This is a genomic window from uncultured Psychrosphaera sp. (genome assembly GCF_947500655.1).
Taxonomy (GTDB): domain Bacteria; phylum Pseudomonadota; class Gammaproteobacteria; order Enterobacterales; family Alteromonadaceae; genus Psychrosphaera.
This window is the reverse complement of record NZ_CANMSK010000004.1, coordinates 173,014-255,274: the sequence shown is the minus strand read 5'-3', so window position 1 is coordinate 255,274 and position 82,261 is coordinate 173,014. Positions and strand designations below refer to the sequence as shown.

General features: G+C 36.9%; 79 protein-coding genes, 1 rRNA gene, 1 pseudogene and 2 riboswitches (1 of these 83 cut by a window edge). Of the genes and pseudogenes, 54 read left to right on the top strand and 27 right to left on the bottom strand.

What is annotated here, in order from left to right; all coding sequences use genetic code 11:
• Window positions 1–160: 160 nt before the first annotated feature.
• The 8 genes from rrf (at window position 161) to Q0940_RS05905 (ending at window position 5,099) form a co-directional block, all read left to right on the top strand.
• Window positions 161–275, top strand: a 5S ribosomal RNA gene (gene rrf / locus Q0940_RS05940).
• A gap of 190 nt (window positions 276–465) precedes the next feature.
• Window positions 466–1,458 (top strand): tRNA dihydrouridine(20/20a) synthase DusA, encoded by a 993-nt coding sequence (gene dusA, locus Q0940_RS05935; protein WP_299265457.1) that lies wholly within the window; start codon window positions 466–468, stop codon window positions 1,456–1,458.
• Window positions 1,459–1,647: 189 nt separating this feature from the next.
• Window positions 1,648–1,893, top strand: a complete 246-nt coding sequence (locus tag Q0940_RS05930) for a hypothetical protein (protein WP_299265454.1) — start codon at window positions 1,648–1,650, stop codon at window positions 1,891–1,893.
• Window positions 1,894–2,284: 391 nt separating this feature from the next.
• Window positions 2,285–2,491 (top strand): PspC domain-containing protein, encoded by a 207-nt coding sequence (locus Q0940_RS05925; RefSeq protein ID WP_299265450.1) that lies wholly within the window; start codon window positions 2,285–2,287, stop codon window positions 2,489–2,491.
• A 15-nt stretch (window positions 2,492–2,506) separates the two neighbouring features.
• Window positions 2,507–2,836, top strand: a complete 330-nt coding sequence (locus Q0940_RS05920; protein ID WP_299265446.1) for a hypothetical protein — start codon at window positions 2,507–2,509, stop codon at window positions 2,834–2,836.
• Between the two features lie 61 nt (window positions 2,837–2,897).
• Window positions 2,898–3,338, top strand: coding sequence for a copper chaperone PCu(A)C (locus tag Q0940_RS05915; RefSeq protein ID WP_299265443.1), 441 nt, complete (start codon window positions 2,898–2,900; stop codon window positions 3,336–3,338).
• 17 nt (window positions 3,339–3,355) lie between these two features.
• Window positions 3,356–4,333 (top strand): DUF2333 family protein, encoded by a 978-nt coding sequence (locus tag Q0940_RS05910; RefSeq protein ID WP_299265441.1) that lies wholly within the window; start codon window positions 3,356–3,358, stop codon window positions 4,331–4,333.
• A gap of 10 nt (window positions 4,334–4,343) precedes the next feature.
• Window positions 4,344–5,099 carry a TIGR04219 family outer membrane beta-barrel protein gene (locus tag Q0940_RS05905; RefSeq protein WP_299265439.1) on the top strand — a complete coding sequence of 252 codons (756 nt, stop codon included), beginning with the start codon at window positions 4,344–4,346 and terminating at the stop codon, window positions 5,097–5,099.
• Here Q0940_RS05905 and Q0940_RS05900 read toward each other — a convergent pair.
• Window positions 5,096–5,989, bottom strand: coding sequence for a TIGR03899 family protein (locus Q0940_RS05900; protein WP_299265438.1), 894 nt, complete (start codon window positions 5,987–5,989; stop codon window positions 5,096–5,098). The genes Q0940_RS05905 and Q0940_RS05900 overlap by 4 nt on opposite strands.
• A gap of 351 nt (window positions 5,990–6,340) precedes the next feature.
• A riboswitch (cobalamin riboswitch) is annotated at window positions 6,341–6,415 on the top strand.
• Window positions 6,416–6,486: 71 nt separating this feature from the next.
• On the opposite strand from Q0940_RS05900, the gene Q0940_RS05895 reads away from it, so the two are divergent.
• Complete coding sequence (locus Q0940_RS05895) at window positions 6,487–8,358, top strand: TonB-dependent receptor (protein ID WP_299265435.1); 1,872 nt, start codon at window positions 6,487–6,489, stop codon at window positions 8,356–8,358.
• Between the two features lie 258 nt (window positions 8,359–8,616).
• Here Q0940_RS05895 and cobD read toward each other — a convergent pair whose 3' ends face one another.
• The 3 genes from cobD to Q0940_RS05880 are packed head-to-tail and all read right to left on the bottom strand — an operon-like array spanning window position 8,617 to window position 11,353.
• The gene (gene cobD, locus Q0940_RS05890; protein ID WP_299265433.1) at window positions 8,617–9,681 is read right to left on the bottom strand and encodes a threonine-phosphate decarboxylase CobD; all 1,065 of its coding nucleotides are present in this window, start codon (window positions 9,679–9,681) and stop codon (window positions 8,617–8,619) included.
• Window positions 9,672–10,679, bottom strand: a complete 1,008-nt coding sequence (locus tag Q0940_RS05885; protein WP_299265430.1) for a CobD/CbiB family cobalamin biosynthesis protein — start codon at window positions 10,677–10,679, stop codon at window positions 9,672–9,674. The genes cobD and Q0940_RS05885 overlap by 10 nt, the downstream gene beginning before the upstream one ends.
• A 35-nt stretch (window positions 10,680–10,714) precedes the next feature.
• Window positions 10,715–11,353 (bottom strand): histidine phosphatase family protein, encoded by a 639-nt coding sequence (locus Q0940_RS05880; RefSeq protein ID WP_299265425.1) that lies wholly within the window; start codon window positions 11,351–11,353, stop codon window positions 10,715–10,717.
• A gap of 214 nt (window positions 11,354–11,567) precedes the next feature.
• Window positions 11,568–11,795: riboswitch (cobalamin riboswitch) on the top strand.
• 165 nt (window positions 11,796–11,960) lie between these two features.
• On the opposite strand from Q0940_RS05880, the gene Q0940_RS05875 reads away from it, so the two are divergent.
• The 3 genes from Q0940_RS05875 to Q0940_RS05865 all read left to right on the top strand — a co-directional run bounded on the left by Q0940_RS05875 (window position 11,961) and on the right by Q0940_RS05865 (window position 16,551).
• Window positions 11,961–12,569, top strand: a complete 609-nt coding sequence (locus tag Q0940_RS05875) for a hypothetical protein (protein ID WP_299265422.1) — start codon at window positions 11,961–11,963, stop codon at window positions 12,567–12,569.
• Window positions 12,570–12,599: 30 nt separating this feature from the next.
• Window positions 12,600–14,051 carry a cobyrinate a,c-diamide synthase gene (locus tag Q0940_RS05870; RefSeq protein ID WP_299265419.1) on the top strand — a complete coding sequence of 484 codons (1,452 nt, stop codon included), beginning with the start codon at window positions 12,600–12,602 and terminating at the stop codon, window positions 14,049–14,051.
• 268 nt (window positions 14,052–14,319) lie between these two features.
• The gene (locus Q0940_RS05865; RefSeq protein ID WP_299265415.1) at window positions 14,320–16,551 is read left to right on the top strand and encodes an EAL domain-containing protein; all 2,232 of its coding nucleotides are present in this window, start codon (window positions 14,320–14,322) and stop codon (window positions 16,549–16,551) included.
• 128 nt (window positions 16,552–16,679) lie between these two features.
• Here the strand turns inward: Q0940_RS05865 and uvrA are convergent, their stop codons facing one another.
• Entirely contained in the window at window positions 16,680–19,502 is a 2,823-nt protein-coding gene (gene uvrA / locus Q0940_RS05860) for an excinuclease ABC subunit UvrA (protein WP_299265412.1), read from the bottom strand.
• Between the two features lie 261 nt (window positions 19,503–19,763).
• Between uvrA and Q0940_RS05855 the strand changes: the two genes are divergently transcribed.
• Both Q0940_RS05855 and ssb read left to right on the top strand, forming a co-directional pair.
• Complete coding sequence (locus Q0940_RS05855) at window positions 19,764–21,131, top strand: MFS transporter (RefSeq protein WP_299265478.1); 1,368 nt, start codon at window positions 19,764–19,766, stop codon at window positions 21,129–21,131.
• Between the two features lie 24 nt (window positions 21,132–21,155).
• A complete protein-coding gene (gene ssb / locus Q0940_RS05850; protein ID WP_299265409.1) occupies window positions 21,156–21,773 on the top strand; it encodes a single-stranded DNA-binding protein in 618 nt (205 codons plus the stop codon).
• A 424-nt stretch (window positions 21,774–22,197) separates the two neighbouring features.
• On the opposite strand, the gene Q0940_RS05845 is transcribed toward ssb, so the two are convergent.
• The gene (locus Q0940_RS05845; RefSeq protein ID WP_299265407.1) at window positions 22,198–22,719 is read right to left on the bottom strand and encodes a DUF6438 domain-containing protein; all 522 of its coding nucleotides are present in this window, start codon (window positions 22,717–22,719) and stop codon (window positions 22,198–22,200) included.
• Between the two features lie 25 nt (window positions 22,720–22,744).
• On the bottom strand, window positions 22,745–23,242 hold the full coding sequence (locus Q0940_RS05840; protein WP_299265402.1) for a hypothetical protein: 498 nt from the start codon (window positions 23,240–23,242) through the stop codon (window positions 22,745–22,747).
• A gap of 360 nt (window positions 23,243–23,602) precedes the next feature.
• Here Q0940_RS05840 and Q0940_RS05835 point away from each other — a divergent pair, with 360 nt between their 5' ends.
• The 9 genes from Q0940_RS05835 (at window position 23,603) to Q0940_RS05795 (ending at window position 33,203) form a co-directional block, all read left to right on the top strand.
• On the top strand, window positions 23,603–24,178 hold the full coding sequence (locus Q0940_RS05835; RefSeq protein WP_299265398.1) for a DUF6151 family protein: 576 nt from the start codon (window positions 23,603–23,605) through the stop codon (window positions 24,176–24,178).
• 126 nt (window positions 24,179–24,304) lie between these two features.
• Entirely contained in the window at window positions 24,305–24,478 is a 174-nt protein-coding gene (locus Q0940_RS05830) for a hypothetical protein (RefSeq protein ID WP_299265395.1), read from the top strand.
• A gap of 83 nt (window positions 24,479–24,561) precedes the next feature.
• Complete coding sequence (locus Q0940_RS05825; protein ID WP_299265392.1) at window positions 24,562–26,379, top strand: HEAT repeat domain-containing protein; 1,818 nt, start codon at window positions 24,562–24,564, stop codon at window positions 26,377–26,379.
• A 463-nt stretch (window positions 26,380–26,842) separates the two neighbouring features.
• A complete protein-coding gene (yjjX, locus tag Q0940_RS05820; RefSeq protein ID WP_299265388.1) occupies window positions 26,843–27,412 on the top strand; it encodes an inosine/xanthosine triphosphatase in 570 nt (189 codons plus the stop codon).
• A 77-nt stretch (window positions 27,413–27,489) separates the two neighbouring features.
• On the top strand, window positions 27,490–28,206 hold the full coding sequence (yjjG, locus tag Q0940_RS05815; RefSeq protein WP_299265385.1) for a pyrimidine 5'-nucleotidase: 717 nt from the start codon (window positions 27,490–27,492) through the stop codon (window positions 28,204–28,206).
• A gap of 285 nt (window positions 28,207–28,491) precedes the next feature.
• Window positions 28,492–29,367 carry a polyphosphate polymerase domain-containing protein gene (locus Q0940_RS05810; RefSeq protein WP_299265382.1) on the top strand — a complete coding sequence of 292 codons (876 nt, stop codon included), beginning with the start codon at window positions 28,492–28,494 and terminating at the stop codon, window positions 29,365–29,367.
• A 28-nt stretch (window positions 29,368–29,395) separates the two neighbouring features.
• Window positions 29,396–30,022, top strand: a complete 627-nt coding sequence (locus Q0940_RS05805; protein WP_299265379.1) for a DUF4956 domain-containing protein — start codon at window positions 29,396–29,398, stop codon at window positions 30,020–30,022.
• A gap of 1 nt (window position 30,023) precedes the next feature.
• A complete protein-coding gene (locus Q0940_RS05800; RefSeq protein WP_299265376.1) occupies window positions 30,024–31,112 on the top strand; it encodes a porin in 1,089 nt (362 codons plus the stop codon).
• Between the two features lie 243 nt (window positions 31,113–31,355).
• Complete coding sequence (locus Q0940_RS05795) at window positions 31,356–33,203, top strand: EAL domain-containing protein (RefSeq protein ID WP_299265373.1); 1,848 nt, start codon at window positions 31,356–31,358, stop codon at window positions 33,201–33,203.
• Here the strand turns inward: Q0940_RS05795 and Q0940_RS05790 are convergent.
• On the bottom strand, window positions 33,172–34,077 hold the full coding sequence (locus Q0940_RS05790; protein ID WP_299265370.1) for a pyridoxal-phosphate dependent enzyme: 906 nt from the start codon (window positions 34,075–34,077) through the stop codon (window positions 33,172–33,174). The two genes, Q0940_RS05795 and Q0940_RS05790, sit on opposite strands and share 32 nt — an antisense overlap.
• A gap of 549 nt (window positions 34,078–34,626) precedes the next feature.
• Here Q0940_RS05790 and Q0940_RS05785 point away from each other — a divergent pair.
• The 19 genes from Q0940_RS05785 to Q0940_RS05695 all read left to right on the top strand — a co-directional run bounded on the left by Q0940_RS05785 (window position 34,627) and on the right by Q0940_RS05695 (window position 55,273).
• The gene (locus Q0940_RS05785; protein WP_299265367.1) at window positions 34,627–36,528 is read left to right on the top strand and encodes an SUMF1/EgtB/PvdO family nonheme iron enzyme; all 1,902 of its coding nucleotides are present in this window, start codon (window positions 34,627–34,629) and stop codon (window positions 36,526–36,528) included.
• Between the two features lie 160 nt (window positions 36,529–36,688).
• Window positions 36,689–37,732, top strand: a complete 1,044-nt coding sequence (locus Q0940_RS05780; RefSeq protein ID WP_299265364.1) for a rod shape-determining protein — start codon at window positions 36,689–36,691, stop codon at window positions 37,730–37,732.
• 96 nt (window positions 37,733–37,828) lie between these two features.
• On the top strand, window positions 37,829–38,668 hold the full coding sequence (mreC, locus tag Q0940_RS05775) for a rod shape-determining protein MreC (RefSeq protein ID WP_299265362.1): 840 nt from the start codon (window positions 37,829–37,831) through the stop codon (window positions 38,666–38,668).
• Window positions 38,668–39,156 (top strand): rod shape-determining protein MreD, encoded by a 489-nt coding sequence (mreD, locus tag Q0940_RS05770; protein ID WP_299265359.1) that lies wholly within the window; start codon window positions 38,668–38,670, stop codon window positions 39,154–39,156. Before mreC ends, mreD begins: the two co-directional genes overlap by 1 nt.
• 2 nt (window positions 39,157–39,158) lie before the next feature.
• Complete coding sequence (locus Q0940_RS05765) at window positions 39,159–39,719, top strand: Maf family protein (protein WP_299265356.1); 561 nt, start codon at window positions 39,159–39,161, stop codon at window positions 39,717–39,719.
• Complete coding sequence (gene rng, locus Q0940_RS05760; protein ID WP_299265353.1) at window positions 39,719–41,191, top strand: ribonuclease G; 1,473 nt, start codon at window positions 39,719–39,721, stop codon at window positions 41,189–41,191. The genes Q0940_RS05765 and rng overlap by 1 nt, the downstream gene beginning before the upstream one ends.
• 21 nt (window positions 41,192–41,212) lie before the next feature.
• Window positions 41,213–41,680, top strand: a complete 468-nt coding sequence (gene tsaE, locus Q0940_RS05755; protein ID WP_299265350.1) for a tRNA (adenosine(37)-N6)-threonylcarbamoyltransferase complex ATPase subunit type 1 TsaE — start codon at window positions 41,213–41,215, stop codon at window positions 41,678–41,680.
• Window positions 41,681–41,763: 83 nt separating this feature from the next.
• The gene (locus tag Q0940_RS05750) at window positions 41,764–43,035 is read left to right on the top strand and encodes an N-acetylmuramoyl-L-alanine amidase (protein WP_299265347.1); all 1,272 of its coding nucleotides are present in this window, start codon (window positions 41,764–41,766) and stop codon (window positions 43,033–43,035) included.
• Between the two features lie 8 nt (window positions 43,036–43,043).
• On the top strand, window positions 43,044–44,990 hold the full coding sequence (mutL, locus tag Q0940_RS05745) for a DNA mismatch repair endonuclease MutL (protein ID WP_299265344.1): 1,947 nt from the start codon (window positions 43,044–43,046) through the stop codon (window positions 44,988–44,990).
• Window positions 44,991–45,028: 38 nt separating this feature from the next.
• Window positions 45,029–45,964, top strand: coding sequence for a tRNA (adenosine(37)-N6)-dimethylallyltransferase MiaA (miaA, locus tag Q0940_RS05740; RefSeq protein WP_299265340.1), 936 nt, complete (start codon window positions 45,029–45,031; stop codon window positions 45,962–45,964).
• A 70-nt stretch (window positions 45,965–46,034) separates the two neighbouring features.
• Window positions 46,035–46,283, top strand: a complete 249-nt coding sequence (gene hfq, locus Q0940_RS05735; RefSeq protein ID WP_105051560.1) for an RNA chaperone Hfq — start codon at window positions 46,035–46,037, stop codon at window positions 46,281–46,283.
• A gap of 95 nt (window positions 46,284–46,378) precedes the next feature.
• Window positions 46,379–47,668, top strand: coding sequence for a ribosome rescue GTPase HflX (gene hflX / locus Q0940_RS05730; protein ID WP_299265335.1), 1,290 nt, complete (start codon window positions 46,379–46,381; stop codon window positions 47,666–47,668).
• A gap of 100 nt (window positions 47,669–47,768) precedes the next feature.
• Window positions 47,769–48,935 carry an FtsH protease activity modulator HflK gene (gene hflK, locus Q0940_RS05725; RefSeq protein WP_299265332.1) on the top strand — a complete coding sequence of 389 codons (1,167 nt, stop codon included), beginning with the start codon at window positions 47,769–47,771 and terminating at the stop codon, window positions 48,933–48,935.
• A gap of 2 nt (window positions 48,936–48,937) precedes the next feature.
• Window positions 48,938–49,813 (top strand): protease modulator HflC, encoded by an 876-nt coding sequence (gene hflC, locus Q0940_RS05720; RefSeq protein ID WP_299265328.1) that lies wholly within the window; start codon window positions 48,938–48,940, stop codon window positions 49,811–49,813.
• Window positions 49,814–49,966: 153 nt separating this feature from the next.
• A complete protein-coding gene (locus tag Q0940_RS05715; RefSeq protein ID WP_299265326.1) occupies window positions 49,967–51,121 on the top strand; it encodes an aminotransferase class V-fold PLP-dependent enzyme in 1,155 nt (384 codons plus the stop codon).
• Window positions 51,122–51,123: 2 nt separating this feature from the next.
• Window positions 51,124–51,300, top strand: coding sequence for a DUF2065 domain-containing protein (locus Q0940_RS05710; RefSeq protein ID WP_299265325.1), 177 nt, complete (start codon window positions 51,124–51,126; stop codon window positions 51,298–51,300).
• Window positions 51,301–51,515: 215 nt separating this feature from the next.
• Window positions 51,516–52,817, top strand: a complete 1,302-nt coding sequence (locus Q0940_RS05705; protein WP_299265322.1) for an adenylosuccinate synthase — start codon at window positions 51,516–51,518, stop codon at window positions 52,815–52,817.
• A gap of 229 nt (window positions 52,818–53,046) precedes the next feature.
• Window positions 53,047–54,396 (top strand): S41 family peptidase, encoded by a 1,350-nt coding sequence (locus Q0940_RS05700; RefSeq protein ID WP_299265320.1) that lies wholly within the window; start codon window positions 53,047–53,049, stop codon window positions 54,394–54,396.
• Window positions 54,397–54,481: 85 nt separating this feature from the next.
• Window positions 54,482–55,273, top strand: coding sequence for a tetratricopeptide repeat protein (locus tag Q0940_RS05695; RefSeq protein WP_299265318.1), 792 nt, complete (start codon window positions 54,482–54,484; stop codon window positions 55,271–55,273).
• A 96-nt stretch (window positions 55,274–55,369) separates the two neighbouring features.
• Here the strand turns inward: Q0940_RS05695 and priC are convergent, their stop codons facing one another.
• Window positions 55,370–55,684, bottom strand: a complete 315-nt coding sequence (priC, locus tag Q0940_RS05690) for a primosomal replication protein PriC (RefSeq protein WP_299265316.1) — start codon at window positions 55,682–55,684, stop codon at window positions 55,370–55,372.
• A 146-nt stretch (window positions 55,685–55,830) separates the two neighbouring features.
• Here priC and Q0940_RS05685 point away from each other — a divergent pair, with 146 nt between their 5' ends.
• Complete coding sequence (locus Q0940_RS05685) at window positions 55,831–56,040, top strand: hypothetical protein (RefSeq protein WP_299265314.1); 210 nt, start codon at window positions 55,831–55,833, stop codon at window positions 56,038–56,040.
• Window positions 56,041–56,063: 23 nt separating this feature from the next.
• On the opposite strand, the gene epmB is transcribed toward Q0940_RS05685, so the two are convergent.
• Window positions 56,064–57,068, bottom strand: coding sequence for an EF-P beta-lysylation protein EpmB (gene epmB, locus Q0940_RS05680; protein ID WP_299265312.1), 1,005 nt, complete (start codon window positions 57,066–57,068; stop codon window positions 56,064–56,066).
• A gap of 41 nt (window positions 57,069–57,109) precedes the next feature.
• On the opposite strand from epmB, the gene efp reads away from it, so the two are divergent.
• The gene (efp, locus tag Q0940_RS05675; protein ID WP_299265310.1) at window positions 57,110–57,679 is read left to right on the top strand and encodes an elongation factor P; all 570 of its coding nucleotides are present in this window, start codon (window positions 57,110–57,112) and stop codon (window positions 57,677–57,679) included.
• Between the two features lie 128 nt (window positions 57,680–57,807).
• Window positions 57,808–58,797, top strand: coding sequence for an elongation factor P--(R)-beta-lysine ligase (gene epmA, locus Q0940_RS05670; protein ID WP_299265308.1), 990 nt, complete (start codon window positions 57,808–57,810; stop codon window positions 58,795–58,797).
• A gap of 33 nt (window positions 58,798–58,830) precedes the next feature.
• Here epmA and Q0940_RS05665 read toward each other — a convergent pair whose 3' ends face one another.
• From Q0940_RS05665 to rsgA, 4 genes are all read right to left on the bottom strand, one after another.
• A complete protein-coding gene (locus Q0940_RS05665; RefSeq protein ID WP_299265307.1) occupies window positions 58,831–59,532 on the bottom strand; it encodes a glycerophosphodiester phosphodiesterase family protein in 702 nt (233 codons plus the stop codon).
• A gap of 32 nt (window positions 59,533–59,564) precedes the next feature.
• Entirely contained in the window at window positions 59,565–60,464 is a 900-nt protein-coding gene (locus Q0940_RS05660) for a DMT family transporter (protein WP_299265306.1), read from the bottom strand.
• 34 nt (window positions 60,465–60,498) lie between these two features.
• Window positions 60,499–61,359, bottom strand: coding sequence for an archaetidylserine decarboxylase (asd, locus tag Q0940_RS05655; RefSeq protein ID WP_299265305.1), 861 nt, complete (start codon window positions 61,357–61,359; stop codon window positions 60,499–60,501).
• Between the two features lie 114 nt (window positions 61,360–61,473).
• Window positions 61,474–62,529: a small ribosomal subunit biogenesis GTPase RsgA gene (gene rsgA / locus Q0940_RS05650; RefSeq protein ID WP_299265304.1), complete on the bottom strand. Its 1,056-nt coding sequence runs from the start codon at window positions 62,527–62,529 to the stop codon at window positions 61,474–61,476.
• A gap of 110 nt (window positions 62,530–62,639) precedes the next feature.
• Here rsgA and orn point away from each other — a divergent pair, with 110 nt between their 5' ends.
• Window positions 62,640–63,185 carry an oligoribonuclease gene (orn, locus tag Q0940_RS05645; protein ID WP_299265303.1) on the top strand — a complete coding sequence of 182 codons (546 nt, stop codon included), beginning with the start codon at window positions 62,640–62,642 and terminating at the stop codon, window positions 63,183–63,185.
• A 109-nt stretch (window positions 63,186–63,294) separates the two neighbouring features.
• Here the strand turns inward: orn and Q0940_RS17095 are convergent, their stop codons facing one another.
• A complete protein-coding gene (locus Q0940_RS17095; protein WP_363323568.1) occupies window positions 63,295–63,399 on the bottom strand; it encodes a hypothetical protein in 105 nt (34 codons plus the stop codon).
• A 352-nt stretch (window positions 63,400–63,751) separates the two neighbouring features.
• Here Q0940_RS17095 and Q0940_RS05640 point away from each other — a divergent pair, with 352 nt between their 5' ends.
• From Q0940_RS05640 to Q0940_RS05625, 4 genes are all read left to right on the top strand, one after another.
• Window positions 63,752–64,192, top strand: a complete 441-nt coding sequence (locus Q0940_RS05640; RefSeq protein WP_299265302.1) for a hypothetical protein — start codon at window positions 63,752–63,754, stop codon at window positions 64,190–64,192.
• 106 nt (window positions 64,193–64,298) lie between these two features.
• Entirely contained in the window at window positions 64,299–64,808 is a 510-nt protein-coding gene (locus Q0940_RS05635; protein ID WP_299265301.1) for a hypothetical protein, read from the top strand.
• Between the two features lie 175 nt (window positions 64,809–64,983).
• Window positions 64,984–65,574, top strand: a complete 591-nt coding sequence (locus Q0940_RS05630; protein ID WP_299265300.1) for a DUF4386 family protein — start codon at window positions 64,984–64,986, stop codon at window positions 65,572–65,574.
• 117 nt (window positions 65,575–65,691) lie between these two features.
• A complete protein-coding gene (locus Q0940_RS05625; RefSeq protein WP_299265299.1) occupies window positions 65,692–66,159 on the top strand; it encodes an OsmC family protein in 468 nt (155 codons plus the stop codon).
• Between the two features lie 28 nt (window positions 66,160–66,187).
• Here Q0940_RS05625 and Q0940_RS05620 read toward each other — a convergent pair.
• Window positions 66,188–66,334, bottom strand: a pseudogene (locus tag Q0940_RS05620) (IS110 family transposase); the annotation flags it as partial.
• A gap of 28 nt (window positions 66,335–66,362) precedes the next feature.
• On the bottom strand, window positions 66,363–66,803 hold the full coding sequence (locus tag Q0940_RS05615; protein ID WP_299265298.1) for a DUF2721 domain-containing protein: 441 nt from the start codon (window positions 66,801–66,803) through the stop codon (window positions 66,363–66,365).
• 123 nt (window positions 66,804–66,926) lie between these two features.
• Here Q0940_RS05615 and Q0940_RS05610 point away from each other — a divergent pair, with 123 nt between their 5' ends.
• Entirely contained in the window at window positions 66,927–67,589 is a 663-nt protein-coding gene (locus Q0940_RS05610) for a YjaG family protein (RefSeq protein ID WP_299265296.1), read from the top strand.
• A gap of 147 nt (window positions 67,590–67,736) precedes the next feature.
• On the opposite strand, the gene rraA is transcribed toward Q0940_RS05610, so the two are convergent.
• From rraA to prmA, 6 genes are all read right to left on the bottom strand, one after another.
• The gene (rraA, locus tag Q0940_RS05605) at window positions 67,737–68,222 is read right to left on the bottom strand and encodes a ribonuclease E activity regulator RraA (RefSeq protein ID WP_299265294.1); all 486 of its coding nucleotides are present in this window, start codon (window positions 68,220–68,222) and stop codon (window positions 67,737–67,739) included.
• A gap of 112 nt (window positions 68,223–68,334) precedes the next feature.
• The gene (locus Q0940_RS05600) at window positions 68,335–69,075 is read right to left on the bottom strand and encodes a nucleoside monophosphate kinase (RefSeq protein ID WP_299265292.1); all 741 of its coding nucleotides are present in this window, start codon (window positions 69,073–69,075) and stop codon (window positions 68,335–68,337) included.
• Between the two features lie 146 nt (window positions 69,076–69,221).
• Entirely contained in the window at window positions 69,222–70,814 is a 1,593-nt protein-coding gene (purH, locus tag Q0940_RS05595) for a bifunctional phosphoribosylaminoimidazolecarboxamide formyltransferase/IMP cyclohydrolase (RefSeq protein WP_299265290.1), read from the bottom strand.
• A gap of 104 nt (window positions 70,815–70,918) precedes the next feature.
• A complete protein-coding gene (gene fis / locus Q0940_RS05590) occupies window positions 70,919–71,209 on the bottom strand; it encodes a DNA-binding transcriptional regulator Fis (RefSeq protein ID WP_105051584.1) in 291 nt (96 codons plus the stop codon).
• A 72-nt stretch (window positions 71,210–71,281) separates the two neighbouring features.
• Window positions 71,282–72,244, bottom strand: coding sequence for a tRNA dihydrouridine synthase DusB (gene dusB, locus Q0940_RS05585; RefSeq protein WP_299265475.1), 963 nt, complete (start codon window positions 72,242–72,244; stop codon window positions 71,282–71,284).
• Between the two features lie 482 nt (window positions 72,245–72,726).
• Window positions 72,727–73,608 (bottom strand): 50S ribosomal protein L11 methyltransferase, encoded by an 882-nt coding sequence (gene prmA, locus Q0940_RS05580; protein ID WP_299265285.1) that lies wholly within the window; start codon window positions 73,606–73,608, stop codon window positions 72,727–72,729.
• 177 nt (window positions 73,609–73,785) lie between these two features.
• Between prmA and rlmJ the strand changes: the two genes are divergently transcribed.
• The gene (gene rlmJ, locus Q0940_RS05575) at window positions 73,786–74,640 is read left to right on the top strand and encodes a 23S rRNA (adenine(2030)-N(6))-methyltransferase RlmJ (protein WP_299265283.1); all 855 of its coding nucleotides are present in this window, start codon (window positions 73,786–73,788) and stop codon (window positions 74,638–74,640) included.
• 33 nt (window positions 74,641–74,673) lie between these two features.
• Here the strand turns inward: rlmJ and Q0940_RS05570 are convergent, their stop codons facing one another.
• Genes Q0940_RS05570 through Q0940_RS05560 form a run of 3 tightly spaced genes read right to left on the bottom strand, consistent with a single transcriptional unit; the run spans window position 74,674 to window position 78,204 of the window.
• The gene (locus Q0940_RS05570) at window positions 74,674–75,243 is read right to left on the bottom strand and encodes an ABC-type transport auxiliary lipoprotein family protein (protein WP_299265280.1); all 570 of its coding nucleotides are present in this window, start codon (window positions 75,241–75,243) and stop codon (window positions 74,674–74,676) included.
• Window positions 75,243–76,886, bottom strand: coding sequence for an intermembrane transport protein PqiB (pqiB, locus tag Q0940_RS05565; protein ID WP_299265277.1), 1,644 nt, complete (start codon window positions 76,884–76,886; stop codon window positions 75,243–75,245). The genes Q0940_RS05570 and pqiB overlap by 1 nt, the downstream gene beginning before the upstream one ends.
• Before the next feature lie 43 nt (window positions 76,887–76,929).
• Window positions 76,930–78,204 carry a paraquat-inducible protein A gene (locus Q0940_RS05560; protein WP_299265275.1) on the bottom strand — a complete coding sequence of 425 codons (1,275 nt, stop codon included), beginning with the start codon at window positions 78,202–78,204 and terminating at the stop codon, window positions 76,930–76,932.
• Window positions 78,205–78,502: 298 nt separating this feature from the next.
• Between Q0940_RS05560 and Q0940_RS05555 the strand changes: the two genes are divergently transcribed.
• On the top strand, window positions 78,503–79,354 hold the full coding sequence (locus tag Q0940_RS05555) for a methyltransferase (RefSeq protein ID WP_299265270.1): 852 nt from the start codon (window positions 78,503–78,505) through the stop codon (window positions 79,352–79,354).
• A gap of 228 nt (window positions 79,355–79,582) precedes the next feature.
• Window positions 79,583–81,871 carry a response regulator gene (locus Q0940_RS05550; RefSeq protein ID WP_299265267.1) on the top strand — a complete coding sequence of 763 codons (2,289 nt, stop codon included), beginning with the start codon at window positions 79,583–79,585 and terminating at the stop codon, window positions 81,869–81,871.
• A gap of 187 nt (window positions 81,872–82,058) precedes the next feature.
• Here the strand turns inward: Q0940_RS05550 and Q0940_RS05545 are convergent, their stop codons facing one another.
• Window positions 82,059–82,261 carry the 3' end of an alanine--glyoxylate aminotransferase family protein gene (locus Q0940_RS05545; protein ID WP_299265264.1) on the bottom strand. It continues 925 nt past the right edge of the window, so 203 of the gene's 1,128 nt are visible here — the last part of the coding sequence; its start codon lies beyond the right edge, outside the window; it ends in the stop codon at window positions 82,059–82,061.

The window sequence follows — 82,261 nt, the reverse complement described above, 5'->3', positions numbered from 1 at the left end:
GTGCTGTGAGGCATTAAGCTAACTTATACTAATTGCCCGTGAGGCTTAACCATACAACGCTTAAGTGTTCTTGAACGCTGATACAAATAACCTTATTTTTTACTTAACTGATACGTCGGTTAAGAAGCTTTCCATTGTTAAATACGCAATAACGCTTTTGTCTGGTGGCAATAGCGCTGTGGTCCCACCTGAATCCATTTCGAACTCAGTAGTGAAACGCAGTTGCGGCGATGGTAGTGTGGCAGTCGCCATGCGAGAGTAGCTCACCGCCAGACTCCTATTAGAGAAACCCGTTGATCGTAAGATTGACGGGTTTTTTGCATTTGCGCCTATAATATTGCGCAAAAATGACACATATACACTGAAACGATGGCTTATAGATTGAACTCTGTTCATAGTCTGGTTTTAAATCCATAGGTCAGTCTATATTCAGTTCAGAATTATTTTATTTATAGGGTGTTTCACATGAGTACTAAAACTATTGATCGCAGATTCTGTGTTGCGCCCATGCTAGATTGGACTGATAGACATTGTCGCTATTTTTATCGCCTTATGAGTAGAAATACTGTTTTGTATACCGAGATGGTTACAACTGGCGCTATTATTCACGGTAAAGGTGATTACTTAAAATTCAATAGCGAAGAACAACCTGTTGCTCTACAGCTAGGAGGAAGCGATCCAGCAGCTCTAGCGCATTGTGCTAAATTAGCAGAAGAACGTGGTTATGATGAAGTTAACCTAAACGTAGGTTGTCCATCAGACAGAGTACAAAACGGTATGTTTGGCGCTTGTTTGATGGCTAGGCCTGAGCTTGTAGCTGAATGTGTTAAAGCAATGAAAGAGGTAACTTCAATTCCTATTACAGTTAAATCTAGAATAGGTATTGATGATCTTGATAGTTTTGAATTTTTAGCTGATTTTATTAAAATAGTAAAAGAGGCCGGTTGCACTACATTTATCATACATGCTCGAAAAGCTTGGTTAACGGGTCTTAGTCCGAAGCAAAATAGAGATGTCCCACCGCTAGATTACGATCGTGTTTATAAAATTAAACAGATGTTTCCTGAATTAGAAATAATCATTAATGGCGGAATAAAAACCTTAGAAGAAAGCGTAGAGCATTTAAAATATGTGGATGGTGTAATGCTAGGTAGAGAGATTTATCAAAATCCATATATTTTAGCCGAGGTTGATAGGGTTATCTACCAAGAACCCAATTTCACTCCTTTATCTAGAACTGAGGTTATGAATAAGTTGGCAAGCTATATTACTAAACACGAAAGTGAAGAAGGCAGAGCTTGGCACGTGTTAAGACACATAATGGGTTTATTTCAAGGCTTACCTGGAGCTAAGATCTGGCGACGCAATTTAAGTGAAAACGGCGTTAGATCAGAGAAAAGTGGTGCTGAATTAATGGAAGATGCAAGTAGATTTTTCAGGCAAAGTGAAAATAACTAAATAATGGTTAATCTTGCTAATTAATTGTTTTTTATTATAACTGTAACTTTACTCAGAAAATATAAAATAGAATAAAAACCAATAAAATCAACAGGATAAAATAAATTAATCTAATGGCACAACCTTTGTAATATAAGACTCGACTAAGTAATTAATTGAATAACCAATTAATAAAATTTGGAGAGAGTCATGCAATCATTAGTATTAATAACAAGTTTAATTTTATCAGGACCTGACACAACTATCGCAACTTTTGATAGTGCTGAAGATTTGAAGTCTGTAATAGATATTCAGGTTAATAGAGTAAATAATATTGTATTAGCTAGAGCTGCCGTTGATGCACAAGATACATTTCTATACCAAGCAAAGTATGCAATTAGAATAGCAAAAGCTGATGCTGAAATAGGCGTAACTTATGAACTGGCTGCTAAATAATGTTGTTTAGCATGGTTACCCTATTTATAGTGGCACTATCACCAGTGATTAGCCTAGGTTTAGCGTACTTGATATTCATAGCATTTGAAGCACGATTAAGTATGAAAACATCATCAAATCAAAAAGTTGTGGAGTAGTTGTTTTACTCCACAATCATTTTAGTAAAATCCCAAAATCCCAAAATCCCAAAATCCCAAAATCCCAAAATCCCAAAATCCCAACTATTAGTTATTTAAACCAATCAAGTGGCCAATATAACTAATCTGTATTTTATACATAACTGCATTTTAGAAATAATCTAATAGAAACAATGAGATAGTATTATTAAATTAATGGCATATTGATTGTAATGTATTAATTAATTAATTAATTGTTAAATATTGGAGTCGTTATGAAAGAGAAATATGTAGGTAACCCAATCACAAAAGATTTATTGAACAGGAAGTTGTCAGGTGTATGTGCAGGTATCGCTAAGCATTATAATATGCCTATTATTACGGTAAGAGTACTCAGCGTTATACTTGGTATTCTTTTTCCTTTGCCTGCAGTGTTTGCATACTTGCTAGCCGCATTTTTAATGCCTACTAATCGCTATTAAGCTAGGGAGAATAATATGAGTACGTTATTAAAAGTATTTTTCATCTCATTCTGTTGCGCAGTTGTTTGGGTGCTAAGCTCATGGCCTGAAATGATTATTGTAACTGACTATCATAGTGGCTTTAATGGCTCGTCAGTTATAGCTGGGATTGCTACACCGCTAATTATTATTGCAGCCGTTACTTTATTGATAGTAATGTTTAGCATATTAGGCGCTGCATTAATGACTATATTTGTCGTAATGATCCCTTTAGTTTTAATTGGCGTTTTCTTTTCTTGGCCTGTGCTATTTGTAGGCGTAGTATTATATTGGTTATTTAAACAACCAAATCATCAAAAAGCGTAGGATTAAATAGGCGTTACTTTCCGATTTTGATATTGTAGCCTTAATATAAAAGGAGATTCACATGAATAAAATTTCAACCTTGTTGGTTATGATAGTAGGGCTGTATTGCCAAAATGCTTCTGCTTTAGATATAGAAGTAAAAAATGGAGTCGTTAGATCGCCAATTCCAGGTATGGCAAATACAGTTGGTTATATGGAGTTAACTAATAAGGGCAGTGATAATATCGTATTAATATCTGCAAAATCTGATTTATCAAAAAAAGTTGAAGTTCATGATCATATTATGAATGATGGCGTTATGAAGATGGTTAAACTAGATGGTTTAACCATAAACACAAATGAAACTAAAACTTTTCAAAGTGGTGGTTTACACTTAATGTTCATTGGGTTGAATGAACAAGACGCAATGAAAAAAACAATTGATGTCACCTTTATTTTTCAAGATGGTAGTGAACAGGTTGCAACATTTGATGTTAAATCAATTCACCAACATCATCATTAAAAAGTAGGAATAATATAATGTATAAGTTGTTAAGTGCAGGTGTCGTTACTGTTATTGTTTTTTTCTTATTACTTGCGCAGTATTGGAGCTTTATGCCTGATACGTTTGACGTAGAGAAAGTATCAATTGAGAAAGCTGAAAGCTTGAATGTATCTCCTGTTACTGGGTTTACAACAACAAATACATTAATTGAAGTCACCGAGCGCTTATTGAATAAGCCTGGTGGATATTTAACGAATGATATTATGCCACCAGGTGTATTTTTAGATAATATTCCTGCGTTCGAATTTGGTGCGTTAGAAATGATCCGTGATATGGCATTGACACTACGTAAAGATTTTAGTCGTTCTCAATCACAATCCTTAGAGAACCAATATTTAAAAATTGCTCAACCTCAATTTAATATTGACTCCAAATCATGGGCTTGGCCAAGTGCTGAATCAGAATATAGCAAAGCAATTGAAGCATTAATTAAATATCGCGATACATTAGCCGATAACGAACAAGGTAATGGTCAGTTTTATGCTCGCGCCGACAACTTAAGAGATTGGTTAGGCGAAGTTGAAAAACGTTTAGGTAGCTTAAGTCAAAGACTTAGCGCAAGTGTTGGCCAAGATAGGATCAACACAGATTTATCTGGTGAAGCGGAAGCAAGCCAATCTACCTCTACTTCATCTAATTTAATGGTGAAGACAAGTTGGTGGAAAATAGATGATGTGTTTTACGAAGCGCGTGGTGCTAGCTGGGCTTTATTACATTTTTTAAAAGCAATTGAAGTTGATTTTGCTAATACGTTAGAAAAGAAAAACGCGTTAACGAGTCTTCGTCAAATTATTAGAGAATTGGAGTCTACCCAAGAGTCAGTTTGGAGCCCAATGATATTAAATGGCAGTGGGTTTGGATTATTGGCCAATCATTCTTTAGTTATGGCTAATTATATTTCCAGAGCTAACGCGGCAATAATTGATTTAAATAAGTTATTAATACAGGGATAAATAATTAGCAATGAGGCATCTACTAAGCAATATTTTTTTACTTATAATTTGCCTATCTAGCTTTGCTGCTAAGGCTGACAATTCTTTGCAATTGTCAGCTGGTCTATCTTTTTGGAGCTCCACACCTGATGGTAGTTTTGGTCAAACGGCTGACTCTGTACTGACATTAGATAAAAAGTCTGGTGTACAATATAATTACTATTTCACGCTAGAACACCAAGTAAAATTTGTACCTAATGTTAAATTTTCACAAACCACAACATCAAATGAATCTTCATCAACGTTATCCCAAACATTTTTATTTAACGACAATTTGTTCCGTGTTGCTTCTGTATTAGATGTTGAATCCACTTATGAACAGTTCGATGTGATTACTTATTTTGAGGTTTTAGATACTCGAACATTCGAATTTGATTTAGGTATGACATTGAGACAACACTCAATACATAATCAAGTTGCCAATCAAAGCGACAGCTCAGAAAGTACCTTCAGTAAAATATCAGATATTGAATTATTAGCTTTTGTGGCAGGTAAACTTAATTTACCTCTGTTAAATGTTGGAATGTTTGTAGAAACAAGCTTCTTGGATACAAGCACTTATGATATTCAAACGGGCATTAGTTATGCGGTTTACAAAACGGAATTAGTCGAAACTTATTTACAATTTGGGGTGAAAAAACAAAATCTTGAGTTTACTAATTTAGATGGTGTTTATACTCAACTTAATTGGCAAGCTATGTTTATTGGTATGGAAGCCCACTTTTAAATTACCGACTCAGTATTAGATGAAATATCTAGCAATCCATTAAAGTCTGATAATAAACTATTCAAATATCCTTTATTAAACTCAGTTGTTATTAATTTACATAACTCATTTCCCGTTTGAGTTAATTTGTAATAAGTAAATATTACTTCTTTTTGCTTCACCTTCAGGCTATAGCTTTTACCAAGATAAGATAGGTTAATCTTTTCTCCATGTAAGTAAGGTGCGGATTCAATTTCTTGCTCGTAGATTAACCCAATTTCTGCTAACGATATAATTTGAGGATAAGATAAGCCAAATTTATTTAGATTAATGCTCTTCCTGTTATTACTATAAAAAATCGACATAAAAGTCGGTTTTTTATAGACACCAGTTAAAATTTTAGCACTTTTATCGTCTCCAACTCGGCTTGTTAAGTTAATAGCTTTATAGAAAAGCAGAGCTTCTTTAGTACTTAATTCAGACAATACTTTTAAGCTTTTGTAAGAAAATGTACCTATTTGACTTAATTCTACCGCAATGATCTTTGCCCAAAGCTCATGCATGGTTTGTGAGTAACTATGCTTTGCCAGTTCAGTGAATTTCATCATCCAATCTAAATCTAATCGGTCAAATTGAGCATCTTGGTTTATATACTCAAGAGCTAAACTGAATATTTTTTCAAGGTTATTTTGCTGACGAGAAACGACTAATTGGCTACGTCTTTGCGCTCTTTGATAAGCGCTTAACTCAGGGGTTTTCAATATTACTTTATCGCCGCTTGCCACTTCGCGCACCGGTTTTGCTGATGGAGTTAAATCCTCAGCGGCGACAATATCAAAGTCGATACTCGTCGTTTGTTTTAATAAAGATAAGTACTTTGCTCTTGATGGGTGCAATGTTGAGTTAGACATAATATTAAATAGGCTCCAAAGCTAATATCACTAAACTAATGAAATTATTAACTTTGTCAAAGAGTATATTTAATCAGCTCTGATTTTAATCAAAGTAGTCTTAAAATATTCAGCATGTAAAGTAAGTAAATGCTTACTGTAAATAAAATAAATGACATAGATTGGTATCTGAAAACAGAAAAGTTATTAAATATATAGTGATATAACTTTTTAGCTGTTGATTTATAACTCTAGTTGTTGATAATCGCCCCTTGATTTAAGGGGGTCACTTTATTTTGAGTTATCTATCCTTAAATTAGTCATTGATGTTATTTCATACTTCCAAGAAATAGCATTTTATATAGTAGGTTTAAGGGAAGAAGATGCGAACTCTTCACTGCCCCCGCAACGGTGATCATAGGTTTATCTATGTTAGTCCGAGTACTTAAACTTGCTTCATCAGTGCTGTATACCAGCACCAACACATATGATGCGGTGGGCATCGTTAATGAGGTTATATGCAAACAAAACAAAACACATTTTTTAAACAGTCATTACTATCATTGGCTGTAGTCAGTGCCATTTCAACTTCTTTCATTGCTAAGGCAAACACTGAAGTTACAGCAGATGAATTAGAAACTATTACAGTGACAGCATCGCGTTCTCCAATGGACGTTGCAGATTCTCTAGCAACTCAGGTGGTGATCACTCGTGCAGATATAGAGCGAATTCAACCTAAATCAGTATTAGACATGTTATCGACAGTTGCTGGTATTGATATTTCAACATCAGGTGGTCGTGGCCAAGCGTCTTCTGTTTATATGCGCGGCGCAAACTCAGATCACACACTTGTACTGTTAAACGGTGTTCGCATTAGTTCAGCTACATTAGGATCTACCAACGTACAAAATATAGCGCCAGAACTTGTTGAACGTATAGAAATCGTAAAAGGACCTCGTGCAGCATTATGGGGATCAGATGCTATCGGTGGTGTTATCCAAATATTTACTCGTAAATTGGATGGCGGTGAACACTTTATTAGCACTACTGTTGGTAGTGAAAATTATAAAATGCTAAATGCAGGTGTTGGTATTGAGCATGGTGATGGTTTCACTAGCTTAAGTGTTGAGCATGAGTCAGCTGATGGCTTTGATGCTAAAGATGATGCTGAATTCGACAAAGATGGTTACAGCTTTAATTCTTTAGCTATTAATGGCCAACAACAAGTTAACAAAGCGTTAAGCTTAAACTGGCTAGCTCAATTAGATCAAGGTGATACCGAATACGATAGTTCATACGGCGCTAATGAAAGTGAAGTGAATAACCACGTATGGCAGTTAGGCGCCATATATGAGACTCAGTTTACTAGTGTAAATAACATCACACAATTTAGCGTTAGCCAAAACAGAACGTCAAATATCAATCACGGTAACGGAATAAGTAAAAACGACGGTAGTCAGTATGACTCTCGCCGTAATCAGTATTCTGTGATCAATAGCAGTGAGCTTTCATCGTCGTGGCAACTAAATGTAGGTGCAGATATGTACCAAGAAACATTAAAAGGCGATGCACAATATGATGAGACTTCACGTGATACCACAGGTATATTTGCACACGTGATGTTTAATCAAGACACGTTAACATCAGAGCTGGCGGTTCGCAGCGATGACGTTGAAGGCGTGGCATCTGAAACTACTTATAACGCAAGTTTTGGTTACCAATTAACAGCTAACACTCAGTTGGCTGTGTCTGCAGGTACTGGTTTTAAAGCGCCAACGTTTAACGACTTATACTATCCATTGCAATGGGGATATGTTGGTAATAGCGACTTAGTATCTGAAACATCATCAAGTTTTGAATTTAGCGTTAAAAATAAATTTGATAACTTGTCGGTTAATTTCAGTGTTTATAAAACAGACATTGAAGATCTTATCGACTGGAGTGGTTCTACTGCTGAGTTTTATGTGACACCAATTAACGTAGATAACGCTGAAATCAGTGGTGCTGAATTAGGCGCTAATTACCAAGGTTTTGGTGGTGTTCATCAATTTAGTATTAGTTATATTGAAGCTGAAGATGCGAGTACAGGTAACCAATTAGGTCGCCGAGCTAAAGAGCATGTTAGTTATCAATTTGATACAACCATTGCTAATGCGGCACTGTACGCTGAAATTCAATATAAAGGTAAACGTTATGATTATCTTTATGGTGGAACGGTTGTTGAGCTAGACGGCTACTCATTAGTTAATTTAGGCTTGAGTTATCCTGTGACGAATAATTTTAAAATTCAGGCAAAAGTGAACAATGCTTTTGATGAAGAGTATCAAAATTCAGATGGATACTTTACTCAAGGTCAAGTTGCTTACTTTGGTATTTCTTACCAAAACTAAGCTTATATAAAAGCCGATTATTAATGGCTTTTATAAGCAGCTCTTATAAATAGCACCTGATACAAAAAGCATTTAACTATTATTGATATCATCATATAGTTAGGTGCTTTTTTATTTGTGTTTGGAAAAGTAAGTTTTTTTTAAAGCTGTAGGGCTGTAGGGCTATAAGGCTATAAGGTTGTAAGGCTTTAAGGCTTTAAGGCTTTAGGGCTTTAGGGCTTTAGGGCTGTAAGGCTGTAAGGATGTAAGGTTGTAGGGCTATAAGGCTATAAGGTTGTAAGGTTTTAAATAGGTTATTTGAGCGCAAGCAAGTTGTAATGCCTTTTCTAAACGTTTTATTGAGTCTGTAGTAACTATGCCAAATCTTAATGTATCTTGCTCATCGGCTAATCGGCAATAAACCGCTTGCTGACATAACAGATGATAAAGCTGCTTAGCCGTTGTTGGCTGTTTAAAACTTAATGTAAGAAATAAATCACAACCTTTAATATCTAATAATATATAGTCTGTAAATACTTGTCTGAACATCTCTACTTGAGCCGTGGTGAGCTCATTTAACTTGGCTTTTTGGGTTTTCTGCCAGTTTGTATCAACTAATGCTTGCTCAGCAATAATCTGTGCAGGGTTATTTACTTGCCAAGGTCCCAATAACTCTTTAAACGTATTACACCAATGTTCATTCGCCACTAAAAAACCAATTCTAATCCCCGCTAAGCCAAAAAATTTACCAAACGAACGTAATACTAAAACATAATTATCATTAGCTAGCGTACAGTAAGATTGTTCGGTTGGCATCACGTCTATAAAAGCCTCATCAACCACCAACAAACCATTCAATTTTTTTAATGCACAGTGGTACTGGCTGATAAGCTCAAGTTTAAAAAACTGGCCAGTAGGATTATTTGGATTAATGATCACCACAACACAATTAACAGGTAACTGGGTAAGCTCAGGTAATGAGTCTTGATAAAAGTGCAGCTTATAGCCAGCAACTTTCCAAGCCTGAGCATGTTCTTTATAACCACGCTCTGGTAAATACACATGTTTACTGTTGGGGTTCTGTTGCTGATATAACGTCGGCAAGGCTTTTATAATGGCCTGGCTGCCATTGGTGACAACCAATTCAGAGCATTGATAATAGTGTTTGGCGGCATTAACAAGATCTACATTATGTTGTGGTAATTGCTGCCAAGCTGAATTGGGAATAGGTGGAATTGGATAGCTGATAGGCGCAATCCCGGTGGATAAATCTAACCAATCCTGCGTTGGAATATTATATTGCTTGGCAACTTGTTGTAATTGGCCACCGTGAACTAAAGCCATATTATTCCTATTGAGAAAGTTAATACGCATGCTAATAACAGCAGACTAGCGCGAGTGACCAGAGTGAAACTTACGGGAATATCATCAGTTGTCGCTTCTTTCCCTGTTCCTAAAACAACAGAGTTAATTTTTTTGCCATGATAAAGTGCGCTGCCACCAAGTTTTATATCCATCACAGTCGCGCCCGCCGCCATCACCCAACCGCCATTGTGACTCTTGTATTTATTTCCTTGGCTGTAAGCATTACGCAAGCTGTGAAATACACGTCCGTGCTTCATACCTTGTATAGCATAAAACAAGGTACAGCACTTACCTGAGATAAAGCCGAGTAAGTCATCCAATTTAGCGCTGGCATAACCAAAGTCATTAAAGCGCGCAGTACGATAACCCCACATGGCATCTAATGTATTTGCTAATCTGTGCAATATTACTAAAGGCGCTCCGCCAATAATATAATAAATCATCGATGCGATAACTGAGTCGTGACCATTTTCCAACATTGACTCTACCGTGGCTCTCGACATTTCTTGTTCGCTAAGTTCATTGGTTTGTCTGCTAACAATATAGCCAGTAAAGTGACGGGCTTGTTCAATATAGCCCGATTTTAACGGTTGATAAATTTGCATGGCGTGTTGATACAAACTATTTAAACCAATAGCTAAATACAGCACAGTGGCATCAAGACAAATTTGCCAATACCAAATAAGATCGTTAAAGCAATACCAATATATTAAGGGTAAAGGCAGCACCAATAAACACCAAGCAAAGGTGCCGAGTATTTTGCTGTTAAAAGAGCTGTTAAAAGGGCTTTGGAAAGAAAGATCTGAAGACCTATTTAACTTTGCCTCTAGCTTATTTGCTAACCAACCAAAACCAACCAGATAGTGGAAACGGGTAGCTTCGCCAAAAACTTTATCCGCTAATAACGCAAGTGACAGTGTAATAAACACAGAATACTCAGGTAGCAATGTCATTGTTTGGTTATAGATATTATCCATTCTGGAACTGACTTACCTTATATGTACAATTGGCTTTAATTAGTGATTAAATTAAAGCGTTTTTCGCTGTGTTGATAGGTTACTTGGAAAACCGAACCATTGTCGATTAATTCGTAAGCACTAATACTTGAGTGATGACCTAATTTCGCCAAAAAACAACGTAATGCCTCGCCATGAAAAATCACTAAGATATTTTTACCATTATGCTCATCCGCTAATGTTTCCAATGCGTTATAAACCCGTACTGCACAAGTGATAGCACTCTCGGATATATTAAAACCGTCAACGACCTCAATGTGTTTACCATTTAGAGAAGAGTCATCATCTACCAAGTTTAAGTCAGTATATTGTTGCATTAACTCGGGGTAATTTTTGTTTGTTTTTATATCTTGGATATAACGACCTTGCCAAGGTCCTAAGTTACGTTCAATTAATTCAACCGAATATTCTACTGGTGACTTTAGTTGCTGTTGGCAAATGAGTGCACTGTTAACTGCACGGCCAAGGGTTGAAGATACGATTAACTCTATTTTTATATCAAACAATGAGTCGGCTATGTTTTTTGACTGTAATTGCCCAACTTGGGTTAGTTCACTATCTAACTGACCTTGAAAGCGCAACTCCTTGTTCCATTTGGTTTCTCCGTGACGTGCTAAATACAAATTTGTGGTCATGTTAATTTACTACTCATCAGGATTATGTATTCACGGGGCATTGGATTGGCGGGCAGGATAACCAAATCGCTGATTGTGTTCAATCCAAAGTTTTAATTTCGATAAGGCACCTGTGGTATCAAACGACTGGATTTTCTTGAATAAAAAATATGCATGACGTACTATCCTCGCTACTTAAGGTGTCTTAGGTTGTGGCTTTCTTGTAACGTGTTTTTTTAATTACGTTATAAATGGTTTATTAAAATAAACTTAGCAAAAACAACCAATAAAGATGAAACGTGAAACTGGTGAAAACCCAGTACTGCCCCCGCAACGGTAACTGTGAGCAGCAACAAAACCACTGTATGTAATTATTGTTTTTATCGAGATAATGAAATATGGGAAGGTGTTGCAAATGCGATGATCAGGAGTCCGGAGACCGGCCTAAGTAATAGCTATTTATTCTCAATTCATAAATAGCAAAACTCGACAACTGCGGTGGGCGGTAATTCAGAGATAAGTAAATGGACTGAGTTGCCTTTAAAATATGTATAACTTGCCCACTTACCGACTTTGATCTCCTACACCGTTAGTCTATTTAAAAAGAATAGTATTTAATGGGAATGTTATGAAATCACTCAACCAAAAGTCACCAGTTAATTTGCTTATAGCCATATTTGCTTTATTAACTTTACTGATGCTCGCCACTCGTACACATCACTTCCCTAGTTTAAATAATTTGCCTAGTGCATCTATCGCTATATTTTTCTTAGCCGGAATGTATTTACGTAACATGAAAGCGTTTTGGTTCTTTTATGTTTTATCGGTTTCTATCGACCTGGCATCTTCGTACTACCGAGGCAGCTTTGGTGATTGCATAACCACATCTTATCCAGCACTCGTATTAAGTTACGCAGCCATGTTTACAGCGGGTTATTTTACTAAGCCAGATTGGCAACAAAACGCGTTACCAATCAATCTTGCTAAAGTAGCTATTGCTCTGTTTATTGCAAGTTCAATTGCATTTTTAATCTCTAACGGCAGTTACTACTTATTATCTGGCAAGTTTGACGTGTCATGGGCCGAATACACAGCTCGTGTTGATAAGTATTACTTCAAATCTATTTCAAATCCTATTTTTTATGTAGTTTCAGCCATAGTTATTGATTTTGTTTTTAGTCACTTTGTTGCTGATAAAGCCTTCGACAAACATATCAAAGCGGATCATAATTTTTAAATTTATCTAATTTTCTATTAAGGACATTTAATGGCCTCTGCCAACAAACAAGCTTCTCCTTTTCAGGACAAGCCAAGTAATACAGCAGGCAGTGGCGTTAACTGTCCTGCTTTAATTGTCGCTGCACCTCATTCTGGTTCAGGGAAAACAACGGTAACTGCAGCACTTGCACGTTACCATCGTAATCAAGGCCGTAAAGTCACCGTATTTAAAGTCGGCCCCGACTTTATTGATCCTATGATCTTACGCCAAGCCAGTGGTGAGTTAGTTTACCAATTGGACTTATGGCTGGTGGGTGAGAAAGGTTGCCAAGAATTACTGCATAAAGCGGCGCAAGAGTCAGATCTGATTTTAATTGAAGGTGTCATGGGCTTGTTTGATGGCACACCAAGCAGCGCAGATTTGGCCGAATATTTTGATATTCCAGTTTTAGCGGTTATAGACGCTAAAGCCATGGCTCAAACCTTTGCTGCAGTAACATTTGGAATGGCAAAATTTAGACCTAACTTACCTTTTTCTGGTGTTATCGCTAATCGAGTTAATAGCGAAAGACACATAGAGTTACTAAGTACTAGCTTACCTAAAGAATTTACCTTTTATGGTCGTATGCCAAAAGACGAAACCATAACATTGCCTGAACGTCACTTAGGGCTAGTACAAGCACAAGAGTTGAGTGATATTGATGTTCAACTTGATCAAGCTGCAAGTCATATAGCAAACACAGGGTTAACAGAATTACCTTTAGCGGTAGAGTTCTTTGCACCTAACTTAAACTCTACTAGTTCAGACGTTACTGACACTGACATCGATAAGCAAATTAATAAAGAGCTAGCTAAGCCGTTAGTTGGTACTCGCATTGTTATTGTTAAAGATAGCGCTTTTAGTTTTGTTTATGCTGCAAATATTGCATTTTTACAGCAAGCAGGTGCAGAGCTTATTTATACTTCAGCATTGAACGACACTCATTTACCCGACGGTGATATTTTATATATTCCAGGTGGCTATCCAGAATTATATGCTCAGCAACTTGTAGATAATGTTTCGTTTTTAAATGACGTAAGAGCATTTGCGAAAAGTAACAAGCCTATAGTGGCGGAATGTGGTGGCATGTTGTATTTACTTGATCAACTTACTGACATGGATGGACAGCAATTTCCTATGTTGGGGCTCTTGCCTGGTAAAGCCGCAATGCAAAAAAAGCTAACGGCTATTGGTTCTCAGTGGGTCAAGCTTCCGTTATTTGAGCAAGATCCACAAAACGAAAACAAGCAAACTAACAACATAATGCGCGGTCATAGTTTCCATTATTCAAGCGCCGACATTGAGTTAGAACCGCTTTGCCAAACCACTCATCACCCAAGTGAACGTGCAGGAGAATTTGTTTATCAACATAACAATATTCTTGCCTCATATATGCACTGGTACTTCCCAAGTAATCCAAGTTTAACCTTAAGTCTTTTTGATAAAACCCGTTATTTATAATAGGTTTTATCAGTCTAGATTCATTAGGACCGTCTGCAAAAGGCGTTAGTTATGAGTAATGCATAGGCACTAGTCCAGAGTGAGTCAGTACTTTCAAGTTTAACGAAAATTCGTCGGCTGTAATTCCTTTATTCTATTAATTCCTTTATTCTATTAATTCATTTATTTGAAAAATCTGAATTTTTTCCTAAACTCATATTAGAGATTTGGTTTAATTTCATACGGTTTTCAGTTAGTAACTTTTGCTAAAGTGAGTTCAAATTATAAAATGCCGACAAATAATATAATTGATGAGAATGAATACCTGTTTGCAGGTCACATAAATCATCCTGAAATTGAAGACGATGACACAACACAAGGTGTTTGGCGTGTATTGATTGTTGATGATGAGCCTGAAATACATAAAGTAACTGAGTTAGCGTTAAATGGTTTAGTTATTTTAAATAAAGGTTTGGAGTTTCTGCATGCTTATTCTGGTAATGAAGCTATTGAGTTATTAAAAAATCAGTCAGATGTTGCAATTATTCTATTAGATGTGGTGATGGAAACTGATGATGCAGGACTTATCGCATGTAAGCGTATTAGAGAAGAGCTTGGTTTAATAGATGTACGGGTTATATTGCGTACAGGGCAACCTGGCTACGCTCCAGAAGAACACGTTATTATGCAATACGACATTAATGACTATCGTACTAAAACTGAATTAACCCGAAATAAATTACTTACCTCTATATTTTCAGCTATTCGTTCATATTCACAAATTCTTCAGCTGAGTAATTCTCGAAACTTTTTAGATGCATTAAACAACTTAAATACACTTCTTATATCTCAACCAGATTTATCAAATTTTGTAGAATGCTTAGTAAAAAAATCATCTGAATTATTTAAAATTGAAGGCGATGCTTTATTATTAATAGATCATCCGATTGAAAAAGGCGAAGTATCGGAACGTGGACATTGGGTTGCTTACGGAACTGGAAGATTTGCTTCTAGTATTGCTCAACGATATGAAAATTCATTAGATACAAAAGTCATTAATTTGATCTCTCAAGCAATATCAAAAGAAAGCAATATTGTTGAAAACGATGGTTTAGTTATTTACATCAATGCGCAATCTTGTTCAGGTGTTTTATATTTTGACTGCAATATAAAAACAGATATCCCTGCGCAATTATTACAAACTTTTGTTTCAAATGTGGCTTCGGACTTAGATAACTCTCTACTACTTAAGAAAGTCAGTGATATTGCATACCGAGATGGATTAACTAATTTACCTAATAGAACGCGTTTTATTCAGCTGTTAGATGAATATACGGTCGGTCATCTTGCCGGAAATACTGTGGCGCTGGTGGATCTTGATCACTTCTCAGATATCAATGATGGTTTGGGGCAAGAAGTTGGAAATAGTTTACTGTTATCTGTTGCTGCAAGGTTACAGCAGGATTTACCATCTTCAATTATAGTCAGCCGAATAGGCGCTGATATATTTGGTTTAATTGGCGATGATAAGGCCTTAGATTCGGATTTATTATTAAGTCTTTTTGAATCACCATTTCATGCTGATGAGCATGTTATACCCGTTAATGCATCAATTGGTTATTGTCGTAAATTACAAAATGATAAAAGTGGGTTGGTGGTTTTAAAGCATGCCAATATTGCACTTAATCGTGCTAAAAAAGATATGCACTCCCGCTACAGTTTTTATCGACCAGAAATGGAAGACGAAACAAGTTGGCGTTTGGGCATGATCCGAAAACTAACAACTGACTTTCATGATGGCAAACTGCGAGTTTGGTATCAGCCGCAAATTAATGTCCAATCTGGCAAAGTTGTTGGCATTGAAGCTTTATTGCGTTGGCCGGATGATAACGGTGGTTATATTTCGCCTGTCACTTTTATACCATTAGCTGAGTATTCTGGTTTAATTGTTGAAATTGGTGCTTGGGTTATTGAGCAATCGTGTAAAGAGTTACAAAGATTAAAATCACTTTCATATCATGATTTAAGAGTAGCCATTAATGTATCTATGCCACAATTTAGAAACAGTGACTTTGTTAAAAATCTATTATCTACAGTAGAAAAATTTGATGTGAAACCTGAGTTAATAGAGTTAGAAATTACCGAGAGTGTGGTAATGGACGATCCTAAAACGGTAGTTAAAGCACTAAAACAGTTAAAGGCAAATAAATTTACTATTGCTATTGATGACTTTGGCACTGGTTTTTCTTCATTAAGTTATTTACATCAATTACCGTTAGACAGAATTAAAGTGGATAGGGAGTTTATTAAAGATATCGGTTCCGGTGGTGACGGTATTATTGCCGAAACAGTAATAAATTTAGGTCAAAAGTTAGGACTAGAAACTATTGCTGAAGGTATTGAAACCCAGTTTCAACTCGATTATGTAAAAAACTTAGGATGTGATGAAGTACAAGGTTATTTCCACGCTAAGCCGATGCCGGTAGATGAATTAGAGACGTTTTTAGCCAAAGCTAATTAATGTGTTTATTATCAGCAATAAAAAAGGTGAGTAAATAGTTACTCACCTTTCTTGTTTAGAGCCCAGAAGTTAGAAGTGTTAGAAGAGGTTAAACCTCAATAGTTCTAACTCCCTGCTCATTCACAATATCAGCCTAATAACTCTTTTAAGTATTTCGCCGTATGAGAACGAGGCTCATGACAAATATCTTCTGGAGTACCAGTAACTAAAATTTCACCGCCGCCAGAACCGCCTTCAGGACCTAAATCAATAACCCAATCAGCCGTTTTAACAACATCAAGATTATGCTCAATGATCACTAACGTATTACCTTGATCTCTTAATCTATGTAAAACAGTCAACAACTGTTCAATATCATAAAAGTGTAAGCCTGTAGTTGGCTCATCTAGAATATATAATGTTTGGCCAGTGTCGCGTTTAGACAGTTCTTTAGCTAGCTTCACACGTTGAGCTTCACCACCAGATAGCGTAGTCGCACTTTGACCTAAACGGATGTAACTAAGACCAACATCCATAAGCGTTTTAAGTTTACGACTAATTGCAGGAATGGCTTCAAAAAACTCATGGGCATCTTCAACCGTCATATCCAACACTTGGTGAATATTCTTGTTTTTATACAGAACTTCTAACGTTTCACGGTTATAACGTTTGCTTTTACAAACATCACAAGGTACGTAAACATCTGGTAAGAAATGCATTTCTACTTTTATTAAACCATCACCTTGGCAAGCTTCACAACGACCACCTTTAACATTAAAGCTAAAGCGTCCAGCTTTGTAACCTCGAGCACGTGATTCTTGTGTGCTAGCAAACAAGTCACGGATATTAGTAAAGATACCAGTGTAAGTCGCAGGGTTTGATCGTGGTGTACGGCCAATTGGGCTTTGGTCAATATCAATAACCTTATCCAATAAATCCATACCAACAATATCTTTATAAGGTGCTGGTTCAGCCGTTGTTGCACCATTTAACTCACGGTGCGCAATAGAGAATAAAGTGTCGTTAATTAATGTAGATTTACCAGAACCAGACACGCCAGTAACACAAGTCATTAAACCTAGTGGAATTTCAACTGTCACATCTTTTAAGTTGTTGCCAGTTGCACCACTTAAGGTTAGCCATTTACCTTTTTGTACTGGAGTTCTGTTTTTGGGTATTTCAATTTTTCTAGTGCCAGATAGGTATTGGCCAGTAATTGAGTTAGGCTCATCCATAATATCTTGTGGACTGCCTTGAGCAATAATTTCACCACCATGAACACCAGCTCCTGGGCCAATGTCTATAACGTGATCAGCTTCTCTAATTGCGTCTTCGTCATGCTCAACAACAATAACCGTGTTACCTAAGTCACGTAAATGGAACAAGGTTTGTAATAGTCTGTCGTTGTCGCGTTGGTGTAAACCAATTGATGGTTCATCAAGCACATACATAACGCCAACTAAACCAGCACCAATTTGGCTGGCAAGACGAATACGTTGAGCTTCACCACCAGATAACGTATCGGCACTACGAGAAACCGATAAGTAATTCAAACCAACGTTAACCAAGAAACCTAAACGTTCTTTTATTTCTTTTAAAATCTTTTCAGCTATTTGAGCTTTCTGCCCAACTAAATCCATTTTGTCAAAAAAGTCATGAGCGTCACCAATTGAAAGATCGGCAATGGTGGTTATATTAGTGCCATTAATAAAGACGTTTCTGGCTTCTTCGCGTAAACGACTGCCATCACAACTTGGGCAATGTTGTGTGCTTATGTATTTTGTTAATTCATCTCTTACCGAGTTAGATTCCGTGTCTTTATAACGACGTTCCATATTCGGTAAAATACCTTCAAATGGATGGGTACGCGTTACTACGTCACCACGGTCGTTCATGTACTTAAATTCAATATCTTGAGTGCCGCTGCCGTTTAAAATTACTTCTTTGTGTTCGTCAGGCAAGTCATTAAATGGCAAAGTTAAATCAATTTTATAAAAGGTCGCCAAAGACGTTAACATTTGGAAGTAATAGAAATTACGTTTATCCCAGCCTCTTATCGCACCGCCGGTTAAGCTTAATTCTGAATTGATAATGACTTTTTCAGCATCAAAATATTGTTTAACACCTAATCCGTCACAGCTATTACAAGCACCAGCTGGATTGTTAAACGAGAACAATCTAGGCTCCAATTCTTGCATTGAATAACCACAAACCGGACAAGCAAAGTTAGCACTGAAAGTAATATCAGCATCATCCGAGTCCATAAAACCAACTTGCAAGGTACCCGCACTTAATTCAAGCACAGTTTCAATTGACTCAGCTAAACGTTGTTGAATGTCGTCTTTTACTTTTAAACGGTCTACTACAACATCTATAGTGTGCTTTTTATGAAGTTCTAACGCTGGTGGATCTGACAAGTCACAAATCTCACCGTTTATGCGTGCACGTATAAAGCCTTGTGCCGCTAGATTCTCAAGAGTTTTAACATGTTCACCTTTACGTGCTTTAACCACAGGCGCGAGTAACATGATTTTAGTGCCTTCTGGCAGCTTTAATATTTTATCTACCATTTGCGATACGGTTTGGGCTTCTAACGGCTCACCGTGAGTCGGGCAAGTTGGTGTGCCAACACGGGCAAATAAAAGACGAAGATAATCGTATATTTCGGTAATAGTACCAACGGTAGAACGTGGGTTATGCGAAGTAGATTTTTGTTCAATAGAAATAGCCGGAGAAAGACCTTCAATATGATCTACATCTGGCTTTTCCATTAACGATAAGAATTGACGAGCATAAGCAGATAAAGACTCGACATAACGTCGCTGCCCTTCAGCATATAATGTGTCAAATGCTAAAGATGATTTCCCTGATCCAGAAAGGCCAGTGATAACGATGAGCTTATCGCGTGGAATATCCAAACTTATATCTTTTAAGTTATGAGTTCGAGCACCACGGACTTCTATTTGATTCATACGTAATTCTTACCTATTTTGAACTGATCGCTAATTATGCCATTTTGAGAGCCAATGTTTAATAACAAAATGCATTTGAGGTTGATTTAAGCTATTTATTTACATTCTTGTACCTTTAAAGACTGTATTTATTGATTACAACCAGATTAAAAATTAAAAAGTCGCAAAGATTATTTATTTTCAGCTATTTTATCGGCAACGTTTTAAGATAAATATGCTAATATCGCGCCTCAAATTTTTACGAAGTGGGATATGGAATTAGTGGAGCAAACTAATCTGAATTCATTAGAGAAACGCGCTGCCGTTTCTTTAGCATTAATATTTTCGATGCGTATGCTTGGATTATTTATGCTTATGCCAATTCTTGCTATTTATGGGCAAGAGTTAGAAAACGTATCTCCACTTTGGATTGGTATCGCCATTGGCGCATACGGTTTAACACAAGCTTTATTTCAAATCCCGATGGGGTGGTTATCAGACCGTTTTGGCCGCCGTCGTATTATTGTTATTGGTTTGGTCATATTTGCCATTGGTAGTGTGGTCGCAGCGTTAGCTACAAGTATTGAAATGGTAACCGTAGGCCGAGCCATTCAAGGTATGGGCGCAATTGCCAGTGCGGTTCTTGCACTTGCCTCAGATGTAACCCGTGAAGAACAAAGACCAAAAGTAATGGCCGTTATTGGCATGTGCATAGGATTAAGTTTTGCGGTGGCTTTGGTTTTAGGTCCAGTAATAGCGCAATCATTTGGTTTACAAGGTGTATTCTTTGTTACTGCGATTATGGCTGTTGTAGGGATTATTGTTACCTTAACCGTAGTGCCAGTTGCTTATACGCAAACACATTCTGGCGAGTCTGCCGTTTCAAAATCTAATATTGTGAGTATGTTATTTAACGGGCAATTATTACGCTTAGATTTAGGTGTTTTAATGTTGCATTGTTTAATGACCTCTATGTTTATTGCATTACCTATCTTATTTAAAAACTCAGGCTTGTCCGTTAATGAGCACTGGAAAATATATTTACCAGTTTTATTCTTGTCGTTTGTTTTTATGGTGCCTATGCTAATAGTTGGTGCTAAAAAAGGGATAGAAAAATCACTATTTTTATTTGCCATCAGCTTAATTATTTTAGCGTCAATTGTCATGGTTTTCTCTAGCGGTCTTTGGTCTTTGATTTTAGCTGTATTTTTATTTTTTATTGGCTTTAACTTTTTAGAAGCGAGTTTGCCAGCGCATGTTTCTAGGCTAGCGCCAGCAGGACAAAAGGGTGCAGCCATGGGCGTGTACTCAAGTAGTCAGTTTTTAGGTGCATTTTTAGGCGGTGTTGTCGGCGGTTTGATTGCTGAAAAATTTGGATTTAGTTATTTGTTTGCCGCCAATGGGGTAATTGCGTTACTATGGTTAGTCTTGGCTTTTGGCATGAAATTACCACTAAGTTCAAAGCGGATTTCAATCCCGTTTGCACCAAAGGTTAGCCTAGATTATCAAAGCCTTATCAACAAATTAAGCGAATGTGATGGCGTTATGGAAGTCACATTGGTTAAAGACGAAAGTCGAATATATTTAAAAGTAAACAAAACCAACTACGATCGAGCTAGTGTCGACCGTTTAGTTAGTAGCACAGATTAATCATAAAGATTCAGGAGAATAGTTATGGCTCGCGGAGTCAATAAAGTAATTTTAATTGGAACATTAGGCTCAGATCCTGAAGTAAGATTCATGCCTAACGGTAATGCAGTTGCCAATATCAGTCTTGCGACAAATGAAAGCTGGAAAGATAAAAACTCTGGCCAAATGCAAGAAAAAACAGAATGGCACCGTGTTGTTGTTTTTGGAAAGCTTGCAGAAGTAGCTGGCGAATATTTACGTAAAGGTTCTCAAGTTTACTTTGAAGGTAAATTGCAGACACGTAAATGGCAAGACCAAGCAACTGGCCAAGATAAATACACCACAGAAGTTGTAATTGATTTTGGTGGCCAAATGCAAATGTTAGGCGGTCGTTCTGACAATGCCGGTGCTGGAGCTCCAGCTGGTGGTTTTAAACCACAAGCACAGCAACAACCAGGTGGCTTCTCTCAACAAGCTGCGCCTCAGTCGGCACCACAGCAGCAAGCTGCACCACAACAGCAACAGTATCAACAGCCACAAGGTGGATTCCAACCACAGAGCCAGCCGCAACAACAGCAGCCTCAAGGTGGTTTCCAACCTCGTCAAGCACCATCAGCTCCACCAGAGCCATCAATGGACTTTGACGACGACATTCCGTTTTAGTTCTTACTAAATATGCATCGTTGTAAATTATTTTTAAGAGCCCTGTATATCAGGGCTTTTTTGTATCTGGGCGTTCAGGTTCCATCTGCGGTGAGTTATCTTTTTTCAACAGCCAAAAAGGCGGGGCTTAGTTTGGGGTTTTTAAGATCTAAAAGCTAAGAGCTTAAGCTAAATTGTTTTTAAACTATTATATTGTAGAAGTGTGATAGATCTATTTCGCCCCTCGGCGAGTTACCTTTTTGTAACAGCCCAAAAACGTAACCTGCTCTTATTATGAAAGAGAGCGCCGCCCCTCACCAAAACATCTGTATTAAATCAGGAGGAAAAGCAAGATCAAAGATTAAAGGCAGGGTGAACCTGACGGTTCGCTTGATGTGAGTGTCCAAATTTGGGGTTCAGAAGGTAGCTGCCCACGTTATTTTAGCTACTCTTTATCCCATTCTACTTCAGTTAATAACTGAGTCATCAACTGCTCTAAAGCCCATAACGTTGCCGGCCCAGTATTCGCGTAGTTGTTAATGATTTTTTGTTTCGAATTGGTTTTAACCATTGTATATACTGATGAATGATCAGTAACACCATAGGTATATACATCTTGAAGATCCATAAATGCTATTTCATCTATATACGCCAATATATTTATCAGTTGGTACGTTTCAATTTTTCCGGTATATATTCCCATTTTATCGACGAAGTTATGTCCTTCGTAATAAACTGAACCGTCCATTTTAATATTTAGCAAAAATGTGGGACAACGACCAAAACAGGACGTTTTTTGCAGACCTATTTCAGTAATCCCAAAAGTTTTAAATTCATAATTTTGAAATTCTGATTTATCAAAAAGTGAAGGTAATGAAACTCCACTTTTTTTGTGGAGTGTTACTAAATCCTGTGCACTCACTTGAAAGAATGAGGTTAAGATAAATATTAGTAGATATTTACGCATGACTACCTTAAGTAGCTAAACTACCCTAGTTAACAGATTTGGTATCATTTAACCGCGAACCGCGCTGAATTTTCAGTCTTTTTTTCATATTACGATAATAAAGGCCGACTTCTTCAAGGTAATCTTCGTAATTATAGCTTTCTATATGATAAAGCACATCAACTTGACCATTCGGTTTAATAAAGAATAAACCAGTTTGTCGAACTTTTGGTTCTATAATTCCACAACCTGAAATCTTTAATTTTTCCACTTCTGAAGCTGACCCCTTTTTCAATCGCTGAGGTAATACTGTCACTTCATACTCTGGTGTTGTATCTGTCCAAGAACGGTATCCTTCTTTAGTTCTTAGTCCCGTTATCATACGTTTTTGGTATGTTGTTAAATGAACACCAGTAACTTCGGCAATAAAGATAGTTTCATAATTGTCAAAGTTCTTATCAGGTAAAACTCTGCCCATACAAGCAATAGCAGTGACTGAGCTAAATAAGGATATAAAAGTTAATATTCTAAATAGTGTGACCATGTTTACCTTTTTAGTAACTATTTAGTTACCTTACTCTTTTTCTTATATTAATAACAAAACTCATAACTGTTTGCCAATGCTTTTATTTATCGAGTTATCGACAAAGAAAAAATAACGAAAACATCCACCTCTTGATTCAGAAACAAATTGTTAGGTTTGGTTGGCTTTTTGGCTTTACTCTATTTCTCCATCATAAAATCACTTCATTAATATTATTTTTATAAAATTCGAAGCAGGGATGCTGAGAAAGGGCTCGCCGTCAGGTGAAACCTGATGGTTCAGAAAATAATAATTTACAAACAACTACACAGATATCAATATATAAAACAAATCAAAAAACAAAATAAGAGACCCCATTTTATGCCTGAAATTAATCTCAAATGTACTTGCGGCATGGTTCAAGGAAAAACGGCTAATATAGATAAAATGGTGGGTAACCGTATTGTTTGTTGTTGTGATGATTGTCAGTCGTTTGCAGAGTATTTAAAACAAGAAGATTCGATGTTAGACCAATATGGCGGTACGGATCTTTTTCAAATGCCGATTTCTTATGTAAAAATCAGCCAAGGAAATGAGCAAATTGCTTGTGTTAAGTTAAGAGAAAAAGGGATGTTTCGGTGGTATGCCAAATGTTGCAATACACCTATTGGTAACTCTTTGGACTCAAAAATGCCTTTTCTTGGGCTTGTGCATAATTTTATGGACAATGCTAAATCCCGTGATGAGGACTTAGGTTCAGTAAGGGGTTACTTGCAAACCAAATACGCTAAAAAAGAAGTTGTTGAGCAAAACCATTCGCCGTCTAAAGCAACGGTAAGAATGATAGTTAAACTGCTTGTTTGGAAGATAAAAGGGCTTAATACGCCGTCGGCATTTTTTAACAATAGCGGTGAGCCAGTTACAAGACCAACTGTATTAAGCTCTGATCAAAAATAGATTTTGTAGTGGTATGTTAAAGCCTCGGCTTTTATACAAGGGCAATTTACATAAGAATAATCTAAATATTTAAAGGTGGCTGTCCATTTTATTTCATTTTATTTTCTTCCAAAAGAAGCGGAAAAAATGATAGATCAAACATTGCTTTATACCGCATCAACCCGACCAAGTGAAAGGTTAGTGCTGATGGGTAATAAAAAGGTGGTCGAAAAAGCAGTTGCAACAGGTTCTATAGCCCAGAGTAGAAAAACATACCTAAAAGAAAGGGTTCGTTTCTCACTTACAGATATTCAGAAATAATATGTCTTTTACTGTTTGATGTTTACTTTTTAAAGGTTAGGATTAAAACCAAAAATAGGACTCACTAAATAAGGAAATAGAGTTTGAAAATAATAATAAATTCACTAGTTTTTCTGTTTCTTGTGAACACGCTATCAGTTTCAGCACAAGAAAAAACGTGTACATCAATAGATGAGTGCAAAAGTGCGATAATTGAGCAGGGATTAAAGAGAGAAACTGATAAATATGGAATGACGAAAGAGGACTCAAACTTAGCTCAATCAATACGAAGTTTGGATATAGATACCACTCCAATGCTCGTTAACTTGCTGGAACATCAATCATTTGGAGTGAGAAGATTAGCAGGATTTACCCTTCAAGGGGTTAACGAGATTGATCCAAAGTATTTATCTAAGATAAAAGCTGCATTAGATACAACTCCTTGGTTGGTAAGAGCACTAGGACGAATAAATTTACCCAGTGCAGCTCAAGAGGCTGTAAAAAGATATTCAACTGCAAGTAGTTCTCCCCACAATGGAGAGGGATATGCTGTCAAGCATTCAAAAGAAAGGGCTGTTCCTTTTATTATGGATTTAATAAAGTGCAAAACAGGATGTCCGAAAGGTTATGTCTATAACTTTGGTGTGTTGTTATCTGAAATGGAGGTTGAGAAAGAGTTCTTAGTTCGTGAACTTAGCAATGTAATTGCAGATAAATCTCTTTCTGATGAGACGTTGACAGGGGTTATTGATATTCTCTCCTTTTTTGAAAAGGATGCTTTAAGCGCTGAGCCTGTGCTAAGCCAGCTTATCAAAGACCGACCAAGACTGGAACCAGCAATCAATAATGCTTTTATTCGAATGGGCACTGATAAGGGTATAAAATTACTTATAGAGTCGATTGCGAGTGAACCTTCAACTCATAAAATGCTTGAGCTTGCAAAACATGGAGAGCTAGCAAAGCCCGCTGCACCTGTGTTGATTCAGCTATTAAGTCAGGATGATTTCGAGTTAAGGCAGATTTCTGCAAGGACACTCGGTTTTATAGGCAACCCAATTGCAGAAGATGTTCTTGTTTCACAGCTTGACAATGACTCTGATGTGGTACTTAGCGTGATAGCTGCTCAATCACTAGGTGAATTGAAGTCTGAGAATTCGTTAGTTGCACTTAATATTGCTAAGGAAGAGCATTGGTATCCCCCAGTAAGAAAGGCTGCTAAAGAAGCTATAGATATTATTAACGGAAAACAACAAACATCAGAAGATAGAGAAATATTTCGTTCATATTATTCAATAATGGAAAATCCATATTTAACCCAAAAAGTCTGCGAACATGTTCCTTTGGCTAGGTTAAAAGAGGCTCAAAACGAAAAACTGTATAAGAATGACAGCATAGAAAGATTGAAGCAGCTTAGTTACGACACCCATGTTATTAGCTATGGAGCAAGTGATGAAACTGATCAGGTACTAAACGGAAATGAAATCATTGAAGTAACGGCTGAAAATATGGTTGAGCATAGAACACCGCTGAAGCAAGTACCTGATATGGCTCTAAAAGTTGATGGCGGTTGGTTAGTAGGTTCCAGTAGAGGTGAATGGGGTGGCGAGTTAGTTTATGTTGGCAAAGGAGGAACAACTAAAAAGGTGCTTTCAGCCAATATAGAGGACATTTACAAACTTGGTGGAGCAATTATCTCTACAACTGGTCTAGCTCACTTAGGAATGAACGATGGCATGATTTATAAATTCGCCAGAGATGAGAATGATAATTGGGTTGCAGATGAATGGATTAAACTTCCCGGATCACCAAAATCATCATGGTTTGTCGAAACGGGTGAGCTACTCATTAACGTCCTTAGAGGGGGGACTCTACTATTGTCCAAAGATGGAACGATGAGGGTTGCTCCATGCAAAGGTAATTAAGTCATATAGTGTTGATTAAAAGCGTAAATACGTGCTTATACACGCCTTAATTAACAAATTTTTGTTTTTTGTTGGTATAGATTTTTTAGGTTGTGGTGATTTGCAGAGAAATAAGGGGGGGGAGAGTTCACTCACTCACCTATGTTTTGTTTTGTGTGTTCATTAACGTTCTAGTTCTTACTAAATATGCATCGTTGTAAATTATTTTTAAGAGCCCTGTATATCAGGGCTTTTTTGTATCTGGGCGTTCAGGTTCCATCTGCGGTGAGTTATCTTTTTTCAACAGCCAAAAAGGCGGGGCTTAGTTTGGTGTTTTTAAGATCTATCACCTACTCACAATGTAATAGTCCAAAATAATTTAGCTCAGTATTTTCTCTTTAGATCTAAAAATAAACTATGGCCAATATCTTACTGTATGATAACTGGGTTCTAAGCTTGTATAAATTAAGTAAGGTAATTAAGAATGATAAAAACGCTTAGCCTTTGTGTTGGCTCTACCAATCCCGTTAAAGTTAATGCCGCTAAACAAGCATTTTTAACTGTGTTTCCTGAACATCAAATTGACTGTGTTGCAATGAAAGCAGAGTCTGGTGTTAGTGAGCAACCTATGACGGAAGCTGAAACGCGTTTGGGTGCTCAAAATCGTGTTCGATTTTGTGCGGAGCATGTTAATGACAATTCTGACGAGAAAGCCGCTAAGAGCAATATCGATTACTTTGTCGCGATGGAAGGTGGTGTTGATTTTCAGGAAGAGGGCGCGGTTAGCTTTTCTTATGTGGTTATTTTAAATTCAAACAATCAGTTAATGACAGGGCGTTCTGCTAACTTGCCTTTACCGGCTAATATCTTCAAGCGTTTACAAAATAATGAAGAGTTAGGGCCTGTTATTGACGATGTGTTTAATACTTCTAATATTAAACAAAAAGGTGGGGCGGTTGGTGTGTTAACCAATAATGCTGCCACAAGAGAAAGTATATATACTCAAGCTTTAATCCTCGCACTTGCTCCTGCTTTGCATCCACAACATTATTAGCTCTAGAGCTAATAACTCTAGAACTAGCAACCGTTCTCTAATAAAGAGCGTTTTTTAAATTAGGAAAAACAAAATAAATGAAATACCAATGGGTGTTGTTTGATGCAGATGAAACGTTATTTCATTTTGATATTTTATCTGGGCTAACTCATATGTTTTCTCGTTATGGAGTGACTTTTACTCAATCTGATTTTGATGAATATCAAAGTGTGAATAAACCACTTTGGGTGCAATACCAAAACGGTGAAATTAACGCGCAGCAATTACAAATAACTCGTTTTATGCAATGGGGCAATAAGCTGAATGTGCAGCCTAAGGAATTGAATGAGCAATTTTTAGATGCCATGGCTGAAATATGTGAGCCTTTAGATGGTGCATTAGATCTCGTTACTAGCTTGCATAAACGTGGTGTTAAAATGGGTATTATCACTAACGGTTTTGCTCAATTACAAGAAATACGTTTGCAGCGTACTGGTTTTAAACCTTATTTTTTTCCTGTGGTTATCTCTGAATTGGTGGGAGTTGCAAAACCGCATCTTGATATTTTTAACTATGCACTAACAAAGATGAATAACCCAGATCCTGAGAAAGTCCTTATGGTTGGCGATACGTTGGAGTCAGATATTTTAGGTGGCAATAATGCAGGCTTTGACACTTGCTGGTTAAATCGTCATCACAATTTAGAGACTAGTTCAGGCAACAGCAAAGCTGTAAATCAACCGTTAAATACAAAGATCAGCCCTACATACCAAGTTACATCATTAGCTGAGTTGCTGGCGTTACTGAGTGAGTAGTTTGGCGTTTGTCATTAAAATACTCTTGGTAAACTAGTTATTTAAAACGACGACATAATAATCTATCAAACAAGCAGGTACAAAATCTGGAAAGGTAAGCTTCACTCCCTTCAGTAATAAAAAATACACAAAAAAGTAACTTCCTAAGTATTTACACATTGTTTGCACTGTGCATTTTTATATTTCTGATCACGAAATAAATTGTTCAATAAATTAACTCTGTAATTTGATCCACTATTTTATTCATGTTCCAAGGTTATTTTATTTTTTTATATTAAGGTGATCATGGCTGTTCAATTAAATATCTCCGCAGCGAGTGAGCTGCATTTAGTTAATGCAGCTAATGAGGTTTGTCTAAAAGATATAAGTGATATTCCGCTTCATAAAGAAACGGAACCTCCGTTAGAGCCTATTAATAATTTATTGGCAAGCTTTGAAAGCTATCAATTAGACGATCTCAATAACGCTAACTTAATGAATCGTGTAGACAGTAAATTTATGTTGCCGTTATCATTTTTACCTGAGCTATTGTCGCAATTACATGGTCATTACCGAATATTAGACATTGCTGGGTTAAGGCAGTTTTCTTATTACAATCAATATCTCGATACACCTAATATGGAATTGTACCGAGCGCACCATAATGGGAAGTTGAATCGTTTTAAGGTTCGCCGCCGTCGTTATCTTGATACTTCCACTGAATACCTTGAAGTGAAGTTGAAGAACAATCAAAAGCGTACTGTAAAAACACGTATTAAGTTATCTGAAGATAAAGGTAATGATGTAAATAGCCGTGAATTTTTGCAACAAGAAATGCACGGCAAATATGCCAATTTAGATATTACCCAACAAAGTGGTTACAAGCGTATTGCTTTGGCAAATGAAGAAAAAGCCGAGCGTTTAACATTAGATTTTGATCTTTGGTACAACAATAAAAATGGTGATAACCGCGTTACATTGCCAGGTTTTTTTATTGCTGAATTAAAGCAAAGTAAGAAGTCTAAGAATTCCCCTTTTTATCAATTGATGAGTAAACACCACGTGTTTCCAACCTCATTTAGTAAATATTGCATTGGTTGTGCGTTGTTATATCCAGAGAATATAAAAGCCAATCGATTCAAATCCGTATTATCCCGAATTAAGCAGTTACATCACTGTTAAACCACTTTAGCTGTAGAGAGAAATTAGAATGACAGAATTAGATTTTACTTTTATTGCCCGTTTTTTAGTTAACTTACTTTCATTAATCGCCTTGTGTTACGGCTGTTACTTTCGAGTAAGTAAAAATGCCGTTGTTGCAGGCTCATTTATTTTATTTGGTGTGGGCGTTTTCATTATTACTTATCTACTGCACGGCGTAGATATGTCGATGGAATTTGCTTTTGGTTTGTTTGCTGTTTTCACTATGCTTAGATACAGAACTGAGTCGATTTCCATTAAAGAAATGACGTACTTATTTTTAGTGACGGCAATTGCATTATTAACTTCAGTTGGGCAAATGAGTTTGCTTGATCTCGGTATTTTAAATGGCTCTATTTGCATAATCGCGTTGGCAATTGATTCAAGTATTTTTATAAAGCGTTATGAAATGCAAAGTGTTTGTTATGAAAAAATTGAAAATATTTTACCGCAAAAAAGAGAAATATTAATTGCGGATTTAAAACAAAGAACTGGTTTAAATGTGGTTAGTGTTGAAATTGAGAATATAGATTTTTTAAGAGATACAGCGCAATTAAAGGTTAGTTATATTGCGGATGATTTAACACATAAGGAATATGTAGAAGATGTTAAAAATACATTAACAAAAGAGGTGTGATGTGAACAAAAAAATTACAGTAGCTTCGATATTTGTTTCTTTATTATTCACTGGTTTTAGTGCTGCAAGTAACGCTAAAAAAGATGACCTATTTAACCTAAGCGGTTACTTAATGCTTGATTATGACTTTTTTGATGAGTCTTTGCTTGAAGATGTAACAGGGCAAGGCTCTCAAAGTGAAGTTGATATTCGCAGAGCGCGTTTAAGTTTAAAATCAGACTTTAACAAGGATTGGGAAGGTAAATTTCAACTTGGTTTTGAAGACGGTGTTGAAATTAAAGATGCATATCTTGAATATAAAGGTTGGTCATTTGCTGATGTTATTGTTGGCCAGCAAAAAGAAAATTTTGGCTTAGAGAAGTTAATTGGTTCACGTAAATTGTTGATGATTGAACGTAGCATGAGCACTGAAGCTTTTGCGCCAGGTCGTAGCTTAGGTGTGAGTCTAGAGGGGGAGTTATCTTCATTGCTTTGGCAGCTAGGCTATTATCAACCAAGTGGCGATGAAGCTAAAAGTGCAGTAACGGGCAGAATGGTTTGGCTTCCTTGGCAGGAACAACAAAATTTACTGCACTTAGGTGTAGCTTTTAGTGAACGTGATTATGGCGGTAATGAATTTAGAATAAATGAAACATTAGAAGTTAACTTTGCAGATTCGTTACTCGAAGGTAAAAAAATTGATACTGACACGGTTTCAATGCAAGGTTTGGAAGCACTTTGGTTGCAGGATAGATTTACGTTAATGGCTGAGTGGCAACAAGCAGGAGTAACCAGTATTGAACAAAAAACGTATGATTATGAAGGCGGTTACGTTCAGTTTGGTTATCAGTTATCTGGTGGTTCTCGTGAATATAAAAATGGAAAGTTAGGCAATTCATCTAAAAACGGTTGGGAATTAATTGGTCGATATAGTGAATTAACCTTAAAAGAAGAAGGTGAGAGTGCAGAAACGTACGCAATTGGTTTTAATTATACGCTAAGCAAGAACTTTAAATTTATGGGCGATTATATTAAAACAGAATATTTTGAAGATGGTGCTAGTATCGGCGATGGTGATGCCGTTTCAGTACGAATTCAATACTCATTTTAAGACTGAATTACTATAAATTGCTGTGATTTTTAGCTTTTTGCTAAAAAAGGTGGGGATATCCCGCCTTTTTTATTTCTAATGGTGTATAACTATTAATATTAACTTTACCCCAATATTTGCTTTAAAATTCCATCACATTAATATGGTGATTTTGCTCAGAGTAAATTAAAACATAATAATTATAAGTATACGGACATGCAGTTTTCACGCATTTTATTTGATTTAGTCACAAGGCATATCACGATGTTGATTTGTGTTGTTTTTATTTTAATAAACGGCATGTTTTATACCGCAGCAAAACACGATCATTTAAGCCAAATCAATGCTCAACTTCAATATACCGAGCAAATGCTCGAGCTTTCTTTACCTCTAGATATAATCAAACCCTTATCCCCAATTATTTTAGAATGGCAATTAATAGATATTGCAGGTTATACGCAAAAACGTAAAATATTTGGCAAGAGCTGGAATGCTGAAAAAACTACATTCCCAGTCGATGGCGGCCATATACTGTTAATCCACAAATCAATGTTTTCAGCTTATTTCATTCAATTTTTTATAGTCAATTTGATCCTATTTTTGACCGTATTAATTATTTTAATTGTGGCTCATCTAAATTTATATAAACACTGGAAAGTTTTAATTCAACTGGAAGCGTGGGCTAATCGATATGATAAAAATGAGCAGTTTAAGTTTTACTTAACAAATACCTCATACAGCTTAGTCAATACTATCCGTCATGTCATCCAAGCAAAAAATGAGGCTCAAAAAACAGGAAGTAAAGCTGACCATTCTATTCGTAGCAAAACATTTTTAGATTATCATACGGGTTTGGGTAATCGACTTTATTTTGAGCATAGATTGGATTCAGTTTTACAAGACGAAGATAAAGTATATGGTGCCGTTTTAATTATACAATTTGATATGTTAGATATCATTCGTGACCGAGATGGTAAACATGCGGTTGCTCAAATACTGCAGCAGTATTCGGAAATACTAAAAGAATATGTAGATGATACAGCTCAATCAGTTGTATCGCGTATAAGTCCCAATGATTTTGCTATTTTATTACCTTATGTTGACGGTAATGAAGTGGAAAGGATAGCTCTTAGTATTCTTAGAATGAGCCAAAAAGTAAAATTACCTGATTACATTGATACTAATGTTGTTTGTCATATTGGTGTTGATATGTATGACAGAGAAGACGATACATTTAAAATATTAGCTGAAGCTGATATGGCATTGAGAGCGGCGCAGCTGCATGGGCCTTCAGGTTGGTTTATGTATGACTCAGGGCAACTCCCAGCATCAGAAATCAAAGGCTCAGTGCGCTGGCGTACAGCCATTCAAAATGCAATTGATACAAACAGTTTTGTTTTGTTGTTTCAACCAGTAATTGGTGTAGACATGAGAGTACACCACCATGAAGTATTGGCTCGCATGCAAGATACTCGTGGTGAATTAATTAATGGCAAAGTTTTTTTCCCTATGGCTAAAAAATGTGGCTTGATACCATTAATAGATAGGCAGGTTTTATTGGGCGTTGTAGATGTAATGAAGCAAGGAGATTTAACGCCTATCTCGGTGAATATTCATATAGATAGCTGGTTAAATAAAGATTTTTGTAGTTGGTTAATTCAATTTTTAAAAGTAAATGTTGATCTTACTAAGTATTTTATATTTGAAATCTCAGAATTCGAGTTAGCACAAAATGCTAAAAAAATGTCTTCAACGTTTGCAGCGGTTCGTCGTTTTCAAGTTCAGTTTATGATCGACCAAGTCGGCTTATATGTATTAGATACAGGTTATCTGGATTACTTAGATGTTAATTATTTAAAACTACATCAAAGTTTAGTTAATCAAATACAGGTACGACCGGAAAATCAAATGTTCATTCGAAGTCTGCAAAATGTTGTGGCGAATAAAAACATTATGATTTTTGCAACTGGGGTTGAATCGGAGCAAGAGATGATAACTTTAGAGAGGTTAGGAATTAATGGGATCCAAGGGCATTTTGTTAAACAGCCATCAGAACATATAGTATTTGGTCCAGAACAAATTAATATTGATGCCGATAGTTTAAGCCTTTAATCCCTTGTAAACCTCCGGTATGAATTGCCACTAACGATTTGTCGTCATTAACTAGTTCATCAAACCTATACATTAACGTATGCATTAACTTACCTGTGTAAATTGGTTCAATAGGTATGTGAGTTTGTTGTTGAAAGTCTAAACAAAATTCATTCAACACATCTGTTGTTTTACCGTAGCCGCCAAATAAGTTGTCGCTGATAATGGTTAGCCGCGTGCCATATTTTTTCTTAAGCTCTGTTAATAGCGGAATGTCTTTTACTGCAGCTACACCGATGAAATTCATATCTTCAAAAGCATCTAACATCCCAGATATAGTCCCACCTGAACCAATAGCACAAGCAATAATATGTTTATCAGCACTGATAGATTGCTGTTTTAGTTCTTCTACTAATTCAGCTAAGCCCTCAGCGGCTAAATGATTGCTACCACCTTCTGGGACAAAGTAATAATTAGGATGGGCTATTTGTAATTGCTCAATAAATTCTGGTTCATGGCGTTTTCTATATTCTTCGCGTGATAATGCAATAAGCTGCATATCATTTTGCATAGCCAATGAAAGGGTTGGATTATTAATGTCAATCTCATGAGTTCTGATAAAACCGATAGTCTTAATGTTCGCTTGCTTACCAGCGGCAGACAATGCAGCTATATGGTTGGAGAAGGCTCCGCCAAAACTTGCAATTCCATCGTATTTATCAGTGTCTAACTGTTGAAAGTTGAATTTTAGCTTGCGCCATTTATTACCTGATATTTGAGGATCAATAAGATCATCTCGTTTCATCTGAAAATGAATGTTTTGTCCAGAGTTCAATTTATAGCAGGTCTTAGTTAATGGTGTGATTTGAGTAATGTCAAAAATCTTTGTGTTCATATTTAAGATATAAATCTAACGGTTATAGATTGATTGGTAGAGTATATATTTGATGGACATGCAACACATTAAAAATATAGTAATACAGCTAAGGTATTTATAGTGGCTAGTTTTACCTATATTTTACATGCACTGAGTGATGTAAATACCAAACAATTTGTTATAAAAACAAACTCAAAACATCAAAAAATCTTAATATTGTGCCTATAATGGTACAAGCTATTTCATTAAACGTATTATTAGCAACCATTTATAGATGGGATAAAATCATCTATGATTTATCGGCGTAGTAAGTTGATTGTGTTACTGAAACCCATACTTTTAAAGTCGTTGGTAGTTTTTTAATCGGAAGATTTATAAAAATATAATGGATGTTTTTTTTATTGTATAACCTAAAAATTACTCAATAATGTATAAAAGAGGTCGATACTATTAAAATGCACTTGCGCTTTGGGAATTAACTCAATAGCATAGCAAGATGTGAAATTTTTGAAATTCTCAGTTTTTTTCTGGAAATAAATAATAAGTAATTTTGGGAACGGAAGTACTATGTTAAGAGCTCTACTGGCGTTATTGTGTGTTTTGGTAATGGGAAGTGTAAATGCAGAAACAACTGCAGCTGCAGAAGCAGCAGCTGTGACAGTTGAAGCTACCCAAGCCGAAATCGCAAGTAAAAAAATCGAATACGATGATTCTAACTTAGCTTTGCAAACGCAAATGAATGAAGCTAAGCAAATGAAGATAGACTTGGCGGCACTTCGTGAAGAATCAAAAAAGCTTGAACGCGAGAAAGCGATAGCTTTGGAAGAGATGAATAATCAATTCCAAAAAATGATAAAAGATCCGACTTTAGATATTGCAGCTTCCCGCGCAAAGTACACCAAATCGGTAAACGCCGACAAACAAAATAAGCAAGATATCGAAGATCAATTAATCGCGGTTGAAGAGAAAGAGCGTGAAGTTGCTGATATTCGAGTTTTAAAACATTCTTTATTGAATAAGTTAGAAGGCTTGAAGGAGCAATTAAACAAATCTCGTGTCGAACGTTTATATACGCAATTTAATAAATCCGGTAAGTTGACCGTGCAACACACTGTTGAATGTGACCTGGAAAAGACTTTGTCAGAATGTATTCGTCGTACTGAAGAGCTTGCTAAAGAAAAAGCATCAGCACGTTATATGGATAAAATATTTGCTGAGTTATCAGAATCAAAGTCTGTAGCTACTCGACGTGATGGTGCAGGTACAAGTGTTAAAATTATAACTGCTAAAGTAATTGAAAAAGCGTTTTCTGGTTTTGCTAATTATTCATTAACTATGGATGTGGATTTAGTTGGTAATTTAACTCGCCCACAAGCTTGTAAGTTATTGGAATTAAATGAACGTTATTGTTTGGCCACTCCAGCTAGCGTTAGTAATAGTGGTTCTGCAGTATCAGCAAACACCTCCGCAGCCGTTAAATCAAAAACAGTTCCAAAAGAAATGTATGAACTAACTGTACGTTCAAATGTATTTGGTGATGAAGTTTATATTAACGGTGCTAGCTTTGGTTCTACTAAATTAAGTGTGATGATGCCCGCTGGTACTCACTCTGTTGAAATTGTAAAGGTAGGCTATAAGACGTATGTGGAGCATGTTAATTTAAAAGCAAATTATGAAATCAGTGTTAATTTGGTGAAAGAAACAAAAAAGTTCTCAAAGGGTAGTAGTATTCAAGATGAGTTGGGCAATAATAAAAAAGGCCCTCGATTAGTTGCTATTACTGCTGGTGGTTTCAAAATGGGTGATGTTTCGGGACGTGGTTTAGAAAATGAACGTCCAGTAGTTACCCACACTATTAAAGATTCATTTGGTATGGGCGAAAAAGAAATTACAGTAGCTGATTTTTCTCAATTTATCGCCGCTACAAATTATATAACTGTTGCTGAGCAAGGCAAAGGTTGTGCTTATTACAGTGATTCAGAGCCAAAATATGACGAAAATATAAATTGGCGTAATCCTGGTTATGAGCAAACTGATAACTACCCTGTAGTATGTGTAACTCTAGATGATGCAAAAGCATATGTTAACTGGTTATCTACTAGCACAAATAAAAATTATCGCTTACCAACTGAAGGCGAGTGGGAATATGCTGCTCGTGCTGACTCAGAGTCAGATTACTGGTGGGGCGATGCTATCGGTAGTAATAACGCTAACTGTGGTTGGTGTGGAAGTGAGTGGTCAAATAATAGTGCAGCTCCAACAGCATCATTTGAACGCAACCCTTTCGGACTTTATGACGTAATTGGTAATGTTTGGGAATGGAGTGACTCAGGTTCAGAGCAAGTTTCTGTCGTTCGTGGCGGTGCTTGGAACTTTGCTCCTAGTTTAGCTCGTGTTTCTACTCGTTTAGAGATAGCTTCTAATTTCCGTTCAAACTACATCGGTTTTCGTGTAGCAAGGGATAGATAGATTAAAAATACAGCATAATCTTAAGAAAGGGGCTTTTGCCCCTTTTTTATTTGCTAATTTTATGCTTTTGTTAGCAGTTCGTGCTTGCCGGAATCGCAGGTGTTATGTAAAGTTAGCTATTCGTTTTTTTTAGAATTATTTTCAAAGGATAAAAAGCGCCATGTTTAAGAATCTGCGCGGTATGTTTTCTAACGATTTGTCGATAGATTTAGGTACGGCAAACACATTGATATACGTAAGAGAGCAAGGGATAGTTCTAAATGAACCATCTGTAGTTGCTATTCGTCAAGAACGAGCTGGTGGACCTAAGAGTGTGGCCGCAGTTGGTGCTGAAGCAAAACGTATGCTAGGTAGAACTCCTGGTAATATTAAAGCTATCCGTCCAATGAAAGACGGCGTAATTGCCGATTTTTATGTTACTGAGAAAATGCTTCAATATTTTATTAAGCAAGTTCATAACAATAACTTCTTTCGCCCAAGCCCTCGTGTTCTTGTTTGTGTACCTTGTGGTGCAACTCAAGTTGAACAAAGAGCAATTCGTGAATCAGCATTAGGTGCTGGTGCTCGTGAAGTATTCCTAATTGAAGAGCCAATGGCTGCCGCAATTGGTGCAGGTCTTCCTGTATCAGAAGCGACTGGTTCTATGGTTGTTGATATTGGTGGTGGTACAACGGAAGTTGCTATCATTTCATTAAACGGTGTTGTTTATTCTTCATCAGTTCGTATTGGTGGTGACCGTTTTGATGAATCAATCATCAACTATGTTCGTCGTAATTTTGGTAGTTTAATTGGTGAAGCAACAGCTGAACGCATTAAACAAGAAATTGCTTTTGCTTTCCCATCTAATGACGTAAAAGAAATGGAAGTTCGTGGTAGAAACCTTGCTGAAGGTGTTCCTCGTTCATTTACTCTTAATTCAAATGAAATCTTAGAAGCATTGCAAGAGCCATTAACTGGCATTGTTAGTGCAATCTTAGTTGCACTAGAAAAATCACCACCAGAGTTAGCATCTGATATTGCTGAAAGAGGCATGGTATTAACTGGCGGTGGCGCATTGTTACGTGATTTAGACCGTTTGTTAATGGAAGAAACTGGTATTCCAGTTATCATAGCTGATGATCCGTTAACGTGTGTTGCTCGTGGTGGCGGTAAAGCGTTAGAAATGATTGACGTACACGGCGGTGATTTATTTAGTTACGAATAAACTAACCTTTGTTTAGTTTTGTAATTTCGCAATAATGATAAACGGCAGTCAACACTGCCGTTTTATTTCAATAAATCTAATAACAAGTAAGTAATTATGAATCCCATTTTTGGCGCAGGACCATCATTACCTTTAAGGTTTTCTTTAGCTTTAGTTATTAGCTTTGTTACTATCACATACGATGTATATACTGATAGTTCTAAACAGATCCGCAGTTATTTAAATACTTTAGTATCACCGGTTATCTACTTAGCAAATTTACCTCAACAAGCATTAGATGCAACATCTAAATATGCAGCTTCAAAACAAGCCTTATTAGATGAAAACGAAATACTTAGAGAGTTGCAGTTAATGCAAAATGAAAAGTTACAGCGTTACAATATGCTAATGTCGGAAAATGCGAAGTTAAGAGCTCTGCTACAAACCAATTTAAGAATAGAAGTTAAAAAGTCAGTTGCTGAGATAATGGCCGTGGCGAGTAATCCATTTTCACAAAATGTGATGATAGATAAAGGCTCATCCCAAAAGGTTTATGAAAGTCAGCCTGTGTTAGACGATCTTGGTGTTGTTGGTCAGATAGTCAACGTGGCGAATACAACGTCTAGAGTTATTTTAATTACCGACCAAACACATTCAATTCCTATTAGAATTGCCCGTAATGATGTACGTGGTATTTTATCTGGCACTGGTGATATAAATAAAATGTCACTCATTAACTTGCCACATGGTACTGATGTAAAAGTAGGTGACAGTCTTATAACCTCAGGTCTAGGTGAGATATTTCCTGATGGTTATCCAGTTGCAAAAGTTATTGAGATCTATCCTGATGAATCCCAACCGTTTATGAATATAATTGCAGAGCCTGTAGCAAGACTTGATAGATTAAAACACGTTCTCCTGTTGTGGCCTCAAGATAAAATTGGAAGGGATAAATAATGGCGAAAAATGGCACCTCCCCTTGGTGGTATATCAATGCAAGTATTTTAGTTGCACTGATTTTAAATATTATGCCGCTTCCTATCCAATTAAAAGGCATTTGGCCTGATTGGGCTGCGATGGTTGTTATTTATTGGGCTATTGCAGTACCACAAAGAGTCAATATTGGTACGGCGTGGATAGTGGGTTTCTTACTAGATATATTGCTAGGTACTGTACTTGGTGTGAATGCTTTAGGATTGTCTATAGTAGTATTCGCGGTATCGTCAAATTTTCAAAAATTACGTAACTTTACAGTTTGGCAGCAAGCTGCGTTAGTTGGTATTTTCTTAGTTTTATTTCATCTTGTAGTGTTTTGGCTAAATAGATTTTTATTAAACGTAAACTTTTCGTTTGAATATATCACTCCTTCATTTACTAGTGCATTGTTTTGGCTATGGTTATTTCCTGTTTTACGCTCATATCGCAGAAGGTTTAAAATTCGTTAATCATGCAAAAAATAATTTTGGCTAGTCAATCACCAAGGCGCAAAGATTTATTGTCCCACATTGTTGCCAAATTTAGTGTGCAAGCTGCTGATATAGATGAAAGTGTATTAGCCAACGAATCTCCCACAACTTATGTTTCTCGTCTATCCTTAGAGAAAGCACAACATATCTTTAGTTCGAACTCAGATGCTATTGTTATTGGTTCAGATACCTCAGTTATTATTAATAATATTATTCTGGGGAAACCTGTAGATTTGCAAGATTGTATAAAAATATTATCTTTGCTATCAGACAAAAAACACCAAGTTATCACTGCATTTACAGTGATGAGTAAAAATAAAACAATTACTCAAGTAGTTTCTACAGATGTATTGTTTAAGGCATTAAATGAGGAAGAAATAATTAATTATTGGCATACCGGTGAACCACAAGATAAAGCTGGATCTTATGCAATACAAGGCATTGGCGGAAAGTTTGTTAAAGCAATTAATGGTAGCGTTAGCTCTGTAGTTGGCCTCCCTCTTGTAGAGATAGAGCAAGCCTTAAAAGAAGTGATGGAATAATGTCAGTTGAATTATTAATAAATATTACCCCAAGCGAAACTCGTGTTGCTCAAATAGAAAATGGCATGTTGCAAGAGTTACATTTGGAACGCCAAAGCACAGTAGGTATTGTTGGCAATATTTTCCTTGGTAAAGTTAGCCGAGTATTACCCGGCATGCAGGCTGCATTTGTTGATATTGGCATGGAAAAAGCAGCATTTTTACATGCGTCTGACATTATTACCTATGACCATGAAAACGATAAGATAACTCCTAAATCCAACTCAGTTAGAGATATTGTTGATTTAGTGAGAGAAGGTCAAAAAATTATAGTTCAAGTGGTCAAAGATCCGCTTGGAACCAAAGGCGCTCGTTTAACCACAGATATAACATTGCCTTCACGTTATTTAGTATTTATGCCAGATTCAAAGCATGTAGGTGTATCACAAAGAATAGACAATGAAGCAGAAAGACAGCGTTTAAAGTCCATAGTAGAAAATCATTACGAAGAAGGTAATGGCGGTTTTATTGTTAGAACTGCAGCCGAAGGTGCGGGTGAAAAAGAACTTGCCCAAGATGCAGTTTTTCTTAAAAAGCTGTGGAATAAAATAATAAAGAAGAAAAAGAAAACTAGAAATCAGGCTGTGTTGTATGAAGATTTAAGTTTGGCTTTTCGCATAATTAGAGATTTTGTAGCCGAAGAATTAGAAAGAGTAAGAATAGATTCCAAACTAACATTTGGTGAGCTAACCGCATTTACCGAAGAGTTTTCGCCTGAGTTAACCAAAAAGCTAGAATATTACCCAGGTGAACGCCCAATTTTTGATATGTTCGATGTTGAGTCTGAAATCAAACGAGCATTAGATAAAAAAGTAGATTTAAAATCCGGTGGTTATTTAGTAATTGACCAAACTGAAGCTATGACCACAATAGATATAAATACGGGAGCCTTTGTTGGGCACCGCAGTTTAGAAGATACTATTTTTAATACCAATAGCGAAGCGACTCAAGCGATAGCTCGCCAGTTACGGTTACGCAATTTAGGCGGTATAATTATTATCGACTTTATCGATATGCTTAGTACTGATCATCAAAAACGAGTATTACACAGTTTAGAAATTGCCTTATCAAAGGACCGTGCTAAAAATAATGTACATGGTTTCTCAGCGTTAGGCTTAGTTGAAATGACTCGTAAGCGTACACGTGAAAGCCTAGAACATGTTTTATGTAGTGAATGCGAAGTATGTAATGGCCGCGGCTATGTAAAGTCAGTAGAGACGATTTGTGCCGAATTACTGCGTGAAATTGTTCGTGTTAACCGAGCTTATGATGCCGATAAGTTTATTGTATACGCATCAACGGCAGTGGCGGAGTCATTAGAAAACGATGAATTCCATAATTTAGCCGAATTAGAGGTTTTTATTGGAAAACAGATTAAGGTCAAAACAGAATCACTGTATAATCAAGACCAATTTGATGTTGTGATGATGTAATCGATTAGCAATAGTAAAAATATGAATCAGTTAAGTGTTGAATTAAAAGACGAAAGTGCAACTGTCCTGATGGGAAATAAGTTGGCATTGGTAGTTAAAGATGGTGCTATTGTTTATTTGCACGGCGACTTAGGTGCAGGAAAAACCACTTTTACTCGCGGTGTTATTCAAGGTTTAGGGCATAAAGGCAATGTAAAAAGCCCAACTTATACTTTAGTTGAGCCATATGAGCTAGACTTAGTGAATGCCTATCATTTTGACTTATATCGTTTAGGTGATCCGGAAGAATTAGAGTTCATGGGGATACGTGATTATTTTGAACTTAATTCGCTTTGTTTAATCGAATGGCCTGAGAAAGGCGCGGGAATTTTACCGGAAGCAGATTTAGATATAACATTAGAATATGTTGATGCTGGGCGGATAATTACCTTTGTGGCTAATAACCCTAAAGGTTTATCAATATTAGCATTATTAGAACAACAGATATAAAACCAGACATAACAAGAGAATAAATAAATAAGATGTGGCTCAACAGTGTAATCCGAATACTCCTAATTAACAGTTTGTTAGTAATGACAGTTGGCTTTTCGACGCCTGCTATTGCTGCTAAAACGGTTAAAAATGTGCGTGTTTGGCCTTCACCAGATTCAACTCGTGTGGTATTGGATTTAACCCAATCAATTGAATATTCTTATTTTACGTTATCGAACCCTGAACGCTTAGTTTTGGATTTAAAGGGCACACGTATCGATGCTAATTTATCCTATTTAGCTCAATCTAGTGATATTTTGAAAAATATCCGCAGCGCAACCAAACACAAAACAGACAGTCGTTTGGTGTTTGATCTTAATAAAAAAATAGAACCTATCATTTTTGCTTTAAAACCAACGGCACCATACGGTAATCGACTGGTTATAGATTTAATGGATACCAAAGCGAAAGTTGCACAAACAAAAAAGAAAATAAAATCAGATAGAAACATTATCATAGCGATAGACGCAGGCCATGGTGGAGAAGATCCAGGTTCAATTGGTAGTCATGGTAATTATGAAAAACGTATTACTTTAGCAATTGCGAAAAAGGTAAAAAAATTAATAGATAAGCAAAAAGGATTAACCGCAGTAATGACCAGAACAGGTGATTATTACGTTAGTCTCCATGGTCGTACAGAAAAAGCCAGAAAAGCCAATGCAGACTTACTTATCTCTATTCATGCCGATGCATACACATCACCAAAACCTGCTGGTGCAGCCGTTTGGACTTTAAGTCCAAGAAGAGCAAACTCTGAAATTGGTAAATGGTTAGAGAAAAAAGAAAAACATTCCGAGTTACTCGGTGGTGCTGGGGAAGTAATTAAAAGTACCACGACAGAAAAGTACTTAGCACGAACCTTATTAGATATGTCTATGGATCACTCAATGGACCAAGGTTATTTAATTGCTAAAGAAATATTAGGTGAGTTAAAAGGCATAACTCAGTTACATAAAAGAACACCACAATCTGCCAGTTTTGGCGTATTGAAATCACCGGATATTCCATCTATCTTAGTTGAAACTGGTTTTATCTCGAATCCCAAAGAAGAGAAATTACTTACCAATAACTGGTTTCAGAATAAAATGGCTCACTCCATTTTTAATGCAGTCGATTCTTATTATAGAAAAAATCCGCCTGATGGCTCGTATTTCGCAAAATACAAAGATTTAAAACACAGAGTAAAAAGTGGTGAGTCGTTATCTTTAGTAGCTCAAAATTATAAAGTTACGGTTTCTACGATTAAAAAAGCCAATAACCTAAATACAAATAGTATTAAAGTTGGGCAAGTATTGTCCATTCCTCAGTCTTAGAAATTGTTATGACAATTAAAAAATTGCCTCCGCAATTGGCAAATCAAATTGCCGCGGGTGAAGTTGTTGAACGCCCAGCCTCAGTTGTAAAAGAATTAGTAGAAAATGCGTTGGACGCTGGTGCGAGCAAAGTTGAAATAGACATTGAACGCGGTGGCCATAAACGTATTTTGATCCGCGATAACGGTAAGGGAATTGATAAAGAACAACTAACCTTAGCTTTGTCCCGCCACGCTACCAGTAAAATTGCCAATATAGATGACTTAGAAGCCATTGTGAGTCTAGGATTTCGTGGTGAAGCTTTAGCAAGTATTAGTTCAGTTTCCCGCTTAACCATGACATCTAAACCCGCTGACCAAAATGAAGCTTGGAGTGCAATCGCAGAAGGGCTGTCGATGGATGTCGACATTAAACCTGCGGCTCATCCTGATGGTACAAGTGTCGATGTTGTAGATCTGTTTTTTAATACTCCCGCTAGAAGAAAATTTTTACGTGCAGAGAAAACAGAATTTAATCATATTGAAACGCTGATCAAACGTATTGCACTTAGTCGCCCTGATGTTAATTTTATTTTGAAGCATAATCAAAAAGTAGTGCGGAAATATCGAGCGCATCCAGCAGAATTAGGCTTAGTTGAACAAAAAAGTAAACGTATAGCTGAAGTAATCAACAGTAATTTTATCGACTCAGCGAGTGTCTTTACTAGCCAATACGATCAGGTAAATATTGCAGTTTGGATTAAAGCTCCAGAGTTATGTGGATCGGTTAACCCAGCACAGTATTCTTTTGTTAATGGCCGAATGATGCGAGATAAGTTGATTCAGCATGCGATTAGGCAATCATACGGTCAGCTATTACATCCTGAACAATTACCAGAATACGTTATCTTTATTGAGCTTCCGGCTAATGAAGTGGACGTTAATGTGCATCCTGCTAAGCACGAAGTACGGTTTCATCATGCACGTTTATTACATGATCTTATTGTTAAAACCATTAAAGATGCGTTAGCCAGCTTTGAAACGAGCAGCCAGACTAGCCTTGAAGAGCTAAAGCAAGAACAGCCTTTAACCGATGATGTAACTAATGGCGACTCGGCTTTACCAACTTTTACACAAGAAAAAAAGACAGCTAAGCCAACCTGGTTAGCTGAACCAAACCAAGATTATCAAGACGCCGTTGCTAAAACTGAAATTCAAAAAACTGAACTAGTCACTAAACATGACCCTAGAGGCTTTGGACAATCAAGACCAAATGTTAATTCGTTCTCAGGTTTGCATAGTAACGTAAAGACAACACGCTCTTCCGGAATAGATGCGGTTGCCAAAAGTAACTTTGCTGCTAATCAAATGCATCAAGCATTGGAGCATGCTGGAAAAAATATAGCACCTCAGTCAGCGGAAGCGGTAAGATCAACAGACAACAATAATAATTTAGCTGAAAAATTCTCTATATTATTTGTAGAAAAGCTCAGGTACGCTTATTGCCAAGTTGAACAAGAAATATGGCTTGTTGATGTTAAGCAATATTATAAACCATCAATGGGCGCTTCAGAGTTAACTTGTGAGCAGCGTTTAACACAAACACCTCTACTAGTACCTATCAGATTAAAGCTCACAGAAGATGAAACCCTGTGGTGCAAACAGCATCTAGATATATTGTTGGCTAATGGTTTTGATTTGTTATTACATCAACAATTTTTAATTGTAAAACAAGTTCCGGCGGTACTACGTAGTAATGAAAACAGCCAAACGCTACCTATGTTTTTCAATCGAATTATGGCACAAGCGTTAACGACTGAGTCATTAGTTGCAAATATTTTAGAACAAAAATCACAGCTGGCATCAGTGCAACAAGTTATCAACTTTTTGCTGAAACAGGCTCAAAAAACTGATTTTATAACTGAATTAAAAGACACCGCATTAAAATTAGATGCTGAATACTTACTAAGTCGGTAACGCGATTAATATGTGCATTAGGAAATAACGAATAAATTATGCAAGCTCAACAAGCTAACAATCCAGTGATCACTATCATGGGGCCAACGGCATCAGGAAAAACTGATCTGGCTATGAAATTATCTGATCAAATTAATGGCGAGATCATAAGTGTTGATTCTGCATTAATTTATAAAGGTATGGATATCGGCACCGCTAAACCAACATCGCAAGAGTTGGAGCGTTATCCTCATAAATTAATTAACTTTTTAGATCCTGCTCAAACGTATTCAGCTGCTGATTTTAGACGTGATGCTCTAGCGGAAATAGACAACGCTTATAAAAAGGGGAAAACCCCTATTTTAGTTGGCGGCACTATGATGTACTTTAAATCCTTGATTGAAGGTATTTCTGAATTACCAGAAGCTCAAGAACAAGTTAGAGCTGAAATTCAACAACTAGCAGAACAACATGGCTGGAATTATATTCATGATGAGTTGGCAAAAGTTGATCCGGAGTCGGCGCAACGTATACACCCGAATGACCCACAACGGATCAATCGGGCTTACGAAATCTTTTTAATTAGCGGTCAATCAATGTCCGACTTAATGAAAAAAGAAAAGCGGCCGATACCCTATCCAGTCAAACAATTTGCTTTCCAGTGTGAAGATAAAACTAAATTACATCAGCGTATAGAACAACGATTTCATTTAATGCTCAAAGCAGGGTTTGAAAATGAAGTTAAGGCCTTATATAAAAGAGGTGATTTACATTTAGATCTTCCGTCAATGCGTTCTGTTGGTTATCGACAAATGTGGGAATATCTGGACGGCAAATTAGATTATGAAGAAATGATATTCAGAGGTGTAGTTGCCACACGCCAATTGGCGAAAAGGCAATTGACTTGGTTGCGAAATTGGCCAGACATGACTCAATTAGTCATTGGTAATGAAAAAGAAAACTTGCAACGAATATTAAACTCGCTAAGCTATTAACTTGTTAGACATTTAATTTATCAGTTTCTAACAAAAAAATAACAATAAATAATAAAAAGAGGGAAGAAACATGGCCAAGGGGCAGTCCTTACAGGACCCATTTTTGAATGCGTTACGTCGTGAACGTATTCCAGTTTCCATCTATTTAGTAAACGGTATTAAGCTGCAAGGACAAGTTGAGTCATTTGATCAATTTGTGATCTTGTTAAAAAATACTTTGAGCCAAATGGTATATAAACACGCCATTTCAACGATAGTTCCAGCTAGACCATTTCAAACAAATCCGCATTATCAAGCTGGTGCAGACGAAACTGAATAATCGATATTTGTTATAAATATTACGATTAATATAAAAAGGGAATACGCAATGTGTATTTCCTTTTTTGCGTTGTTATAAATAACTAGGACACGGTATTGTTTGATAGACATGAAGGCGGTGAACGAGCGATATTAGTTCACGTCAATTTCTCTGACGAAAATGACAGAGAAGACTTAGAAGAGTTAGGTTTGTTGGTTTCCTCTGCCGGTGTTACAGCTTTGTCTGTGATCACCACAACCAGAAAAAATCCCGATGCAAAGTATTATGTTGGTACAGGTAAAGCCCAAGAAATTGCAGACGCTGTGAAACTTGAAAATGCTGATATTGTGATTTTTAATCATTCGTTATCTCCTTCCCAAGAAAGAAATTTAGAAGCCTTATTGCAATGTCGAGTACTAAACCGAACGGGTTTAATACTGGATATCTTTGCACAAAGAGCTAGAACCCATGAAGGTAAGCTACAGGTAGAGCTTGCCCAGTTGAAACATATTTCCACTCGCCTTATTCGAGGATGGACTCACTTAGAACGTCAAAAAGGCGGAATAGGTTTACGTGGTCCGGGTGAAACTCAATTAGAAACCGACCGCCGATTATTACGCGCCAGAATTAGCCACATTTTAGGACGTTTAGAAAAAGTGTCTAAACAACGTGAGCAAGGCCGTCGTTCTCGCAAAAAAGCAGAGGTTCCAACGGTTTCTTTGGTTGGTTACACCAATGCGGGGAAATCCACGTTATTTAATGCAATAACCGATGCTGATGTTTATGCGGCGGATCAGTTATTTGCGACTCTTGATCCCACATTAAGAAAAATCGATATTGTCGATGTTGGCGAAACCATTTTAGCCGATACGGTTGGTTTTATTCGTCATTTACCACATGATCTTGTGGCGGCTTTTAAAGCAACACTTATTGAAACCCGGGAAGCTGATTTACAATTACATGTTGTGGATGCTGCTGATGTTCGTCGCGCTGACAACATGGAACAAGTGCATGAAGTATTAAAAGAAATCGAAGCTGACGATGTAACCCAGTTATTAATATTTAATAAAATCGATTTATTAGATGGAATTAAGCCGCATATTGAACGCAATGATGAAGGTTTACCTATTGCTGTTTGGTGCTCAGCGCAAGATAAACAAGGTATGGAGTTAGTTAAACAAGCTATTTCTGAAATACTTGGTTTAGCTATGGTTGAAATGAATTTAATGTTACCTGCAACAGAAGGCAAATTACGTGCTAGTTTGTATCAGTTAAATGCAGTGCTAGATGAAAAGATTAATGATGAGGGGAATTGGCTAACACATGTCCGAATTTCCTTGGTCGATGAGCAGAAAATTAAAAAACAACTGGGGTACGGCATTGAAAAATGGCGTGTTCAGCACTAGATACAGTAAAGTTATTAATTTTTCATAGATTACATAGCGTTATTTTGGCACTTTTGTTAAATTAACGAACAGAAACTTTAGATATAGATTGGAGCAATTTATGGCCTGGAACGAACCGGGAAATAACAACGACAACGACCCGTGGAAGAATCGCGGTAAAGATCAGGGACCACCTGATTTGGATGAGTTGTTTAAAGATTTAGGTAAACGTTTTAATGGCATGTTTGGTGGTGGTAAACCATCAGGGTCAGGTAAGAAATCGTCGGGTTCAATTGGTATTATATTAGTATTAGTTGCTGCTTTTTTAATATGGGTTATCTCAGGTATTTATACATTAAAAGAAGCCGAGCGCGGTGTGGTTTTGACTTTTGGTGAGTATTCTTCGTTAGAAGAACCTGGTATCCAATTTAAATGGACATTTATCCAAGAAGTTTATCCAGTAAATATTCAAACTGTTAGAACTCTACCATCGTCAGGCTTTATGCTGACTAAAGATGAAAATGTAGTACGTGTTGAAATGGAAGTGCAGTATAAAGTTGTCAATCCACGTAATTACTTGTTCTCTACGCCAAATCCAGAAAACAGCTTACGTCAAGCAACTGATAGTGCTTTGCGTATGGTTGTTGGTCATTCAAAAATGGATGATATCTTAACCTCTGGTCGTGAAGTTGTTCGTCAAGATACATGGCGTGAACTAGACGGGATCATCAAGTCTTATAACCTTGGCTTAATCATAGTCGACGTTAACTTTAAAGACGCTCGTCCTCCTGAAGAAGTAAAAGATGCATTTGATGACGCGATTGCGGCACAGGAAGATGAAGTTCGTTTTGTTAATGAAGCAAAAGCTTACGAAAGTGAAGTTGAACCTGCAGCTCGTGGCCAAGTGAATCGTATGGTTCAGGAAGCGACAGCTTATAAACAAGGTAAAATTTTGGCTGCACAAGGTCAAGTTTCTAAGTTTGAACAATTATTACCTGAATATAAACTGGCGCCTAAAGTAACGAAAGACCGTTTATATTTAGAAACAATGGAACAAGTTTATTCTAATACAACAAAAATCATTGTTAACACTACCGGTAGTGGCAACATGATGTATCTTCCGTTGGATAAAATAATGCAGCAGCAGAAGCAGCAAACTAATACAAACGCGAGTGGTACAAGAGAAAATGTTAATTACAACACAGGTTCAGGTAATACAACTCAACCTACTCAAAGCACAACAAACTCAAGTTCGCGTTCTGACCGATTCAACGACGGGAGAAACTAAGCATGAAAAATTTTAGTATTATTACCTTAGTTTTACTTGGCTTATTATCATTTTCTTCATTATTTGTAGTGAAGGAAGGTGAGCGTGGGATCGTTATTCAATTTGGTAAAGTAAAGCGTGACAGTGCAGAACAAGCTGTTGTTTATAAGCCAGGTTTACATTTTAAATTACCTTTTGTTGAAAAAGTAAGAGTGTTGGATGCTCGTCTACAAACGTTAGATGATTCAGCTGACCGTTTTGTTACTGCAGAGAAAAAAGACTTAATTGTTGATTCGTTTATTAAATGGCGTATATCAGATTTCGCTACTTACTACCTATCAACAGGTAACTTAAAATCACAAGCTGAACAATTATTAAAGCAGAAAGTAAACAATGCTTTAAGAACTGAGTTTGGTACTCGTACTATCAAAGAGATCGTCTCTGGTGAACGTGAAGAGCTAATGCAACAAGCAATTGAAGCTGCAAAAAGCACAAGTGACTTAGGTATTGAAGTATTAGACGTACGTGTTAAACAAATTAATTTACCACTAGAGGTGAGTAAGTTTATATTTGAACGTATGCGTACAGAACGCTTAAAAGTAGCTAAGAAACATCGTTCAGAAGGTAAAGAGCGAGCTGAAATTTTACGTGCAGACATAGACGCTAAAATTACAGTTATGCTAGCTGAAGCTGAACGTGAAGCTCAAATATTACGTGGTGGTGGTGAAGCAACTGCTGCTCAGTTATATGCAAAAGCATTTAATAAAAACCCAGAGTTTTTTGCTTTTGTACGTAGTTTAGAAGCGTATAAAAACAGCTTTAACAGCAAAAACGATATTATGATTGTTGAACCAGATAATGACTTCTTTAAATACATGAAGTCGACATCAGGTAAGTAATCGTTACAAAGATGTAATTTAATAAGGCCCTGTTATAAAATAACAGGGCCTTTTTTATTGCCTGAATGTTAATAACTGGGTAGTTTAATAGCATGAGTTATACCAATTCATTAATACAATTGGTATTAATCCCTTCATATCAATGGTTCTGTCATGGCTACTTATCAACATTTATACAAACAGTTTCTAGCGGCTCGCCCTAATGTTCAACACTTTGCGTGTCATAGTCATCACTATTGGCCAGATGTGACTCGCCAAGCCATGTTGGACTATTGGGATGACACGGCTAATATGGTTGATGAAAAGTGGGAATATATTTTTGCTAATAAATTACCCGCAACACAAAAGTTAATTGCCAAGGCATTAAACTTAACTTCATCAGAACGTATTGTTTTCGCACCCAATACACATGAATTGTTGTACAGAATATATTCTAGTTTTGACCCAAATAAAAAAATTAAAATACTCACAACCGATAGTGAGTTTTATTCGTTCCAAAGACAATCTGAGCGCTTAGATCAAGCTGGTTTAGTTGAAATTACACGGATTGCGACTGAGCCATTTGCTACTTTTGAACAAAGGTTCACCGCTGCGGCGAATGAAGGGGGCTATGATTGGATATTTGTAAGTCAGGTATTTTTTAACTCAGGCTACGCCATTAACAATTTAACGGATTTTGTAAAAAAACTACCGACCAAACCTTTGATCACCATTGACGGTTACCATGGATTTTTTGCTATACCAACGGACTTGTCTGAACTTGAACAACAAGTGTTTTATTTAGCCGGAAGTTACAAATATGCCCAAGGTGGTGAAGGTGCATGCTTTGCTGTTGTGCCAGACGGTGACTATCAACCAATATATACTGGCTGGTTTGCTGAATTTGGTGATTTACATCAAAGACAAGAAGGCCATGTCGGCTATGCAAAAAATGGACAGCAGTTTGCTGGGGCAACCATAGATTACACTGCTATGTACCGCCTGCACGCTAGTTTAACCTTGTTTGAACAAGAAGGATTAAGTGTTGAGGTTATTCATCAGTACGTAGAGAATTGTCAGCAAGTATTTTTACAGCACATTGATAAACTAAATCATCCGTTACTCAACAGGTCTAATTTATTAACCCCAAACAGCGCTCACGGTCATTTTTTGACATTTAAATTAGCGGAGGACGATGTGGTTGAATTAGCAAAAAAATTAGATACTCATGGTATCAAAACCGATTTTAGAGGTGACAGATTGCGTTTTGGTTTTGCGATTTATCACAATCCGCAACAATACGATCTCAACTGCTTGGCACAGGGGTAATTATGGACTGGCTTACGATTATTGGATTTGTACTTATTGTTGAGGGAATGATGCCTTTATTATTTCCAAAGCAATGGCACAACTATGTGCAGAAATTGGCATTAGAACCTATTTCTACCATTCGCATAGTCGGTGGTGTGTTATTTACTTTGGGTGCTTTATTGTTATTTTTCAGATAAAAGTTTAATCAAAGTGATGGTTATAACATCACTTTGTAAAGTAAAACCTAGCTCGTACGGGTAAATAACTACCTTGTTATATTTTATTTTAAAATAAATTATCCTTATATATCATAGTGATACTTACTTCTCGCAGTGAATTAAAAAAAATCGTGTGATCTTCTTCTGATATTTTTGGTAGAATCCCCGCCTAATTTTTTCTGAGTGGAAATGTAATGGGCAAGAACGTAGTTGTTTTAGGAACCCAATGGGGTGACGAAGGTAAAGGTAAAATTGTAGATCTATTAACTGATAAAGCATCATATGTTGTGCGTTATCAAGGTGGTCACAATGCTGGCCATACTTTAGTTATCGACGGTGAAAAAACAGTATTACACCTAATCCCATCAGGTATTTTACGCGAAGGTGTTAAATGCATTATCGGTAATGGTGTTGTTTTATCACCAGAGGCGTTAATGACAGAAATCGGCATGTTAGAAAAAAGAGGCGTTCCTGCTAAAGAACGTTTGTTGATCTCAGAAGCTTGTCCATTAATACTTCCTTACCATATTGCACTAGACCAAGCTCGTGAGCTTGCTCGCGGTTCAAAAGCAATCGGCACAACTGGTCGCGGTATCGGTCCTGCGTACGAAGACAAGGTTGCTCGTCGTGGTTTACGTGTTGGTGATTTATTCAACCCAGAATTATTTAAAGAAAAATTGAAAGAAGTATTGGAATACCATAACTTCACTTTAGTGAATTATTACAAAGTTGACGCTGTTGATTTTGATAAAACGCTTGAAGAAGCAATGGCGGTTGCTGACATATTAAAAGCAATGGTTGTAGATGTTACTGACATGTTAGATAAAGCACGTATTGCTGGTGAGTCTATCTTGTTTGAAGGTGCTCAAGGTACATTACTTGATATCGACCACGGTACATACCCTTATGTAACTTCTTCAAATACAACAGCCGGTGGCGTTGCTACTGGTGCTGGTTTTGGTCCATGTCATTTAGATTATGTACTAGGTATTGTAAAAGCTTACACAACTCGTGTTGGTTCTGGTCCTTTCCCAACTGAGCTTTCTTGTGAAGTTGGTAACCACCTAGGTACTAAAGGTCATGAGTTTGGCGCAACAACTGGACGTGAACGTCGTTGTGGTTGGTTTGATGCTGTTGCAATGAAACGTGCTGTACAACTTAATTCAATTACAGGTTTCTGCTTAACTAAACTAGACGTATTAGATGGGCTAGAAGAAATTAAAATCTGTACTGGCTACAAGTTGGTAGATGGAACTATTGTTGATGTTCCTCCAATGGCTGCGGAAGGGTACGAAACTGCTATTCCTTTATACGAAAGCATGCCTGGTTGGTCAGAGAACTCATATGGTGTAACGTCATTTGATGCGTTACCTCAAGCTGCTCAAAACTATATTAAACGTTTAGAAGAGATAACAGGCCTTCCAATGGATCTTATCTCAACAGGTCCTGACAGAAACGAAACTATGATTGTTCGCAATCCATTTGATGCTAAATAAAAAATTAAGCTCAATTGTTTACAGCTATTTGATAGTCTCAACTCAATAAATTAAAAAACCGTCCTAGGACGGTTTTTTTGTGCCTAAAATAACTATATCAACTCTGGAAAGTCTAAAAGTTTTAGATTATGGTATTGAAATGAATTTTTACTATTTATACCAATTGAATTAATGAATAACTAATTCATTGATTCAATTGGTATTAGACATATATCTAAAGGGATTTACTTTGAATACCTCAAAACGTTTTTTACTAGCCATTACAGCCCTCTCTTCAATTTCATGCTCTGGACCAAGCTTGGATGTTGGGTCTGCAGTCAACGATAGTCTTAATGGGTCTTGCAGTGTTTCTGATGCGAATAATCAATTATTTGAACTGATGCAAGAGAAATACTTATGGAATGAAGAGCTACCAGAGAGTTTTAACCCTGATGCTTATGATTCTTTAAGTGAGGCTCTATATGGTTTACGTAATGAAAAAGACCATTTTAGCTTTGTATTAACCTATAAAGAATATGAAGACTATGCAAATTCAGTATTTTTTGGTTATGGTTTTGGCCATCAAGTGACGGAAGATGAGACTGGGTTAAGAATTTTATATGTATTTGATGAAGGCTCTGCGGCACAAAATGGTTTAAGACGGGGCGATATTATTACAAAGGTTGGTGATGCTTTAGTTTCTGATTTAATTGCTCAAATAAATGCAGGGACAACAACCTGGACAGAGCAGTTTGGGCCAAATGAAGATGGCTATACAGTTACCGTTACATTTGAAAAGCCAAGCGGTACTGAAGTGGTTGCCGATTTTTCCAAAGGATCTATTGCTGCCAATACTGTTATGGCGACAGAAACAAAAGAGCTAACCATTGGTGGAGAAGATAAAAAAGTTGCCTATATGGTTTTTGACTCTTTTAAAGAAAGTTCTCAAGATGAATTTAATACCGCGTTTGATAAATTTAAAACCGACGGTGTTGATGAGATGATCTTAGATTTACGTTATAACGGCGGTGGAGTTATAACAACGGCCAATCAATTAAGCACTCAAATTGCCGGTGATAATGTTGAAGATGAATTATTTGTTACCTTTAACTACAATGAAAATCAAAGTAATCAAAACTCAGATGTTTATTTTTCATTAGGTGAGGGGATTGAACAACTTAATTTAGACCGCCTAGTGGTATTAACAACGGAAGGAACTTGCTCTTCCAGTGAATTGGTTATTAACTCACTGTCACCATTTATTGATGTTACTGTTATTGGTGATACTACCTGTGGTAAGCCTATTGGTATGAGCCCTGAGCTACTTTGTGATCATGTTATCTTCGCTATTAATTTTCAAACAGAAAATGCTGTAGGCTTTGGTGATTATTTTGACGGATTACCAGCCGATTGCTCTGTGGATGATGTGGTCACTGGAGATTGGGGCGATGATAGCGACTCTATGTTAAATGAAGGGTTAAGCTATTTAGCAAATGATCAATGTAGCGTTGCAGCTACATCGTCTAAGTTATCAAGTCAAAAACAAGTACGTAAAAGTATTTCGATAAAAGATTCAATGCTAAGAAAAAATGCCTTGTAGGTCTTATGGCGTAGTACTTGCTTGTTAATTATCAATAGTTACAAACTGTAGTAAACAAGCAAGTATATAAATTCTAGGATATTGAATGAAAGCCTTTTTAATCATGTTACTCGTTTTACCTTTCGTTAGCTTTGCTAGTGAAGCGCTTTCTAATGAACGCTCAGTTACTGAGAGCTTCTTCAATGATGAGCCCGTTGTCGATAAAAAGGTGACAGATAAATCAGCTAAAGATCCAGTTGTCGAAGGGCAAGTGGCAAAAGACTCAGCAGCTAAAGATAAAGCCACTGATGAAATGGTAAAAAGTGAAACCGCTAGCAATGAAATACTACAAGCTGTACAAATTTACTCACAAGATGAACTACTCGACCTGATCAAAAACAATAAACATTTAGAACGAGTAAAAGACGATCGTTGCCAACTAAATCGCGATATTGTTGACAGAGCGGTAAAATTAAAAATTCCTGCATATCAGTTTCTATATGGTGACATGCTAGCGTGGGGCGTGTGTTTTGAACGAAACGCAGAGCTTGGTATTTTTTATATTAGAAAATCTTCTGAGCAAGGATTAATCCCAGCTATTGAACAACTTGGTCGTTATTACCAAGTTGGGCGCTTTGTACAAAAAGACCAAGAAAAAGCATATCTTTTGATTTACCGAGCTGCATCTTTGGGGAACTTAAGCGCACAGCTTAATTTAGTACAAATGAATTTAGACGATATTGGCAGTCCGTATGATTTTGAAAATTCATATCGTTGGTTACATCACGCCATTATTGCCGATCAAAAACAACATGCAGAAGCAGCAGACTTACTAGCTAAACTAGCGCAACGTATGAGTCCAAAGTTGGTTAAAAAAGCAAAGCGCAAAGCGTATTAACTTTACTTTGCAGTAAAAGCCAATGCTACTTTGCAATTTCTAGTCAATATTAAAATTCTTTTAAGCCGGTTTTTGAACCAGCTAACTTACAACTTGTTACTTCAACGCAGTTTTTAGCTCAGCTAATGTTTTGTGTAATAAATGTAATTTTTTCACTATGCTTTCAATTTCATTTTTTGAGCTAGCTGCATCTTTCTCTGAATTTTTAAGGTTTAATATCTGTTCTGCGGTTTCTTCCAAATATGGCATAAATTTGTCGGACTGGGCATCAAATAACTCAGTGTCTTTGAATATTGCACCAAACTTACCTTGGCCATTTTTTTTCAAGTCGTTTAATCGTTTGTCTGCATCGATTGCTTTACGATATAGCTCTTTTAGATTTTCTTCTAAACTGTTTAATATATTTTCCACTTAAGATCTCTGAATTTTGTCCGATAAACTGATGGGGTATTTTACCTTAACTTTACCGAATTAACCTATTCATTGTTTGAATCGGTTTGATTCTGTATTACTTTAGATAAATACAAAGTCCAATTTTTAAATATAGGAGGCGTGTTATGCAAATATCACCTTCAAGTACAGGACAAGTTACCTCAAGCGCAATGCAAGGCGGGGAAGCACTAGCGGCCAACCTATCAAAAGGCGCACAAGAGATGGAAGGACAAGCTGCATTGGCGCTATTATCGTCAACAGCACAAGTTTCAAGCTCTAGCCCTGTTGGAAGTACTGGTGGCGTTATAGGTCAAAACATTAATATTAGTGTTTAATTAATATTAATTTGACCTTGAGTTTAGGGGAGGATTGGAGTTTTACTCCGCTCTCCCCCTATTTCTCGCACCAATTTAGGCATTAAAAATCCCGGCAGCTCTGCCAACATTTCGCTGTATAATTGTTTTGCTTGAATTTCTGCAATATCAAAATGCATGGCTCCACTTACTTTATCCAACAAATGTAAATAATAAGGCAGTATGTCAGCTGCAAATAACGACTCACTTAAATTTACTTGCGCCGTTAAGGTGTCATTCACCTCTTTTAATAAAACAGCCTGATTAAGCAAAGTCACATTAGCCTGCTTTAATTTTTTACAAACAGCTTTTAACTCGTCGCTGATCTCATTCTCATGGTTAATATGCATCACCATAAGCACTTTGAAACTCGCTGTATTAAATATGGCTAACAAGTCATCAGTAATACGGCTTGGAATAACAACAGGAAGGCGTGTATGAATGCGTACGCGTGTAACATGTTTTATATCACCCACATGTGTTAAAAACCATTCTATCGCCTTGTCGTCTGCCATAAGCGGATCGCCACCACTTAAAATGACTTCATTTATTTCAGGATGTTGTTTTATATATTCTAAATGCGTTAACAGTTGTTTTTTATTAACAGAATTGTCCGCATACGGAAAATGACGGCGGAAGCAATAACGACAATTCACCGCACAACCTCCTTTAAATATGATCAACACCCGGCTTTTGTATTTATGCAATAACCCAGGCGTTGTATTATTTTGTTCCAACAAAGGGTCAGTAACGTACTCGGGGGAGGATTCAAACTCAGCTTGGCTTGGAAATATCTGTTTGAATAACGGATCGTTAATGTTTTTTTTCTGGATTAAATTGGCAAAATGCACAGGCACACGCATGTTGAATAACGAGCGCGCCTCAATGTCTTGGCTAAAATCAGCAGGATTAAACCCAAGATGATCGAGCAAAAGTTCAGGCTTAGTGAAACTTTGTTTTAATTCTTTTTGCCATTGGGACTCAACACGGACGTTAGCTTGATGTATCATTCGGGTCACTTACATAATATTAATTATTTTTAGAGGGCGAAATGGCAACATTTAGCACCAACCAATTTAAAGCCGGTCTTAAGTTAATGATAGACGGCGAGCCTTGTAACATTCTTGAGAATGAAAATGTAAAACCGGGAAAAGGCCAAGCCTTTAACCGTGTAAAAATTCGTAAACTTGTTAGTGGTAAAGTAATCGAGAAAACGTTTAAGTCTGGCGAATCTGTTGAAGGCGCTGACGTTATGGATATCGAACTAGCTTATTTATATAACGATGGCGAATTCTGGCATTTCATGAACAACGAAACATTTGAACAAGTAGCTGCCGACGAAAAAGCAGTTGTAGATTCTATCAAATGGTTAGTTGAAAACGACGTTTGTACTCTAACACTATGGAATAATAACCCAATAGCGGTTACGCCTCCAAACTTTGTAGAGTTAGAAATTACAGAAACAGATCCTGGCTTGAAAGGCGATACTGCTGGAACGGGTGGTAAACCTGCTACATTATCAACTGGCGCAGTTGTTCGTGTTCCTTTGTTTGTGCAAACAGGTGAAGTAATACGCGTTGATACTCGTACTGGTGATTATGTTGGTCGTGTACAAAAATAATTGTTAACGACAATCACTGTTTTATGGTGACTAGAGTGATAAAAAAGCCTGACGATGTCGGGCTTTTTAGTAAATACTCTCCCTGTTTTTTTCAAGCGTTTTTAATGCTTAATTTGGAATAGAATGACATGTGGCAACCTTCAGCATCAATTTCAACGTTAAAAGCTCGTTCTCATTTTCTTGCGGCCATTAGGCAATTTTTTGCGAGTAAAGATGTGTGGGAAGTAGAAACACCGCTGCTGAGTAACAACACAGTGACTGACTTGCACTTAGATGCGTTTGATACCCAATTTAACTTTGACGTAACAGGCAAGCAAAAATCTCTTTTTTTACAAACCTCGCCAGAGTTTGCCATGAAACGTTTATTAGCTGCAGACAGTGGTGCTATTTTCCAAATCACTAAAGCGTTCCGCCATGAAAGCGCAGGACGTTTTCATAACCCAGAATTCACCATGCTTGAATGGTATCGGCCTAACTTTGATGACAAAAAGCTAATGGCAGAATTAGATGAGTTACTGCAATTTACTATAAACGCAAAGCCTGCAGCGTATTTGAGTTACCAACAAGCATTTATCGACTACTTAGACTTTGATCCTTTAACTACCGAGTTGACTGAATTAAAAGCCATTGTGAGCCAACACTCAGACGATGAGTGGCTACAACAAGAGACAAACCCTGATACTTTATTGCAATGGTTGTTTAGCATGAAGATAGAGCCTTGCTTAGGATCTGGTACAGGAGAAAACTCAAGCGACGATTGGACTCCATGTTTTGTGTATGACTTTCCTGCGTCTCAAGCTTCTTTAGCAAAAGTATGCCAAAGTGACTCACGTGTAGCACATAGATTCGAGCTGTATTATCAAGGTGTTGAGCTGGCAAATGGTTTTTATGAACTACAAGATCATCAAGAGCAGTTACGCAGATTTAACGCCGACAACGAGTTAAGAGTACAAGCTGGATTAACCAAAAAGCCAATAGACAGTAATTTGCTAGCGGCGCTTGAAAATGGTTTACCTGATTGTGCAGGTGTTGCTGTGGGAATTGATCGCTTGTTTATGCTCAAACAGAATTTAACGCATATTAACCAAGCCATCGCATTTGATGTGAGCAGGGCGTAAACGTTGGCAAATATGTGTCAGCTAGAACTTTAACTAAGATAAATCATTAATCACATTAAACGCATGCAAGGGATCGTTAGCAAATATGCCATCTACTTTATTCTGATAACACCATTTTATCTCTTTTGTGTGATCAATGGTGAAAATATAAACTTCAGTACCAAGTGTCTTTACTTCGTTCAAAAATGACTTGCTTACGCAGTCCATATCTAAATGTATGCTGAATACAGAAAAGTGAGTTAGGTATTTTTTTATGTCGACAGGGCGGTTGGTTAGCAATAATCCCAGTTTTAAACTTGGATCTAACGTGTGTAATTTTTTTAAATACACATGGTTAAAAGACGAAACAAGCATGTTTTCCATTGGAAAGTTTACTCTGTTACAAGCCTGTTTTAATTTTTTGTAAAATAAGTCAACGTTTTGGATCTTCTTTAATTCAATATTTAATATTAATGACTTATCTGCCAACTCTTCAATTAGCCATTCCAATGTTGGGATTGGTTTGCCATCTTTACCCATAATATTGGTAATATCATCGTTGGTTAAATCTATGGTTTTTTTATCAATATCAAATAAACGCGTTAGCCACCTGTCGTGGATAACAATAAATTGATTGCCAGATTGAAACAGATCTATTTCCACTCCAGCCATAAAGCTAGGATCGCATTGACTAATAGCGGTTTGGCTATTTTCAGGAAAGTGAGCTGAAATGCCTCGGTGAGCAAATATTTTCATTTAATATTATACCTTTATCATCTCAGGTTGAATTATAGTTTCTTGGCTTGCTTATTAGATAAATAAGTTTCATATATCGCTGCCGACAATATGATCACGCCGCCTAATAATGTCATTAGCTTTGGCACTTCTGCAAGGATAATAAAACCTAAGGCAATGCCATATAAAGGCTGCAAATAAGCAATTAACCCTGCCGTTCTAGCCGAGAGCTTATTAATAGCAGAGGCAAATAAAACATGAGGCGCCGCTGAGAAAAATGCAGTTAATAAAAGAAGTAGCTGCCAATTTTCCATCGATACATCCATTGGCGTATTGCCAACAAAAGGTAGTAATACAACGGCGGTGACTAAAAACTGATAAAACATGCTTTGAGTACCAGAATAGCCAGTAAAATAGTGCTGGATACCGATATTTCTTAATGCCATCGCAAGTGCTGAAACAACACCTAAAATGATCCCAAGTAAGTAGTCGTCAGTTAATGCAACATCTGAACTCCACAACGATGGGAACAGCATGCTTATGCCAAAAGTAACAATGACACTAATTAAAATATCACGAACTGAGGGGAGCTTTTTGCGAACAAGGGGTTCTAATAAAACGGTTAAAACAGGGTAAGTAAATAACGTGATCATACCAACAGCCACTGAGGACATTTGTATACTGGCAAAATAAGTAACCCAATGCAGAGCTGCTAACAAGCCTAATGCCAGAGCAATTTTATAATCTTTAAATGAGTTTAAGCGGATTTTACTTTTACTTAACAGTAATATTACCAGCAACAGAGCTACGGTTAATAAACTACGGTAAGCAATAATATCTAATGCGGGAAGTTGGATAAGTTTAGCGAATAATCCAGAGACACCTAGAAGCATAACTCCTAAGTGTAATTTGACCATTGGATGCGGGTCAGTAAATAGCTGTTTTAAGCTCAATGAATTAATTCGCTCATATTTGTACTAACTAATGTTATACCACGTCAGCAAAATGTTCGCCTAAACGGGTAACTGAACCAGCTGTTAACTCTTCAACAAATTTAATTTTGTCTTTACCAAATAAGCAAACAACAGTTGAACCTAGTTTAAAGCGACCCATTTCTTCGCCCTTGTCTAATACTATCGCGTCGTCACCGTCGCTTGGGTATGTCCATTGCTTTAATGTACCGCGTGGAGGCGTAATATTTCCTTCCCATACAGTTTCAATACTACGAACAATAGTTGCACCAACCAGTACCATTGCCATTGGACCAATTTCTGTATCAAATATACAAACAACACGTTCATTACGAGCAAATAAGTTTGGTACATTTGCTGCTGTTAGCGGATTTACTGAGAACGCATCACCAGGAACATAAATCATGTCTGTTAATGTACCTTTAACTGGCATATGTAATCTGTGGTAATCACTTGGCGCTAGGTAGATAGTGGCAAAGTCACCATCTTCAAACTTGTCTGCAATCGCTTGATCGCCACCAACTAATTCTAAAGTTGAATAATAATGATTTTTAGCTTGTACCAAAGTACCGTCTTTAATTGGACCTAATTGGCTAACAGCGCCATCAACTGGGTGGGCCAGTTTGTTTTCATCTTTAATTATTGGGCGAACACCTTCAGCTAATTCACGGGTGAAAAAGTCATTAAAGGTTTTGAAATATGCAGGGTCTGAGTGTTTAGCTTCATCCATATTAATGTCATAAGCTTTAACAAAGCTTTTAATTAATCCAGTTGTAACAAAGCCAAGTTTAGCTCTTGCTAAAAAGCCAACCAATTTAGACACACCGTGTTTTGGTAGCGCGTATTGGAACGCGATTTTTAAGTTATCAAAATTCACTTATTTACCCTTAAGAATATAATTTATTCTTGTCGTTATATTTATTCTGTTGCCATTGTACCTGAGCAATTAAGTTCAATGAACAATTGTTTGTAACAGTCAGTGTCAGCGACTCTAACTTGGTTCTTTTGATTGATGACGTAAGGTAATTTCATCAATGGTTTGTAATATGCGTTTATAGCTGCTGTATCTTTCCTGCGAAACTTCACCGTCGGCAATCGCTTTTTGTAATGCACAGCCGGGATCTTTTTGATGTTTACAGTCCCTAAACTTACACAAAGTTAAATAAGGTCTAAATTCTATAAAACCATATAAAATTTGTTCTGTTTCCAAATGCCACATGGCAAATTCACGCACTCCAGGAGAGTCGATAATAGAGCCGCCATTATCAAGTCTATATAATCTTGATGCCGTGGTTGTGTGTACACCAAGTCGACTATTGTCAGACACTTGTTTGGTTAAGATATTTACCTCTGGCAAAATTGAATTAACCAAAGATGATTTACCCACACCAGATTGACCAACAAACACACTGGTTTTGCCAACTAATAAATCTCTGACTGACGCGATACCTTGTTCTTCAATGGCAGACATAGTTAGAACTTGGTAGCCAATGCTTCTATATAGCTCGACCGTTTTATCAACCGCTTCCTTATTGGCATCATCTAATAAATCAATTTTATTGATAAGAATGATAGGCGTGATATCAAGTTGTTCTACCGCAACTAAATAGCGGTCAATAATACTTGGTGCTAAATCTGGTAATAAGGCTGAAACAATAAAGATTTGATCTATATTAGCGGCAACCGGTTTAAGACCGTCGTAAAAATCTGGGCGAACAAATACACTTTCTCTTGGTTCAACGGCTTCAATTACACCGCCAAAGTCCGAGTCTGAAACTTTGTAAGGACGCCAAATAACTTTGTCCCCACAAACTAATGAGCCAACAGCACGGCGCAGGTCACAACGGATAAGTTCACCTTCAGTATTTTCCACATCAGCATGTTGGCCGTAGCGAGTGATCACTTGACCAAAACGTTGCTCACCAAGCATAGAGTCGTCTACTTTATCAGTGGAAGAGCCTTTGTCTTTTGCCTTAGCAATACGCTTACTTTGGTTATCTTTAATTCGTCTTGATTGAGATTTGGTTAATTTCTTTTGTTTTGCCACTTTTGGCCTATGATTTAATTATAAAAACTTGTGAAAGTTAATAAAAAGAATAACAATGGTTTCATATTATACTTAACCATGCGCGATAAAAAGGATTCCGTAAGGCTTATATGTCATTTAGTGAAAATAATCTAATTTGGGTAGATCTGGAAATGACCGGATTGGAACCTCGTACCGATAAAGTACTCGAAATTGCGAGTATCGTAACCGACAGTGATCTTAATATTTTGGCTGAAGGTCCAGAGATCGCGATTTATCAATCAGATGATGTGTTAGATAATATGGATGAGTGGTGCGTGAATCAGCATGGCAAATCAGGGCTGACAAAGCGTTGTAAAGAAAGTAAGTTTTCTGAACAGGATGCTTGCGACATAACTATCGAGTTTTTAAAAGATTATGTGCCAGCCAGTACTTCACCTATGTGTGGTAACAGTATCTGCCAAGACCGTCGTTTTATGCATATACACATGCTGACACTGGAAGACTTTTTCCATTATCGTAATTTAGATGTAAGCACAGTAAAAGAATTAGCCAAACGCTGGAAGCCGGAGCTGGTTTCCAACTTCAAGAAAAAAGGCGCACATTTAGCGTTAGACGATATAAGAGAAAGTATTGAAGAGCTAAAGCGTTACCGTGAACTGTTCTTTAAATTTTAACGGTAAGTCTTAGCCTTAAACGCTAATTAATACAATTGGTATAAACACTGCTTAAATACTGCAAAAGAAAACAACAAACCGCTTACTGAGCGGTTTTTTTGTGTCTGTTTTACCTTCTTCGCTGTTGCTTTTTGTTGTAACACAGGTGAGCAAGGTAACACTCAACCTCAGAGTCACCCATTGAAGCGGGATGACGCTTATTATGAAAGTGAATAAATGACGCAATCTATTTTAAATATGTGTCTATCGTACGTTTTAAATACAACCTTAAGCACATATAATCAGAAATACGACTTAAGAAAGGGGAACGAGTTTTCATAATATAATGCCCTCAGTTGAGTGTAATCACATACAGTTAATTTGGAGTTTCCTTACTAGTTAAGAAAAAGAGGAGAGCTTCCTTTTTTTCTGCCTGAGCAGTTTGTGTATAACTGAAAAAATAAAAGCACTGGCAAAGAGTTACAGGTTTTGTTATTAATATAGTAAGAACAAAAAGGGGAAAGTGGTTTGGCAGAAAAACGAGAAACTTCCCCCCTAATAAATTGTTAGGCATTTAGGAGAGTTTCGTGAAACGGATAGCACTTGGAGTTTTTTTGTCTCCTTTGATTATCGCTTTAATTTGGACAATTCCATATTGGGGGCATAGTTCTTTAAGTTTTTGGGCGCTATTCAATTTAGTTTTTGCTTACGTTTTTTTCTTATTTTTCGCCGGTATTTGTCATCTAATACTTCGAGTTTATGGTTGGCAAAAGTGTTGGCAATATACATCTGTAATGTTTGTTGTCAGTTTTGTTTTGAATATTATGTGGTCTCTTTATAGCATCGCAGGGTACGATAATTTATTTTACTCACAAACATTAGTGGTTGAGTTTGGTCAAATTACCAATGCTGGTTATTTGCTAAAAATAGAAGAATCATTCATTAGTAGTGTAATAATTTCATTAGCCATGGCATTGTTTTGGTATATAGCTGTCCATAAAACCATTGACGGTGTAAAAAATGCCTAACAAACTAATAAACAAGGACAAAAAACAGTTTGCTGTTTTCGTTCCTCAACATTTTAGCAAACAATTTTTTGCCTGTTATTAAGGCGCTATGCATATAAGGAAAATTATGTTTAGAAAGTATTTCATCGCTTTGCCATTAATGCTTTTAACAAGTTGCGCAATAATTCAAGATTACGTCCCCCCGACTAATGTCGATACTTCCAAGTTATTAATGACTAGAAATATAGATGGTCCTTTATTAGGAACGACCACTCATATTTATAAAGTGGCCAAATTTCGAGGGTGTCGTGCAGGATTAGAAGCTAAAGAGGATGTGAGATTAATAACTCAAACTGCCAGTAATCCACTAATTTCTGAATTTAACGAAGAAGGTGTACAGGTTAAATCAGGAGAAGAACTCTCTATAAAAATATTCACAATTGCTGGACAATATAGTAACTGTCCTATGTTTGCTAAATTCACACCGGAAGTCGGAAAAGATTATGAATTAAGACTTCTTGGTCGTGTGAATATTAACCCTCATCAATGTAAAGCCGAATTGTGGAGTACGAAAGTAGGCACAAATATTATAAAACAAGAAAGTTTTAAAGATTTTGACAGTTGCTTACCGAAATAATATTCCATATAAACGCCTAAACTCCAACAACGTAATGTTGTTATGGTTTTAGCAAACAACGCAAAAAGCCGCGCCAACACATAGCGTGTTAGGCAGGCGCTTTATGAGATCTAATATAAGCAGATTATCTAGCAATATATGACTCCAAGGTTAATTAAATACAGGTCAATATAAAATGGTACACGGTAAAGAGAAATCAAAAAATACTAAATCTAGGTTAATTGGCGGATTGTTCCTGCTCGCTTTTATTTTGTATGGAGGAGGCACGGCTCTTGCGCTAAATGGGCAGATGATTTTTGGAATGTCTTTAATACTTACAAACTCAGTTGTCGTTATTGTTATTGGGTTGCTCGTTAAATCTATTCTTGAAAAAGATTCTCCACTCTCTGCTAACATATACTTTTTTACTCGACTGTCCGAGGCTTTGCTTCTTGGTATCGGTGCAATTGCATTGACTTTCGTTTCTGATGGTGGAGAGTTAAATACTACACTTTACAGACTTGCCATGATTATCTTAGGTTTAGGTAGTATTGTTTTTTGTCGTTGGCTAATTGCAACAAGAGTGATTTATGTTCCGTTGGCATGGCTAGGTTATATTGGATATCCCCTTATGACTCTATCAATGGTCGCTGAATTTTTAGGTTATGGAAACTTTGCAATAATACTATTAATACCAGGTGCAGTATTTGAACTAACCTTTGGTATATTATTACTTCTTGTGGGGTTACGTAGCCCAATAAATGCTAGCCAAAAGGTGGATCCTTGATTCACCGCATATCAAGTCCATTTAAACGGCACTAAAACAGTAGGCTCAGTTTCGCTACGCTACACATTTTAGTCCGCTTAATATGAGTGTTAGGCTACTTTCATAAACAGAGTTCAAATGTCAGAGTATTTTGCCAAAATCAATTGGGTTAGAGATAGTAATGAAAGTTATATTGATAACAAATATAGCCGAGGGCATGAATGGATTTTTGATGGTGGTGTAATCGTTCAAGCCTCTTCTTCACCTCACGTCGTTCCTTTACCTTATTCCGTTGAAGCAAATGTAGACCCAGAAGAAGCATTTGTTGCGTCTCTTTCTAGTTGTCACATGTTGTTCTTCTTATCAATTGCAGCAAAAAGAAGATATGTTGTAGATTCATATGTAGACGATGCTGTTGGTATTATGGAAAAAGATAGCGATGGCAAAATTTCAATGACTAAAGTTACACTTAGACCACATGTTCAGTTTTCGGATGATAAAAAACCAACGATGGAGCAACTTGAAAAAATGCATCATCAATCACATGAGCAATGTTTCATTGCTAACTCAGTGAAAACTGAAATTGTTACCGAAATCGTAGCCTAACCAAGCGCTCTGAGGTGGACAGCAAGCCCTAGGACTTACTTTTTACTGCATATTTTAATAGCGTTGAACCCTTTGCTTTTAATGCTTCTAAGTGCTTCAATTCATTATATGCTGTACTTGTTTTCCAACACTGAAACAATATTCTTATCCACTTAAAAGCTAAAGTTAGAATGCTCAGATAATAGATTGAAAAAGCAGAGCCGTTAATCTGATTTAAGTATATTTCGTATCTTTGATCTTTTCGTTTCTTTTACGCCTTTTAACGACTCCATCGACTCTAGTTCTATTTCAATTGCTCTGGTACTGATATGTACTTCAAATAATGACAGAACCAAAGATGCGGTTAGTGACGTTAAACTTAAGCCAAAGAGTATGGAGCCAGAAAATGGCATATCAACAAATATAAGAAACATAGCGATAGTGCATAATAAAAAGCTTAATACTCCAGCGCTTTGCATCGCTCTAATGAGAAATAATCTAGTGCGTAAATTGGATATTTGACGTTTTACAACCAATTCTAATCCTTCATTATCACGTTTATTCAATCCCCTGATCAGCTGGGCTAATACTAAAAAACGATTGGTGTAAGCAAGTAACAATAAAGAAATTGCAGGAAACAATAAAGCGGGTGTCGTTAAAGTCATATGATAATAAGCCGTAATCCGTTCGATTTTAAAATCATACAGCTATCGAATATCTAGGTCTATTGTTATAATGCAGATAATTTCAGCCTGATATAACAATTTATCAATAAAGTGAGAAGTCATTTGGCCAATTCATCTAATAAAGCGTCACCGAAGAAAAAGACATCTAACAAAAGCTCAGCTCACGAAAAAACCAATAACTTTCAACGTATTCGTGAATTATCAAGAAAGCAGCAAAGCGTTTTATCTTTAGCCTTGTTAGAAAGAATGAAACCAAATTATCAATTATTTGCTCATGTGACAGAATTTCCACAGCCATATACCTTGGATAATATAGCTAATAGCTTGTGGGAAAAATTGTTAGTTAAAAATGCCAAAGTTAACTTTGCCGTAATGGAAGAAAAAATAGAAGCGTTAACGCCAGACGAGTTAGACTTTGATGTATACGGCGTTTACCCAGCAATTTATTATTGCACAGGATTGTTAACTTACATTAATGGCGAGCAAAGCGAAGAAGAGTATGACTCAGTGGCTATTGCTAAAATATCGCAAGGTTGCATTGTGCACCTTATTGAATATCAAGCAGGTGATATTGAGTTAGAAAATGATGTTATCCGTGAACACGAATTGATGACGGCAGAAATGTCAGTATTGACCGACTTAATTGATTGGTTATCAACCACCAGATTGAAAGATTTAGACTTAAAATCAATTCGCAATAAAGCATTAGAAATTGTATTTGCCGACGGCGTAACCAATATTGGTATAGAGCTAGAAAGCGAGTAAAGAGTAAAGCGAATAAAGAGTAAAGCGAATAAATCGTAAGCTTATAAAAGCTTGGCCAATAAAAAATTATAAACACAAATAAAAAAAGAGGTGAAAGTTCACCTCTTTTTTTTACTGAAATTTTTATGACTAGCTCAGTCGATATCTTTATTCGATATCAAGCGGCTCAGCAGAAAGAATTGTACCTGTGCTGTCAGCATAAATATGATCATCAGGTAAAAAGGTAACGCCGGCAAAGTTAATTGCTACGTCATCTTCTCCAGCGCCAGTATCCGCTGCAGCAACTGGGATTGAGTTTAAAGCTAATATGCCAATGCTAAACTCTTCAAGTGCGTCTACTTCACGTACACTGCCGTTACAGATAATACCTTCCCATTTATTCTCAACTGCTATTTCAACAATTTCAGCATCCAATAAACCAGAACGAATTGAACCACCACCATCAATCACTAACACTTTGCCTAAACCAGATTGGTTTACCACAGTCATAATTAAACCGTTATCTTCAAAACATTTTACAGTTTGAACTTGGCCACCGAATGATGTCACACCACCATAATGTTCAAAGATAGGTGAAAGTACGTCAATTTGCTCAGCAAACATATCGCATAATTCTGAAGTGTTGTAATCCATGTTGAGTCCCGTTAATGACATTGAGTAATTCTACACAGCAAGTATATGATCACCGTTGAACAAAGCTAGTCATTTTAATTAAGTAGCAAGAATAACTAGTAATAAAAACTTATTATTGTTCTAGGTGTAACTGTCGTTCAATATCTTTCGTTATTTGCCCTGCAGGTAAAGTGCCGTCTATTTCTATTACATCATCATTGTAATATTCAAGGATACTACTCATGTTCTTGCGGAAGTAGTTTAAACGAACCTTGGCAAAGCCTAATTGGTCATCTAACCGTTTACGTTTCTTCATACGTTTGAGTGCAACTTCATCCGTGATATTTAAATAAATTACCTTAACTTGTGAATAATGAACATCTTCTAAGGTATCAAAGAGGGCGTCTAGGAATGATGCTTGTCGCTTGTTCATGGGATATCCGTTAATGATAAAACCATTATCATTCGTTTGTTGTAATATCACTTGAGCGATAAATACATCAATAATGGCATCATCTATAAATTGCCCTTTTTTGAGCTGTGATAAGGCATATTCTATTTTATCTGCTCTTTTTTGGTTTGCTTGAGTTATAGCTTTGTTCACCGTTTTGGTATCAAGCTCATGTATGCTGACCCCTGTAATACTTGGGGTAATCGAGGCATATAAGTCTCTTAATCTCTTTTCTACTAATAAATTAATGTTGATGTATGTCAGGTTATATTTCTCAGATAATGCTTTAACTTGAGCATTAGTTCCTGCACCGGGAGCACCAAATAAAATAATGTGTTTAGGTGTGGCAGAAAAAACAGGATTACTTATAGATAATAGAACTAGGCTAGTAATGATAGAGGCGAGCTTGATAAATGAGTTCATGATTTTATATCCTTATATTATTGAATGATAAAAACAATATATGAAATCATTTAATGAACCAAGAAGTTTTAGATTGAATATGGTTATAAAAATAACAAAAAAGGAGCCTGAGCTCCTTTTTTAACATCTAATATTAAACTAAGTGTCTAGTGACGGAAGTGACGCATTCCAGTAAACACCATAGCAATACCGTGTTCGTCAGCAGCAGCGATAACTTCTTCATCGCGCATTGAGCCACCCGGTTGGATGATTGCTTTGATACCAGCTGCGGCAGCTGCATCAATACCATCACGGAACGGGAAGAAGGCATCTGATGCCATTACCGAACCTTCAACTACTAAGTTTTCGTCAGCGGCTTTGATACCTGCAATTTTGGCAGAATAAACTCGGCTCATTTGGCCAGCACCCACACCCACTGTCATGCTGTCATTGGCATAAACAATTGCGTTTGATTTAACAAACTTAGCTACTTTCCAGCAGAACATTAAATCTTTTAATTGTGCTTCAGTCGGCTGAATTTTAGAAACAACTTTTAAGTCTGCCTCTGCAACCATACCTTGGTCACGGTCTTGAACTAATAAACCACCGTTAACACGTTTAATGTCTGGTTGAGTTGTTTTAGTTGACCACTGTCCTGTTTCTAATAAACGAACATTTTTCTTAGCTGCAACAATTTGTGCTGCTTCAGCTGAGATAGATGGTGCAATAATCACTTCAACAAATTGACGAGAAACAATTGCTTCTGCCGTGTCAGCGTCTAATTCGCGGTTAAAGGCAATAATGCCACCAAACGCAGACGTAGGGTCTGTTTTATAAGCGCGGTTATAGGCTTCTAAAATAGTATCGTTTTCTGCAACGCCACAAGGGTTTGCATGTTTAACGATAACGCAAGCTGGACGCTCGAATCCTTTAACACATTCCAATGCTGCGTCTGTATCAGCAATGTTGTTATAAGAAAGTGCCTTACCTTGTAATTGAGTTGCTGTTGAAATTGACGCTTCTTCAACTTCACTTTCAACATAAAATGCAGCTTGCTGGTGGCTGTTTTCGCCGTAACGCATTTCTAACTTCTTACTAAACTGTAAGTTATATGTACGTGGGAATTTAGAGTCTTCCACTTCTTCAGCATTGTCAGAATAATCTGGAACCATTTTACCGAAGTAGTTGGCGATCATACCGTCGTATTGCGCTGTGTGTTCATAAGCGGCAATGGCTAAATCGAAACGAGTTTCAAATTTAGTCGCACCGTTATTATCATTTAATTCATTAATTATACGGTCGTAATCTTTGGCATTAACAACGATAGTCACGTCTTTATGGTTTTTTGCAGCAGCACGAACCATAGTTGGACCGCCAATGTCGATGTTTTCAACCGCATCTTCCATTGTGCAATCTGGATTAGCCACTGTACTAGCAAACGGATATAAGTTAACAACAACCATGTCGATTGCTTCAATATCATTTGCTGTCATCACTGCGTCATCAATACCACGACGAGCTAAAATGCCACCATGAATTTTTGGGTGAAGTGTTTTTACACGTCCATCCATCATTTCTGGAAAACCAGTGTAGTCCGAAACTTCAATTGCGTTTACGCCATTTTCAGTAAGTAATTTGAACGTGCCACCTGTTGATAAAATCTCAACACCGTGTGAGGTGAGTGTACGAGCAAACTCTACTATACCAGTTTTGTCTGACACGCTAATAAGTGCGCGGCGAACAGGTCGTAATGTATCCATTGATTGTAGTTACCTTAGATTATTTAAAAAAATGATTAAAATCTGTAAAGCTAAAAACAAAAAAGCACCCTAAGGTGCTTTTCTGCGGTCATCCCGCAAGGGGACTAGTTCATGCCGTAGCGTTTTAACTTTTTACGTAAAGTACCACGGTTAATTCCTAACATATTCGCTGCGCGTGTTTGGTTGCCGCGAGTATATGTCATGATTTCTTCTAAAAGTGGTTTTTCTAATTCAGACAATACTAAGTCATATACGTCTGTAGAATCTTGACCATTTAACGTTTGTAAGTAATTACGAACTGCTTTTTTAACTTCGTTGCGTAACGGCTGAGGTTTGTCAGCTGTTTGGATGTGCGCATTCGTAATGAACGGAGTTGGAACGTTTTGATCAAACATGTTATTTCTTCTCTATCGTGTAAAGTTAAGACTAAAATCTGGCGTGGACCTAAGTCGTTGCCAAATGTATTTTTATATATTTTCGAAAAATGCGTTTAAGTTATCAAATTGCTGTTGGCAATCTTCAATTGCATTAAACCTTTTTCTAAATGACCTGTCCTTGTCTTGATCTGCTAAGTACCAACCAACATGCTTTCTAGCAATCCGTGGACCTAACACATCACCATACAACTGGTGCAAATTAGTAACGTGCTCCAATAATATACTACGAACCTCTTCCTTTTCTGGTGGCGCCAGAATATGACCGGTTCGTAAATAGTGGTCAATCTCTCGGAATATCCAAGGTCGACCCTGCGCGGCACGACCGATCATAAGACCGTCGGCATTGGTATACGCTAATACCTGTTCAGCTTGTTCCGGTGACGTAATGTCGCCATTAGCAATAACAGGGATTTGTACATTTTCCTTTATTTCTTTAATGGTGTTGTACTCTGCCTGGCCTTTGTACATACAAGCTTTTGTTCGCCCGTGTATAGCCAAACATTGAATGCCATTACGCTCGGCAATTCTGGCTATTTCAACACCATTACGATTATCGGTATCCCATCCGGTTCTCGTCTTTAAGGTAACAGGTACTTTTACTGCTTTTACTACCGCCTTAATGATGTCTTCCACCAATTGAGGATGTTGCATAAGCGCAGAGCCTGCTAACTTCTTATTTACTTTCTTTGCCGGGCAGCCCATGTTGATATCAATGATCTGCGCCCCATTTTTTTCATTAAATGCGGCAGCTTCAGCCATTAAATCCGGATCTGCACCAGCTATCTGAACCGAGCGAATACCAGTTTCGCCCAGATGGTTCATTCTGTTCATGGATTTGTCTGTTTTCCAAACCTGTGGATTGGAAGACAACATTTCAGAGACTGCAAGTCCTGCACCTAAACGACGACATAATTGTCGAAAAGGTCTATCCGTTACTCCAGCCATTGGCGCAACAATTAAATTGTTGTCGAGAGTGTAAGGACCAATTTGCATTAACTTGTTACCACCGCTTGTTATTCCATAAATCACATTAAATGCTCATTAATATAATTTAGAGCTATCAAGCCTAAGTTTGAACCGCTGACAATTTCAGTTAAAACTGAAAAACGCACAACAGCGTCTCTGTCCAAAAAAAGGGCGGCAAGTTTACTGCTTTTTTCACAAAAATCAAAGGTTGTTTTTTAAACAATATTTGTTTTTTTTATGGTCTTTGGTATTGACATTTAAAATTAGGTACAAATTCAGTGAATTATTAACAAATAAGCGACTAATATAGCTTTGCGAACGATTTGAACTTGAATTTTAGTTGAAAATGAGTTTAGTGAACTCGAAAAATATATTTAAAAAAAACCTCAATTAGGTCATTAATTGAGGTTCCATAACTACGAGTTTTAATGTAAGTGAATTTAAATTACCCATTTTTATGTAAGCGCTTTCCTAAATCCATTGATTTAGAAAACTGACCTTTAACTTATTTATCGAATGACACCATCCAATCTTACCCATTCATCTTGTTGAGTAGCTGGATTCATATCGGCTAAATTTTTATAGGCATTTAACACATCATCGCCTTGTTCGGCTAAAATTCCAGATAGTGCTAATTCAGTTCCTGTGTGACCATATCCGCAGATTATTTCTTTTAGTTCTTTTAAAGGCCCTGCAAGAATGTTGGCTAAAATCACATCGGTTTCAAATTCAGGTGCATCTTCTGGTAAATACCATTCAATCTTATCTGCTACATTATTACGCTCGGCATTTTCTTGGCTTGCAGTGATCGCTTTTGGATCTATGTCGATACCAATGGCACGCTTAGCACCAAGCTTAAGCGCAGCAATGGCTAATATGCCGCTTCCACAGCCAAAGTCTAAAACGGTTTTTCCCGTTAAGTCCATTTTTTCCAGCCATTCCATACAAAGCGCGGTGGTTGCGTGTGTGCCAGTACCAAAAGCTAAACCGGGATCTAATATCACGTTACAAGCGTCAGGCTCTGGAATTGGTAACCAGCTAGGACAAACCCATAAGCGCTGGCCAAATTTGATTGGGTGGAAATTTTCCATCCATTCACGTTCCCAGTCTTTATCTTCCACTTGTTCAATTTTGCAATTAAATTGGCCTTTAAACATGTCTTGGTCTTTTAATATGTCGACGATATGTTGCATCTCAGTGGCGGCATCAAATAAGCCCACAACTGTAGACGTTTGCCAGTATTTAATGTCACCAGGGAATAACTCAAATATCGCTTCATCTTTATCATTGGCGGTAAAGGTAACGGATTGACTACCCACTTCGACTAATAAGTCACTAATGTCTTCTACATATTCCGAATTAACCGCGAAACGAATTTGAACCCAAGCCACACAACACTCCCACAAGACCGTTTAAATCTTAATAAATTTGAATAATGGCGAATTCTAACTCATCCAATACCGATCTTCTAACAATAAGCAGATAAAGCGCTGTTTATAATGCTGACTATTCGATAAACTTTGGTTAATTACATTTGTTATCTTTTTATAAATATACAGGCAGCACTCATGCTCAGTTATCGTCACGGTTTTCATGCCGGCAATCACGCCGACGTTCTTAAACATTTAATCTATCAATATGTATTGTCCTATATGTCTCAAAAAGACAAAGGCTTTAGCATTGTCGACACACACGCAGGTGCTGGTGCATATAAATTGTCGGATGACTTTGCGGCAAAAAATAAAGAGTATGAAACCGGTATTAATAAACTGTGGAATGCGCCAACGGACAAAATGCCAGAGTCGGTTAAAAACTATGTTGATGCGGTAAGACGTTTTAATGTGGAAAGCGAGTGTACCGAGTTAGAAGTTTACCCCGGCTCACCTTGGTTTGCTTTGGATGCCATTCCACTTGAAGGTAAAACCTTTTTTCACGAATTACACCCAGCGGATTTTGAATTGCTAAGACAGTTCGTGAGAACCAACCGTTATCGTAAAGCTATAAAAGGTGACGGCTTTAGCGAAAGTGTTGGCTTACTACCACCGCCAAGTAAACGCGGTGTTGTGATCATTGACCCACCTTATGAGATGAAAGACGATTATCAACGAGTAGTGGAATACATAGAGACAATGTACAAACGTTTCGCTGGCGGTGTTTACATGATCTGGTATCCAGTGGTGGATCGTTACCGCATTAATCAAATGGAACACGACTTAATAAAAAGCGGTGTTAAAAATATTCAATTATTTGAACTGAATGTTAGTGAAGATACTGAAGAGCACGGCATGACAGGTTCAGGCATGATAGTAATTAATCCACCTTGGACATTAAAAGCTGAGATGGAAACTGTGTTACCTTATTTGGTCTCTACGCTTACTAAAGGTAAAGGCAATTATAGATTTGAGCAGCTAGTTAACGAGTAATCGTTAACTAGTTCAACAGGTTTTTGTATTGCTTTATGGCTGACCCTGACTAATTTGCTTAGCAATAAGCGTAGCTAATTGGTCTAACCCATCGGAAAGTGAAAGTACCAGCTCTTCATAGCCTTCTTTTTTTAGTGGTGTTTTTAATTCAAAGTATTCACTTTTGATTAATATTCCTTGTGGATTAATAAGTCGCCATTCACCACTTAATTCAGCTTCGCCAGTAAACGCCCCATTAAATTTAGTGAAGTTTAATTGCAACTGGACTTGTTCCTTTGATTTCAAAGCAGAATTAGGTTTCTCTGGCCAGTAAGCCGTTTGTTTTGCTCGTAAATTCATCATCATGTGATGAGTGATTTGAGCTGAAATTTTATGTGCCCAACGATTGTGTTTCGCTAATACAACCTCGGTTTCTGATGTTCTATAAACAAGCCCCGCTTGATCTAAATATTCTGCCAAATTACTTGTTAGTATCAAAGTTGGTGCATCTTGAGAGGCAGTAAGTGGCGCTACTTTTTTGGGTAATAAAAACAGAGACCTTTGTTGTGTTTGACTACTACAGCCTGCGATAAAAATGACGAGTACAATTAACCACTTTTTCATTAGTTTTCTCTCTTAGCTGGAGTAGGGTCATCCACTTGATCGTTACCAAAAACAAGTGAATTAGGTTTGTCATTTACTTGTTTTAGAATAGGTTGTAACTCTAACATTATCTGCTCAAACTTTTCTAAAGCTTGCTCTAAATCGTTGTATACAGTGGAATCTGGATTAAAGCCCTCTAACGTCTCTTGCAGTTTCTGCATACTCTCTTGCATTTCCTGAGGGATATTTTGAGTTGCATCTAAAGACAAAAGCTTATTCACATTTTTAAAGGCCTTGTCTGCGGATACAAGTGTTTTATTTAAAGAATCCATAGACTGTGTCATGGAATCAACAGCGTCATTTAACGGCAGCGCGTTGAATTTTTCAATTAATAAAGATGCTTGTTCTTGAAGAATTGTTAGCTCGCCTTTTCGGGTTGGAAATATATTATAGCCATCGGTCTGAGTTAGTTGGTAGTTGGGGTCTGGCTCTCCAAACTCAGTATCAATAAATAATGCACCAGTTAACAAGTTGCCATTTTTTAGTTGTCCTTTTAAACCATTTTTAAAATGTTGCTCAGATGCATTTTCAAGTGTTGTTGAATAAATACCGCTATTTTTATCAAAAAACCTGTCAGGCTCTATTTTGATCAGCACCTGAATTTTAGTGCCCGTTGTATCATTGTTAGAAAAGGTCAGATTGTAAGGTGCTTGTAATACGGTACCAATGCGTATTCCTCGGTACTCTACCGGTGCGCCAGAGCTTAAGCCACGGATAGATTCATTGAATTCCATAACAAATTCAACATTCTGTTTGTATAATCCCTCTTGTACTTGTTCGTAACTGTCAAACAGTGAAAGTTGCACTAGCCCATCTTTAATTGGTTGGCCTGCCAATTCTCCATCAGGCACTCCAAAAGTAACACCACCGGAAAGAATGCTTTCTAACGAATCCAGTTTAATATTAAAACCATCGGCATTAAGTTTGACATCAATACCCGACGTTAGCCAAAACTGGGAACCTGAAAGAAGTAAGTCGTTGTAAGGCTCAAATATAAATAGTTGATATTGAGCTTGTTTTTCTTCTAAATTAAAAGATGTCTTTTCTACACGACCTACTGTAAACCCTTGATATGTAACGGGGTCGCCTACACTTAGCTTGCCAGCTTCTTTATGGCTTAATATAACGCGCGTCCCTTTTGTACTCAGGGAAGTTACTGGAGGAAGTTCAAGAGCCGTAAAATTTAATTGCTTGGTAGTAGAGTTACCTGGCAGTATCTGAATATAAGACCCAGACAAAATTGTATCTAAACCAGACGCACCACCACTGCCAATACGTGGCTTAACCACCCAGAATTGAGTCTGGTCGTTGAGCATTCGTTCGGTGCCTTTATTCATCATGGCTTTGACCTCAATATAATCATAATTTTCGCTTAATGTAATATCGGTAACTACACCTACTTTTACATTTAATGATTTTATTTCAGTTTTACCAATACTTATTCCCTCGGCTGTTGGCATAGTAATAGTGACTTCAGCTCCCTTAGAGCTAATAAATTGAAATAGCATCCACATACCAATAGCAAATGCCACCATAGGTACAATCCAGATAGCTGATATTTGTTTTTTATCTTTGATCTTTGCTTGAGTATTGTTACTCATCATTTATTTATCCACTGTTATCATTTGGAAATGTATTTGGTGTTATTCATGTATATTTGGGATCACGCCAAAGCATTCTAGAGTCAAATCTCATTGCAGCCAGCATTGTAAATATGACCACAATGGCAAATGATAGAGCGCCAGGGCCTGGGTAAATAGCCATCAAACTTTTTAGCTGAATTAGTGCTACTAATATTGCGACAACAAAAACATCTATCATAGACCAGCGACCAATAAACTCAGTTACCCTATACACTTTTAATTTCTGAATGGCATTTTTGTCAGGTAAATTACGCACTTTTTTTGCTGTGATCAATAGCCAGCAAAGTGCCAATATTTTTACTAATGGAATAAACACACTGGCAATGAATATTACTGTGGCAATAGGGTAAGAACCTAATTGCCATAATAGAATAACACCTTCAATAATAGTAGACGGTTCAGTACTCCCAAGGCTTACGGTATACATAATAGGGTAAACATTAGCTGGAATATAAAAAATAATAGCCGTGAGCAATAACGCCCAAACTTGTTGCAAATTTTTATTCATATCAAAATAACGCAAACTGCTATGACAACGAATACATATAGGAATAGTTTCCTCTGAAATAGGATTTATTTGGTGACAGACATGGCAACTTAAGTGGTCATTAGCATGCTGGGTTTCACCTTGGTATTTTTTTTTGAATTGCTGAATCGGTATAAATTGTTCCCACAACCAACTTCTGTCTACCAACGAAACACACTTAACCACTAAGACGGCATAGAGACAAAATGTAAAAAATGAAGGTCCTAAGCTAACATCGGCAAGTGAGGATATTTTTATCAGGCTTACTAATACACCAAGAAGAAATACATCCACCATTAACCAAGGCTTTATCTTAAATAAGAGTTTGCAAAGAAATATAATGCGCTTAGAGCCTGTTTGCTTTTTAGAAGCAGCCACATACAGATAAAGTACCAAACTCATGTATATGGTAGGTAAAATAATAACCGTGGTTAATAGTAATAATGCAAGTAATGAGTTTTGGTATTGCTCTAGCATGTTTACGGCATTGAGTAGGGTGATCTCTTGAGTTAAACCTTGGAAAGAAAATGACATAAAAGGAAAAGATAGGCTAAGAAATAGCATTATTAAACAAGTTAGCGCATAGGCGAGAGTTTTCTGTTTGGGGTGACCTATCTTTTTTGTCAATGTATGGTCACATCTAGGACAATGTGCTTTTTGTCCCTCTTCTAGCTTAGAAACAGACACAACTAACCCACATTCTTCACAAGAGATTATGAAACTATTGTTGGTAGGCAAAAAATTTGTAGTCATATCTTGATAGTTAAACCAATAAGAGTCTAGTTTATAGCTTTACAGTGTCCCGAAAAAAATATACTTAAAAAGTAAAGTACTTAGGCCACAGCGAAAATTTATAATAGCAGATATATTTTTAACCGCTACAGCCTATTTAAACGGTCACTTAGTAATAAAATTTATAATTATTAATAAGATAAAGCACAATACTACGGTTAACCATAAAAATAAGTTTAAATATATTGCTTGAATCTCTCTAGTCATTACACTGGAGCTATCTCGTTAGATATAAAACTAAAATTACAAAGGATAGAACATGAATATTGTTAGCAAGATAAGAACAAATATAAAAGTGGCTTCAATTTCTAGTGCTGTATTATTGGGAAGTGTAACTTTATTGTCTGCTTGTAGTGCCGAAACTGAAAGTGTTTCAGCTATCGACACTGTACTAGCGGATAAAGCTCGTGGCGAAAGCGCAGCTCGTGATCAATACCGTCACCCAAAACAAACATTAGAGTTTTTTGGCGTAAAACCTGACTCTACCGTTGTAGAAATTTTGCCAGGCGGTGGTTGGTATACCAAGGTTATTAATCCGTTAGTTCAAAAAGACGGAAAGTATATTGCTGCTCACTTTCATCCTTATGAAGGTGCACCTGGATATTATCAGCGCAGCTTAAATAGCTTTGTTGAAAAAGTAGCAACAGATCCTTTATTCAAAGGCGCAACAATAACTGAATTTCACCAAACAAAAGCATTAGATATCGCTCCAGCAGAAAGTGCTGATTTTGTTCTAACGTTTAGAAATGTACACAATTGGTACATGGCTGACGGAGATGAAGGGGTAGAAACTGCATTTACTGGTTTTTATAAAGCTCTTAAAAAAGGTGGCGTGTTAGGTGTGGTTGAGCACCGTATGCCTGAAAGTTTAGACCAAGTTGAAAACAAACGTTCTGGTTACATGAAACAATCTTATGTTATAGCTGCCGCTGAAAAAGCTGGCTTTACATTGGTGGCATCAAGCGAAGTTAACGCTAATGCAAAAGACACAGCGCAACATCCAAAAGGTGTTTGGACATTACCTCCAAGTTTAGCGCTAGGTGAAGAAGACCAAGCTAAATATTTAGCTATTGGTGAAAGTGACCGTATGACGCTTAAGTTTGTGAAGTAAGTAATACCTGTTAATTAAAACGGTAAGTTTGATTGTAAATCGCTTGCCGTTTTTTTATTGTCATAAAATTGAAGAGTAAGAGTTGACCTAATGGTAGGTGCAGCCTAGTTTGTAACAAAGAATATATTGTTACTTATTTGAGAACCCACAGCTAAGCTTAAATTATTTGTCTATGTATTGATTAAAACCTATTAAGCTTTCAGCTAGTTTGCCAATAAGCTATTATCAATGAGCTATGTAGTAACAATCAATAAAGGTATAAACCGTATGAGTTTGGCGTTAAATAATAAATTAAGAAGGAAAATTAGGTTCCGCTATAGTCTTGCGCTTTCGTTAATTGCGATACTCATCACTACGTCATTTTTTATGATATCTTCAGTATTAAAAAACCAACAAGATGACGCTGCAATTATCAATATTGCAGGCATGCAGAGAATGTTATCGCAAAAGATAAGTTTGCACGCCAACCAAATAGTTCAAGCTGATCGCCTACACAAGCCAACTTCATCGTTAACTCCACAGATTAAAAAATTACAAGCTGCAGTAAACAAGTTTGAAGCTAACCAAGAAACATTAGAAGCTTTATTAAGAGGGCAGAATTCAAGCGGCCTAATTCCTGCCGAGATCACTGATATTTTATACACAGAACCACAATTGCTTAAATCCCGAATTACTAATTATGTAAGAGAAGCGCAAACGTTAATTACCCAAGCAGAAAGCCAGTCACTTCAGCCGTTAGCGTGGAATTATAATGATGATAAGACGGATTTATTATTAAGAGACATAAATCAAGTTGTGCTGGAATTAGAACATGGTGCCAAATTGAGAGTCGATAATATGTCGAGCATTGAGACTGCTATCTTCCTCACAACCTTATTTATTTTGCTGGTGGAATTATTTTTTATATTCAAACCACTTGAGCGCCAAGTAATGCGTAACGTTGAAGATTTAGAGGAAGCCAAAGACGCTGCTGAACAGGCTAATATTGCTAAGTCTGAATTTTTAGCCAATATGAGTCATGAGTTAAGAACACCGTTAAATGGCATCATGGGAATGCAGGAACTTGCTAGGAGCGAGAATAACACCGCCAAACGAGACAGCTTTTTAATACAAGCTATTGCGTCGTCAAAGCATTTATTAAAACTAATAAATGAAGTACTCGACCTTGCTAAAATAGAAGCCAAAAAAATGCACTTGGAGCGTACAGACTTTTCACTACCTCAAGTGTTGGAGCAATGCTTGGCGCCATTTATTGTGCTTTGCCAGAGAAAGTCAATTCAGTTAAATGTTATTAACCCCAAACAATTTCCGGCATATTTAAAAGGCGACTCAACTCGACTAACCCAAGTTATTAATAATTTACTATCTAATGCGCTTAAATTTACAGAGCAAGGCTCAATTGATGTAAATATTCAGTTAGAGGAGCTTAATGATTCAAGCATAAAGCTAAGCATCTCGGTTACCGACTCGGGTATAGGCGTAGCGCCTAATAAGTTAGCTGATATATTCAATAAATTTACACAGGCGGATAGTTCCACCACTCGGAAATTTGGTGGAACCGGTTTAGGGCTGAATATCACTCGTGACTTAGTTGAAATGATGCAAGGCGAAATTAAAGTCACAAGTGAGTTAAGCAAAGGTTCATGTTTTCAGTTTTTTGTAATATTAGAAAAGTCAGACAAAAAACTAGAAGATGTAAAAGAAAGTCAAACATGTGGTTTGACAGAAGGCGGTTTAGTTGTGGTTGTTGATGACTTGGAAAATAGCCGAATATACTTAAAATCATTAGTGGAAAAAATGGGCTTGCCTTGTCTTACTTATGGATCTGCCGCTGCGTTCCTGCAAGATATTCCTAATATTGGCTCTGTTGCTTTGTTAATAGCAGACTATCAAATGCCAGATGTAGATGGCGTTACCTTGATTGAAAAATATAAAAACCAAAATAAACACTGTAAATTTTTGGTTGTTACTGCAGCGCCAGAAGGGATTTCATTGTCAGATAGGCAAAGCCTAGGTCAGGTACCAATTCTAGAAAAACCTATTACGCCTGAAGTTTTTAATAAAAAAATCAATTTATTACTAGATGAAAATATCAGTCAATTTAACTCGGTAACAGAGTTGAGAATATTATTAGCTGAAGACAATAACATTAATGCGCAAATTGCTATTAACATGCTTGAGCGGATTGGCCACAAAGTTGAATGGGTTGTTAACGGTGCTGAGGCTGTTGAGAAAGTCTCTGCGCAAAAGCTTGATAATCAATATGACCTTATACTCATGGACGTTAACATGCCAGAGATGGATGGATTAGAAGCCACACGTATTATAAGAGAGCGTTTTAAAGGCACTTTACCTATCGTCGCTTTAACCGCAAATGCGTATGCATCAGATATTAACGAGTCGTTAAGCGCAGGTATGGATGCCCACATTTCCAAACCGATTAAAATGGATGAGCTGTTAAAACTGGTTTCACAAATTCAGCAAGGAGATAAGTTGGATTCTGGAGCTCCTGATTAGTAATACCAATTGAACTAATGAATTCATTAATACAATTGGTATAAGCTCTTTCTCCTGTAACAGAGACAGTAAATCAACTTTACTAAATAAAAGGCACAGAATCTGTAACAGAACCTGTAATAGAAGCAAACAAACTTAAACTGTGCCTTTTTAACGGCTTATATATTTATTATACCTTCTTGTAAAATTATTGTTTTAAAGCCTGCTTTAAAGCTGCTAAACACAATAATACGTTTTCACTTTTAGCGCTGTAGCCCATTAAACCAATTCGCCATGCTTTGCCTGCAAATGCGCCAAGACCTGCGCCAATTTCCAAGTTAAACTCATTCAGTAAATAGTTTCTTACTTTTACGTCATCGACACCTTCAGGAATATACACTGCATTTAATT

What these genes read in the sequence shown, in the direction of transcription:
- dusA (WP_299265457.1), top strand. Translation starts at nt 466, where the DNA reads ATGAGTACTAAAACTATTGATCGCAGATTCTGTGTTGCGCCCATGCTA.
- Q0940_RS05930 (WP_299265454.1), top strand. Translation starts at nt 1,648, where the DNA reads ATGCAATCATTAGTATTAATAACAAGTTTAATTTTATCAGGACCTGAC.
- Q0940_RS05925 (WP_299265450.1), top strand. Translation starts at nt 2,285, where the DNA reads ATGAAAGAGAAATATGTAGGTAACCCAATCACAAAAGATTTATTGAAC.
- Q0940_RS05920 (WP_299265446.1), top strand. Translation starts at nt 2,507, where the DNA reads ATGAGTACGTTATTAAAAGTATTTTTCATCTCATTCTGTTGCGCAGTT.
- Q0940_RS05915 (WP_299265443.1), top strand. Translation starts at nt 2,898, where the DNA reads ATGAATAAAATTTCAACCTTGTTGGTTATGATAGTAGGGCTGTATTGC.
- Q0940_RS05910 (WP_299265441.1), top strand. Translation starts at nt 3,356, where the DNA reads ATGTATAAGTTGTTAAGTGCAGGTGTCGTTACTGTTATTGTTTTTTTC.
- Q0940_RS05905 (WP_299265439.1), top strand. Translation starts at nt 4,344, where the DNA reads ATGAGGCATCTACTAAGCAATATTTTTTTACTTATAATTTGCCTATCT.
- Q0940_RS05900 (WP_299265438.1), bottom strand. Translation starts at nt 5,989, where the DNA reads ATGTCTAACTCAACATTGCACCCATCAAGAGCAAAGTACTTATCTTTA.
- Q0940_RS05895 (WP_299265435.1), top strand. Translation starts at nt 6,487, where the DNA reads ATGCAAACAAAACAAAACACATTTTTTAAACAGTCATTACTATCATTG.
- cobD (WP_299265433.1), bottom strand. Translation starts at nt 9,681, where the DNA reads ATGGCTTTAGTTCACGGTGGCCAATTACAACAAGTTGCCAAGCAATAT.
- Q0940_RS05885 (WP_299265430.1), bottom strand. Translation starts at nt 10,679, where the DNA reads ATGGATAATATCTATAACCAAACAATGACATTGCTACCTGAGTATTCT.
- Q0940_RS05880 (WP_299265425.1), bottom strand. Translation starts at nt 11,353, where the DNA reads ATGACCACAAATTTGTATTTAGCACGTCACGGAGAAACCAAATGGAAC.
- Q0940_RS05875 (WP_299265422.1), top strand. Translation starts at nt 11,961, where the DNA reads ATGAAATCACTCAACCAAAAGTCACCAGTTAATTTGCTTATAGCCATA.
- Q0940_RS05870 (WP_299265419.1), top strand. Translation starts at nt 12,600, where the DNA reads ATGGCCTCTGCCAACAAACAAGCTTCTCCTTTTCAGGACAAGCCAAGT.
- Q0940_RS05865 (WP_299265415.1), top strand. Translation starts at nt 14,320, where the DNA reads ATGCCGACAAATAATATAATTGATGAGAATGAATACCTGTTTGCAGGT.
- uvrA (WP_299265412.1), bottom strand. Translation starts at nt 19,502, where the DNA reads ATGAATCAAATAGAAGTCCGTGGTGCTCGAACTCATAACTTAAAAGAT.
- ssb (WP_299265409.1), top strand. Translation starts at nt 21,156, where the DNA reads ATGGCTCGCGGAGTCAATAAAGTAATTTTAATTGGAACATTAGGCTCA.
- Q0940_RS05845 (WP_299265407.1), bottom strand. Translation starts at nt 22,719, where the DNA reads ATGCGTAAATATCTACTAATATTTATCTTAACCTCATTCTTTCAAGTG.
- Q0940_RS05840 (WP_299265402.1), bottom strand. Translation starts at nt 23,242, where the DNA reads ATGGTCACACTATTTAGAATATTAACTTTTATATCCTTATTTAGCTCA.
- Q0940_RS05835 (WP_299265398.1), top strand. Translation starts at nt 23,603, where the DNA reads ATGCCTGAAATTAATCTCAAATGTACTTGCGGCATGGTTCAAGGAAAA.
- Q0940_RS05830 (WP_299265395.1), top strand. Translation starts at nt 24,305, where the DNA reads ATGATAGATCAAACATTGCTTTATACCGCATCAACCCGACCAAGTGAA.
- yjjX (WP_299265388.1), top strand. Translation starts at nt 26,843, where the DNA reads ATGATAAAAACGCTTAGCCTTTGTGTTGGCTCTACCAATCCCGTTAAA.
- yjjG (WP_299265385.1), top strand. Translation starts at nt 27,490, where the DNA reads ATGAAATACCAATGGGTGTTGTTTGATGCAGATGAAACGTTATTTCAT.
- Q0940_RS05810 (WP_299265382.1), top strand. Translation starts at nt 28,492, where the DNA reads ATGGCTGTTCAATTAAATATCTCCGCAGCGAGTGAGCTGCATTTAGTT.
- Q0940_RS05805 (WP_299265379.1), top strand. Translation starts at nt 29,396, where the DNA reads ATGACAGAATTAGATTTTACTTTTATTGCCCGTTTTTTAGTTAACTTA.
- Q0940_RS05795 (WP_299265373.1), top strand. Translation starts at nt 31,356, where the DNA reads ATGTTGATTTGTGTTGTTTTTATTTTAATAAACGGCATGTTTTATACC.
- Q0940_RS05790 (WP_299265370.1), bottom strand. Translation starts at nt 34,077, where the DNA reads ATGAACACAAAGATTTTTGACATTACTCAAATCACACCATTAACTAAG.
- Q0940_RS05785 (WP_299265367.1), top strand. Translation starts at nt 34,627, where the DNA reads ATGTTAAGAGCTCTACTGGCGTTATTGTGTGTTTTGGTAATGGGAAGT.
- Q0940_RS05780 (WP_299265364.1), top strand. Translation starts at nt 36,689, where the DNA reads ATGTTTAAGAATCTGCGCGGTATGTTTTCTAACGATTTGTCGATAGAT.
- mreC (WP_299265362.1), top strand. Translation starts at nt 37,829, where the DNA reads ATGAATCCCATTTTTGGCGCAGGACCATCATTACCTTTAAGGTTTTCT.
- mreD (WP_299265359.1), top strand. Translation starts at nt 38,668, where the DNA reads ATGGCGAAAAATGGCACCTCCCCTTGGTGGTATATCAATGCAAGTATT.
- Q0940_RS05765 (WP_299265356.1), top strand. Translation starts at nt 39,159, where the DNA reads ATGCAAAAAATAATTTTGGCTAGTCAATCACCAAGGCGCAAAGATTTA.
- rng (WP_299265353.1), top strand. Translation starts at nt 39,719, where the DNA reads ATGTCAGTTGAATTATTAATAAATATTACCCCAAGCGAAACTCGTGTT.
- tsaE (WP_299265350.1), top strand. Translation starts at nt 41,213, where the DNA reads ATGAATCAGTTAAGTGTTGAATTAAAAGACGAAAGTGCAACTGTCCTG.
- Q0940_RS05750 (WP_299265347.1), top strand. Translation starts at nt 41,764, where the DNA reads ATGACAGTTGGCTTTTCGACGCCTGCTATTGCTGCTAAAACGGTTAAA.
- mutL (WP_299265344.1), top strand. Translation starts at nt 43,044, where the DNA reads ATGACAATTAAAAAATTGCCTCCGCAATTGGCAAATCAAATTGCCGCG.
- miaA (WP_299265340.1), top strand. Translation starts at nt 45,029, where the DNA reads ATGCAAGCTCAACAAGCTAACAATCCAGTGATCACTATCATGGGGCCA.
- hfq (WP_105051560.1), top strand. Translation starts at nt 46,035, where the DNA reads ATGGCCAAGGGGCAGTCCTTACAGGACCCATTTTTGAATGCGTTACGT.
- hflK (WP_299265332.1), top strand. Translation starts at nt 47,769, where the DNA reads ATGGCCTGGAACGAACCGGGAAATAACAACGACAACGACCCGTGGAAG.
- hflC (WP_299265328.1), top strand. Translation starts at nt 48,938, where the DNA reads ATGAAAAATTTTAGTATTATTACCTTAGTTTTACTTGGCTTATTATCA.
- Q0940_RS05715 (WP_299265326.1), top strand. Translation starts at nt 49,967, where the DNA reads ATGGCTACTTATCAACATTTATACAAACAGTTTCTAGCGGCTCGCCCT.
- Q0940_RS05710 (WP_299265325.1), top strand. Translation starts at nt 51,124, where the DNA reads ATGGACTGGCTTACGATTATTGGATTTGTACTTATTGTTGAGGGAATG.
- Q0940_RS05705 (WP_299265322.1), top strand. Translation starts at nt 51,516, where the DNA reads ATGGGCAAGAACGTAGTTGTTTTAGGAACCCAATGGGGTGACGAAGGT.
- Q0940_RS05695 (WP_299265318.1), top strand. Translation starts at nt 54,482, where the DNA reads ATGAAAGCCTTTTTAATCATGTTACTCGTTTTACCTTTCGTTAGCTTT.
- Q0940_RS05685 (WP_299265314.1), top strand. Translation starts at nt 55,831, where the DNA reads ATGCAAATATCACCTTCAAGTACAGGACAAGTTACCTCAAGCGCAATG.
- epmB (WP_299265312.1), bottom strand. Translation starts at nt 57,068, where the DNA reads ATGATACATCAAGCTAACGTCCGTGTTGAGTCCCAATGGCAAAAAGAA.
- efp (WP_299265310.1), top strand. Translation starts at nt 57,110, where the DNA reads ATGGCAACATTTAGCACCAACCAATTTAAAGCCGGTCTTAAGTTAATG.
- epmA (WP_299265308.1), top strand. Translation starts at nt 57,808, where the DNA reads ATGTGGCAACCTTCAGCATCAATTTCAACGTTAAAAGCTCGTTCTCAT.
- Q0940_RS05665 (WP_299265307.1), bottom strand. Translation starts at nt 59,532, where the DNA reads ATGAAAATATTTGCTCACCGAGGCATTTCAGCTCACTTTCCTGAAAAT.
- orn (WP_299265303.1), top strand. Translation starts at nt 62,640, where the DNA reads ATGTCATTTAGTGAAAATAATCTAATTTGGGTAGATCTGGAAATGACC.
- Q0940_RS05635 (WP_299265301.1), top strand. Translation starts at nt 64,299, where the DNA reads ATGTTTAGAAAGTATTTCATCGCTTTGCCATTAATGCTTTTAACAAGT.
- Q0940_RS05630 (WP_299265300.1), top strand. Translation starts at nt 64,984, where the DNA reads ATGGTACACGGTAAAGAGAAATCAAAAAATACTAAATCTAGGTTAATT.
- Q0940_RS05625 (WP_299265299.1), top strand. Translation starts at nt 65,692, where the DNA reads ATGTCAGAGTATTTTGCCAAAATCAATTGGGTTAGAGATAGTAATGAA.
- Q0940_RS05615 (WP_299265298.1), bottom strand. Translation starts at nt 66,803, where the DNA reads ATGACTTTAACGACACCCGCTTTATTGTTTCCTGCAATTTCTTTATTG.
- rraA (WP_299265294.1), bottom strand. Translation starts at nt 68,222, where the DNA reads ATGGATTACAACACTTCAGAATTATGCGATATGTTTGCTGAGCAAATT.
- Q0940_RS05600 (WP_299265292.1), bottom strand. Translation starts at nt 69,075, where the DNA reads ATGAACTCATTTATCAAGCTCGCCTCTATCATTACTAGCCTAGTTCTA.
- purH (WP_299265290.1), bottom strand. Translation starts at nt 70,814, where the DNA reads ATGGATACATTACGACCTGTTCGCCGCGCACTTATTAGCGTGTCAGAC.
- fis (WP_105051584.1), bottom strand. Translation starts at nt 71,209, where the DNA reads ATGTTTGATCAAAACGTTCCAACTCCGTTCATTACGAATGCGCACATC.
- dusB (WP_299265475.1), bottom strand. Translation starts at nt 72,244, where the DNA reads ATGCAAATTGGTCCTTACACTCTCGACAACAATTTAATTGTTGCGCCA.
- rlmJ (WP_299265283.1), top strand. Translation starts at nt 73,786, where the DNA reads ATGCTCAGTTATCGTCACGGTTTTCATGCCGGCAATCACGCCGACGTT.
- Q0940_RS05570 (WP_299265280.1), bottom strand. Translation starts at nt 75,243, where the DNA reads ATGAAAAAGTGGTTAATTGTACTCGTCATTTTTATCGCAGGCTGTAGT.
- pqiB (WP_299265277.1), bottom strand. Translation starts at nt 76,886, where the DNA reads ATGATGAGTAACAATACTCAAGCAAAGATCAAAGATAAAAAACAAATA.
- Q0940_RS05560 (WP_299265275.1), bottom strand. Translation starts at nt 78,204, where the DNA reads ATGACTACAAATTTTTTGCCTACCAACAATAGTTTCATAATCTCTTGT.
- Q0940_RS05555 (WP_299265270.1), top strand. Translation starts at nt 78,503, where the DNA reads ATGAATATTGTTAGCAAGATAAGAACAAATATAAAAGTGGCTTCAATT.
- Q0940_RS05550 (WP_299265267.1), top strand. Translation starts at nt 79,583, where the DNA reads ATGAGCTATGTAGTAACAATCAATAAAGGTATAAACCGTATGAGTTTG.